This is a genomic window from Burkholderia sp. AU32262 (assembly GCF_020419985.1).
GTDB lineage: Bacteria > Pseudomonadota > Gammaproteobacteria > Burkholderiales > Burkholderiaceae > Burkholderia > Burkholderia semiarida.
Map to the genome: position 1 here is coordinate 1 of NZ_JAIZRS010000003.1, position 110,112 is coordinate 110,112.

At 66.5% G+C, this 110,112-nt stretch carries 117 protein-coding genes, 4 pseudogenes and 1 other annotated feature (1 of these 122 only partly in view); of the genes and pseudogenes, 30 read left to right on the forward strand and 91 right to left on the reverse strand.

Annotated elements, in window-relative coordinates:
- Positions 1-114: 114 nt before the first annotated feature.
- Positions 115-432, forward strand: a pseudogene (locus LGN10_RS03445) (integrase core domain-containing protein); the annotation flags it as partial.
- A gap of 13 nt (positions 433-445) precedes the next feature.
- Here LGN10_RS03445 and LGN10_RS03450 read toward each other — a convergent pair.
- The 10 genes and pseudogenes from LGN10_RS03450 to LGN10_RS03495 all read right to left on the reverse strand — a co-directional run bounded on the left by LGN10_RS03450 (position 446) and on the right by LGN10_RS03495 (position 6,684).
- Positions 446-598, reverse strand: a complete 153-nt coding sequence (locus LGN10_RS03450; RefSeq protein WP_226221788.1) for a hypothetical protein — start codon at positions 596-598, stop codon at positions 446-448.
- A 160-nt stretch (positions 599-758) separates the two neighbouring features.
- Complete coding sequence (locus LGN10_RS03455; RefSeq protein WP_226221790.1) at positions 759-1,010, reverse strand: PAAR domain-containing protein; 252 nt, start codon at positions 1,008-1,010, stop codon at positions 759-761.
- Between the two features lie 28 nt (positions 1,011-1,038).
- Entirely contained in the window at positions 1,039-1,566 is a 528-nt protein-coding gene (locus LGN10_RS03460; protein ID WP_226221791.1) for a hypothetical protein, read from the reverse strand.
- Between the two features lie 340 nt (positions 1,567-1,906).
- Positions 1,907-2,503, reverse strand: coding sequence for a plasmid pRiA4b ORF-3 family protein (locus LGN10_RS03465; protein WP_060011521.1), 597 nt, complete (start codon positions 2,501-2,503; stop codon positions 1,907-1,909).
- 38 nt (positions 2,504-2,541) lie between these two features.
- A pseudogene (gene tnpC / locus LGN10_RS03470) lies at positions 2,542-3,904 on the reverse strand (IS66 family transposase).
- Between the two features lie 29 nt (positions 3,905-3,933).
- Positions 3,934-4,281 (reverse strand): IS66 family insertion sequence element accessory protein TnpB, encoded by a 348-nt coding sequence (tnpB, locus tag LGN10_RS03475; RefSeq protein ID WP_226221793.1) that lies wholly within the window; start codon positions 4,279-4,281, stop codon positions 3,934-3,936.
- Positions 4,278-4,673 (reverse strand): IS66-like element accessory protein TnpA, encoded by a 396-nt coding sequence (gene tnpA / locus LGN10_RS03480; protein ID WP_006477754.1) that lies wholly within the window; start codon positions 4,671-4,673, stop codon positions 4,278-4,280. Before tnpA ends, tnpB begins: the two co-directional genes overlap by 4 nt.
- 180 nt (positions 4,674-4,853) lie before the next feature.
- Entirely contained in the window at positions 4,854-5,135 is a 282-nt protein-coding gene (locus LGN10_RS03485; RefSeq protein WP_226221795.1) for a PAAR domain-containing protein, read from the reverse strand.
- 63 nt (positions 5,136-5,198) lie between these two features.
- On the reverse strand, positions 5,199-6,002 hold the full coding sequence (locus LGN10_RS03490; RefSeq protein WP_226221796.1) for a lysozyme inhibitor LprI family protein: 804 nt from the start codon (positions 6,000-6,002) through the stop codon (positions 5,199-5,201).
- Positions 6,003-6,021: 19 nt separating this feature from the next.
- Positions 6,022-6,684 (reverse strand): lysozyme, encoded by a 663-nt coding sequence (locus LGN10_RS03495; protein ID WP_413227135.1) that lies wholly within the window; start codon positions 6,682-6,684, stop codon positions 6,022-6,024.
- Here LGN10_RS03495 and LGN10_RS03500 point away from each other — a divergent pair.
- Together LGN10_RS03500 and LGN10_RS03505 are read left to right on the forward strand one after the other, a co-directional pair.
- Positions 6,662-7,602 (forward strand): annotated as a pseudogene (locus tag LGN10_RS03500) (IS3 family transposase); the annotation flags it as partial. The gene LGN10_RS03495 and the pseudogene LGN10_RS03500 sit on opposite strands and share 23 nt — an antisense overlap.
- Positions 6,874-6,989, forward strand: a sequence feature (AL1L pseudoknot). Its footprint overlaps the pseudogene before it by 116 nt.
- Positions 7,603-8,041: 439 nt before the next feature.
- The gene (locus LGN10_RS03505) at positions 8,042-8,479 is read left to right on the forward strand and encodes a hypothetical protein (RefSeq protein WP_059644296.1); all 438 of its coding nucleotides are present in this window, start codon (positions 8,042-8,044) and stop codon (positions 8,477-8,479) included.
- 102 nt (positions 8,480-8,581) lie between these two features.
- On the opposite strand, the gene ppx is transcribed toward LGN10_RS03505, so the two are convergent.
- Positions 8,582-10,096, reverse strand: coding sequence for an exopolyphosphatase (gene ppx, locus LGN10_RS03510; RefSeq protein WP_060011517.1), 1,515 nt, complete (start codon positions 10,094-10,096; stop codon positions 8,582-8,584).
- Between the two features lie 278 nt (positions 10,097-10,374).
- Here ppx and ppk1 point away from each other — a divergent pair, with 278 nt between their 5' ends.
- Positions 10,375-12,438 (forward strand): polyphosphate kinase 1, encoded by a 2,064-nt coding sequence (gene ppk1 / locus LGN10_RS03515; protein ID WP_059573862.1) that lies wholly within the window; start codon positions 10,375-10,377, stop codon positions 12,436-12,438.
- Between the two features lie 88 nt (positions 12,439-12,526).
- On the opposite strand, the gene phoR is transcribed toward ppk1, so the two are convergent.
- From phoR to LGN10_RS03570, 11 genes are all read right to left on the reverse strand, one after another.
- Positions 12,527-13,846: a phosphate regulon sensor histidine kinase PhoR gene (gene phoR / locus LGN10_RS03520; protein WP_059644238.1), complete on the reverse strand. Its 1,320-nt coding sequence runs from the start codon at positions 13,844-13,846 to the stop codon at positions 12,527-12,529.
- Positions 13,847-13,903: 57 nt separating this feature from the next.
- On the reverse strand, positions 13,904-14,605 hold the full coding sequence (gene phoB / locus LGN10_RS03525) for a phosphate regulon transcriptional regulator PhoB (protein WP_006750313.1): 702 nt from the start codon (positions 14,603-14,605) through the stop codon (positions 13,904-13,906).
- A 31-nt stretch (positions 14,606-14,636) separates the two neighbouring features.
- Complete coding sequence (gene phoU, locus LGN10_RS03530; protein ID WP_059573864.1) at positions 14,637-15,341, reverse strand: phosphate signaling complex protein PhoU; 705 nt, start codon at positions 15,339-15,341, stop codon at positions 14,637-14,639.
- Positions 15,342-15,359: 18 nt separating this feature from the next.
- Positions 15,360-16,208, reverse strand: coding sequence for a phosphate ABC transporter ATP-binding protein PstB (gene pstB / locus LGN10_RS03535; protein ID WP_006490515.1), 849 nt, complete (start codon positions 16,206-16,208; stop codon positions 15,360-15,362).
- A 15-nt stretch (positions 16,209-16,223) separates the two neighbouring features.
- Positions 16,224-17,117, reverse strand: coding sequence for a phosphate ABC transporter permease PstA (pstA, locus tag LGN10_RS03540; RefSeq protein ID WP_059573866.1), 894 nt, complete (start codon positions 17,115-17,117; stop codon positions 16,224-16,226).
- Positions 17,114-18,100 (reverse strand): phosphate ABC transporter permease PstC, encoded by a 987-nt coding sequence (gene pstC, locus LGN10_RS03545; protein ID WP_059573867.1) that lies wholly within the window; start codon positions 18,098-18,100, stop codon positions 17,114-17,116. Before pstC ends, pstA begins: the two co-directional genes overlap by 4 nt.
- Before the next feature lie 94 nt (positions 18,101-18,194).
- Positions 18,195-19,229 carry a phosphate ABC transporter substrate-binding protein PstS gene (pstS, locus tag LGN10_RS03550; protein ID WP_059573868.1) on the reverse strand — a complete coding sequence of 345 codons (1,035 nt, stop codon included), beginning with the start codon at positions 19,227-19,229 and terminating at the stop codon, positions 18,195-18,197.
- 441 nt (positions 19,230-19,670) lie between these two features.
- Positions 19,671-21,026: a phosphoglucosamine mutase gene (gene glmM, locus LGN10_RS03555; protein ID WP_059573869.1), complete on the reverse strand. Its 1,356-nt coding sequence runs from the start codon at positions 21,024-21,026 to the stop codon at positions 19,671-19,673.
- Between the two features lie 32 nt (positions 21,027-21,058).
- Positions 21,059-22,000 (reverse strand): dihydropteroate synthase, encoded by a 942-nt coding sequence (folP, locus tag LGN10_RS03560; protein ID WP_226221800.1) that lies wholly within the window; start codon positions 21,998-22,000, stop codon positions 21,059-21,061.
- A 28-nt stretch (positions 22,001-22,028) separates the two neighbouring features.
- A complete protein-coding gene (gene ftsH / locus LGN10_RS03565; protein WP_059573871.1) occupies positions 22,029-23,930 on the reverse strand; it encodes an ATP-dependent zinc metalloprotease FtsH in 1,902 nt (633 codons plus the stop codon).
- 165 nt (positions 23,931-24,095) lie between these two features.
- A complete protein-coding gene (locus tag LGN10_RS03570; RefSeq protein WP_059573872.1) occupies positions 24,096-24,758 on the reverse strand; it encodes an RlmE family RNA methyltransferase in 663 nt (220 codons plus the stop codon).
- Positions 24,759-24,951: 193 nt separating this feature from the next.
- Between LGN10_RS03570 and LGN10_RS03575 the strand changes: the two genes are divergently transcribed.
- Complete coding sequence (locus tag LGN10_RS03575; protein WP_012328238.1) at positions 24,952-25,476, forward strand: YhbY family RNA-binding protein; 525 nt, start codon at positions 24,952-24,954, stop codon at positions 25,474-25,476.
- A gap of 68 nt (positions 25,477-25,544) precedes the next feature.
- Here LGN10_RS03575 and LGN10_RS03580 read toward each other — a convergent pair whose 3' ends face one another.
- The 8 genes and pseudogenes from LGN10_RS03580 to gloB all read right to left on the reverse strand — a co-directional run bounded on the left by LGN10_RS03580 (position 25,545) and on the right by gloB (position 36,097).
- Positions 25,545-26,003, reverse strand: a complete 459-nt coding sequence (locus LGN10_RS03580; RefSeq protein WP_059573873.1) for a DUF4149 domain-containing protein — start codon at positions 26,001-26,003, stop codon at positions 25,545-25,547.
- 14 nt (positions 26,004-26,017) lie between these two features.
- Positions 26,018-26,494: a transcription elongation factor GreA gene (gene greA, locus LGN10_RS03585; RefSeq protein ID WP_006476345.1), complete on the reverse strand. Its 477-nt coding sequence runs from the start codon at positions 26,492-26,494 to the stop codon at positions 26,018-26,020.
- Positions 26,495-26,612: 118 nt separating this feature from the next.
- Positions 26,613-29,867 (reverse strand): carbamoyl-phosphate synthase large subunit, encoded by a 3,255-nt coding sequence (carB, locus tag LGN10_RS03590; protein ID WP_059573874.1) that lies wholly within the window; start codon positions 29,865-29,867, stop codon positions 26,613-26,615.
- 49 nt (positions 29,868-29,916) lie between these two features.
- Positions 29,917-30,586, reverse strand: a pseudogene (gene leuE, locus LGN10_RS03595) (leucine efflux protein LeuE).
- A gap of 37 nt (positions 30,587-30,623) precedes the next feature.
- The gene (gene carA / locus LGN10_RS03600) at positions 30,624-31,769 is read right to left on the reverse strand and encodes a glutamine-hydrolyzing carbamoyl-phosphate synthase small subunit (protein ID WP_059573876.1); all 1,146 of its coding nucleotides are present in this window, start codon (positions 31,767-31,769) and stop codon (positions 30,624-30,626) included.
- Between the two features lie 365 nt (positions 31,770-32,134).
- Positions 32,135-33,352: an MFS transporter gene (locus LGN10_RS03605; RefSeq protein WP_226221801.1), complete on the reverse strand. Its 1,218-nt coding sequence runs from the start codon at positions 33,350-33,352 to the stop codon at positions 32,135-32,137.
- A 182-nt stretch (positions 33,353-33,534) separates the two neighbouring features.
- On the reverse strand, positions 33,535-35,109 hold the full coding sequence (locus LGN10_RS03610) for a transglycosylase SLT domain-containing protein (protein ID WP_059573878.1): 1,575 nt from the start codon (positions 35,107-35,109) through the stop codon (positions 33,535-33,537).
- A 151-nt stretch (positions 35,110-35,260) separates the two neighbouring features.
- The gene (gloB, locus tag LGN10_RS03615) at positions 35,261-36,097 is read right to left on the reverse strand and encodes a hydroxyacylglutathione hydrolase (RefSeq protein WP_226221803.1); all 837 of its coding nucleotides are present in this window, start codon (positions 36,095-36,097) and stop codon (positions 35,261-35,263) included.
- Between the two features lie 18 nt (positions 36,098-36,115).
- Here gloB and LGN10_RS03620 point away from each other — a divergent pair, with 18 nt between their 5' ends.
- The 3 genes from LGN10_RS03620 to dnaQ are packed head-to-tail and all read left to right on the forward strand — an operon-like array spanning position 36,116 to position 38,143.
- Complete coding sequence (locus LGN10_RS03620) at positions 36,116-36,928, forward strand: class I SAM-dependent methyltransferase (protein WP_059573880.1); 813 nt, start codon at positions 36,116-36,118, stop codon at positions 36,926-36,928.
- Positions 36,925-37,368, forward strand: a complete 444-nt coding sequence (gene rnhA / locus LGN10_RS03625) for a ribonuclease HI (protein ID WP_059573881.1) — start codon at positions 36,925-36,927, stop codon at positions 37,366-37,368. Before LGN10_RS03620 ends, rnhA begins: the two co-directional genes overlap by 4 nt.
- A 40-nt stretch (positions 37,369-37,408) precedes the next feature.
- Positions 37,409-38,143, forward strand: coding sequence for a DNA polymerase III subunit epsilon (gene dnaQ / locus LGN10_RS03630; protein ID WP_059644208.1), 735 nt, complete (start codon positions 37,409-37,411; stop codon positions 38,141-38,143).
- 27 nt (positions 38,144-38,170) lie between these two features.
- On the opposite strand, the gene LGN10_RS03635 is transcribed toward dnaQ, so the two are convergent.
- Complete coding sequence (locus LGN10_RS03635) at positions 38,171-38,503, reverse strand: YnfA family protein (RefSeq protein ID WP_060011508.1); 333 nt, start codon at positions 38,501-38,503, stop codon at positions 38,171-38,173.
- 536 nt (positions 38,504-39,039) lie between these two features.
- Here LGN10_RS03635 and proP point away from each other — a divergent pair.
- On the forward strand, positions 39,040-40,530 hold the full coding sequence (proP, locus tag LGN10_RS03640; RefSeq protein ID WP_060011506.1) for a glycine betaine/L-proline transporter ProP: 1,491 nt from the start codon (positions 39,040-39,042) through the stop codon (positions 40,528-40,530).
- 111 nt (positions 40,531-40,641) lie between these two features.
- Here the strand turns inward: proP and LGN10_RS03645 are convergent, their stop codons facing one another.
- Both LGN10_RS03645 and LGN10_RS03650 read right to left on the reverse strand, forming a co-directional pair.
- Positions 40,642-40,848 (reverse strand): hypothetical protein, encoded by a 207-nt coding sequence (locus tag LGN10_RS03645; protein ID WP_059573884.1) that lies wholly within the window; start codon positions 40,846-40,848, stop codon positions 40,642-40,644.
- A gap of 211 nt (positions 40,849-41,059) precedes the next feature.
- Entirely contained in the window at positions 41,060-41,689 is a 630-nt protein-coding gene (locus tag LGN10_RS03650) for a glutathione S-transferase family protein (RefSeq protein ID WP_060011504.1), read from the reverse strand.
- Between the two features lie 172 nt (positions 41,690-41,861).
- Here LGN10_RS03650 and LGN10_RS03655 point away from each other — a divergent pair, with 172 nt between their 5' ends.
- Entirely contained in the window at positions 41,862-43,085 is a 1,224-nt protein-coding gene (locus LGN10_RS03655) for a polyhydroxyalkanoate depolymerase (RefSeq protein WP_060011501.1), read from the forward strand.
- Positions 43,086-43,092: 7 nt separating this feature from the next.
- Here LGN10_RS03655 and LGN10_RS03660 read toward each other — a convergent pair whose 3' ends face one another.
- From LGN10_RS03660 to madL, 11 genes are all read right to left on the reverse strand, one after another.
- Complete coding sequence (locus LGN10_RS03660) at positions 43,093-43,740, reverse strand: phosphoribosyltransferase (RefSeq protein WP_060011499.1); 648 nt, start codon at positions 43,738-43,740, stop codon at positions 43,093-43,095.
- Positions 43,741-43,863: 123 nt separating this feature from the next.
- Positions 43,864-44,385 (reverse strand): phospholipase D-like domain-containing protein, encoded by a 522-nt coding sequence (locus LGN10_RS03665; RefSeq protein ID WP_059573887.1) that lies wholly within the window; start codon positions 44,383-44,385, stop codon positions 43,864-43,866.
- 128 nt (positions 44,386-44,513) lie between these two features.
- A complete protein-coding gene (locus LGN10_RS03670; protein WP_060011496.1) occupies positions 44,514-45,446 on the reverse strand; it encodes an acyltransferase domain-containing protein in 933 nt (310 codons plus the stop codon).
- On the reverse strand, positions 45,443-46,306 hold the full coding sequence (gene mdcB / locus LGN10_RS03675) for a triphosphoribosyl-dephospho-CoA synthase MdcB (RefSeq protein ID WP_060011494.1): 864 nt from the start codon (positions 46,304-46,306) through the stop codon (positions 45,443-45,445). The genes LGN10_RS03670 and mdcB overlap by 4 nt, the downstream gene beginning before the upstream one ends.
- A complete protein-coding gene (gene mdcG, locus LGN10_RS03680) occupies positions 46,303-46,971 on the reverse strand; it encodes a malonate decarboxylase holo-[acyl-carrier-protein] synthase (protein ID WP_060011492.1) in 669 nt (222 codons plus the stop codon). The genes mdcB and mdcG overlap by 4 nt, the downstream gene beginning before the upstream one ends.
- Positions 46,958-47,665 (reverse strand): biotin-independent malonate decarboxylase subunit gamma, encoded by a 708-nt coding sequence (mdcE, locus tag LGN10_RS03685; RefSeq protein WP_060011490.1) that lies wholly within the window; start codon positions 47,663-47,665, stop codon positions 46,958-46,960. The genes mdcG and mdcE overlap by 14 nt, the downstream gene beginning before the upstream one ends.
- Positions 47,652-48,587, reverse strand: a complete 936-nt coding sequence (locus tag LGN10_RS03690) for a biotin-independent malonate decarboxylase subunit beta (RefSeq protein WP_226093733.1) — start codon at positions 48,585-48,587, stop codon at positions 47,652-47,654. The genes mdcE and LGN10_RS03690 overlap by 14 nt, the downstream gene beginning before the upstream one ends.
- Positions 48,584-48,898, reverse strand: a complete 315-nt coding sequence (gene mdcC, locus LGN10_RS03695; protein ID WP_006485317.1) for a malonate decarboxylase acyl carrier protein — start codon at positions 48,896-48,898, stop codon at positions 48,584-48,586. Before mdcC ends, LGN10_RS03690 begins: the two co-directional genes overlap by 4 nt.
- A 10-nt stretch (positions 48,899-48,908) precedes the next feature.
- Positions 48,909-50,555, reverse strand: a complete 1,647-nt coding sequence (gene mdcA / locus LGN10_RS03700) for a malonate decarboxylase subunit alpha (RefSeq protein WP_060011730.1) — start codon at positions 50,553-50,555, stop codon at positions 48,909-48,911.
- Between the two features lie 130 nt (positions 50,556-50,685).
- A complete protein-coding gene (gene madM / locus LGN10_RS03705) occupies positions 50,686-51,453 on the reverse strand; it encodes a malonate transporter subunit MadM (RefSeq protein ID WP_006476364.1) in 768 nt (255 codons plus the stop codon).
- An 11-nt stretch (positions 51,454-51,464) separates the two neighbouring features.
- Positions 51,465-51,860 (reverse strand): malonate transporter subunit MadL, encoded by a 396-nt coding sequence (madL, locus tag LGN10_RS03710; RefSeq protein WP_059573893.1) that lies wholly within the window; start codon positions 51,858-51,860, stop codon positions 51,465-51,467.
- A gap of 330 nt (positions 51,861-52,190) precedes the next feature.
- On the opposite strand from madL, the gene LGN10_RS03715 reads away from it, so the two are divergent.
- Positions 52,191-53,039 carry a LysR substrate-binding domain-containing protein gene (locus LGN10_RS03715; RefSeq protein ID WP_059573894.1) on the forward strand — a complete coding sequence of 283 codons (849 nt, stop codon included), beginning with the start codon at positions 52,191-52,193 and terminating at the stop codon, positions 53,037-53,039.
- Between the two features lie 156 nt (positions 53,040-53,195).
- Complete coding sequence (locus LGN10_RS03720) at positions 53,196-53,477, forward strand: DUF4148 domain-containing protein (RefSeq protein WP_226221805.1); 282 nt, start codon at positions 53,196-53,198, stop codon at positions 53,475-53,477.
- Between the two features lie 34 nt (positions 53,478-53,511).
- On the opposite strand, the gene LGN10_RS03725 is transcribed toward LGN10_RS03720, so the two are convergent.
- Complete coding sequence (locus tag LGN10_RS03725) at positions 53,512-54,429, reverse strand: 3-hydroxyacyl-CoA dehydrogenase NAD-binding domain-containing protein (protein ID WP_226221807.1); 918 nt, start codon at positions 54,427-54,429, stop codon at positions 53,512-53,514.
- Positions 54,430-54,677: 248 nt separating this feature from the next.
- On the opposite strand from LGN10_RS03725, the gene LGN10_RS03730 reads away from it, so the two are divergent.
- Positions 54,678-55,115 carry an Hsp20/alpha crystallin family protein gene (locus LGN10_RS03730; RefSeq protein WP_226221809.1) on the forward strand — a complete coding sequence of 146 codons (438 nt, stop codon included), beginning with the start codon at positions 54,678-54,680 and terminating at the stop codon, positions 55,113-55,115.
- A gap of 16 nt (positions 55,116-55,131) precedes the next feature.
- Positions 55,132-55,542, forward strand: a complete 411-nt coding sequence (locus LGN10_RS03735) for an Hsp20/alpha crystallin family protein (RefSeq protein ID WP_226221811.1) — start codon at positions 55,132-55,134, stop codon at positions 55,540-55,542.
- Positions 55,543-55,654: 112 nt separating this feature from the next.
- Here LGN10_RS03735 and LGN10_RS03740 read toward each other — a convergent pair whose 3' ends face one another.
- Positions 55,655-55,957 (reverse strand): zf-TFIIB domain-containing protein, encoded by a 303-nt coding sequence (locus LGN10_RS03740; protein WP_226221821.1) that lies wholly within the window; start codon positions 55,955-55,957, stop codon positions 55,655-55,657.
- A gap of 90 nt (positions 55,958-56,047) precedes the next feature.
- The gene (locus LGN10_RS03745) at positions 56,048-56,803 is read right to left on the reverse strand and encodes a TerC family protein (RefSeq protein ID WP_226221823.1); all 756 of its coding nucleotides are present in this window, start codon (positions 56,801-56,803) and stop codon (positions 56,048-56,050) included.
- Between the two features lie 110 nt (positions 56,804-56,913).
- Here LGN10_RS03745 and LGN10_RS03750 point away from each other — a divergent pair, with 110 nt between their 5' ends.
- Positions 56,914-57,807 (forward strand): LysR family transcriptional regulator, encoded by an 894-nt coding sequence (locus tag LGN10_RS03750; RefSeq protein WP_226221825.1) that lies wholly within the window; start codon positions 56,914-56,916, stop codon positions 57,805-57,807.
- Between the two features lie 117 nt (positions 57,808-57,924).
- Positions 57,925-59,082, forward strand: coding sequence for a DUF2242 domain-containing protein (locus tag LGN10_RS03755; RefSeq protein ID WP_226221827.1), 1,158 nt, complete (start codon positions 57,925-57,927; stop codon positions 59,080-59,082).
- Between the two features lie 249 nt (positions 59,083-59,331).
- Here LGN10_RS03755 and LGN10_RS03760 read toward each other — a convergent pair whose 3' ends face one another.
- Positions 59,332-60,252 (reverse strand): pyridoxal-phosphate dependent enzyme, encoded by a 921-nt coding sequence (locus LGN10_RS03760; RefSeq protein ID WP_059573903.1) that lies wholly within the window; start codon positions 60,250-60,252, stop codon positions 59,332-59,334.
- Positions 60,253-60,418: 166 nt separating this feature from the next.
- On the opposite strand from LGN10_RS03760, the gene LGN10_RS03765 reads away from it, so the two are divergent.
- Both LGN10_RS03765 and LGN10_RS03770 read left to right on the forward strand, forming a co-directional pair.
- A complete protein-coding gene (locus tag LGN10_RS03765; protein WP_226221834.1) occupies positions 60,419-61,330 on the forward strand; it encodes a LysR family transcriptional regulator in 912 nt (303 codons plus the stop codon).
- A 555-nt stretch (positions 61,331-61,885) separates the two neighbouring features.
- Positions 61,886-63,091, forward strand: a complete 1,206-nt coding sequence (locus tag LGN10_RS03770; RefSeq protein WP_155634600.1) for an MFS transporter — start codon at positions 61,886-61,888, stop codon at positions 63,089-63,091.
- A gap of 102 nt (positions 63,092-63,193) precedes the next feature.
- Here the strand turns inward: LGN10_RS03770 and LGN10_RS03775 are convergent, their stop codons facing one another.
- From LGN10_RS03775 to LGN10_RS03785, 3 genes are read right to left on the reverse strand one after another with little or no spacing between them, the layout of a single operon-like run.
- On the reverse strand, positions 63,194-64,216 hold the full coding sequence (locus tag LGN10_RS03775; RefSeq protein WP_059573906.1) for a histone deacetylase family protein: 1,023 nt from the start codon (positions 64,214-64,216) through the stop codon (positions 63,194-63,196).
- Between the two features lie 24 nt (positions 64,217-64,240).
- Positions 64,241-65,512, reverse strand: a complete 1,272-nt coding sequence (locus tag LGN10_RS03780; RefSeq protein ID WP_226221836.1) for a Zn-dependent hydrolase — start codon at positions 65,510-65,512, stop codon at positions 64,241-64,243.
- A gap of 31 nt (positions 65,513-65,543) precedes the next feature.
- Positions 65,544-66,854: an MFS transporter gene (locus LGN10_RS03785; protein WP_059573908.1), complete on the reverse strand. Its 1,311-nt coding sequence runs from the start codon at positions 66,852-66,854 to the stop codon at positions 65,544-65,546.
- A gap of 190 nt (positions 66,855-67,044) precedes the next feature.
- Here LGN10_RS03785 and LGN10_RS03790 point away from each other — a divergent pair, with 190 nt between their 5' ends.
- Complete coding sequence (locus LGN10_RS03790) at positions 67,045-68,001, forward strand: LysR family transcriptional regulator (protein ID WP_059644144.1); 957 nt, start codon at positions 67,045-67,047, stop codon at positions 67,999-68,001.
- A 70-nt stretch (positions 68,002-68,071) separates the two neighbouring features.
- Here LGN10_RS03790 and LGN10_RS03795 read toward each other — a convergent pair whose 3' ends face one another.
- The 7 genes from LGN10_RS03795 to LGN10_RS03825 form a co-directional block, all read right to left on the reverse strand.
- A complete protein-coding gene (locus LGN10_RS03795) occupies positions 68,072-69,502 on the reverse strand; it encodes a purine-cytosine permease family protein (RefSeq protein ID WP_226221838.1) in 1,431 nt (476 codons plus the stop codon).
- A gap of 393 nt (positions 69,503-69,895) precedes the next feature.
- Positions 69,896-70,525 carry an NAD(P)H-binding protein gene (locus LGN10_RS03800; RefSeq protein ID WP_226221840.1) on the reverse strand — a complete coding sequence of 210 codons (630 nt, stop codon included), beginning with the start codon at positions 70,523-70,525 and terminating at the stop codon, positions 69,896-69,898.
- Between the two features lie 328 nt (positions 70,526-70,853).
- Positions 70,854-72,245, reverse strand: coding sequence for a dihydrolipoyl dehydrogenase (gene lpdA, locus LGN10_RS03805; RefSeq protein ID WP_226221846.1), 1,392 nt, complete (start codon positions 72,243-72,245; stop codon positions 70,854-70,856).
- A 4-nt stretch (positions 72,246-72,249) separates the two neighbouring features.
- Complete coding sequence (locus tag LGN10_RS03810; protein ID WP_226221848.1) at positions 72,250-73,563, reverse strand: dihydrolipoamide acetyltransferase family protein; 1,314 nt, start codon at positions 73,561-73,563, stop codon at positions 72,250-72,252.
- A gap of 1 nt (position 73,564) precedes the next feature.
- Entirely contained in the window at positions 73,565-74,605 is a 1,041-nt protein-coding gene (locus tag LGN10_RS03815) for an alpha-ketoacid dehydrogenase subunit beta (RefSeq protein ID WP_226221850.1), read from the reverse strand.
- 2 nt (positions 74,606-74,607) lie between these two features.
- Positions 74,608-75,840 carry a 3-methyl-2-oxobutanoate dehydrogenase (2-methylpropanoyl-transferring) subunit alpha gene (locus LGN10_RS03820; RefSeq protein WP_059573914.1) on the reverse strand — a complete coding sequence of 411 codons (1,233 nt, stop codon included), beginning with the start codon at positions 75,838-75,840 and terminating at the stop codon, positions 74,608-74,610.
- 417 nt (positions 75,841-76,257) lie between these two features.
- Entirely contained in the window at positions 76,258-76,884 is a 627-nt protein-coding gene (locus LGN10_RS03825) for a flavin reductase family protein (protein ID WP_124657584.1), read from the reverse strand.
- A 27-nt stretch (positions 76,885-76,911) separates the two neighbouring features.
- Between LGN10_RS03825 and LGN10_RS03830 the strand changes: the two genes are divergently transcribed.
- Together LGN10_RS03830 and LGN10_RS03835 are read left to right on the forward strand one after the other, a co-directional pair.
- Positions 76,912-77,169 (forward strand): hypothetical protein, encoded by a 258-nt coding sequence (locus LGN10_RS03830; RefSeq protein WP_226221851.1) that lies wholly within the window; start codon positions 76,912-76,914, stop codon positions 77,167-77,169.
- 133 nt (positions 77,170-77,302) lie between these two features.
- Entirely contained in the window at positions 77,303-78,364 is a 1,062-nt protein-coding gene (locus LGN10_RS03835; protein WP_226221853.1) for an acyltransferase family protein, read from the forward strand.
- A gap of 3 nt (positions 78,365-78,367) precedes the next feature.
- Here LGN10_RS03835 and LGN10_RS03840 read toward each other — a convergent pair whose 3' ends face one another.
- From LGN10_RS03840 to LGN10_RS04000, 33 genes are all read right to left on the reverse strand, one after another.
- Positions 78,368-79,507, reverse strand: a complete 1,140-nt coding sequence (locus LGN10_RS03840; protein WP_226221855.1) for a hypothetical protein — start codon at positions 79,505-79,507, stop codon at positions 78,368-78,370.
- 5 nt (positions 79,508-79,512) lie between these two features.
- Positions 79,513-79,947, reverse strand: coding sequence for a DUF2514 family protein (locus LGN10_RS03845; protein ID WP_226222061.1), 435 nt, complete (start codon positions 79,945-79,947; stop codon positions 79,513-79,515).
- Positions 79,948-79,994: 47 nt separating this feature from the next.
- Positions 79,995-80,489 carry a glycoside hydrolase family protein gene (locus tag LGN10_RS03850; RefSeq protein ID WP_226221857.1) on the reverse strand — a complete coding sequence of 165 codons (495 nt, stop codon included), beginning with the start codon at positions 80,487-80,489 and terminating at the stop codon, positions 79,995-79,997.
- A complete protein-coding gene (locus LGN10_RS03855) occupies positions 80,476-80,754 on the reverse strand; it encodes a hypothetical protein (protein WP_059559243.1) in 279 nt (92 codons plus the stop codon). The genes LGN10_RS03850 and LGN10_RS03855 overlap by 14 nt, the downstream gene beginning before the upstream one ends.
- Complete coding sequence (locus LGN10_RS03860) at positions 80,751-81,086, reverse strand: holin (protein ID WP_226221859.1); 336 nt, start codon at positions 81,084-81,086, stop codon at positions 80,751-80,753. The genes LGN10_RS03855 and LGN10_RS03860 overlap by 4 nt, the downstream gene beginning before the upstream one ends.
- Positions 81,079-81,249 carry a hypothetical protein gene (locus LGN10_RS03865; RefSeq protein WP_226221861.1) on the reverse strand — a complete coding sequence of 57 codons (171 nt, stop codon included), beginning with the start codon at positions 81,247-81,249 and terminating at the stop codon, positions 81,079-81,081. Before LGN10_RS03865 ends, LGN10_RS03860 begins: the two co-directional genes overlap by 8 nt.
- Before the next feature lie 3 nt (positions 81,250-81,252).
- Positions 81,253-83,028, reverse strand: coding sequence for a hypothetical protein (locus LGN10_RS03870; RefSeq protein ID WP_226221863.1), 1,776 nt, complete (start codon positions 83,026-83,028; stop codon positions 81,253-81,255).
- A gap of 36 nt (positions 83,029-83,064) precedes the next feature.
- Positions 83,065-84,708: a phage terminase large subunit gene (gene terL / locus LGN10_RS03875; protein WP_226221865.1), complete on the reverse strand. Its 1,644-nt coding sequence runs from the start codon at positions 84,706-84,708 to the stop codon at positions 83,065-83,067.
- Positions 84,695-85,081, reverse strand: a complete 387-nt coding sequence (locus LGN10_RS03880; protein ID WP_226221866.1) for a hypothetical protein — start codon at positions 85,079-85,081, stop codon at positions 84,695-84,697. The genes terL and LGN10_RS03880 overlap by 14 nt, the downstream gene beginning before the upstream one ends.
- Positions 85,081-87,678, reverse strand: coding sequence for a hypothetical protein (locus LGN10_RS03885; protein WP_226221867.1), 2,598 nt, complete (start codon positions 87,676-87,678; stop codon positions 85,081-85,083). The genes LGN10_RS03880 and LGN10_RS03885 overlap by 1 nt, the downstream gene beginning before the upstream one ends.
- A gap of 3 nt (positions 87,679-87,681) precedes the next feature.
- Positions 87,682-90,003, reverse strand: coding sequence for a lytic transglycosylase domain-containing protein (locus LGN10_RS03890; RefSeq protein ID WP_226221868.1), 2,322 nt, complete (start codon positions 90,001-90,003; stop codon positions 87,682-87,684).
- Between the two features lies 1 nt (position 90,004).
- Positions 90,005-92,101 carry a hypothetical protein gene (locus tag LGN10_RS03895; RefSeq protein ID WP_226221869.1) on the reverse strand — a complete coding sequence of 699 codons (2,097 nt, stop codon included), beginning with the start codon at positions 92,099-92,101 and terminating at the stop codon, positions 90,005-90,007.
- A 12-nt stretch (positions 92,102-92,113) separates the two neighbouring features.
- Positions 92,114-92,614 carry a hypothetical protein gene (locus LGN10_RS03900; RefSeq protein WP_226221870.1) on the reverse strand — a complete coding sequence of 167 codons (501 nt, stop codon included), beginning with the start codon at positions 92,612-92,614 and terminating at the stop codon, positions 92,114-92,116.
- Positions 92,607-93,059 (reverse strand): GNAT family N-acetyltransferase, encoded by a 453-nt coding sequence (locus tag LGN10_RS03905; protein ID WP_226221871.1) that lies wholly within the window; start codon positions 93,057-93,059, stop codon positions 92,607-92,609. Before LGN10_RS03905 ends, LGN10_RS03900 begins: the two co-directional genes overlap by 8 nt.
- 4 nt (positions 93,060-93,063) lie before the next feature.
- Positions 93,064-95,469 (reverse strand): hypothetical protein, encoded by a 2,406-nt coding sequence (locus LGN10_RS03910; protein ID WP_226221872.1) that lies wholly within the window; start codon positions 95,467-95,469, stop codon positions 93,064-93,066.
- A gap of 3 nt (positions 95,470-95,472) precedes the next feature.
- A complete protein-coding gene (locus LGN10_RS03915; protein WP_226221874.1) occupies positions 95,473-96,075 on the reverse strand; it encodes a hypothetical protein in 603 nt (200 codons plus the stop codon).
- Between the two features lie 74 nt (positions 96,076-96,149).
- Positions 96,150-96,608, reverse strand: coding sequence for a hypothetical protein (locus LGN10_RS03920; RefSeq protein ID WP_226221876.1), 459 nt, complete (start codon positions 96,606-96,608; stop codon positions 96,150-96,152).
- 66 nt (positions 96,609-96,674) lie between these two features.
- Positions 96,675-97,562, reverse strand: a complete 888-nt coding sequence (locus tag LGN10_RS03925; protein WP_226221878.1) for a phage capsid protein — start codon at positions 97,560-97,562, stop codon at positions 96,675-96,677.
- 246 nt (positions 97,563-97,808) lie between these two features.
- A complete protein-coding gene (locus tag LGN10_RS03930) occupies positions 97,809-98,687 on the reverse strand; it encodes a hypothetical protein (protein WP_226221880.1) in 879 nt (292 codons plus the stop codon).
- Positions 98,688-98,744: 57 nt separating this feature from the next.
- The gene (locus LGN10_RS03935; protein ID WP_059559207.1) at positions 98,745-98,948 is read right to left on the reverse strand and encodes a hypothetical protein; all 204 of its coding nucleotides are present in this window, start codon (positions 98,946-98,948) and stop codon (positions 98,745-98,747) included.
- A gap of 1 nt (position 98,949) precedes the next feature.
- On the reverse strand, positions 98,950-99,201 hold the full coding sequence (locus tag LGN10_RS03940) for a hypothetical protein (protein WP_226221882.1): 252 nt from the start codon (positions 99,199-99,201) through the stop codon (positions 98,950-98,952).
- On the reverse strand, positions 99,198-100,817 hold the full coding sequence (locus LGN10_RS03945) for a portal protein (protein ID WP_226221884.1): 1,620 nt from the start codon (positions 100,815-100,817) through the stop codon (positions 99,198-99,200). Before LGN10_RS03945 ends, LGN10_RS03940 begins: the two co-directional genes overlap by 4 nt.
- 3 nt (positions 100,818-100,820) lie before the next feature.
- A complete protein-coding gene (locus tag LGN10_RS03950) occupies positions 100,821-101,075 on the reverse strand; it encodes a hypothetical protein (RefSeq protein WP_226221885.1) in 255 nt (84 codons plus the stop codon).
- 10 nt (positions 101,076-101,085) lie between these two features.
- Entirely contained in the window at positions 101,086-101,553 is a 468-nt protein-coding gene (locus tag LGN10_RS03955) for a hypothetical protein (protein ID WP_226221887.1), read from the reverse strand.
- Between the two features lie 87 nt (positions 101,554-101,640).
- Positions 101,641-101,904 carry a hypothetical protein gene (locus LGN10_RS03960; protein WP_059559197.1) on the reverse strand — a complete coding sequence of 88 codons (264 nt, stop codon included), beginning with the start codon at positions 101,902-101,904 and terminating at the stop codon, positions 101,641-101,643.
- Between the two features lie 3 nt (positions 101,905-101,907).
- Positions 101,908-102,597, reverse strand: a complete 690-nt coding sequence (locus tag LGN10_RS03965; protein WP_226221893.1) for a hypothetical protein — start codon at positions 102,595-102,597, stop codon at positions 101,908-101,910.
- Positions 102,594-102,845, reverse strand: coding sequence for a hypothetical protein (locus LGN10_RS03970; protein WP_226221895.1), 252 nt, complete (start codon positions 102,843-102,845; stop codon positions 102,594-102,596). The genes LGN10_RS03965 and LGN10_RS03970 overlap by 4 nt, the downstream gene beginning before the upstream one ends.
- Positions 102,842-103,033, reverse strand: a complete 192-nt coding sequence (locus tag LGN10_RS03975; protein WP_226221897.1) for a hypothetical protein — start codon at positions 103,031-103,033, stop codon at positions 102,842-102,844. The genes LGN10_RS03970 and LGN10_RS03975 overlap by 4 nt, the downstream gene beginning before the upstream one ends.
- A gap of 1 nt (position 103,034) precedes the next feature.
- Positions 103,035-103,523 (reverse strand): RusA family crossover junction endodeoxyribonuclease, encoded by a 489-nt coding sequence (locus LGN10_RS03980; RefSeq protein ID WP_226221898.1) that lies wholly within the window; start codon positions 103,521-103,523, stop codon positions 103,035-103,037.
- A 52-nt stretch (positions 103,524-103,575) separates the two neighbouring features.
- Positions 103,576-104,193: a hypothetical protein gene (locus LGN10_RS03985; RefSeq protein WP_226221899.1), complete on the reverse strand. Its 618-nt coding sequence runs from the start codon at positions 104,191-104,193 to the stop codon at positions 103,576-103,578.
- The gene (locus LGN10_RS03990) at positions 104,174-105,199 is read right to left on the reverse strand and encodes a DUF1376 domain-containing protein (RefSeq protein ID WP_226221900.1); all 1,026 of its coding nucleotides are present in this window, start codon (positions 105,197-105,199) and stop codon (positions 104,174-104,176) included. The genes LGN10_RS03985 and LGN10_RS03990 overlap by 20 nt, the downstream gene beginning before the upstream one ends.
- 5 nt (positions 105,200-105,204) lie before the next feature.
- Positions 105,205-105,510, reverse strand: coding sequence for a MarR family transcriptional regulator (locus LGN10_RS03995; protein ID WP_226221901.1), 306 nt, complete (start codon positions 105,508-105,510; stop codon positions 105,205-105,207).
- A complete protein-coding gene (locus LGN10_RS04000; protein ID WP_212212945.1) occupies positions 105,507-105,761 on the reverse strand; it encodes a YdaS family helix-turn-helix protein in 255 nt (84 codons plus the stop codon). Before LGN10_RS04000 ends, LGN10_RS03995 begins: the two co-directional genes overlap by 4 nt.
- Before the next feature lie 77 nt (positions 105,762-105,838).
- Here LGN10_RS04000 and LGN10_RS04005 point away from each other — a divergent pair, with 77 nt between their 5' ends.
- The 9 genes from LGN10_RS04005 to LGN10_RS04045 form a co-directional block, all read left to right on the forward strand.
- Complete coding sequence (locus tag LGN10_RS04005) at positions 105,839-106,492, forward strand: LexA family protein (protein WP_226221902.1); 654 nt, start codon at positions 105,839-105,841, stop codon at positions 106,490-106,492.
- Between the two features lie 19 nt (positions 106,493-106,511).
- Positions 106,512-106,949, forward strand: coding sequence for a surface-adhesin E family protein (locus LGN10_RS04010; RefSeq protein ID WP_212212939.1), 438 nt, complete (start codon positions 106,512-106,514; stop codon positions 106,947-106,949).
- Positions 106,950-107,090: 141 nt separating this feature from the next.
- Positions 107,091-107,402 carry a hypothetical protein gene (locus LGN10_RS04015; protein WP_226221903.1) on the forward strand — a complete coding sequence of 104 codons (312 nt, stop codon included), beginning with the start codon at positions 107,091-107,093 and terminating at the stop codon, positions 107,400-107,402.
- Entirely contained in the window at positions 107,392-107,712 is a 321-nt protein-coding gene (locus LGN10_RS04020) for a hypothetical protein (RefSeq protein WP_226221907.1), read from the forward strand. The genes LGN10_RS04015 and LGN10_RS04020 overlap by 11 nt, the downstream gene beginning before the upstream one ends.
- Positions 107,713-107,741: 29 nt before the next feature.
- The gene (locus tag LGN10_RS04025; RefSeq protein ID WP_226221909.1) at positions 107,742-108,191 is read left to right on the forward strand and encodes a hypothetical protein; all 450 of its coding nucleotides are present in this window, start codon (positions 107,742-107,744) and stop codon (positions 108,189-108,191) included.
- Positions 108,191-108,349 carry a hypothetical protein gene (locus tag LGN10_RS04030; RefSeq protein WP_226221911.1) on the forward strand — a complete coding sequence of 53 codons (159 nt, stop codon included), beginning with the start codon at positions 108,191-108,193 and terminating at the stop codon, positions 108,347-108,349. The genes LGN10_RS04025 and LGN10_RS04030 overlap by 1 nt, the downstream gene beginning before the upstream one ends.
- A complete protein-coding gene (locus tag LGN10_RS04035) occupies positions 108,346-108,507 on the forward strand; it encodes a hypothetical protein (protein WP_226221913.1) in 162 nt (53 codons plus the stop codon). Before LGN10_RS04030 ends, LGN10_RS04035 begins: the two co-directional genes overlap by 4 nt.
- Complete coding sequence (locus LGN10_RS04040; protein ID WP_226221914.1) at positions 108,507-109,394, forward strand: PD-(D/E)XK nuclease-like domain-containing protein; 888 nt, start codon at positions 108,507-108,509, stop codon at positions 109,392-109,394. Before LGN10_RS04035 ends, LGN10_RS04040 begins: the two co-directional genes overlap by 1 nt.
- On the forward strand, positions 109,387-110,112 hold the 5' portion of the coding sequence (locus LGN10_RS04045) for a hypothetical protein (RefSeq protein ID WP_226221916.1). It continues 36 nt past the right edge of the window; only the first 726 of its 762 coding nucleotides appear in the window; its start codon is at positions 109,387-109,389; its stop codon lies beyond the right edge, outside the window. The genes LGN10_RS04040 and LGN10_RS04045 overlap by 8 nt, the downstream gene beginning before the upstream one ends.

The following is a 110,112-nucleotide window of genomic DNA, read 5'->3' on the forward strand; positions in this document are numbered from 1 at the left end:
AGGGGCAGCGTACCTTCCAGCAAGTCGGCCATTTCGGTTTCCTCCGGCGGGCGGTGAACGGGCAATCCAAAGGATGCCCGTTACCCCTGATGGCTGACATTCTGCATGTACTACGGCCCGGAGTTCGCTGGTAAGGTGCTGGATGCATGGGCCTACGAAGCCGGTGTCACGCTGTCGTTCATTCGGCCTGGCAGGCCGGTGGAGAATGCCTATATCGAGAGCTTCAACGGACGGTTCCGCGATGAATGTCTGAACGAGCACTGGTTCGTCTCAATGCGCCACGCCAAGCGGCTGATTGAGGAATGGCGTATCGAGTACAACACCGAGCGGCCTCATAGCTCGCTCGGCTATCTGACGCCTGCGCAGTTCGCCCGGGCGCACGGCGCGAAGCAGCAGTTTTTAACCTCGGACTCTGACTGCAGTTCGGACTAAAACCGGGGGCAGGTCACCGCACGTTCATCACGGTGCGCATGACGCCTGGCGTCTTGCCGGCCGCCCTGGCCGCTTCAATCCGCTCCTTTTGGATCGCGCGCGGCAGGAAGCCGAAGTTGGCGATCAGCGGCTTGAACTGGTCGTCTACGTAGCCGACGATCGGCACGTCGTAGTCCTGACGGATCTGCGGCTTCCACGGCGTCCAGTGGTACAGATCCCGAAAACTGTCGATCTTGATCGCTCTGGCCCGGATCCTCGCCCGGCGCTACCTAGTTCGCGCACATCCCGGAGATACCTCCAATGATCCGTGCCTTGTTCAGTAGCGGTCATACGAGACTCGATATCAGATGGCAGCCACACGTGGCGCGATGGCCGTGACGCGCGATTGGAAGGCCGTCATCCATCATCGATCCGTCACCCTCTTCGATGACGTTGGGTGATACGTCAGGATGCCGAGGGCACGACACATAGTCGCCTTTTCGCGCGACGTAACGGCCGTCAAAAGACATTGTCGAAGAGGCTGTAATGACCTTGCCTTCGTGATCAGCGTCATCGTGAAGGCGGATTAAATTTATCATGATATTTCGTCGTGGTGAAGAAATGACTCTAATTTTCTGTTTTGCAAGAGGAGAATGAATTTGGGATGGCGACTATCTTAATATTGTCATCGAGAATGAATTTCCGCTGCCGGCACTCGGCAGGCTTTCCGTTTGATGCGTCGATATAGTATTTTGCGACAAGCATCTTGCTCTCTGCCTTGCTTAGCAATTCAGTGATATATGATCTGCCATCCTGAGTTTTGTTAGGCGCTTTGCCGTTTGACGAAAACATATCCAGGGAGTTTAAATCCCTTCCCGTCGAAAGGTCTGATAAAGTGTAGTAACGACACTCCATGCCGCAACTATGGACCCCGATGTGATATTTTCCCGCGAAATTTATTACAGGAGGCCCCACTAGCTTGCCATCATCATCCCGCCAGCCGGAATCTGTTTTTTTGTAATACTTCGGTATATGGAGGGCACCTCGATAAAGAGTGGAAGGATGATTTGCGAAATCGACATCCTGCCCCCAGCACAAGGCATGGCTCATTGCCGCAACCACAATGGCAAATTTCAGTAAAATATCGCTCTTCATTGTTCGTTTTTTATTTAATCAAATCATCAAGACCACCAACAGGAACTGCAAGATCACTATTTCCCGCTAGCTCGTCCGCCACATATTTTTCAAAATGCTCCTTCACTGATTTCATGTTGACGCCACCTTGACCATACTAATCGCCTGGCAGGCTGGCCCACTCGTTATTAGCATGATGCGTGAAGATTGCTCGCTCCAAATCAGCATTTTTCACGTCATCGAGACAATTTCTTTTGTATTTCATGATCGCAACAATATATCTATCTTGAGAAATTGGAGAGAAATCTTTAACCTTTGCCAATCTTCTGGTAAGCGCGTCACCAGCACCGTCGTGACGGAGTTATCGATTACCCCATCGATTGGTCGCGAGTCGCATCAACGCGGCGTTGGCAGCACGCAAATCGAATAGCTCCGGGTCGAATCCTGGGCCGACCCATTGACGATAGTTATCCGCTTCTTCGCTGTCAGGACTGTCGCGCAACGTGGTCAGGAACGTTTCATACCCTGGCGCACCGCCGACGTCTTCCGGTGGGCAAGCGCGAGCACCATCGATCACCCTGGACTCGCCCCACGACTCGTCTGCAATCGTCTCAACGCTTTCGACCACGATCTGGTGATCCCAGCCGTCTCCGAAGTCATAGCGGTAGAGAATGCGCGAGTCAGGTCGCAGGACTTTGTTCAGTTTGGTTTTCCGGTCGTCGAATGTCTTCGATCGATCCATGAACTCTAGTGCCGCATCGACATCGAACATGGCGTAGGTTTTCCCGTCGATCAGGAAGTCGTGCATGTGTGTGCTTTCCCACCCGAAGGCTGCTTGCAGAATGTGGTGTAACTTGCGCAGCGAGTCGGGTCCTTCGACTGTGATCCGGCGCCAGATAGGCGGTTGGATATACAGTAATTGCACGTGCAAGGTATAGCGCTGGAACGACTTGGCCATCTGATCTCCGAGGTCTGGGCATCAGTGGCATTATCCCTTCACGGCGTGGGAGGGGTCACCGTCCAGGGCAGCAGTTCGTCGATTCGGTTGATCGGGTGAGCGGCGATGCGCGCCAGGACATGACGCAGGTACGCCTCGGGATCGATACCATTGAGCTTGGCCGTGCCGATCAGGCTGTAAATCGCGGCCGCACGTTCGCCGCCAGAATCCGCGCCGGCGAACAGGTAGTTTCGTCGGCCCAGGGCAACGCCGCGCAGTGCCCGTTCGACCGGCAGATGGTCGATTTCCAATTGTCCGTCGTCACAGTAGCGAGTCAATGCTTCCCACCGGTTCAGGACATAGAGGATGGCCTGACTCGTGTCCGATTTGCGCGAGAGTGTTGCCAGCGCGGCGTTTAGCCACACATGGAACTGTTCGAGTAATGGTTTGGCGTTCGTCTGCCGGTGCGCTTGCCGCTCGTCTGGCGGTTTGCCCCGGATCGCTTCTTCGACCTCGTAGAGCGCGCCGATGCGTTCCAGCGCTTCCTTGTTCAGCGCGTTGGGCCGCGCCGCGTACAGATCGTAGAACTTGCGCCGGGCATGCGCCCAGCAAGCCGCCTCAAGTACCTTGCCGGTCTCGTAGATCTTCTGATAGCCGCCATAGGCATCGGCCTGCAGCGTCCCCTTGAACTTGGCCAGATGCATCGACCAGCGGTTGCAGTAGCTTGGCACTGTGCCCCACCCATTTCGCCAGCAACGAGCGATCCAGTTCCACGCCTTCTCGGGCGTAGATCGCCGACTGGCGGTACAACGGCAGGTGATCGTTGAACTTCGCCACGAGCACATGCGCAAGTAGTCCCGGGCCGGCCTGACCCCGTTCGATGGGGCGGCTTGGCGCTGCCGCCTGTGCGATCTGATCGCAACAGGTGCAGGCCAGTTTCGGTCGAACATGGCGAATCACGCGGAAGCTGGCCGCCACGTACTCCAGTTGCTCGGACACGTCTTCGCCGAGCGGCGTCATCGCGCCACCGCACGCCTTGCAGGTTTCGTCGGACTCCGGCAGGTACGTTCGTATGTCGCGCGGCAGATACTCCGGCAGCGGCTTGCGTTGTATCTGTTCCGGTACCGTGCGCGGTGCCTTGGGAATCTCGATGGGCGCAGCGCCTTCGTCGGCTTCGAGATCTTCCAGTTTCAGTTCGAGCTGCTCGATCTGGCGATCCAGTTTCTCGGAGCTGCGCCCGAATGCCATACGGCGCAGCTTCGCGATCAGCAGCTTCAGGTGCTCGATCTCGGCCTTGCCCGTGGCCACCACGGCTTCGTGTGATTGGACCAGATCTTCCAGATGACCGATGCGCGCATCGCGCTCAAGCAACAAGGCTTTGAGCGCTTCGATGTCGTCCGGATAGGCGTTGGCCGTGGTCATGCCCGCAGTTTACGCGGGCGCCGGTAGGTTTACAACGCCGAACTCGGCTCGGTCGTACGCACCGGCTGCCGCCAGTCGATGCCTTCGAGCAGCATCGATAACTGGGCCTGACTCAGGCAGACCACGCCGCCATCGGCGCGCGGCCAGATGAAGCGCCCACGCTCCAGGCGTTTCATCAGCAGACACATGCCGTCGCCGCTCCACCACAGCACTTTGACCAGATCGCCCCGCCGGCCACGAAACACGAACACGTGCCCCCTGAACGGATCTCGCTCCAGCACGGTCTGGACCTTAGCCGCCAGGGTGTTGAACCCGCAGCGCATGTCGGTCACGCCTGCAGCCAACCAGACGCGAGTTCGACTCGGCAAACCGATCACGCTGCCATCCCCGGCATGCCGCGCAACATGTGCAGCACCAGCGTCAACGTACTCTCGTTCGGAGCGCCTTCGATGCGGACATGGGCGTTGCCTACGTTGATCTCAATCGCGCCGGTCGGTATCGTGGTCGGCGGCGACACCGGCACCAGCGGCGTAGTCTCGGCAAGCGGCGTCTCCACTTTCACCGGTAGCAGTCCAGCCGAATCGTATTCGCCGGCCCGCAACGAACGGCGCCATTTGAACACCAGATTCGCATTCAGGCCGTGCTCCATTGCCAGGCGCGCGACCGACACGCCGGGCTCGCATGCCAGCCTGGCCATCTCGCGCCGGAATTCGAGCGGGTGATTCGGGATGCCTTTGCGGCCAATCCTCTTTGGTGCTTCTGTTGTCAAAGTAGTCCCCGCTACTTGAAGTGGTGGGGACTACTTTGGCAATTTCTGGTCAGGCCGTCGAGACGGTGCTGGAGACTCGCTTACTGCAGACCGGACGCCACACCGGATCGGGCTCGCACGCCTGCTCACGGTCCACAATCCGGCATGTAAATCCGAGCTAAGTCGATCACCGAGGTGACACTAGTCTCCGACCTGCGTAGCGGTGCTGCCAATCAACATGCAACCGCATTCGGTGTGGTGGCCATGTAGCGCGACACGCTCGCCGCCAATTGTCAATGTTGGATGTGCTTCAATGATCTTGTTAATGCCGTGCGATTTGCCATCGGGATATTTCTCTGGGCAGTCAACGAGATCATGCAGACGAGCAATCGCCTTACCTCCCATCGTATGGATATCCGAGCCGCTGATCACGCGCCCCCCATGCGATGTCATATCTCCGACCACGATGATAGCTAGTGCCATTTTGCACCTCAACAAAGTTGAGAACGAGTTTCTGCGTGTTGCCTGGACAGAGGTGCGCGCGCATCAATCACCTTCTTGATTGGATTCCTCGTCGGGATAAGACGGGTAGGTGCTTGCTATCCTACCTTTGATGTAGGCTATGCGGCCGTTATATGCTTTCATCAAACAAGCGTTATCACTACAGGAATTCCGTACTGTCTTGATCCAGTTGATTTGATTCAGTCTCACTGGATCTTGGTATGAAATTTCTTTCGAATTGGTCAGCATCATCGCAACGTAGCCACGATTGACGGTCGCATCGAGTTTAATCAGATCTGGATTCTTGCATATAAGGTGTTCGACATTCGTTGCGGCTTTACTGCAGTCGAAACTTTGCTCCGCATTTGCTGGCGCATGGGTCTGACGCGCGAAGGCGTACGCCCAAGAACCGTCGAGCAACACCATCTCGTCCTGCGATCGATAGATCATCGCGGATCGGAGGCCCGAGCAGAGCGGTGCGTCGACATCACCCAGAATATAGGTATCAGTCAGCGCCGCGCCTTTCGCATGGAACCTCGCGCTCAGAAAGGCATTGAATTTGTCTCTGGAACCGAACGAGTGAGAGATGACCGGGTCGACATAGAAGTTCATTTTCTTGTCGATCTTTACGTTGCAACTGTGCCCGGTGTAATGAAGTGCAAACGCACTGTCATCGAAAGTGAGAAAAGCTGCGGTCTGGGGATTGACCGGAAAGGGCAACTGGTGTGTGTCATGTCCTTGTTCGAACTGCGCTGCACCTATCATTCGATATATTTCCTCGGCCGATGCATGCGTCGGCCCAAAGACCACCGACATCAGGATGATTAAGCTCAGTGTGATTTTGTTCATAAAAAAAGACATCGTTCGTTTAATGGTTGGAATTGTAAGTGCCAAGGCAAAACATGTCGTGCTCTCGTTCGCGGCGCGTCTTGTTTTCGATATCCAGGAATTCGACAGGTGCTCCAGTGTAGTCACCGTTGTTCAGTTTACGACACAGACTTGGCGCTTTGCTCAGACTGCCCATGTTAAAGGCGAGCGAGACCAGTGCATCGTACTCGTGCTGGTAGAGCGGTACGCTGATCGCATTCTTGACACGACCTTCGATCACCGCGACATCGTTGTCAAAAAGTGTCTGAGCCTCAGCAACGGTTATCTTGCTCGACATTGCAATGTACCCGTTCGCCGCACAACTGCTTTCGGCAATCAGGTGACCCCAGCCAACCGTGCAGTAGCCCTTACTGTCGTTGTAATAGTAAGTATTTGCCTTCGCAGTGTCATAGTGCACACCCTCCCACCCCTTGATAAATGCCTTGCCTTGATCCGAAATTTTCAATTGCGCTATCGGGATCCGTTGACCAGTAGGCTTGAGCGGAGGGGCATCGAGAAATGTCGCCTTGTAGCCCTCCTGCAGAATCGCAAGCGAATCGATCAAGTCGCTGCGACGCTGGAACGGAGCGGCCAACGATGATCCGTTCAGTTTCGAGTGGGAATCGAATCCGAGAGCGCCCGAATACGTCTCGAAATGGAGCATCGACACATTTTCGCTTCCGACGACATGCAGCGGGGTACCGTTGCCCTTCAACAGCGGATTGGTTAAGCGCGACGAGGTCGACCGTGGAGAGCGCGATGGCGTGAGTACGGCCGAGCGTGAACGCATCAAAGCCTTGGAGCGCGAGGTCAAGGGACTGCGCCGGACCAACGAGATTCTCAAACTGGCGAGCGCGTTTTTCGCTCAGGCGGAGCTCGACCGCGTTTCAAGTCCTGAAGGCCTTCATTGATCAGCATCGCGACACCTTCGGGGTCGAGCCGATCTGCAAGGTCTTGCGGATTGCCCCGTCGGGCTACCGACGCCATGCAGCACAACTTCGCGATCCGTCGAAACGCTGCGCCCGCGCGAAACGCGATGAGCTTTTGCAACCGGAGATCAAGCTCTTGGTGTCGGATTTTACGTATGTCTCGACATGGCAAGGCTGGCTGTACGTGGCATTCGTGATCGACGTGTTCGCCCGCCGTATTGTTGGCTGGCGCGTCAGCTCGTCGATGACCACGGACTTTGTTCTGGGATGCACTTGAACAAGCGCTGTACGCCCGCCAACCGGACGAGGACGGGACTTTGATTCATCATTCCGACAGAGGGTCTCAATACGTCAGCATTCGCTACAGCGAACGGCCGGCTGAGGCCGGCATCGAGCCCTCGGTCGGCAGCCGGGGCGACAGCTACGACAATGCGCTGGCCGGAACGATCAACGGCCTGTACAAGACGGAACTGATTCATCGGCGCGCCCCTTGGAAAACGAGGGAATCCGTCGAACTGGCAACGCTGGAATGGGTCGCCTGGTACAACCATCATCGGCTGATGGAACCGCTCGGCTATATCCCACCCGCTGAAGCTGAGGCAAACTACTACAGACAACTCAGAAATGCCGCTGACGTGTCCGCATTAACTTAAACCAACCAGCCTCCACGATTCCCGGTGCGGTTCAATCGCGAGACCGCTCACCTGCGTGTCGTAGTAATACTTCCAGCCCTTCTCTGGCATCGGCAACGCTTCGATCGCCGCTTTCGTAAAATTCAGGGCCGTCCTTGCCCGCCCGCTGCTTTTTCTCGCTATCGCTCATCGTTCGATTTGGGATCAGAGAGCCACAGGTTCGACCCCTTTCGCTCCGACCAAGGAATCAAGGGGGTTCCGATTAACCACTGTAGCCCCATTTACGTTTACGGGCGCGTTTTTCCTGGCCCTCGAATCGCACACCCGTTTTCCGTGTCCGCGGCAGTACGGCCCGGCACGGACCACTGCCGCATCGACGCGCCCGCGCCTCCCCACCCAGGCCCGCGCACGGAACTTGCTGGAACACGCGATAATACGTGTGAACAACCCGCAACCGCGCATGAAAAACAACATTCTCGAAACCGCCCTGTGTGCGTCGCTACTCGTGCTTGCGACCACCGCCGGCACTGCGTCGGCGAAAGCGCTCGACGACGCGCTCGACTGCCATTCGACCGGGCACAAGTTCGTCGCGCCGCTGCTCGCCGCCGGCGACATCCAGTCGGAGCCGATGCACGTCGAATCGAATTCGGTCAATGCATTCCGCACGAACCACCCGCTGACGGCGTACGGCTTCGGCGTCTATGTCGTGCTCGGCTATCAGGCGAACGACCCGATCTTCCGTCCGGGCGACGGCACGCCGATCGGCGACTGGGCCTACGGCGTCGTTGTACGCGGCGCGAAGGGTTCGGTGGAGGAAGCCGTACGCAAGGCCGGCAGCGACGCAACCGTCAAGCAGGCGTTCCCGTTCCTGACCGCGATCGTCTGCTCGTCGGATTGAGCAAATCGGCAGCACGAACTCGTGGGCGCGCCTGACGGGCGCCGCCGCGGATCACCCATGACCACGGGACCTCGAGCGCCTTCCGGGGCCCGCTATCGCCCCTCACGCGCCGGTATACACCACCCGATACGGAATACCGACCTTCTCCCACTCCGCCGCCTCCTGGCTGAGGCTATAGTCGGTCAACGGGTTCTGCTCGACCCATGCGTTCGGCAAACGCACCTCGTACCCGCCCTTCTTCATCTGCGAAACCGAGATGTCGGGCAGCCCCGCATCGGTCCGGCGCCGGCACAGCAGCGCCGCGAGCCGCAGACAGAACAGCAGCGGCCACTCGACCTCGCGCGCCTGAGACAGCTTGCCGAGCTTGCCCGCATGGCCGAGCACGAGCGCCGCGAGCCGCGCCTGGTCGGTACGCGAAAAACCCGGCATGTCCGCATTGCTCGCGATATACGCCGAATGCTTGTGATACGCGCTGTGCGAGATCGACAGGCCGATTTCGTGCAACGCGGCCGCCCAGCCGAGGAACATCCGCCCTTCCTCGCGCGCTTCCTCGTCGCCCTCCTCGAGCTCGTCGTAGAAGCGCACGGCGAGCGCACCGATCCGCTCGGCCTGCGCGCGATCGACGCCGTAGCGGCGCGTGAAACCCTCGACGGTCACCGCCCGCATGTCCTCGTGCTGCGTCCGGCCCAGCAGGTCGTACAGCACGCCGAGGCGCAGCGCGCCGTCGGTCGTATCGACGTAGTCGACACCCAGCTCCTCGAACACCGCCAGCATGATCGCGAGGCCGCCCGCGAGCACCGGCACGCGGTCGGGCTTCAGCGCGATCAGCTTCAGCCGGTTGACATTCTCCGCCTTGATCAGCGCACGCTTGAGCCGCTCGAGGCCGCCGCGCGAAATGCCGTGCGTGATGCCCGGATCGTTGAAGCCGTTCGCCTCGACGAGCTCCGCGAGCGCGCGCGCGGTGCCGGACGAGCCGATCGCCTGGTCCCAGCCGGCCTTCTTGTACTCGCTCGAAATGATCTGGATCTCGCGCTTGGCCGCGAGTTCGGCCTGCCGCATCGTGTATTCGTCGACGTTGCCGGCCGGGAAGAACGTGCGGCTATGGCTCACGCAGCCGATATAGAGGCTTTCCATCACGATCGGCGTGTAGTGCGAGCCGATGATGAATTCGGTCGAGCCGCCGCCGATATCGACGACGAGCCGCTTGCCGGCGCTCGCCGGCACCGAGTGCGCGGCGCCCGCATAGATCAGGCGCGCTTCTTCGCGGCCCGCGATCACTTCGATCGGGAAACCGAGCGCCGCCTCGGCCTCGCCGAGAAATTCGGCGGCGTTCTTCGCGACGCGCAGCGTGTTGGTCGCCACCGCGCGCACATGGTCGGGATGGAAATCGCGCAGGCGCTCGCCGAACCGCTTGAGCGCCTCCCAGCCCCGCTCCTGCGACGCGCGGTCGAGCATCTTGTCGCTCGACAGCCCCGCGGCCAGCCGAACCGGCTCGCGCAGCGCATCGACGGGGTAGATCTGGCTGCCGGCCGGCGTTTCCTCGACGCGCCCGACGATCAGCCGGAAGCTGTTCGAGCCGAGATCCACGGCAGCCAGCAAGTGGGGAGTTGTAACCATCAGAAGGGGCTCCGTGCGCGTTCTTCCGCGGCAGCCGTTCCGGCAACCGAGGGCGGTCAATCAAAGGCGACATTTTAAGCGTGGAACGCTTGCCGTTGCCACGCTTGACGAGCATGCCCGCCGCTCGATTCCATATAGCCGAAACATTTATGCGACGAAAGGGTTACGGCGTAGAATTTCCGGATATAAAGGCATTATTGTCATCAGCACGTCATCGTACCGTGAGAGTTTCCGAGCGTCTGTTCGAATCATCGCCTGAATTACCCTCTACCCTGCCGATGTCCGTCCGTTACCCGCTTCTCAATCGTGAACTCGGCATCCTCGGTTTCAACGAGCGCGTGCTGGCCCAGGCTGCCGATCCGCATGTCCCGTTGCTCGAGCGCCTGCGTTTCATCTGCATCACCAGCAGCAATCTCGACGAATTCTTCGAAGTCCGGATGGCCGGCCTGCAGGAGCAGATTCGCGACAACCCCGGCGCGCTGACGCCCGACGGCATGTCGTTGCAGCACGCTTACGATCTCGTCGTCGAGCGCGCCCAGCGGCTCGTCCATCGACAGTACACGATGCTGCACGAAACCGTGCTGCCAGCGCTCGAACAGGAAGGCATCTACTTCCACGCGAGCGACACGTGGAACGACGAGCAGCTCGAATGGGCGCGGCGCTACTTCCTCGACGAACTGCTGCCCGTGCTGACGCCGATCGGCCTCGATCCGGCCCATCCGTTCCCGCGCGTGCTGAACAAGAGCCTGAACTTCGTCGTCGAACTCGAAGGCCGCGACGCGTTCGGCCGCCAGGCCGTGATGGGCATCGTCCAGGCGCCGCGCGCGCTGCCGCGCGTCGTGCGCATGCCGCATGCGCTGTCGGGTTTCGAGCACGGCTTCGTGCTGCTGAGCTCGTTCATGCAGCGCTTCGTCGGCGAACTCTTCCCGCAACTCGTCGTGAAGAGCTGCAATCAGTTCCGCATCACGCGCAACAGCGAGCTGTTCGTCGACGAAGACGAAATCACGAACCTGCGTGTCGCGTTGCAGGGCGAATTGCCCGCGCGCCACCTCGGCAATGCGGTGCGCCTCGAAGTGTCGGCCGACACGCCGGCGCACATCGTGCGGCGCCTGCTCGACGAAAGCGAGCTCGGCGACAAGGACTGCTATCGCGTGGCGGGATCCGTGAATCTCGTGCGCCTGATGCAGATTCCCGACCTCGTCGATCGTCCCGACCTGAAGTTCACGCCGTTCACCGCGTCGACCCCCGCGGCAATCGCGAACGCGCCGACGATGTTCGACGCGATCGACGCCGGCGACATCCTGCTGCACCACCCGTACGAGAGCTTCCAGCCCGTGCTCGAACTGCTGCAGCAGGCCGCGAGAGACCCGAGCGTCGTCGCGATCAAGCAGACGATCTACCGCACCGGCACCGACTCGCCGCTGATGGACGCGCTGATGGAAGCCGCGCGCAACGGCAAGGAAGTGACCGTCGTCGTCGAGCTGCTCGCGCGCTTCGACGAGGAAACCAACATCAACTGGGCATCGCAGCTCGAAGCGGTCGGCGCGCACGTGGTGTACGGCGTGGTCGGTCACAAGTGCCATGCGAAGATGATGCTGATCGTGCGCCGCGTCGTCGAGGGCGGCAAGGCATCGCTGCGCCGCTACGTGCACCTCGGCACCGGCAACTACCATCCGCGCACCGCACGCCTGTACACCGACTTCGGGCTGATGACGGCCGACCAGAAGATCTGCGAGGACGTTCATCACGTATTCCAGCAACTGACCGGGATCGGCGGCGAACTGACGCTGCACGAACTGTGGCAGTCGCCGTTTACGCTGCATCCGCGCATCATCGATTCGATCCGCGCGGAGATCGACAATGCGCAGGCCGGCAAGCGCGCGCGGATCGTCGCGAAAATGAACGCGCTGCTGGAGCCATCGGTGATCGCCGCGCTGTACGAAGCGTCGCAGGCAGGCGTCAAGGTCGACCTGATCGTGCGCGGCGTCTGCGCGCTGAAGCCCGGTGTGCCGGGGCTGTCGGAAAACATCACGGTGCGCTCGATCGTCGGCCGCTTCCTCGAGCACCACCGCATCTACTATTTCCACGCGGGCGGCGCCGAGGACGTCTATCTGTCGAGCGCCGACTGGATGGACCGCAACCTGTTCCGCCGCGTCGAAGTCGCGTTCCCGATCCGCGATCGCAGGCTCAAGCGTCGCGTGATCGCCGAAGGGCTGTCGGTGTGCCTGGGCGACAACCAGTCGGCCTGGCAGATGCACAGCGACGGCCACTATCGCCGCCGCCGCACCGGCAAGACGATCCGCAACGCGCAGCTCGGATTGCTCGCGAAGTTCTGTTCGTGAGCCGCCGGCGCGATGCGGGTCGCGCGTCGCGCCGGAATGAAAAAAGCAGCCGGCGGGCTGCTTTTTTCAACGCCGGGCCGCTACGCGATCATGCTTCGTAAGCGGCCGGCCGGATCGCGATGACGCGCGAGCCCGGGAACCGCGCGGTGAACGTACTGCCGCGCCCTTCCTCGCTCTGCACGTACAGATGCGCGTCGTGCCGCTGCAGCACGTGCTTGACGATCGCGAGCCCGAGGCCCGTGCCGCCCGTGTCGCGCGAACGGCTGCGATCGACCCGGTAGAAGCGCTCGGTGAGCCGCGGCAGATCGGCGGCCGGGATCCCGAAGCCGCTGTCCGTGACGGAAAACACGCCCTGCGCGCCGTCGCGCCGCCACGACACGGCGATCTTGCCGCCGTCCGGCGTATAGCGGATCGCGTTCGTGACGAGATTCGCGAACGCGCTGAACAGCTCCGTCTGCGCACCGGTGACCCCGAGCGTCTCGTCGATCGAGAACGTGATGTCGTGATGCCCGTTCGACAGCGTCCGCGCGTCTTCCTTCAGATGGTCGAACACCGCCCGCATGTCGATCGCGCGATCGACCGGCGGCTTGCTCTCGCCTTCCAGCTTCGCGAGCACCAGCAGGTCGGTCACGATGTGCCGCATCCGCGACGCCTGCTGCTCCATCATGTCGAGATAGCGCGCGCGATCCTCCTCGTTCAGCGGCAGCTCGCGCATCGTCTCCAGAAAGCCCGACAGCACGGTAAGCGGCGTCTTCAGCTCGTGCGACACGTTCGCGACGAAGTCGCGCCGCATCGCGTCGGTGCGCTCGAGCTCGGTGATGTCCTGCGTGAGCAGCAGCTTGCGGTTCTCGCCGTACGGGAACACCTGCACGGCCAGCACGTTCTGCCGCGAGTCGCCCATGCCGCGCATCAGTAGCGTGTCCTCGTAGTGCTGCGCATTCAGGTAGCGGACGAAATCGGGATGACGCACGAGGTTCGTGATGTGCTGGCGCAGGTCGCGCTTCGCATCGAGGCCGAAATGGACTTCGGCGATCGCGTTGCACCACTCGATCTGGTCGTGGTCGTCGAGCATCGCGACGCCGTTCGGCGACGCCTGGATCGCCTGGATGAAGCGCGAGTGCTGCTGTTCGACCTGCCGAACCTGCGCATGCCATTGCTTCGCGAGCTTGTGCAGCCGGTAGTAGATCTCGCCCCAGATGCCCGGCGCGCTCGGCACTTCGCCGTAGACCGGCGCATCGAGCAGCCGCCACAGACGCTGCGTATGGAAGGTGCTGAAAAAGCCCTGCGCGACCAGCATCACGACCACGAACACGAGGCCCGCAGTCGGGCCGGCGAACACGCCGACCAATACGCCGATCAGCACGAGCAGCACGAGCGACACCAGAAAGCGCGCCCAGATGATGTTCATGATTCAGCGTCCGAAAGAATGAACGGCATGCCGCGGCACACGGCACGCCCGAGTACGTTACGCGTGCTTGGCGAGGCGGTAGCCGCTGCCGCGCACGGTTTCGATCATCGCATCGCAGCCGGCCGGTTTCAAGGCCGCGCGCAATCGCTTGATGTGGACGTCGACGGTGCGCTCCTCGACGAACACGTGGTCGCCCCACACCTGATCGAGCAATTGCGTGCGGCTGTGCACGCGCTCCGGATGCGTCATGAAGAAATGCAGCAGGCGGAACTCGGTCGGGCCGAGATCGAGCTTGATCTCGCTGCCGTCCCCGTGCGCGGCGACGCGATGCGTGGCCGGATCGAGCCGCAGCCCGTTGATCGACACGACGTCCTCGGTCAGCTGCGGCGCGCGGCGGCGCAGCACGGCCTTGATGCGCGCCATCAGCTCCTTCGGCGAGAACGGCTTCGTCACGTAGTCGTCCGCGCCGATTTCGAGGCCGAGCACCTTGTCCTGCTCGTCGCCGCGGGCGGTGAGCATGATGATCGGGATGTGCTTGGTCCGTTCGTTGTTGCGCAGGTCGCGCGCGAACGCGATACCGGACTTGCCCGGCAGCATCCAGTCGAGCAGCACGAGATCGGGCAGCACGTCGCTGATCAGGTTCTGCGCCTGTTCGGCGTTGTACGCGCGGATCGGGCAGTGACCGGCGTGCTGGAGATTCACCGAGATCAGTTCGGAAATCGCGGGCTCATCTTCAACGACGAGAATGTTGCTGGGCATCGGCACCTCTGTTCTTCCTGTACGGAGTCGATTAACTGTTGGCTTCGCGATCGAGCGTGTCGCGCGGCTGGTGCCGCACGTCGGTGCCCTTCACGATGTAGATGATGAATTCGGCGATGTTCTTCGCGTGGTCGCCGATCCGTTCGATCGCCTTCGCGATGAACAGGTATTCGAGGCCGACCGAAATCGTGCGCGGATCTTCCTGCATGTACGACACGAGCTTGCGCACGAACGCACGGAATTCCTGGTCGATCTCCTTGTCGTCCTTGACGATCTGCGCGGCGGCCACCGTGTCGAGGCGCGCGAACGCGTCGAGCGCACGGCGCAGGATCGTCACGGCCATCTCGCCCGACACCTTGATCTCGGCGATGTTGACCGTGCGCGCGGCCGGTTCGTCGATCAGGCGGCGCACGCGTTTCGCGATCTTCTCCGCTTCGTCGCCGGCGCGCTCGAGGTTCGTAATCGTTTTCGAAATCGACATCAAAAGACGCAGGTCACGCGCGGCAGGCTGCCTTCGCGCGATGATGTTGCCGCATTCCTGGTCGATCTCCACTTCCATCGCGTTCAGCGTTTCCTCGGCCGCGATCACCTTCTCGGCCCGCTCGCGATCGAATTCGTTCAGCGCGTGCATCGCGCCGACGATCTGCGACTCCACGAGTCCACCCATTTCCAGCACTTTCGACGACACGGCATTCAGGTCCGCGTCGAACTGGCTCGACAGATGTTTATCCGACATGACTGTTGTTCTCCGTCATCAGCCGAAACGGCCGGTGATGTAGTCTTCCGTTTCCTTGCGCACCGGCTTGATGAAGATCTTTTCGGTTTCGCCGAACTCGATCAGCTCGCCCAGGTACATGTAGGCCGTGTAATCCGAGCAGCGCGCGGCCTGCTGCATGTTGTGCGTGACGATCACGACCGTGTAGTCGCTCTTCAGCTCCGCGATCAGCTCCTCGATGCGGCCCGTCGAGATCGGGTCGAGCGCCGAGCAAGGCTCGTCGAGCAGCAGCACTTCCGGCCGGATCGCGATGCCGCGCGCGATGCACAAGCGCTGCTGCTGGCCGCCCGACAGCCCGTAGCCGCTCTGGCCGAGCTTGTCCTTCACTTCGTTCCACAGCGCGGCCTTCGTGAGCGCCCACTCGACGCGGTCGTCCATTTCCGAACGCGTGAGCTTTTCGAACATCTTCACGCCGAACGCGATGTTGTCGTAGATCGACATCGGGAACGGGGTCGGCTTCTGGAACACCATGCCGATCCGCGCGCGCAGCAACGAGATGTCGCGCTTCGTCGTCAGCAGGTTCTCGCCGTCCATCAGGATTTCGCCTTCGGCGCGCTGCTCCGGATAGAGCGCGAACATCTTGTTGAACGTGCGCAGGAGCGTCGACTTGCCGCAGCCCGACGGGCCGATGAACGCCGTCACCTTCCCTTCGGGAATGCGCAGGTTGATGTTCTTCAGCGCGTGGAACTTGTTGTAGAAGAAGTTGAGGTTGTTGACCTCGATCTTCGCGTTCAGCGGCGCGAGCGGACGGCCGTGCGCCGCGTCTTGCGTGCCGGCGGGCGCAGCAGTGCGCTCGACGGGATTCAGGTGGCTTTCTGCCATATTCATCGGATTGCTCCGCCGTTACTTTTTCGAGAAGATCGAGCGCGCCAGGACGTTCAGTCCGAGCACCCCGAGCGTAATCAGGAACACGCCCGCCCACGCGAGCGACTGCCACTCCGCGAACGGGCTCATCGCGAACTTGTAGATCGTGACGGGCAGGTTCGCCATCGGCTGGCTCATGTCGACCGAGAAGAACTGGTTCGACAGCGCGGTGAACAGCAGCGGCGCCGTTTCGCCGGCAATCCGCGCGACCGCGAGCAGCACGCCCGTCACGATCCCGCCGACCGACGCGCGCAGCGTGATCTTCAGCACCATGCGCCACTTCGGCGTGCCGAGCGCGACGGCCGCTTCGCGCAGCGCGTTCGGCACCAGCTTCAGCATGTTCTCGGTCGTGCGGATCACGATCGGAATCTGCAGCAGCGCGAGCGCGATCACGCCGGCCCAGCCCGAGAAGCGCCCCGACTTCGCGACGACGATCGCGTACACGAACAGGCCGATGACGATCGACGGCGCCGACAGCAGGATGTCGTTGATGAAGCGGATCGTGCTCGCCAGCAGGTTCTTCTGCCCGTATTCGGCGAGATAGACGCCCGCGAGGATGCCGATCGGCGTGCCGACCAGCGTGCCGAAGCCGCACAGCAGCAGGCTGCCGACGATCGCGTTCGCGAGACCGCCGCCTTCCGTGTTCGGCGCCGGCGTCGATTCGGTGAACAGTTGCAGCGACAGGCCGCCGACGCCGAGGTGCACCGTGGTGTAGAGAATCCACACGAGCCACAGCAGGCCGAATGCCATCGCGGCGAGCGATGCGGTGAGCGCGATCGCGTTGATGGCCTTGCGCTTGCGCTGCAGGCGGTTGCGCATCGCGTCGAGCACGGCGCCGTCCGGCCCCGGGAAATTCATGATGGGCTCGCTCATTTCTTGCCCTCTCCCTTCTCGAGACGAAGCAGCAGCAGTTTGGAGATGGACAGCACGATGAACGTGATCACGAACAGGATCAGCCCGAGTTCCATCAGCGCGGACGTATGCAGCCCCGGCTGCGCTTCCGCGAATTCGTTCGCGAGCGCCGACGTGATGCTGTTGCCCGGCGCGAACAGCGACACGCTGTCGAGCAGGTTCGTGTTGCCGATCACGAAGGTCACGGCCATCGTTTCGCCGAGCGCGCGGCCGAGGCCGAGCATCACGCCGCCGATCACGCCGGTCTTCGTATAGGGCAGCACGACCTTCCACATCACTTCCCACGTCGTGCAGCCGATTCCGTATGCCGATTCCTTCAGCAGCACCGGCGTGACCTCGAACACGTCGCGCATCACCGACGCGATGTACGGGATGATCATGATCGCGAGAATCACGCCGGCCGCGAGGATGCCGATGCCGATCGGCGCGCCGGACGTCAGCGGGCCGAGCACCCACACGTCCTTGAGCAGGCGGCCGATCGGCTTCTGGAAGTATTCGGCGAAGATCGGCGCGAACACGAGCAGGCCCCACATGCCGTACACGATCGACGGGATCGCGGCGAGCAGCTCGATCGCAATGCCGAGCGGACGGCGCAGCCACACGGGCGCCAGCTCGGTGAGGAATAGCGCGATGCCGAAGCTGACGGGCACCGCGATGACGAGTGCGATCAGCGACGTCACGAGCGTGCCGTAGATCGGCACGAGTGCGCCGTAAATGTCCGAGTTGGGATCCCACTCGGATTGCCACAGGAAGCCGAGGCCGAACTTCTGGATGGTCGGCATCGACGCAATGATCAGGGAAACGATGATCCCGCCGAGCAGCAGCAGGGTCACGATCGCGGCGAGCCGCGCAAGGCCGCCGAACAGGACATCCCCGAGACGGCTCGGCGCGCGCTGCTGCGCGGTGTCGGGCGATCGTGAGGACGTGTATGAAATATCAGACATGGGTGCCTGCTTTGGATCGCCGGGCGCCGTGACGCCCGGCCTTACCGCACACACTGCCCGACCGGCGCGGCCGGGCAGCGAACCGCTGGATCGCTTACTCGACGGCGACCGGCTTGCCCGACGCGTCCGTCACCTTCGTCTTCCATTGCTTGCGGATTTCCGTCTCGACCGTCGCCGGCAGCGAGATGTAGTCGAGGCTGTCGGCAGCCTTCTCGCCGTTCTTGAACGCCCAGCTGAAGAACTTCAGCGTTTCCGCGCCCTGCTCCGGCTTGTCCTGCTTCGCGTGCAGCAGCACGAACGTCGCGCCGACGACCGGCCAGGCTTCCTTGCCCGGCTGGTTCGTCAGGATCTGGTAGAACGACTTCGACCAGTTCGCGCCTGCCGCCGCGGCCTTGAACGTTTCCGTCTTCGGCTCGACCACCGTGCCCGTCGAATTCTTCAGGGCCGTGTAGACCATGTTGTTCTTCTTCGCGTACGCCCATTCGACGTAGCCGATCGCGCCCGGCAGGCGCTGCACGAAGGCCGCGACGCCGTCGTTGCCCTTGCCGCCCGTGCCCGTCGGCCAGTTGACCGTCGTGCCTTCGCCGATCTTCGACTTCCACTCGTCGTTGACCTTCGACAGGTAGTTCGTCCAGATGAAGCTCGTGCCCGAACCGTCGGCGCGGCGGACCACGGCGATGTCCGTATCCGGCAGCTTGACCTTCGGGTTCAGCGCGGCGATCGCCGGGTCGTTCCACTTCTTGATCTTGCCGAGGTAGATGTCGCCGAGCACCGGGCCCGACAGCGTCAGTTCGCCGGCCTTCACGCCCGGCACGTTGACGACCGGCACCACGCCGCCGACCACCGTCGGGAACTGGAACAGGCCTTCCTTCGCGAGCTCTTCATCCTTCAGCGGAGCGTCCGAACCGGCAAAATCGACCGTCTTCGCGACGATCTGCTTCAGGCCGCCCGACGAACCGATGCCCTGGTAGTTGACCTTCGAACCGCCGGACTGCTGGTAGTCGGCAGCCCATTTCGTATAGATCGGCATCGCGAACGTGCTACCTGCGCCCGTGATGTCGGCAGCGTGGGCGGCGACGGCGAAAAGCGCGCCAGCCAGGCCGGCAATCGCGGTTTGCATCAATTTCATGAGACCTCCAGTGTGTGAGCGGATGACTACGGCACCGCGAAGGTTAGGGGCTGCTCATGACGGTAATGTGACAATCGATGAAACTGGCGTGACAGTAACATGACTGGTTGAAAGGGAGTATGGGGTGGCGCGCCGGCGGCGCAGCGGCGGTGATGGCGGCAAGAATTGCCTGCCTCGGAGGGCGGGACGGACGCCGTTTTCACCGGTGTGCAGGCGCGTCGTGGCGTGGCGTCAGCCGGACAGGAAGCCGGGTGCGGCGGCAGGTCGGCTTCCGGGGTCGGATACGTGATTTGAGCGGAAGACTGCGTGAGCGGGAAGGTCACCTCTATCAGTACGGCAACCCTTTGCGTCCGACAAAATCACGGCGCCCGAAGGCGCCGCACGCAAATTCGTCAGAGCCGGCGCGCGCTCGGTCGAACCGCCGCGCGCCGCTGACATGGATCAGCTCGTCGCCGCCCGCACCGCGTCGGCAATCGCCTCCGCATGGCGCGCCGCATCGGCCGCCTGCTGCGCTTCGACCATCACGCGCAGCACGGGCTCCGTGCCCGATGCGCGGATCAGCACGCGTCCGCTACCGGCAAGCGCGGCTTCGGCGGCATCGATCGCGGCGCGAATCGACGCGCTGCCCTTCCAGTCGGCGCCCGGCTTCATCCGCACGTTGATCAGCTTCTGCGGGAACAGCGTGACGCCGTCGAGCATCTGTGCGAGCGTGCGGCCGCTGCGCTTCAGCGCGGCCAGCACGAGCAGCGCCGACACGATGCCGTCGCCGGTCGAATGCCGGTCGAGCGACAGGATGTGGCCCGACCCTTCCGCGCCAAGCTGCCAGCCGTGCTCGCGCAACTGCTCGAGCACGTAGCGGTCGCCGACCGCCGCACGGACGAACTTCACGCCCTCGCGCTGCAGCGCGACTTCGACGGCGAGATTCGTCATCAGCGTGCCGACCGCGCCGTCGACCTTGCCGTCGGTCGCGATCCGATCCTTCACGAGCACGTAGAGCAGTTCGTCGCCGTTGTACAGCCGGCCGGTCGCGTCGACCACTTGCAGGCGGTCGGCATCGCCGTCGAGCGCGATGCCGAGATCGGCGTGGTTCGCCCGCACCGCGCGCACCAGCGCGTCCGGCGCGGTCGCGCCGACGCCGTCGTTGATGTTGAAGCCGTTCGGCGCCACGCCGATCGGAATGACGTCCGCGCCGAGTTCGTGGAACACGTGCGGCGCGATCTGGTACGCGGCGCCGTGCGCGCAATCGATCACGAGCTTCAGCCCGCGCAGATCGAACGCGGCCGGGAACGTGCTCTTGCAGAATTCGATGTAGCGGCCGGCCGCGTCGTCGAGGCGGCGCGCCTTGCCGAGACCGTCGGACGCCGCGCATTCGAGCGGCTTGTCGAGCCACGCTTCGATCGCGGCTTCGGTGTCGTCGGGCAGCTTGTTGCCGTCCGCCGAGAAAAACTTGATGCCGTTGTCGTGATACGGGTTGTGCGACGCGCTGATCACGACACCGGCCGACAGGCGCAGCGCGCGTGTCAGGTACGCGACGCCGGGCGTCGGCATCGGGCCGGCCAGCATCACGTCAACGCCGGCCGCCGAGAATCCGGCCTCGAGCGCGGCTTCGAGCATGTAGCCCGACACGCGCGTGTCCTTGCCGATCAGCACCGTCGGACGCGAGCCCGCCGCGACGTCGGCCGAGCCGGCCAGTACCTTGCCGGCCGCATAGCCGAGACGCAATACGAAATCCGGCGTGATGGGCGCTTCGCCCACCGTGCCGCGAATGCCGTCCGTGCCGAAATATCGACGTCCCATGGGGTCCTTCCTCCTTCGTTTTTCTGACTTGCTTATCGTTGCCGCGCGACTGCGCGCACGGCATTCCAGACTTTGAGCGCATCGACCGTCGCCGCGACGTCGTGCACGCGCACGATCGCGGCACCGCGCTCGACCGCGCACAACGCGGCCGCGACGCTCGCCGCGACGCGCTCCATCGGCGGCTTGCCGCCGATCACCGCACCGAGCATCGACTTGCGCGACATGCCCGCGAGAATCGGATAGGCGCGCCCGTCGGGGCGCGCGGGCGCCGTGTCCGGCAACGCGGCCAGCAACGCATAGTTGTCGTCGACGACCGCCTTGCCGAACCCGAAGCCGGGATCGACGCAGATGCGCTCCGCCGCCACCCCCGCGTCGCACAGCGCCTGTGCGCGCGCGGCGAGGAAATCGCGCACGTCGGTCACGACGTCGCCGTAGTCAGGTTCGCCGGCCTGCATCGTCTGCGGCTCGCCGAGCATGTGCATCGCGCACAGCCCGCTGTTGCCCTCGCGCACCGCGTCGATCGCGCCCGGCTGGCGGAACCCCCAGATGTCGTTGATCAGGTCCGCGCCGGCGGCCAGCGCCGCACGCATCACGGCCGGCTTGTAGGTATCGATCGACAGCGGCACGTTCAGCGGCCGCAGCGCCTCGACGAGCGGAATCACGCGCGCGAGCTCCTCGTCGAGCGGCACGGGTGGCGCGCCGGGGCGCGTCGATTCGCCGCCGATATCGAGCAGATCCGCGCCGTCGGCAATCATCCGCTCGGCCTGGCGCAGCGCATCGTCGCGCGCGAGGAAGCGGCCGCCATCGGAAAACGAATCGGGCGTGGCGTTGAGGATGCCCATCACGAGCGGGCGTTCGAACGTCAGTTCGAACCGGCCGCACCGGAGCGGCGCGGGAATGAACGGGGACACAGCGGAATCGGACACGAGCAACGGACGTGAATGAATGCAAAACGGGCCGGTGTGAAGCCACACCAGCCCGTATACGACGCTAAAGCGGAGATTATGCCGCCGGCGACGCCGGCGCCGGCGCGGTGCCCGGCTTGACCTCGGCGGCGGCGCTGCCGCCGCCCGACGAATCGCCGCCGACAGCCGGCGAGCTCTTCGGCGAGCGCGGCGGACGACCTTCCATGATGTCGTTGATCTGATCGGCGTCGATCGTCTCCCACTCCATCAGTGCGGCCGTCATCGCTTCGACCTTGTCGCGGTTCTCTTCGAGCAGGCGGCGCGCGAGGTTGTACTGTTCGTCGAGCACGCGGCGGATTTCGGAATCGACCTTCTGCTGCGTCGCTTCCGAGATCGTGCGCGTGAAGCCGCGGCCGAACGGCGACGCATCGTTCTCGTCGTCGACGTACACCATCGGCCCGAGCGCGTCGGTCATGCCGAAGCGGGCGACCATCGCGCGCGCCGTCTGCGTGGCCTTGTTGAAGTCGTCCGATGCACCGGTGCTGACGAGGTTCATGAACAGCTCTTCGGCCACCCGGCCACCGAACAGGATCGCGAGGCGGTCGAGCAGGTAATCCTTCGAATACGTCTCGTTGTCATGCTCCGGCAACTGCCACGTGACGCCCAGCGCGCGACCGCGCGGGATGATCGTGACCTTGTGCACCGGGTCGGCCTTCGGCAGCAGCTTCGCGATGACCGCGTGGCCCGACTCGTGATACGCGGTGGCGCGCTTCGCTTCCTCGCGGATCACGGCCGACTTGCGCTCCGGACCCATGAAGATCTTGTCCTTCGCGTCCTCGAAATCCTGCATCTCGACGATGCGCTTGCCGCGACGGGCGGCGAACAGCGCAGCCTCGTTCACGAGGTTCGCGAGATCGGCGCCCGAAAAGCCCGGCGTGCCGCGCGCGATGACCGCCGCGTCGACGTCGTTCGCGATCGGCACCTTGCGCAGGTGCACGCGCATGATCTGCTCGCGGCCGCGGATGTCGGGCAGCCCGACATAGACTTGGCGGTCGAAACGGCCCGGACGCAGCAGCGCCTTGTCGAGCACGTCGGAACGGTTGGTGGCGGCGATCACGATCACGCCCGAGTTCGCCTCGAAGCCGTCCATCTCGACGAGCATCTGGTTCAGCGTCTGTTCGCGCTCGTCGTTGCCGCCGCCCATGCCGGCGCCGCGATGACGGCCGACCGCGTCGATTTCGTCGATGAACACGATGCACGGCGCATGCTTCTTCGCCTGCTCGAACATGTCGCGCACACGAGCCGCGCCGACACCGACGAACATTTCGACGAAGTCCGAGCCCGAGATGCTGAAGAACGGCACCTTCGCTTCACCCGCGATCGCACGGGCGAGCAGCGTCTTGCCGGTACCCGGCGGGCCGACCAGCAGCACGCCGCGCGGAATGCGGCCGCCCAGTTTCTGGAATTTCTGCGGATCGCGCAGGAAGTCGACGAGCTCGGACACTTCTTCCTTCGCTTCGTCGCAGCCCGCGACGTCGGAGAAGTTCACCGCGTTGTTGTTCTCGTCGATCAGCCGCGCACGCGATTTCCCGAACGAGAACGCGCCGCCTTTGCCGCCTCCCTGCATCTGCCTCATCATGTAGAACCAGAACACGATGATCAGGATCGTCGGCCCGAGGTAGTACAGCGCGGACATCAGCGCGTTCGGCTCGTCGTCGGCCTTGCCGCTGACCTGCACGCCGTACTTCATCAGATCGCCGACCATCCAGATGTCGCCGGGCGACACGATCTGGTATTTCTGGCCATCAGCCGGAGTGACGGTGAGGTTGCGCCCCTGAACGATGACGTTCTTGACCTTGCCGTTCTTGGCGTCATCCATGAACTGCGAATAGGACACGCCTTCCTGGACGCGGGGCTTGTCGAACTGCTTGAACACCGTAAACAGCACCAGTGCGATCACCAGCCACACCGCTGCCTTCGAAAACATATTGTTGTTCAAAGCACCACTCCTTCACTCGTAGACGAGCGCCTACATTTTCCTTGCGGCGCCCCTCGGTCATTCTAATCCAGTCCGACCACCCCTGCCATAAGCATTGACAACCGCCGCGATAGCGCTTCGCTTGTCCGGCAAGGGCCGGAGCCCGTTTGCGGCAGCGCCTGCGCGTCAGCGCGGATGCTTCAGCTGCCGACCCAAAATGAACGTTTCGGACGATTTGTCGCGAGATGCCTTGGGCTTGCGCGGCGCGACAACCTTAAACTGCTGTTTGAACTTCTCGACGATCTGGCTGTAGCCGCTGCCGTGAAAACACTTCACGAGCAGTGCACCGTCCGGCTTCAGATGGTTCTGCGCGAATTCGAGCGCCAGATCGCAGAGATGCTCGATACGCGCCGCGTCCGCCGACGCCACGCCTGAGAGGTTGGGGGCCATGTCGGAAATAACAAGGTCCACCGCACGGCCTTCGAGCACCTCCTCGAGCCGGTGGAGGACGTCGTCCTCGCGGAAGTCGCCCTGCAGGAAATGGACGTCGGCGATCGGCTCCATCGGCAGGATGTCGAGCGCAACGATCGTGCCGTCGATGCCGCCCTCGCGCTCCGCGTCGCGCTTCTTGCCCTGCGCGAGCTTGTTGCGCGCATACTGGCTCCAGCTGCCCGGCGTCGCGCCGAGGTCGACGATCACCTGGCCCGGACGGATCAGCTTGTCCTGTTCGTCGATTTCCTTCAGCTTGTACGCGGCGCGCGCGCGATAGCCCTCCCGCTGCGCCATTTTGACGTACGGGTCGTTGATGTGGTCGTGCAGCCAGTGCTGGTTGAAGCGGTTTTTTGCCATTCGAGAGAGAGATTGCTGCCCATTGCTTCGTGAAGCCGCGCTTTTAGCGGATAATACGCGTCTTCTTCGCGCGGCTGCGGCCCCTTTTCAGGCCCAAGCCGCGATTTTACGTGGTTTCGGCGCACGGCTGACGCGGTATCGCCCCGCGATCGCTTTTCAGTCAGCGCGCCCTTATTTAGATTTCGACATTTCCATGCCCGCCCTTTCGCTTTCTCCCGCCGAGCGCTCCGCGCTGCGCTCCCAGGCCCATGCGCTCAAGCCCGTCGTGCTGATCGGCGCCGAAGGGCTGACCGACGCCGTGCTGAAGGAAATCAAGGTGCACCTCGACGCGCACCAGTTGATCAAGATCCGCGTGTTCGGCGACGAGCGCGACGAACGCATCGCGATCTACGACGAGATCTGCGACCGTCTGAACGCGGCCCCGATTCAGCATATCGGCAAGCTGCTGGTGATCTGGAGGCCGGAAGCCGCTGCGGCCCCGGCCCGCGGCCGCCGTGCCGGCGCGCTGCCGAGCGCGGCGGAAGCCGCCGACGACAAGAAAGGCCGCGCGCCGCGCACCGTCAAGGTCGTCAAGGTGTCGCCGAACGCGAGCCCCGTGCGCCGCCCGCGGCCCGTGAAGGTCACGGTGCGCGGCAACGAGCGTGTGACGGCGGGCGGCACCGTGAAGCGCGCGAAAAAGCGGCAGGCCAGCACCAAGCGGCCGTTCCAGGACAAGTAAACCGCTTGCGCGGCACGGATGCCCGTGCCGCCCTGCCCCGTCGTTGCGCAACGCGCAACGACGGGCGCTCAGGCTTCGCGCGCCGGCAGGCGCCAGATCAGCATCAGCCCCAGCACGCTCTCGACGAGATAGAACACGCTCGAGACGCCGTGCAGCATCCCGAAGCGGCTCGCATACGGCGAATTCGCGATATCGGTGCCCGCGTCCATCGCGGCCACCCGCAGCGCGTTCATGAACGGCTGCAGCGCAAAATACCCGACCAGCACGCACACGACCATCGCGGCGACGATCCAGCGCACGCGGCGATACTCGTTGCCGCCCCGCCGCACCTGCTGGTTCGACAACGCGAGCAGCAGCACGCCGCACACGATGCCGACGATCGCCTCGATGCGGAACAGCTGGGCGGCGACCGAACCGGCCGTCATCCGCTCCAGCGTCTTGAACAGGACGGGCGCTACCGCATACCCGATCGTCAGCAGGCTGCCGACCCATACGGCCGACAGCAGACGGAACACGCGATGCGGCATCACGTCGCCCCGCTTCAGATGTAGCTGACCGAGATGATTTCGTACTCGCGCACGCCGCTTGGCGCCTGCACGGCCGCGACGTCGCCTTCGGACTTGCCGATCAGCGCGCGCGCGATCGGCGAGCTGACCGAGATCAGGCCGTGATCGATATCGGCTTCGTCGTCGCCGACGATCTGGTACTTGACCGTGTCGCCCGACTCGAGATCCTCGAGTTCGACCGTCGCGGCGAACACCACGCGGCCATCGGCGTCGAGCACCGTCGGATCGATGATTTGCGCGGCGGACAGCTTGGATTCGAGTTCCGCGATGCGGCCCTCGATAAAGCCCTGCTTTTCCTTCGCTGCGTCGTATTCGGCGTTTTCGGACAGATCGCCCTGTGCGCGGGCCTCCGCGATCGCGTTGATCACGGCCGGCCGCTCGACGGACTTGAGGCGCTGCAATTCATCGCGCAGTTGCTCCGCGCCACGCTTTGTCAACGGAATGGTGCTCATAAACGGCTCAATCGCTAAAAACGGCTATAAAAAAAATCACCGCGATTAAGCGCGCTTCCGATGCACTGGAAACACCGCCTAATCGCGGCACGTGTTGCTTCGACAGGTAACTGAACGCTTAGTTTAGGCGAGCGTGAAGACCTTGTAAATCATAGACTTCCAGATCCTTCAGGTAGCGCAAGCCCTCGACGGCCGCGCGCGCGCCCGACATCGTCGTGTAGTACGTGACCTTGTGCGCCTGCGCGCTCATGCGGATCGAACGCGAATCGGCGATCGCCTGGCGCGTCTCGTCGACCGTCGTGAACACGAGCGCGATCTCGCCGTTCTTGATCATGTCGACGATGTGCGGACGCCCGTCCTTCACCTTGTTCACGACCTTCACCGGCACGCCGGCCGCTTCGATCGCGGCAGCCGTGCCCTTGGTCGCGACGATCGGGTAGCCGAGGTCGTGCAGCATGCGCGCGACTTCGACGGCCTTCGGTTTATCCGCGTCCATCACGGTCAGCAGCACCGTGCCCGACTCCGGCAGGCGCGAACCGGCCGCGAGCTGCGACTTGAACAGCGCTTCGCCGAACGTGCGGCCGACGCCCATCACTTCGCCGGTCGAACGCATTTCAGGCCCGAGGACCGGGTCGACGGTCGGGAACTTCACGAACGGGAACACCGCTTCCTTCACGCTGAAGTACGGCGGCTCGACTTCCTTCGTCACGCCCTGCTGCGCGAGCTTCTGGCCGACCATCGCGCGCGCCGCGATCTTCGCGAGCGGCAGGCTGGTCGCCTTCGACACGTACGGCACCGTGCGCGACGCGCGCGGGTTCACTTCCAGCACGTAGATGATGTCCTGCTTCGAGCCGTCCGCCTGCGGCACCTGCTGGATCGCGAACTGCACGTTCATCAGGCCGACCACGTTCAGCGCCTTCGCCATCGCGCCCGTCTGCCGCTTCAGCTCGGCCACGGTTTCCTTCGACAGCGAGTACGGCGGCAGCGAGCATGCCGAGTCACCCGAGTGGACGCCCGCCTGCTCGATGTGCTCCATCACGCCGCCGATGAACACGGCTTCGCCGTCGCAGATGCAGTCGACGTCGCACTCGATCGCGTCGTTCAGGAAGCGATCGAGCAGCACCGGCGAATCGTTCGACACCTTCACGGCCTCGCGCATGTAGCGCTCGAGGTCGCGCGGCTCGTGGACGATTTCCATCGCGCGGCCGCCGAGCACGTACGACGGACGCACGACCAGCGGATAGCCGATTTCGTCGGCCAGCGCGAGCGCTTCGTCCTCGGCGCGCGCGGTGCGGTTCGGCGGCTGGCGCAGGCCGAGGTCCTGCAGCAGCTTCTGGAAGCGTTCGCGGTCTTCGGCCGCGTCGATCATGTCCGGCGACGTGCCGACGATCGGCACGCCGTGCGCCTCGAGGTCGAGCGCGAGCTTCAGCGGCGTCTGGCCGCCGTACTGGACGATCACGCCGACCGGCTTTTCCTTGTCGACGATCTCGAGCACGTCCTCGAGCGTCAGCGGCTCGAAGTACAGGCGGTCGGACGTGTCGTAGTCGGTCGACACCGTTTCCGGGTTGCAGTTGACCATGATCGTTTCATAGCCGTCCTCGCGCATCGCGAGCGCCGCGTGCACGCAGCAGTAGTCGAACTCGATGCCCTGGCCGATCCGGTTCGGGCCGCCGCCCAGCACCATGATCTTCTTGTTGGTGGTCGGCTGCGCCTCGCACTCTTCCTCGTAGGTCGAGTACATGTAGGCCGTTTTCGTCGCGAACTCGGCCGCGCACGTGTCGACGCGCTTGTAGACCGGGCGCACGTTCAGCTCGACGCGGCGGCGGCGGACGTCTTCCGGCGTCGCGCCGAGCAGCTTCGCAAGGCGGCGGTCGGAGAAGCCGCTCTGCTTCAGGTAGCGCAGCTCGTCGAACGTCAGCGACGCGAGCGTGCGGCCCACGAGCGCCTTTTCCTTCAGGATGATCTGCTCGATCTGCTCGAGGAACCACGGGTCGATCGCGGTTTCCGCGAAGATTTCCTCGGCCGTCATGCCGATGCGGAACGCATCGCCGACGTACCAGATGCGGTCCGGGCCCGGCTCGTGGATCTCGATCGCGATCTCGTCGCGGTTGGTCGACTTCTCGTCGAGACCGTCGACGCCGACCTCGAGGCCGCGCAGCGCCTTCTGGAACGATTCCTGGAACGTGCGGCCGATCGCCATCACTTCGCCGACCGACTTCATCTGCGTGGTCAGGCGCGAATCGGCTTCGCGGAACTTCTCGAACGCGAAACGCGGGATCTTCGTGACGACGTAGTCGATCGTCGGCTCGAACGACGCCGGCGTCTGGCCGCCGGTGATTTCGTTCTTCAGCTCGTCGAGCGTGTAGCCGACCGCCAGCTTCGCGGCGACCTTCGCGATCGGGAAGCCGGTGGCCTTCGACGCGAGCGCCGACGAACGCGACACGCGCGGGTTCATTTCGATGACGACCATGCGGCCGTCCTTCGGGTTGATCGAGAACTGCACGTTCGAGCCGCCCGTGTCGACGCCGATCTCGCGCAGCACCGCGAGCGATGCGTTACGCAGGATCTGGTATTCCTTGTCGGTGAGCGTCTGCGCGGGAGCCACCGTGATCGAGTCGCCGGTGTGCACGCCCATCGGGTCGAGGTTCTCGATCGAGCAGACGATGATGCAGTTGTCGGCGCGGTCGCGCACGACTTCCATCTCGTATTCCTTCCAGCCGAGCAGCGATTCTTCGATCAGCAGCTCGCGCGTGGGCGACAGGTCGAGACCGCGCTTGCAGATCTCCTCGAACTCTTCGCGGTTGTACGCGATGCCGCCGCCCGAGCCGCCGAGCGTGAACGACGGGCGGATCACGACCGGGTAGCCGCTGCCGCCCGTCTCCGCCATGATCTGCGCGTGCACCTGGATCGCTTCTTCCATCGAATGCGCGATGCCCGACTTCGCGGAGCCGAGACCGATCTTGGTCATCGCTTCCTTGAACTTCTGGCGGTCCTCCGCCTTGTCGATCGCTTCCGGCGACGCACCGATCAGCTCGACGCCGAACTTCTCGAGCACGCCGTGGTGGTGCAGGTCGAGCGCGCAGTTCAGCGCGGTCTGGCCGCCCATCGTCGGCAGGATCGCGTCCGGGCGCTCCTTCTCGATGATGCGCGCGACGACTTCCCACGTGATCGGCTCGATGTAGGTCACGTCGGCCGTGTTCGGGTCGGTCATGATCGTCGCCGGGTTGCTGTTGACGAGAACGACCTTGTAGCCCTCCTCACGCAACGCCTTGCAAGCCTGCGCGCCCGAATAGTCGAACTCGCACGCCTGGCCGATGATGATCGGGCCGGCGCCGATGATGAGGATGCTCTTGATGTCTGTGCGTTTTGGCATGGCTTGTGAATTCAATAAGTAATCGTTGTCGTGGGTCGGCCGGCGGCGCTCAGCTCATGGTCGCGAGCGCCAGCTTCACCGAGAAACCGATGAACAGGCCGCCCACGCTGCTCGCCGCGCCTGCCGCGAGCTTGCGGCGGCGGCGGAAATGCTCGGCGAGCCGCGCGCCCGCGAAGATCAGCGTGCTCAGGTACAGGAAGCTCGCGCATTGCGCGATCGCCCCGAGCACGACGAACGACAGCGCGGGATGCGGGAATGCCGGGTCGACGAACTGGATGAAGAACGAGATGAAGAACAGGATCGCCTTCGGATTCAGCAGGCTCACGATCAGCGCTTTCCGGAACGGTTTGTCGAAAGACCGCTCGCCGTCGACAGCCTGCCGGGCCTCGACCGGCGCATCGCCGCGCGCGCAGCTTGCCCCACGCGCTGCGCAGCATCCCGGCGCCGATGTACAGCAGGTACGCGGCGCCGCCGTACTTGACGACGGAGAACAGCAACGGGTTCGCCTTCAGCAGCGACGCGACGCCCGCGGCCGACAACACCATCAGCACGGTATCGCCGACGAACACGCCGCAGGCCGCGCGATAGCCGGCCTTCACGCCGCGCTGCGCGGCGAGCGACAGCACGTACATCGAGTTCGGCCCCGGCAGCAGGATGATGAAGATCACGCCGAACACGTAGGTCCAGATATCCGTGATGCCGAGTGCGTGGCCGAACATGATGCGAATCTCCCGTCCTTCGGTTGCGTCGATGACGTTAAGCGGTGCGCTGCTTCGCCGCGTCCATCAGCGCGGTGAAACGGTCGAACAGGTAGCCGATGTCGTGCGGGCCGGGCGACGCTTCCGGGTGACCCTGGAAGCAGAATGCCGGCTTGTCGGTCAGCTCGAAGCCCTGCAGCGTGCCGTCGAACAGCGACACGTGCGTCACGCGCGCGTTGGCCGGCAGCGAATCGGCGTCGACCGCGAAACCGTGGTTCTGCGACGTGATCACGACGCGGCCGTCGCCGAGATCCTTCACCGGATGGTTCGCGCCGTGGTGGCCCGTCTTCATCTTCAGCGTCTTCGCGCCGACCGCGAGGCCCATGATCTGGTGGCCGAGGCAGATGCCGAAGGTCGGCACGCCGCGCTCGATGAAGGCCTTCGTGGCCGCGATCGCGTAATCGCACGGCTCCGGATCGCCGGGGCCGTTCGACAGGAAGATGCCGTCCGGATTGAGCGCGAGCGCATCTTCCGCACTGGCCTGGGCCGGCAGCACCGTCACGTGGCAGCCGCGCTCGGCGAGCATGCGCAGGATGTTGTACTTGACGCCGAAGTCGTACGCGACGACGCGGTACTTCGGCGCTTCCTGCATGCCGTAGCCGCCTTCGAGGCGCCATTCCGTCTGCTTCCACTCGAACGGCTTGGTGGTCGACACGACCTTCGCGAGATCCATGCCGGCGAGGCCCGGGAACGAGCGCGCCAGCTCGATCGCCTTCGCTTCGTCGTCGGAACCCGTCAGGATACAGCCGTTCTGCGCGCCCTTGTCGCGCAGGATGCGGGTCAGCTTGCGGGTGTCGATGCCGGCGATCGCGACGACGCCTTCGTCGCGCAGGTAGTCGCCGAGCGTGCGGTCCATGCGGAAGTTCGATGCGAGCGTCGGCAGATCGCGGATGATCAGGCCGGCGGCATGGACTTTCGTGGCTTCGACGTCTTCGGCGTTGACGCCGACGTTGCCGATATGCGGATAGGTGAGCGTGACGATCTGGCGCGAGTAGCTCGGATCAGTCAGGATTTCCTGATAGCCGGTGATCGCGGTATTGAACACGACTTCGCCGATCGTATGGCCTTCGGCCCCGATCGAATAACCACGAAAGACCGTGCCGTCGGCGAGTGCAAGCAAGGCGGGAGAAAAAGACGGCAACACGGGAGGCTCCTTGGGGAACACCCTGCTGCCGACCTGTTTACCCTGCCGCGCGAGCGCCGCGCTGCGTGGGCGCGCGCGGTCGCTTGCTGGACGCGGCCTGCGTTGTCGAGACGCGAACCCGGCGCGTGGCGCACGAGGCTTCGCGGCATCGCCCGGCTGGCGGCGTGCGGCGGATGAACGGGATGAATGAGGTAGGCGCTAGGGTGCGAGGTTGATCAGCACAAACTTTCAAATTATAGCCTGAAAATGGGCCTATCTTCAATTGATATGGCCGTCCGATCATGGGCGCGCCGCGCTCGGCGGCGCGGCGCGACGTGCTGCGGCCCCGTTTCCGCGGCCGCCCTACCCGTGAGCGTACCGCCGGATCAGTGCGCTTGGCCAGCGCCGCGCGCGGGCCACACGTACCAGACCGCGCTCGCGAGCTGCAGCGCGAGCAGCACGCCCCACGCGGTGAAGTGCGCGGCGGCCGGATAACGGCCGTCGACGGCCGGCCAGTGCGACAGCACGGCGCCGACGCCGATCTGGAACGCAAAGATCAGCAGGAAGATCACCAGCGTGAGCGTCGTGTTCGCGCGGCCGATCAGGTGAGCGGGAAAGTGGCCGGCCATCACCGCGTAGGTCAGGATGCCCACGCCGCCGAACATCCCGTAGGCGGCCCACAGCACGGCCGGCGGCAACGGCACGCGCGCGACGATCGCGAGCTGCGTCGCGACGAACAGCGCCATGCCGATGCCGCAGGTGGCGTAGACCGACACGCCGCGCCGCTCGAGCACGCGCGCCGCCGCACCAAAGCCGACGCAGCCGGCCATCATCGCGAAGCCGAGCACCGACACGAGGCGCGCGGCATGCGGCGCGTCGAATCCGCCGACATCGCGCAGATACGGCCCGACCCACAGCGACTGCATCGCGTAGAACACGCCCTGCGTGACGACGGAGAACGACGCAATCTTCCAGAACGCGCGGCTGCCCAGGATATGCCACGTGCCCTTGAACTGGCCGACGAGCCCGCCCTGGTGGCGCGCCTGCTGCGCGTCGGGCGCGCCGATGTCGATCGACGCCGCGACGGCCACCGTCAGCACCGCGAGGCCGAAACAGATCGCACGCCAGCTCGCCCAGCCGAGCAGCCAGGTCAGCGGCGAGCCGACCATCACGCCGCCGAGGCCGCCCACGGCCATCACGAGGCCGTTGACGAGCGGCAGCCGGCCGACCGGGAAATGCTGCGCGAGCGCCTTGAACGCCGCGCCGAGACACACCGATACGCCGACGCCGATCAGCAGGCGGCCGACCATCATCGCGCCGATGCCGTGCGCCGTGCCGAACACGGCCGCGCCGGCCGCCGCGAACAGCAGCATGCCGGCCGTGACGCGACGCGGGCCGTAGTGGTCGAGCATCACGCCGGCCGGGATCTGCGCGCCCGCGAAGCCGAGGAAATAGAGACTGGTGAGCAGGCCGAGATCGGCGGCCGACAGGCCGAGCTCGTGCGTGACGAACGGCGCGAAGCCCAGATTGACGCCGCGAAACACATACGACACGAAATACCCGACCGAAAACAGCGCGAGCACCCTCACCTGCACCGACGACATCGCTTCCCCTTGTCATATGAAGACGCGCGACGCAGCGCCGCCGCGCCGCGCACAAACGAACGAACGCACAAACGAAAACGCCGTCACCTCGGTGACGGCGTTTCGTCGAATTCGTCGGATGATAGCGCAATCGTGCGGGCCTCACCGGCCGTTACGTCGCGCGGCAGCCGCGCTCGCTTCGCTTACTTCTTCTTGCCCTTGTGCGCGGCGGCCTTGGCCGGCGCGGCTTTCGCGGGCGCGGCCTTCGCCGGCTTCGCCGACGACTTGGCGGCGCCGCGCTTGCCGCCGTGCGACTTGCCGCCCACCGCCAGGCTCGCGCGCTCGATGCGCGCACCGCCCGTCGACGTCGCGATCCGCTCCGGACCGGGTTCCGCCGGCACCGCGCGGCCGACCGGCACGTGCAGCACGAGCGCCTGGCCCGGCATCGCGAGATCGCGGTGCGTACGGTTCCATGCCTTCAACTGGCCGACCGACACGCCGTAGCGACCGGCGATCGCCGCCATCGACTGCTTGCGGCGCACGCGGATCAGCATCTTGCGCGTGTCGGGGACGTCCGGCTCCATCGCGAGCGCGCCGTTTTCGGCGACGTCGGCGCTGATGTCCTCGTCATCGTCATCGCCGCGCGGCACGACGATCGTCGAGCCCGGCTTCAGGCGCATGCCGGCCGGAATCTTGTTGACCGACATCAGCGTATCGGCGTCGACGCCGATCTTCTCGGCGATCGCGGCCGGGCGCGCGCGTTCGCTGACCGTGTAGGTGGTCCACGACGACAACTGGCCGCTGTAGGCTTTCAGGTTCTTCTCGAACGCGGACGCGTTGTCGAACGGCAGCAGGATCTGCGGCTCGGTCGCGCCGAGGATCACCGGCTTCGAGAACGACGGGTTCAGCGAGCGGAACTCGTCGAGCGGCAGGTTCGCGAGCTTCGCGGCCACCGCCACGTCGATGTCGCGCGACGTCGTGACCGTCACGAAATACGGGTGGTTCGGGATATCCGGCAGCGCGAGGCCATACTGCTGCGGGCTCGCGATGATGTTCTTCACCGCCTGCAGCTTCGGCACGTAGTTGCGCGTCTCGTTCGGCATCCGCAGGTTCTGGTAGTCGGTCGGCAGCCCGGCCGCCTGGTTGCGCGCGATCGCGCGCTGCACGTTGCCTTCGCCCCAGTTGTATGCGGCCAGCGCCAGATACCAGTCGCCGAACATGTCGTGCAGGCGAGACAGGTAGTCGAGCGCGGCGCTCGTCGACGCGAGCACGTCGCGGCGCTCGTCCTGCCACATGTTGCGCTTCAGGTTGTACGTGCGGCCGGTGCCCGGCATGAACTGCCACATGCCGGCCGCCTTCGCGACCGACAGCGCCTGCGGGTTGTACGCGGACTCGATGAACGGCAGCAGCGCGAGCTCGGTCGGCATGTGACGCGCCTCGAGCTCCTCGACGATGTGATACAGGTACTTCTGCGAGCGCTCGGTCATGCGCTGCACGTAATCGGGACGCTGCGTATACCAGGTCGTCTGCATGTCGACGAGATCGCTCTGCAGGTCGGGCATCTGGAAGCCGCGGCGGATGCGCGCCCAGAGATCGGAGTCTGCAGTGGTCAGGTCGCCGACGGATTGCTTGTCGACGTCGACAGTTTCTTTGGCGGTGGCTGATTTACGGAGGTAGTTGGACGTCGCCTGCGAATCGGCGGCGTTGTTGGCGACAGGGGGCTGGCTCGCACAAGCGGCGAGTAGCAGTACCACCATCGCACTCAATATAAGTCGCATGAAAATCTCGGCTTCCGACGGCTGGAAATTGCAGGCGATACTACGGAAGTGCGTGCTTCACGTCAATAAAAACACCGAAAACTCAGCGAAATCCTACATTTGGAGCAATTTTTACAGACACCGCTTGAGCTTTGGAGTCCTCCGGAAAACGTCATCGGAACCGGTTTTTCCATTCGCGCATCAGCGTGAATGCCGTCAGACGATCCGTCACCGTTTCGTGCAGCTCGGCCTCGAGCGTCGCGTGGATCGCCGCGCTGTCGGCCCGCATGAACGGGTTGACGGCACGCTCGTGCGCGATCGTGGTCGGCAGCGTCGGCACGCCGCGCGCGCGCAGCGCCTGCGCGTCGTCGCGCCACGCGGCCAGTGCCGCATTGCCGGGCTCGCACGCGAGCGCGAAGCGGATGTTCGACAGCGTGTATTCGTGTGCGCAATGCACGCGGGTGTCGCCGGGCAGCGCCGCGAGCGCATCGAGCGACGCGAGCATCTGCGCGGGCGTGCCTTCGAACAGGCGGCCGCAGCCGCACGAGAACAGCGTGTCGCCGCAGAACACGTGCGGCACCGCGTTGCCCTGCCCGGCCGCGCGTCGACTTGCCGCGCCTTCGCCGGCCGCTTGAAAATACGCGATGTGACCGCGCGTACGGCCCGGCACGTCGAGCACGTCGAACGCGATGGCCGGCGCGTCGAGCGTCACGCGATCGCCGCCTGCAAGGGGCCGCGTGACCACGCCGATCGCTTCGGCCGCGGGGCCGTAAACGGGCAGCGGCGCATCGTCCGGTTGGCTATTGCGCAGCGCCTCGACACCGCCGACGTGGTCGGCATGGTGGTGCGTGAGTAAAATAGCGGTCAACCGCCAGCCTCGTTCGGCAAGAACCCGGCGTACGGGGGCGGCTTCACCCGGGTCGACGGCGATCGCATCGCGGCCGTCCGAGACGAGCCAGATATAGTTGTCTTCGAATGCCGGAACCGGCACGTATTCCAGCTCGTTCATGGGCGCGCAATCATCGTTATGTCTGACCGTCAAATTATAGACTGGCCCGCCTGGACCGACTCGCCGCCCGGCCGCTACGTGCTGGGCTGGGAACAGGCGCAGCTCGACCGGATCGTGTCCGACGTCTTCGGATTCCACGCGCTGCAGCTCGGCCTGCCGCAGCTCGACGCACTGCGCGAGAACCGCATGCCGTATCGCGGCCTGGTGCTCGACCCGGCGAGCGGCGCAAGCGCGCCGTACCAGTATCCGTGGGCGGGCGAAGCGCACACGGCGGGCCATGCGCCCGCCGATCGCAGCACGACGTGGTGCGACCTGCTCGACCTGCCGTTCGAATCGCAAAGCGTCGACCTGATCGTGATGCCGCACACGCTCGAATTCACGTCCGACCCGCACCGCCTGCTGCGCGAGGCCGAGCGCGTGCTGATGCCGGAAGGCCAGCTCGTGATCACCGGCTTCAATTCGCTCAGCCTGTGGGGCATGCGGCAGACGTTCGGGCGCATGGCGAACCGCCCGTTCGTGCCGGCCACGCGCGACCAGATCGCATTCATCCGGCTGAAGGACTGGATCAAGCTGCTCGGTTTCGACCTCGAACGCGGCCGCTTCGGCTGCTACCGGCCGCCGCTCGCCACCGACCAGTGGCTGGCCCGCTACGGCTTCATGGAGGCCGCCGGCGACCGCTGGTGGCCGATCTTCGGCGCCGTCTACATGGTGACGGCCGTCAAGCGCGTGCGCGGCATGCGCCTCGTCGGCCCGATCAAGATGAAGAAGCCCGTTCTCGCACCGGGCCTGACGCCGGCGGCCTCCCCGACCACCCATCAAGAACGTTCATGACAACCGACACCATCGACATCTATACCGACGGCGCCTGCAAGGGCAACCCCGGCCCCGGCGGCTGGGGCGCGCTGCTGCGCTACGGCGACAAGGAAAAGGAACTGTACGGCGGCGAGCCGAACACGACCAACAACCGCATGGAGCTGATGGGCGTGATCGCCGCACTCGAAGCGCTGAAGCGGCCCTGCCACGTGATCGTCCATACCGACTCGCAGTACGTGCAGAAAGGCATCAGCGAGTGGATTCACGGGTGGAAGAAAAAAGGCTGGGTCACCGCGGCGAAGACGCCCGTGAAGAATGCCGACCTGTGGAAGCGGCTCGACGCGCTCGTCGCGCAGCACGAGATCGAGTGGCGCTGGGTCAAGGGCCACGCCGGCCATCCCGAAAACGAGCGTGCGGACGCGCTCGCGAACCGCGGCGTCGAATCGCTGGCCGCCTGACGGCCGGCCGCCTTCTCCTGTTTTTGTTGCTTTTCCCGACATGCGCCAGATCATTCTCGATACCGAAACCACCGGCCTGAACGCCCGCACGGGCGACCGCCTCATCGAAATCGGCTGCGTCGAGCTGCTGAACCGGCGGCTCACCGGCAACAACCTGCACTTCTACGTGAATCCCGAGCGCGACAGCGATCCGGGCGCACTGGCGGTGCACGGCCTCACGACCGAATTCCTGAGCGACAAGCCGAAATTCGCGGAAGTCGCCCACCAGATCCTCGACTTCGTGAAGGACGCCGAGCTGATCATCCACAACGCGCCGTTCGACCTCGGCTTTCTCGATGCCGAATTCGCGCGGCTCGGCCTGCCGCCGTTCTCCGAGCATTGCGGCGGCGTGATCGACACGCTGGTGCAGGCCAAGCAGATGTTCCCCGGCAAGCGCAACTCGCTCGACGCGCTGTGCGACCGCTTCGGCATCAGCAACGCGCACCGCACGCTGCACGGCGCATTGCTCGACTCGGAGCTGCTCGCCGAGGTATATCTCGCGATGACGCGCGGCCAGGACAGCCTCGTGATCGACATGCTCGACGACGCGGGCGCCGACGGCGGCGCCGCGAACGGCCAGCGCGTCTCGCTCGCCGCGCTCGACCTGGCCGTGGTGGCCGCGAGCGACGACGAGCTTGCCGCGCACCAGGCTCAGCTCGACGAGCTCGACAAGTCGGTCAAGGGCACCTGCGTGTGGCGCCAGTCCGCCGCCGCGGATACCGCCGAAGCGGCCTGACGCACACGGCCCGCGCCGCGGCCGCGCTCACGCGCGCGGCTGCAGCGCGATGACGGCCATCCCGCCGAGCGCGAGCACCGCGCCGGCCACGTCCCAGCGGGTCAGCGCGACGCCGTCGATCACCCGCAGCCAGATCAGCGCCACCGCGATGTACACGCCGCCGTACGCGGCATACGTGCGCCCCGCCGCGCTCGGGTGCAGCGTCAGCAGCCACGCGAACAGCGCGAGCGACAGCGCGGCCGGCACCAGCAGCCAGGCCGGGCGGCCGGCCTTCAGCACGAGCCACGGCAGGTAGCAGCCGACGATTTCGGCCAGCGCGGTAGCGGCGAACAGCGCCGCGATCCTCATCAGTTCGGTCATCCGGTTCCTCGCGAATCAGCCCCGTCGCGACGGGCGGCACGGCCGCGCCGCGCGCCGCCGATCATACCCGAGCGGGCCGCGCCGGATGCCCCGCCAGGCGGGCGACCCACGGCAATTTGCACGATCATCCGTCATCGTGCTATCATGTCTCCCGTTTCAACATTCAATCTCTGTCTTTTCGATTTTGAGAGAAGTCCGTCCGCACGACGCGGGCCGGTGCCTCGATCGAAATTGCATCCACAGGAAAGCCCGCCCGACAGGCCCGCTTTTCTCGTTTCGCTGCCCCTCCGGGGCGTTGCCGGAAGCCGGACTCCTCGTCCGCACCGGCATCCGCCGCTTGCATCACGCGGCCCATTCTTCATGAGCGCACTGTCGCGACGGCCCATCGGGCCCGCGTCGAAGCAGCCCCTTGGCCCTTTGCTGCCCGCTGCGCAGCAACCGCTCGATGGTCTGCCCCGACGCGCAGCATGCGACACCGCGCTCGCCGGCAAACCGTGTCGGACGGCCCGCCCGTTCCGGCGCTGTCAAAGGAGTGCATGACCTTGACCGCAACACACGTCAGCCCGACCGCTGTCTCTTCCCCCGCTTCGCCGTCCGGCGACGCCCCGCTCACCGCGGACGACATCACCGTCGTCGACCAGAGCCTGCTCAAGCGCGCCGTCAGTGCGATGGCGATCGGCAATGCGATGGAATGGTTCGACTTCGGCGTCTACAGCTATATCGCCGTCACGCTCGGCAAGGTGTTCTTCCCGTCCAGCAGCCCGTCCGCGCAGTTGCTCGCCACCTTCGGCACGTTCGCCGCCGCGTTCCTCGTGCGCCCGCTCGGCGGCATGGTGTTCGGCCCGCTCGGCGACCGCATCGGCCGCCAGCGCGTGCTCGCCGCCACGATGATCATGATGGCCGTCGGCACCTTCGCGATCGGCCTGATCCCGAGCTATGCGTCGATCGGCATCATGGCCCCGATCCTGCTGCTCGTCGCCCGCCTCGTGCAGGGCTTCTCGACCGGCGGCGAATACGGCGGCGCCGCCACCTTCATCGCCGAGTTCTCGACCGACAAGCGCCGCGGCTTCATGGGCAGCTTTCTCGAGTTCGGCACGCTGATCGGCTATGTGCTGGGCGCGGGCGTCGTCGCGCTGCTCACCGCGTCGCTGTCGCAGGAAGCGCTGCTGTCGTGGGGCTGGCGCGTGCCGTTCCTGATCGCCGGCCCGCTCGGCCTGATCGGTCTCTACATCCGGATGAAGCTGGAGGAAACGCCCGCGTTCAAGCGCCAGGCCGAAGCGCGCGAAGCGCAGGACAAGGCCGTGCCGAAGGCGCGCTTTCGCGAGACGCTGTTCGCCAACTGGCGCGCGCTGCTGCTGTGCGTCGGCCTCGTGCTGATCTTCAACGTGACCGACTACATGGTGCTGTCGTACCTGCCGAGCTTCATGTCGTCGACGCTGCACTTCGACGAATCGCACAGCCTCGTGCTGGTGCTGCTCGTGATGGTGCTGATGATGCCGATGACGCTGTACGCCGGCCGCCTGTCGGACAAGGTCGGCCGCAAGCCGGTGATGCTCGCCGGCTGCGTCGGCCTGCTGGTGCTGTCGATCCCGTCGCTGCTGCTGATCCATGCGGGCACCACCGCGTCGGTGTTCGGCGGCCTGCTGATCCTCGGCGTGCTGCTGTCGTGCTTCACCGGCGTGATGCCGTCGGCGCTGCCCGCGCTGTTCCCGACCGAGATCCGTTACGGCGCGCTCGCGATCGGCTTCAACGTGTCGGTGTCGCTGTTCGGCGGCACGACGCCGCTGGTGACCGCGTGGCTCGTCGACGTGACGCACAACCTGATGATGCCCGCGTATTACATGATGGGCGCCGCGTTGATCGGCATCGTGTCGGTCGTCGCGCTCGCCGAATCCGCGCGCCAGCCGCTGAAGGGCTCGCCGCCGGCCGTCGCGACGCGCCGCGAAGCGCATCAACTCGCTCGCCAGTTGCGCGAGGAGGACGACGAATCGGAGGTCTACGGCGTCGCGACGCCGGCCCGCGCGTAAGCATCGCTCAATGAAAAAGCCCCGGCCGAAGCCGGGGCCCGATCGAAACCGATCCCGCCCGACCGGCTTGCGCCGGCCGGGCTTTTTTTCATTCGATCGACGCGAACGCGCTCATGCCCGCGCTTCGCAGTCACGGCAGAAGATCAGCGCGCGCGACCGCGACACGGCCGCCTGCGCACCGCGCGCCGCGACGATCAGCCCGACCTGGCCGAGATTGAAATCGCGCTCGACCATCAGTTGCGTCAGCGCGGCAAGCGGCAACACGACGGACGGGTGGTACAGGCTCGACTCGATCAGGGCTTTCATCATCGGCTCCATCTGGCAATGCGTGATTTGATGGAGTGGATTCTAGGGATCGGTCGACGCCGGATAAACAGCGCGAATGCGAAGTCACTTGTCAGCCGTCGAGAACAATCGGCTGCGGCTTGCCGGACAAGGCCGCGCGGCGGCCGACAGCGGTATGCGAGCGCCCGGCGGGCCGCTTCGAAGCCGAGGGCCCGTTCACGCCAGTAACGGGCTTGCGCCAGTCCTACGCGAGCGGCGTTTCGACGAACGCCGGCAGCGCTTCGGCGCGCGCGGAATGCGCGGCGAGCGCCGGATAACGGGCCGGATCGATCCGCGCGAGCACCGGGTAGTCGGCCGCCATGAACTGCGTGAAGCGCCACGCCACCGCGACCGTCACGTCCGACTGCAACGGTCGTGCGCCGCCGAACCAGCCGTCCGTGGCGGCGGCCAGCGGCTCCAGCGCGCCGTACGCGCCTTCGAGCTGGCTCAGCACGCGTTCGATCCATGGCTCATGCTGCCTGTCCGACGGGCGCAGCGCCTGCTCGTAGACGAGCTGCACGGTTTTCTCGGCCGCGGCGAGCGCGAACCCGATCGGCACCAGCGCGCGCAGCCGGGCATCGACGGCGTCGGGCAACAGGCGCCGCTCCGGCTCTGCCAGGTGGTCGAGATAGTCGACGATCAGCGACGAGTCGAGCAGCGTCGCGCCGCCGTCGGTCACGAGCGTCGGCGCCTTGACGGCCGGGTTGAGCGTCCTGAACCGTTCGAGATGACGGAACACCGAAATCGACTCGTGTTCGAACGGCAGGTCGAGCAGCTTCGCCGAAATGGCGACACGGCGTACGAACGGGGAATCCAGCATGCCGATCAGCTTCATCGCAAACGCTCCGTTTCGAGGGAATGGGACCGACGACTGTAGCAGCGTCGCGCGGCGGCGCCTAGCGCGCCCGTTCGCGTGATGCAGATCAGCCGCCCGCACATCCGGCTCCCGCTGCCCGGCCACAGTGACCATAATGCAGATTCACGCTCCTTCCGCCCCAGGGTCCGCCATGTGGTATGCCGTCGTCGAGCAGCAGCGGGAATGGATGCGCGCATGGCGCGCGGCGACGCGGTACGCGTTCGACGCATGGCCCGCGGCGTCGCTGCCGCATGCCGCTTCGTCGTGCTACGACGACCTGTTCGAGCCGCTGCTCGGCCCGCAGGCCGCGCCACCGGGCTTCGACCTCGCGTGGCCCGCCGTCGGCGAGCAGGTCGTCGCGCACACGCCGTTTTGCGACCTGCGGCGCTTCGCGCACGACGACGCGCGCCGCACGGTGCTGCTGTGCGCGCCGCTCGTCGGGCACGCGGCCGTGATGATGCGGGAAACCGCCGAAACGCTGCTCGCGGACGGCGACGTCTGCGTGACCGACTGGCGCAATGCGCGCGACGTGCCGCTCGCGGCGGGCCGTTTCGGGCTCGACGAGTACGTCGCGATGCTCGACGACTTCGTCGGCATGCTCCAGCGCGACGCCCGGCCGCTGCACGTCGTCGCCGTGTGCCAGGCGACCGTGCCGGCGCTCGGCGCCCTCGCGCTGCGTGCCGCGCGCGGGCTCGCGCCGCCCGCGAGCGTCACGCTGATCGGCGGCCCGATCGATGCGCGCCCGAACCCGAGCGCGCTCGGCGCCGCGGCCGCCGCCCATTCGCTCGACTGGTGCCGGCGCCACCTGATCGACGTCGTGCCGCCCGGCTTCGCCGGGCACGGTCGCCACGTGTTTCCGACCTATCTGCAACAGGGCGAGATCGCGCTGCTGTATCCACAACGCTTCCTGACGCTGATCGAGACCTACGCGCTCGCCGCTTCCCGCTTCGACATGACCGGACTCGCCGACGCACGGCGGGCGCTGCGCGAATACACCGCGCTGCTCGACATGCCGGCCGACTATTTCCTCGACACGGTCGACGTCGTGTTCCAGCGCATGCTGCTCGCGACCGGCGCGTGGCGCGTGCGCGGCCGGCGCGTCGAACCGGCCGCGCTGCGCGACGCCGCGCTGCTGACCGTCGAAGGCGCCTGCGACGCGGTCACGGGCGCCGGCCAGACGCATGCGGCGCTCGACCTGTGCAGCGGCCTCTGCGCCGACGAGCGCCATCGCGTCGACATCGACGATTGCGATCACTACGGGCTGTTTACGGGGCCTCGCTGGCACGGCAACGTCCATCCGGCGCTGCAGCGCGTGTTCGCGCTGGCGGAAGCCCGCCGACCGCGCCAGCGCCCGCGCCGAAGCCGTCGGACATGACCCCGTGTCAGGGGCGCGTCAGGTCGAGCAGCGCGCGCACCTCGTCGTCGCTCGTCTGATCGAAGCGCGCGTAGAACTGGCTGATCCCGAAGAACCGTAGCGGCTGCGACACCGCGACGAACGCGTCGGCCAGACCGTCGAACGCATGCGCGGCCCCCGCCGGCGCCACCGGCACCGCCGCGACGATGCGCGCCGGGTGGCGCTCGCGCAGCGCCTGCAGCGCGACACGCATCGATGCGCCGGTCGCGACACCATCGTCGACGACGATCGCGAGGCGCCCTTCCACCGCCAGCGGCGGCGCGGCGCCACGATACAGCGCTTCGCGGCGATGCAATTCGGCCGTCTCGCGCGCGATCACGTCGGCGAGTTGCGCGTCCGATACGTCCATCGCGCGGATCGTCGAGCGTTGCAGATGTGTCGCGCCGCCCGTCGCGATCGCGCCCATCGCGAGCTCGGGGTCGAACGGCACGCCGAGCTTGCGCACGACCAGCACGTCGAGCGGCGCGCGCAGCGCGCACGCGACCGGATACGCGACGGGCACGCCGCCGCGCGGCAGCGCGAGCACGACGACATCGCCGCGCCCCGCGTATTCGCGCAACGCGTCGGCCAACTGGCGGCCGGCCTCGGCGCGATCGGCAAAACTGGGTTCGGTCACGATCGCCTCCCTGCCGTTGCGCCGGATGCGCGCAACCCGCGCCGGCGCCTGTCAACGAGCATGGTTCATCGGGCGCACCGACGCAAGCCGGGTCAAACCGGCGCGCGACGCGCCGGAGGAAGGTCAGAGGCCGGCGGCCTGCCGGTACAGCCGCCAGAACGACTGCGCGTAGGACTGCGCCAGTTCGGGCGCGCGTCGGAACACGTTCACCGTGTCGGCCCGCTCGGCCGCGCCGTCGGACAGCGTCGTCAGCGCGACGCTGTCGTCGACGATCACGAAGCGCGACGCGGGGCCGCCGTGCCGCGAATCGATCGCGACGTCGATGCCAGCGGATTTCAGATAGCCGGCGCCGCTGGTCTTGCCCGCGCGCGGCGGGCGCACCAGCACGACGCGTACCTCGATCCCGCGCGCGCGGGCCGCGCGCAGCGCGCTCGCGACCGCCGGCGACACCTGCGTGTAGCCGGCCAGCAGCACGCGGCGCTGCGCCTGTTCGATCAGATCGACGGTCGCGTCGACCGCCGCGTTGTCATACGAAAAGTACGTGCCGACCGATGCGGCGTCGGACGGAATCTGGCTGGCGTGGACACTCGTCGCGCAGCAGAACGCGGCGAGCAGGATGGCGGCTGGTCTCATGGCGGGCGCCATTGTAGCGACGCCAATTCGCGTGGCAAGAGGCGGCCGCGACGCTGCTGCGCCGGCGCAACACACCGTGCGAAAGCGGTGCCCGACAGCTGGGTTTCAAGCCGGGTTTCGACCGGGTTTCGACCCGTCGGTCAGCCGCCGGCGGCGCGCGCGAGCCAGCTCGTCACGCCGTCGACGGAACGGAAATCCGCGAGGCTGCGCGCCGGCAGCGCGGGATATGCGCCGCCGGCCATCTCGGCCAGCGCGCGCCCCGGGCCGAGTTCGAGAAACGCCGTGGCGCCGGCCTCGACGCACGCCGCCAGACAGGCCGCCCATTCGACCGGCTCCGCGATCTGCCGCGCGAGCTTGTCGAGGCCCGTGTCGACGTCGAGCACCGACGCGCCGTCGATCCCCGAGAACAGCCGCGTGCCGGGCAGCGGCCGGCGCACGCGCGTCGCGGCCAGCGTCGCGCGGAATGCCGGCACGGCCGCCGCGAGCCGGCGCGTGTGCGACGCGATCCGCACGCAGACGGGCGCGACGCGCAGCGCACCGGCTCGCAGCGCGGCGTCGGCCACGGCATCGACATCGGCGTGCCGCCCCGCGACCACGAACGCATCGCCGGGGTTCGCGATCGCAATGGCCGCGTCGCGACCGTCGCACAGCCGCGCCAGCTGCGTGCGCGTCAGGCCGCGCACGAACACCATTCGCTCGTCGCCGCCGCTCGCGGCATCCATCGCGCGTGCACGCGCATCGGCCAGATCGAGCGCGTCGTGCGGGTCGATCATCCCCGCGACACTCCACGAGCCGACCTCGCCGACGCTGTAGCCGGCGACGCAGCGCCGGCGCGGCCACACCGCGTCGAGCAGTGAAGCCGCCGCGAGCGCGTGGAGCGTGCAGAGAATCTGCGCGGCGCGGTTTTCCGTCAGCGCGTCGGGCCCGGCCTGCCGGACCCACGTGCGCGGATCGTCGCCGAGCAGCCGGCCCGCATGCGCGAACAAAGCGTCGGCCTGCGGCGCCGCCCCGGTCAGGTCGAACATGTCGGCGCGCTGTGCGCCTTGCCCCGAACACAGGATGGCCAGCGTCATCGCACGTGCCCTTCGGCTTCGAGCACATCGACGAACACGCTCATCGCGAGCAGGTCAGCTGCCCCGCCGGGGCTCAGCCGGCGCGCGACGAACGCCCGATGCGCGGCCGCCGCGCGCAGCCGCCAGTCGCGCGCCCGCACGCCGCCACGCGCGACGAACGCACGGGCGGTCGCGCGGGCGAAATCGAGGCCGTCCTGCCCGCCCCGGTGCAGCAGATTCGTGTCGTCGAGCGCGGCGATCAGCGCGAAGCATGCGGCGACCCGCGCGGCTTCCGGATCGTCCGGCAGGTCGCGCCGGGCGCGGCGCAGCGCGGGCAAGCCGACCGCGTACACGGTCGGGAAGCCGTCGGCCGCCTCGCGACGCGCACCGCCGACACCGTAGCGGCGGCTCGCGCGCTCGCCGTGGCTGTCCGGCAGACGCGGGCCGCCAAGGATCTCGGCGCCCCAGCGACGCGATACGAACGCGCCGAGCGTCGTCCCGGCCGGCGCGCCCGGCAGCGCGCGCCGGCCGGCGGCCGCGCACAGCAGCCCGAGCCCGAAGATCGCGCCGCGATGCGTATTGACGCCGCCGGTCGCGGCGAGCATCGCGTGCTCGGCGCGCAGGCCGATCTTGCGCAGCACGGCCATGTCGGCGTCGCGTGCGCCGGCGTCGACGAGTTCCGCGAAGTACGGCCGCAGCACGGCGGCGCTGCGCGCGAACATTGCGGCATCCATGTCCGTATGACTGCCGGTGTCGACGTGACTGACGAGGCCCGGCTTCGGATAGGTATCGATCTCGAGCACGAGGCTGCGCTCGGCCAGCGCGGCGATGCGCTCGGCATCGGACGGCGCGGCGACGCGGCAGGCGGCTCGTGCGTTCACCGCGTGCCTCCGGTGAAGGCGTCGGCGCGCATCAGTTCGACGGCGATCGCCGTCTTCACCGCGACGTCGGGCATCCGCGCGTGCAGTTCGCGCCAGTTGACGCCCGCGCCGTCGTCGCGCAGCAGTTCGCCGTCGATGCGCATCGGCGCGCGCGCGTCGATCGCCGCGAGACCGTCGAGCAGCGGCGCGAGCGACGCGGCGTCCGGCAGCGGAAACACGATGTCCAGATCGGACGATGCGCTCAGGTAAGAGTCACCCGTCAGCGCCTGCCATGCAAGGCTGCCGAACACGCGCCCCTGCACGCCGCAGCGCGCGCCGAGCGCATCGAGCTCGCGCAGCAGCGCATGCCAGGCCGCGGGCGCGGCGGCGAGCACGTCGGTCAACGTGGGAAGCGGGCCGACCGTCGCGAGCGCGTCGGCGGTCACGTTCAGCGCGATGCGCCGCTTGCCCGCCGACGGCGGCAGCGGCAGGCCGAGCGGCACGCGGCCGGCGTCAGCTTCATCCGGCGACGCGCGACGCACGATCAGCGGTCGGCCGTGTTCGGCCCAGGCGCGCACGAGCGGATCGCTCGCGAGCGCGGGGTCGCGGGCAAAGGCCGCGCCCCACCCGGCCGCCGTCAGCGTGACGAGCGTGTGGCGGCGCAGCGGCAGCTCAGCGTGCGGCACGCGCGAGTGCCTCGACGCGGGCGGCGACGTCGGTCGCGACCGGCCGGCCGCGCGCCGCGCGCCGATCGATGCGCTCGGCCGGCTTGCCGAGCCATTCGCCGACCTGCGCGTCGAGCGCGCGGGACGGATCGAGCACGGCGTCGACGGCGCCCATCTTCACGAGGTTGTCGAGCCCCGGCGCGAACACCGGCGTCGAACGCGCCATCTCCTTCAGCACGTCGATCGGCAGCTTGGTCACGCGCGACATCGACGGCAGGTCCATCACCTCCGGCTCGGCGCCCGGCACCGCGAGCAGCGTGCGCGTCGCGAGCGCGGTCGCGATGAATGCGCCAGCCGCCGTGTGGCCGTACAGCACGCCGATCGTCCGGTGTCCGGCGAGATCCGCGTGCATCAGGCATTTCGCGAGATGCGACAGCCCTTCGTTCAGGCCGAGCAGCTCGTCGCGCTTGCTCATCCGCTGGCTGTCGCTGTCGACCAGCACGAGGATCGGCGTGTCGCCGCCGCGCGCGACCGTGTCGAGCACGCGCGACGCCAGCGTCAGCGCCTCGTCGATGCCGAACGGCAAGCGATCGGCCACACCGATCACGTCGACGCGCGTACCGGCCAGTTCCGCGTGGCCCGTCAGCAGGCCGCCATGACGCGCAATCGAATGGCCGACGGGAAACAGCGCGTTCAGTACTTCATCGAGCGTCATGCCGGGCCTCCTGTAACTGGTCGGCGAGCTTCGCGAATTCCTCGTCGGGCATGCCGGGAATCGCTTCCGGCTTGTCGGCGCCGAGCGCACGCCACACGTCGAGCGCATCCTCGCAGCCGCCGAACCGTTCGATCCGCGCTTCGAGACGCGCCTGTTCCGCGCGCAGCATCGCCGCATCGAACGCCGGCGCGCGGCCGATCAGATCGAGCGCGGCCGCGCGAAACGCGTCCGGTGTATCGGCCACGTAGCGATCGGCGCCGCCGATCAGCCGCCGGTGCTTGCCGCCCATCGTGCGCCAGATCAGCGCGCGATCCTTCGAATCGAATTCCTCGACGCCGCGGTTGGTCTCGATCACTTCGGGGCCCGACACGCTGATGCGCCCCTGTTCCGACACCGCGAGCGCCGAACAGCACGCGGCGAGCAGCCCGCCGCCGCCGTAGCAGCCTGCGCGCCCGCCGATCAGCCCGATCACCGGCACGCCGGCCGCACGCGCGTCGACGAGCGCGCGCATGATCTCGGCGATCGCGAGCTCGCCCGCGTTCGCTTCCTGCAGCCGCACGCCGCCCGTATCGAACAGGATCAGCACCGGCTTGCCGACGTCGCGTGCGGCGCGCAGCAGCCCGGTGAGCTTCGCGCCGTGCACTTCGCCGAAAGCGCCGCCCATGAAGCGGCCTTCCTGCGCGGCGACGAACACCGGGCGGCCGTCGAGCCGGCCATGGCCGACCACCATCCCGTCGTCGAACTGCCGCGGCAGGTCGAACAGCGGCAGGTGCGGGCTCGTCACGCGCTCGGCCGGCCCGAGGAATTCGCTGAAACTGCCCGCGTCGAGCAGCCCGTCGATGCGCTGTCGCGCCGATGCTTCGTACCAGCTCGCCGCGTTCGGGACGAACGCCGGCGCGTCGTGGATCGCGTCGCTCATCATGCGTCTCCCTCGATCGCGCGCACGGCCTGCGCGAGCCGCAGCGACACCATGTCGGGCCGCGCGCCGCCGTCGTTGATCGACAGCTTCAGGCCGCCCGGCGTGCGCCGTTCGACGAAATCCGACACGACGGCCTGCCAGACCGCGCCGAAGCCGACGGCCGCGGTGCGGATGTCGATCTCGCATTCGTTGCCCGGCAACACACGCTCGACGAGCACCTCGAGGTTGCCGGACGCGACCACGCCGACGAGCGCCGCGGCCTGCTCGCCCTTCGCGCGTTCGCGCGCGGTGAAGCGGTAGTTCAACTGTTCCATGCCCTCTTCCTCACCAGTTGCGGAACCGGGCCGGCGGCGCATAGAGCCCGCCCGACCAGTGCACGAGATCCTTGATCGAACGCGCGGCGAGCCAGCGGCGGTCGGCGTCGAGCGGATCGATGCCGAGATCCTCCGGGCGGCGGATCACCCCGCGTTCACGCAGCCGCTCGACCATCCTCTTGTCGCGGCCACGGCCGACGTCCGTGTAGCCGGCCACGCCGCGAATCGCGTGCTCGCGTTCGTCCTTGTCGCGGCACATCAGCAGGTTCGCGATCCCTTCCTCGGTGACGATGTGCGTGACGTCGTCGCCGTAGACCATGATCGGCGCGAGGTCGAGCTGCAGCTTGTCGGCGAGCTTCAGCGCGTCGAGCTTCTCGACGAACATCGGCACGTTCTTGTCGCCGAACGTCTCGCCGATCTGCACGACCAGCTTGCGGCCGCGCCGCAGCGCCGCCGGCGTGTCCGGGTCGGCTTCCGCGCCGGCCTTCAGCCACGGCTCGCTCGGATGGCGCCGGCCGCGCGCGTCGCTGCCCATGTTCGGCGCGCCGCCGAAGCCGGCGATCCGCTCGGCCGTGACCGTCGACGAATGGCCGGACAGGTCGATCTGCAGCGTCGAGCCGATGAACATGTCGCACGCATAGAGGCCGGCCGTCTGGCAGAACGCGCGGTTCGAGCGCAGCGACCCGTCGGGCCCCGTGAACCACACGTCGGAGCGCGCACGGATGTAGTCGTCCATCCCGACTTCCGAGCCGAAGCAGTGGATCTGCTCGACCCAGCCCGATTCGATCGCGGGGATCAGCGTCGGATGCGGATTGAGCGCCCAGTGCGTGCAGACCTTGCCCTTCAGCCCGAGCTTCGCGCCGTAGGTGGGCAGCAGCAGCTCGATCGCGGCCGTGTTGAAGCCGATCCCGTGGTTCAGGCGCTTGATCCCGTACGGCTCGTAGAGGCCCTTGATCGCGAGCATCGCGGTCAGGATCTGCGTCTCGGTGATCGCGGCCGGATCGCGCGTGAACAGCGGCTCGACGTAGAACGGCCGGCCGGCTTCGACGACGAAATGCACGCGGTCGCCCGGGATGTCGACGCGCGGCACCTTGTCGACGATGCGGTCGACCTGGGCGATCACGATGCCGTCCTTGAACGCGGTCGCCTCGACGACGGTCGGCGTGTCCTCGGTGTTCGGGCCCGTGTACAGGTTGCCGTCGGCGTCGGCGCTCACGGCCGCGATCAGCGCGACCTGCGGCGTGAGATCGATGAAGTAGCGGGCGAACAGTTCGAGATAGGTATGCACCGCGCCAAGCGCGATCTTGCCGCCGAACAGCAGCTTCGCGATGCGCTGCGATTGCGGGCCCGAATACGCGAAGTCGAGCCGCTTCGCGATGCCGCGCTCGAACACGTCGAGATGCTCGGGCAGCACGACGCCCGACTGCACCATGTGCAGGTCGTGGATCTTCGCGCTGTCGACGTCGGCGAGCGCGACGGCGAGCAAGTCGGCCTGCTTCTGGTTGTCGCCTTCGAGGCATACGCGGTCGCCCGGCCGCAGCACCGCTTCGAGCAACGCGACGGTGTCGCGCGCGTCGACCCGCTTGCCCCGCGCGTAAGCCGCGCCGGCCGCGAGCCGGGCATCGCGCGCTTGCCGCGCGTGATTCCATCCGGTCATGAACAGTTCTCCGCTTCGAGGGTTCAGCGGCATTCTAAGCCTGGCGCCGCTGTCGATTGATGATGTTGCCGAATGCGACTCAGAGGACGCCGCGATGGATGCGGCCCGCGCACGGGCCCCTCGCATGGCCTCACGCGCCGACCAGCGCGCGCGTCGTGAAGAACAGCACCGACGGCCCGAGCAGGCAGCCCACGCCGGTATGAAACGTCGCGACCAGCGCACCGTACGGGACGAGCCGGCGATCGGTCGCGGCAAGGCCCGCGCTCACGCCGCTGACGGTGCCGGCCAACCCGCCGAAGATCATCGCGGAACGCGGCGTCTTCAGCCCCATGAAATTGGCCGCGACCGGCGTGCCGACCATCACGATGATCGCCTTCACGAGCCCCGTCGCGATGCTGAGCGCGATCACGTCGGAGCTCGCGCCGATCGCCGCGCCCGTGACGGGCCCGACGATGTAGGTGACGGCGCCCGCGCCGATCGTCGTCATGCTGACCGCATCGGTATAGCCGAACGCACGCGCGACGCATGCGCCGACGATGAACGGCAGCACGGTGCCGAGCAGCAGCGACACGACGCCGACGAGCCCGGCCTTGCGCGCCTCGGTCGGCTGCACTTCGAACGCGGTCGCGACGATCGCGAAATCGCGCAGCATCGCGCCGCCCATCAGGCCGATGCCGGCGAACAGCTTGACGTCGGCCAGCCCCTTCTCGCCTCCGGTGAATGCGCCGCCGACGTAGGCGAGCACGAGGCCGATCACGATCGCGATCGCCGAGCCGTGCACGCGGCCGAACGTGAGCTTGCGCGACGCGATCGACGACAGCCACATGATCAGGCCGACCAGCGCGAACGACGCGACGAGCCCGTTGTGGGCGACGGTTTTTTCGAGCATCTGCAGCATGGCGGCCTCCGTTACCGTTCTTCGAATTGCGGCACGCCCGCGAAGGCCGTGTCGTCGCGGCCCGTGCGCGCGAGCACCGCGATACAGCATGCGCAGATCGCGACCGCGCCGACGGCGGCCAGCAGCGCGACCGGCCCGCCCTTGAGCGCGGCGACGACGTTCTGGTTCGCGGCCATCGCGACGACGACGGGGATGTACATCGCGCCCCAGAAGCCGACGCCCGCCTCGGTCTCCTTGGGCAGCCAGCCGCGCCGGTGCAGCCACAGGCGCAGGCAGATCAGCAGCAGCATCGCGATACCGACGCCGCCGACGTTGGTCTTCACGCCGATCGCGCTGCCGAGCAGGTCGCCGAGGAACAGTCCGGCCAGATGGCAGAACGCCAGCAGCGCGGTTCCATAGATGATCATGAGTCGTCTCCAGTCTCTTCGTGACGGGCGCCTGACGCGTGCGGGAGCCAGGCCCGCACGCCGATCCCGGGCGGACTGTGTGTCTCCTGCGGCGGGGCGCCGCGGCCCGGCGGCTCGTCGTGCGAGCGCGTTCTCGGGGTCGATGGGATGATGCGGTTTCGGGCCGGACGCCGGATGGCTTAGACTGATCGATGCAGCCGGCGGCGCGACACGGGCTACGCGTCCGGTGTCCCCCGTTTCGCGGAGGCCGCACGGGCGCGTGATCCGATACTAGCGCCGCAAAATCCGGCCATTTATGAAGTTGTCGAAACCGATTCAGTGGATTTAGCAATGCGTCCGTTACCGCCCGAATTGCTGCGCAGCTTCGTCGCCGTCGCCCAGTCCGGCAGCTTCACCGCCGCGTCCGAGCGCGTGAACCTGTCGCAATCGACCGTCAGCCAGCATATCCGCCGCCTCGAGGAGCTGCTCGACCGGCCGCTGTTCGAGCGCGACACGCGCAACGTGCACCTGTCGCAGCACGGCGACGCGCTGTTCCGCTACGCGGTGCGGATTCTCGAACTGATGGACGAGGCCGTCACGTCGGTATGCGGGCCGCCGCTGTCGGGCAAGGTGCGGCTCGCGATGTCGGAGGATTTCGCGTCGGCGCACCTGACGGCCGCGCTCGCGAGCTTCGTGCAGCGCAACCCGGACGTCGAGCTCGCGATCTCGACCGGGCTATCGGGCGACCTGTTCGACGCGCTCGACGAAGGCCGGCACGATCTCGTGTTCGCGAAGCGCATCGCCGGCAGCCGGCGCGGCCGCGTGATCCGCAGCGAACCGCTGTACTGGTGCACCGGCCCCGATTCGCGGATCACCGGCCACGAGGCCGTGCTGCCGCTCGCGATGCATCCGGAGCCGAGCGTGTCGCGCCGGCGCGTGCTCGAATCGCTCGAAGCCGTCGGGCGGCCGTACCGGATCGCCGTCGTGAGCAGCAGCATCGCGGTGTTGCGGGCGGCCGCGAGCGCGGGGCTCGGCGTCAGCGCGTTTGCCGGCTACGTGATCCCGGCCGGGCTCGCGCGGCTCGACGCGGGGCTGCCGGAGCTCGGCGAACTCGAATACGTGATCGACCGCCCGGCGGCCGCGTCGCGCTCGACGCTCGCGCTGGAAGCCACGCTGATCGCGGCGGCGGCCGAGTTGTAACGGCACCGCACGGGCGCGGTCGCGCCCGCACCTGACAGCGTTGCCCGGAACGCGTCATCGTCCGCGCAGCACGCGCTCGCGACAATGGGACCCAACGGAATGCACCGCACATCGCCGCGCGCATCCGCTACCCCGTCCCCTTGATCGGAGCCCGCCATGAACAACGCCCTGCGATTCGCCGTCGCGACCGCCGCAGCCGCCTTGCTGTCCCCCGCCTTTGCCCAGACCGACGCGTCGGCCCCCGCACAGGGCCTGACGCGCGCGGAAGTCATCGAGCAGCTCAAGCAGGCCTATCTCGACGGCGAACTGCCGACCAACGACGGCAACTATCCGCCAAACGCCGCGACGCGCGCACGCAACCGCGAACTCGTGCAGGCCGTGAGCCCCGCGTGGCTGGCCCACGTGCCGCCCGCCAGCCAGACGACGTCGCAGCAATAACCGCCGCCGCCGCGCGTGCACGACCGGACCAGGATCAAGGCAGGAAGCTGCGGCGCCGCGCGTCGATCAGCTCGACGAGCAGCCGGTCGCGCTCCGCCGCCAGCGCCTGCATCGAGCGCTCGCCCTGGATCGCGCGCAGTTCGTCGGTCAGCTTGCGATCGACTTCCGGATCGAACGACGGCGTGCCGAGGTCGTCCCACCAGCTCGCGATCGGCCCCGACAGGTGTTCGAGGAAGTGCGCGATCCCGCCCGCGCCGCCGCCGAGGTGATAGGTCAGGCACTGCCCCATCAGCCCCCAGCGCAGGCCGGGGCCCCACGCGACGGCCTTGTCCGCGTCGGCGACGCTCACGACGCCTTCGCCGACGAGGTGATACACCTCGCGGAACAGCGCGGCCGCGAGCCGGTTCGCGACGTGGCCGGTCATCTCCTTGTTCAGCACGATCGTCTGCTTGCCGAGCGCATCGTAGAACTGCTTCACGCGCGCGATCACGTCGGGGTCCGTCGCATCGCCGCCGACCAGCTCGACGAGCGGGATCAGGTGCGGCGGATTGAACGGATGCGCGATCAGGCAGCGCTCCGGATGCTTCGCGCACGCGGTCTGGATCTCGGACATCTTCAGGCCCGACGAACTCGACGCGATCGGCACGTGCGCGGGCAGCACGTCGCCCATCTGGCGATAGAGCGCGCGCTTCAGGTCGAGTCGCTCGGGGCCGTTCTCCTGCACGAAGTCGACGCCGTCGAGCGCGCGCACGAGATCGGTGTCGAACGACAGCCGGGCGGCAAGTTCGGCGGCCCGCTCGCCGAGGAAGGCGGCGAGCGCGTCGCGCAGCCGCTGGTCGGCCTGCGGCGCCGGGTCGGTCGCGACGACGTCGAAGCCCTGCGTCAGGTAGAAGGCGGCCCAGCTCGCGCCGATCACGCCGGCGCCGACGATCGCGATACGTCGAATGTCCATGGTTGTCCCGTGTGGTTGGTGTGCGGATATGCCGCGGCGATTGTCGCATCGAATCCCGTGCGCATGCGTCGACGCGGGGATTGCCCATGCCCTCTTGAAATGCGCGGCGGCGGCCACTAATTAAGCGTCGTCGGGCAGTGCCGCATCCAACGCACCGCCCCCGTTATCGACCCCGTGGAGCCCCCGTCGCGCCCGCCGCAGGCGTCGCGCGGTCACGTCTCCCGCGTTCCCTGTTCAGGAGGACCAACATGAGCGGTATCGATCACGGCTACGATCTGTTCGACGAATTCGCCCGCGTGCAGCGGCAGATGGCGAGCCTGCTCGGCGAGCGCCCGTCCGGCATCCGTGCGGGGCGCGCTGGCGCGTTTCCCGCACTCAACGTCGGCGCCACCGACGATGCGATCGAGATCGTCGCGTTCGCACCCGGCATGGCCGCGAGCGACTTCGACGTGTCGATCGACAAGGATCTGCTGACGATCAGCGGCGAGCGCAAGCCGGCGCCGCGCGACGGCGACGACGTGCGCACGTATGCGCAGGAGCGCTTTCACGGCGCGTTCCGCCGCGTGGTCGAATTGCCGCGCGACGCGGACCCCGACCAGGTCAGCGCCCGCTACGAGAACGGCTGCCTGCTGATTCGCGTCGGCCGGCGCGAAGCATCGAAGCCGCGTGCGATCACGATTCAGTAATCTTCAGGATACCGACATGAACACGAACCCGACCCTGGCCGAATGCCACCCGAGCACCGTTCACGCTGCCGCCGCCGAAGCCGCGCGCCGGCCCGCGATCACGCCGTCCGTCGACATCGTCGAGGACGCGCGCGGCGTCACGCTGCGGGCCGACCTGCCCGGCGTGCCGCGCGACAACCTCGACGTGAAGGTGCACGACAATACGCTGACGATCGAAGCCGCGACGCAATTCGACGCGCCGGCCGACCTGCGCATGCGGCACGCGGAAGTACGCGCGACGCGCTATGCACGGTCGTTCGTGCTGAGCGCCGACCTCGACACGTCGCGGATCGACGCGAACCTGCGCGACGGCGTGCTGACGCTGACGATTCCGCGCCGCGAGGAAACGCGTCCGCGCCGCATCGACGTGACGGCCGGCCATGCGTAAGCATCGGCGCGTGTGCTGACGCGACGCGCATGAAAAATCCCCGCCCCGGCGCGATGCCGGGCGGGGATTTTTTACATCGGGCCGCGCGCGTTCGGGCACGCGAACGGCCGCTTCAATCGAAATCGAACAGATCGAACACCGACTTCTTGCGACGCCGGCCGTCGTGCCGATCACGCTCGTCGTGCGAGCGGCCGTCGCGCCCCCAGCCGTCGTCGCGGCCGCGCGGCGCGTGCGCATCGTGTTGGGCCGGCGCGGCGTCGCGGCGAACCGGCGCGTCACCGGTTTCGCGGGCGATCAGCTTGTCGAGTTCGCCGCGATCGAGCCACACGCCGCGGCAGGTCGGACAATAGTCGATCTCGATCGACTGGCGCTCGGCCATCAGCAGGTCGGGCGTCTTGCAGACAGGACATTTCATCGCGTTTCTCCTTTCCGTGCGAATTTCATCAGGATTCCGTATGAGGCGCGCGAGCCGGCCGCCGCGGCGGCCGGCATCCCGCGTGCCGCGTCAGTCGCGCGCCGGGTGCGCGGCCCGCTTCGCCTTCGCGCGCCGCGCGAGCATGTTCATGCCCTCGACGAACGCCGAGAAGGCCATCGCCGCATAGATGTAACCCTTCGGCACGTGCGAACCGAACCCTTCGGCGATCAGCGTCATGCCGATCACGACCAGGAACGACAGCGCGAGCATCACGATCGTCGGGTTGCGGTCGATGAAGCGTGCGAGCGGCTGCGCGGCGAACAGCATCACGGTCACGGCGACGATCACGGCGACGAACATGATCGGAACGTGCTCGGTCATGCCGATCGCGGTCACGATGCTGTCGATCGAGAACACGATATCGAGCATCACGATCTGGCCGATCGCGGCCCACATCGTCAGGCCGGCCGCGCCGGCGACCCCGCCCGCGCCGTCGCCGTCATGCGACACGTGGTGATGGATCTCGGTGGTCGCCTTCCACACGAGGAACAGGCCGCCCGACAGCAGGATCATGTCGCGCCACGAGAACGCATGGTCGAACAGTGTGAACACGGGTTCGGTGAGGCTCGCGATCCACGCGACGCTGCCGAGCAGCGCGAGGCGCATCACCAGCGCGAGCGCGATGCCGAGGCGCTGCGTGCGCGCGCGCTGCGCTTCGGGCAGCTTGTTGCTGAGGATCGAGATGAAGATCAGGTTGTCGATGCCGAGCACGACTTCCATCACGACGAGCGTCAGGAGCGCGGCCCAGACGGCGGGGTCGGTGGCAAGCGTCAGCAGGTAGTCCATGGGATGGGCGGATACGAAAGTGGAAAACCCGATGATATGCCGCTCCGTACTTCGGAAAAATCAGAGAGAATCTGACTTCAGGTTCGTTTTTTTCGATATATCGCGCTCCGATGCTGAATTTTCGCCATCTGTACTATTTCTGGGTCGTCGTGAAGGAAGGCGGTTTCGCGCGTGCGGCCGGCCGGCTGGACATGGCCGTGCAGACGATCAGCGCGCAGGTGCGCGAGCTGGAGAAATCGCTCGGGCACCAGTTGCTGCGCCCTGCCGGGCGCGGCGTCGCGATGACCGACGCCGGGCAGGCCGCCTTCGCGCGCGCGGAAGTCATCTTCGAGATGGGCCGGCTGATTCCCGACGACGTGCGCGCGGCGGCCAGCCGGCCGACCGTGCGGCTCGCGGTCGGCCTCGCGGACGGCATCTCCAAGCTCGCCGCGCACGCGATCCTGGCCCCGGTGCTCGACACGCCCACGCTGCGGCTGCTGTGCCACGAGGGCGAGCACGACGCGCTGCTCGCGGAACTCGCGCTGCATCATCTGGATCTCGTGCTGGCGGGCCAGGGCGCGCCGTCGGGGTCGAACCTGCGCGTGACGAGCGAGCGGCTCGTGGCCTCGCCGGTCGACTGGTACGGGCCCGCGGCGCTCGTCACGCCGGCCGCCCGGCAGCGCTTTCCGCAGTGCCTGGCCGAGCTGCCCGTGCTGCTGCCGACCGCGCATTCGGCATTGCGCGCCCGCCTCGACCAGTGGCTGGAAAGCGAACGGATCGTGCCGCGCGTGGCCGGGGAGTTCGAGGACAGCGCGCTGATGGCCGTGTTCGCGGCGCGCGGCCTCGGCGTGTTCCCGCTGAGCGAACTCGGCGCGAACGATGCGTCGCTGCTGCGCGGGCTCAGGCGGCTCGGGCGCGCGGGCGACGTGACCGAGGAGATCCACGCGATCCGCTCGCGGCGCGGCGAACATCATCCGCTGACGTCGCGATTGCTGGCCGCGGCGCGCGGCGCGCCGGCCGACTGAAGCGAGCCGCGACATCAAACGAAACTATAATGTCGCCCCGGCCATACGAGATGTGCGCGTGCGCCCATCCGGGCACCGCCCTTGCGCCACCTCTCGCCGAGCCTTCTGAAAGACGCCATGCACAACCGATTTCGCCTGTTTTCCGTTTCGTGCGCGCTCGCGGCCGCGACCGTGCTGGCGGCATGCTCGTCGCCGCCCAAGCCGATCTACCAGCAGGAACAGTTCGACGCGACCACCAGCCCGTATGCGCATACGTTCCACTCGAAATCCGACGCGGCCTGCGAGGCCGCGCGGCGCGCGCTGCTGAGCCAGGGCTACGTGGTGTCGTCGTCGCGCAACGACGCGGTCGACGGCAGCAAGAATTTCCAGCCGAGCAACGACATGCACGTCGTGATCGAGTTTCACGTCGTGTGCGCGGACGCGACCGCGGACGGCTCGTCGAGCATCGCATACGTGAACGCGGTGCAGGACCGCTATACGCTGAAGAAGTCGAATACGTCGGCCAGCGTCGGCTTGAGCGTGTTCGGCTCGCTGTCGCTGCCGATCGGGTCGAGCGACGATGCGCTCGTCAAGACCGCGAGCGAGACGATTCCCGCCGGCGTGTTCTATGAGCGCTTCTTCACGCTCGTCGACCATTTCCTGAAGATCGACCCAGCGCGCCGCGACCGCGCGACCGTGAAGGCCGCCGAGAAGGAGCCCGTCGCGCCGCTGCCCGAGCCCGCGCCGACGCCGCAGGGCGAACCGATGAAGATGACGACGCCGGTCGTGCCGACGCCGCCCGCCGCGCCCGTGCCGCTTTCGGTGCCGGGTGTCGCGCCGGGGTCGGGCGCGAATGCCGTGCCGGCCGCGGCTTCGGCCGTCGCGGCGCCCGCCGCGATACGCGCTGCCGCGCCGGCGGCGGCGTCCGGGCCGGTGCCGGCTTCGGCTGCCGGCCCGGCGCCTGCATCGGCGCCTGCTCCCGCTTCGGCTGCCGCGCCGGCTTCGGCGCCGAAGCCGGGTTCCGGCCCGGCAACCGCGCCGGCACCTTCGCCGACCTCCGGTTCGACGGCCGCGCCGGTTTCCGCGCCCGCGTCTGCGCTCGCGCCCGCGTCTGCTTCAGCTCCGGCGGCAGCGCCGGCCACCGCGACGCCGTCATCGGCCGCTCCCGCGTCTTCATCGGCAGCACCCGCGCCCGCATCGGCATCGGCGCCGTCGAGCGCATCGCCTTCACCGGCTACCGACAACCCCGTCGCATCGTCCGCGCCGTCCGGCGCGAGCGCCCCCACCGCGAACTGATCGCACTCCCGTATCGTCGCGCCCGGCCGCATGCGGCGCAGCGCGACGGCACGCCCGCCTTCCGCACCGTTCCTGAAGTCGTTTCTGGCTATCCGGCCGTACGCCGGCCGCACTTGGCCGTGCGGGGTTGACGGAAAGGCAACGTCGACGCGTCACGGCGAGCCACGTATGCCCCAGGCTCGCAGTCACCCCGCGAAAATCGCAAAACGATCCGTCGTCTCGCGACTGCGCGGCTCGCCGGCGCCCCGCCTACCGCAACGTCGCGCGCAGCGTCTGCAGATCCTCGACGGTGGCGGTCACGCCGCCGCAGACGATCACCGCGATGTCGGACGCCGACGCGAGCACCGGCACCGGCTGCTCGAGCACGGCCAGCGCAGCGCCGCACGCCGGCTCGACGACGATCCTGTGCTCATCGAGAAACCGCAGCGACGCAGCCACCGCGTCGGCATCGGACACGACGACCGGATGGATCGCGTGACGCGTCGCCCATTCGACCGCCGCGTCGCACGGCCGCTTCGCGCCGAGCGTCGTCGCGATGCTCGCGATCGCCGGCAATTCGACCGGGCGCCCCTGCGCGACCGAGCGTGCATAGCAGTCGGCGCCCGCCGTTTCGGCCGCGACGACCGGCACGTCGTGCCAGCCGTTGCGCGCCAGCCCTTCGAGCACGCCGCACAGCAGGCCGCCGCCGCCGACCGCGAGCACGACCGCGTCGGGCTTCGGGCCGACCGCCGCCATCTCGTCGATCATCGTCGCGTGGCCCTGCCACAGCACGCGGTCGTCGAACGGATGCACGAATGCATCGTGCCCGTCGAGCGTCGACTGCGCGAACGCGTTCGCCTCGGCCCAGCTCGCGCCGTGCACGACGAGTTCCGCGCCTTCGACGCGGATCAGTTCGCGCGCCCGGGCCGATGCGCTTTCCGGCACGACGACGCGCACCGGCACGCCGAGTTCGCGGCCGCAATACGCGACCGCGATGCCCGCGTTGCCGCCCGACGACGACACGAACCGCCGCGCCCCGGCCGCATGGCGCGCCTCGCACACGGCGCCGATGCCGCGCAGCTTGAACGAGCCCGACGGCTGCAACGCGTCGAGCTTCAGCCGGATGGTCCTGCCGAGCCGGCGGGACGCGATTTGCGAGCGGATGTAAGGCGTCGGGATATGAAGCGGCATGGGACGGAACGCAAGGGGGAACGGAGGAAACCCGCACGGCTCGCGAGCGAGCAAGCGGGCGCGGCAATGACGGTCATCGTACGGCAGGCTCGCCATGCTTTCCAATACCATCGAATGGCATTTGTTATGCTTGCCCGGCATATCAACGAACCCGACCGGACACCGCATGCGCCAGATCGAACTGCGTCACCTGCGCTACTTCGTCGCCGTCGCCCAGGCCGGCAGCGTGATGGCCGGCGCCCGCGCGGTAGGCATCGTGCAGCCCGCGCTGTCGCGGCAGATCCGCGAGCTCGAGGATGCGATCGGCACGCCGCTGCTGGTCCGTCGCGCGACGGGCGTCACGCTCACGGCGGCCGGCACGAGCTTCCTGCACGATGCGACCGGCCTGCTCGCGATGCTGCAGGACAGCCGCGAGCGCGCGTTGCGCAGCGCGGCCGGCCAGCTCGGCGAACTGCGGCTCGGCGCGCTGCCGAACTGCCTGCCGCTGCCGATCGTCGCGAACGTCCTCAAGGCGTTTCGCGATGCGTGCCCGGATGTGAAACTGTCGATCGCGCCGATGCTGTCGGCCGAACAGGCGAGCGCGCTGACGCGCGGCCAGCTCGACGCGGGGATCATGGCGTGGCGTCGCGAGGAAGCGCCTCACCTGACGGGCGTGCGGCTGCTGAGCGACCGCTTCGTGCTCGCGATGCCCGCGCCGCCGGGCGGCCGCTTCATCGCACCGCGCGCGCTGGCCGACGTCGCGAACGAACCGTTCGTCTGGTTCGATGCGCAGCGTTCCGCCGCGCACCACCGCTTCCTGATGACGCAGTGCCAGCAGGCCGGCTTCACGCCGCGCATCGCGCAGGTCGGCAGCGACATCCCGACGCTGATCGGCCTCGTCGCGGCCGGCATGGGTTGCGCGTTCGTGCCGGAAAGCGCGTCGCCGACCTGCCCGCGCACGGTCCGGCTCGTCGCGCTCGACGAACTCGCGAGCCGCTTCGACATCGAGTTCGTGTTCGACGGCGCGGCGGCGGCCCCGTCGCCCGTCGTCGCGCGGTTTCTCGCGGCGGTCCGCGACGCGGCCGGCGAATCGGCCTGAGCGCATGCCGGATGCGGCGCGCGCTCCGGCGACACGACTTGCGGCGCCGGCCGACGGGCCGACGGGACGGAATCCGACTTCCGTCATCACGTCGTTTTTGATGCTGTAGCCCGGTGAACGACACAGCCGCATCATCGAAAAATCTTTCAGAACGCCGACGGACGACGCAACGACACCGCAATTCTCAAATTGACACCAAAAACGGCCGTTTAACGCCGATTCGAATCGTCATGGCCCGAAATATACTGCGCGCGCATCCAACCCTCGTGCCAAAGAGAGGATGCGTTTCCGCCCCGGCCATGGACCCCCTGTGGTCGGGGCTTTTTTGCTGCCGACGCTGGCAGTTCGACGCTTTCCAGCCCTTGTGCGATGCCGGTCCCGTCGAAGCACCATCCGAGGGCCACGGCGCGCACACCTCCCCGCGCGCTGCATTGTTGACATCAAATCAAGATAATTTCGTCCGAATGCGGCTTTTTCCGCAAAAGTAATGCAGGCACACTTCGGCTGTCCTCAATGGCTTCGTGCCGTTGTCCCACGATCACAGGAGTCCACCGCGTGAACCCCACGACTTCCTCTCCTTCCCGCCCCGGCGGCAGCGCCGCGCTGCCGCTGCTGGCGCTCGCCGCCGGCGCGTTCGGCATCGGCACGACCGAATTCTCGCCGATGGGCCTGCTGCCCGTGATCGCCGAAGGCGTGCACGTGTCGATTCCGCAAGCCGGCATGCTGATCAGCGCGTATGCGATCGGCGTGATGGTCGGCGCGCCGCTGATGACGCTGCTGCTCGCGCGCTGGTCGCGCCGTTCCGCACTGATCGCGCTGATGTCGATCTTCACGATCGGCAACCTGCTGTCGGCCGTCGCGCCGGACTACACGACGCTGCTGCTCGCACGTCTCGTGACGAGCCTCAACCACGGTGCGTTCTTCGGGCTCGGCTCGGTGGTCGCGGCAAGCCTCGTGCCGCGCGAAAAGCAGGCCAGCGCGGTCGCGACGATGTTCATGGGCCTGACGATCGCGAACGTCGGCGGCGTGCCGGCCGCGACCTGGCTCGGCCAGATCATCGGCTGGCGCATGTCGTTCGCCGCGACCGCGGGCCTCGGCCTGATCGCGATCGCCGGCCTGTTCGCCGCGCTGCCGAAAGGTGAAGCCGGCAAGATGCCCGACCTGCGTGCCGAACTTTCCGTGCTCACGCGCCCGGTCGTGCTCGGCGCGCTCGGGACGACCGTGCTCGGCGCCGGCGCGATGTTCACGCTCTATACGTACGTCGCACCGACGCTCGAACACCTGACGGGCGCGACGCCCGGCTTCGTGACCGCGATGCTCGTGCTGATCGGCGTCGGTTTCTCGATCGGCAACATCGCGGGCGGGCGCCTCGCCGACCGCTCGCTCGACGGCACGCTGATCGGCTTCCTGTTGCTGCTGATCGCGACGATGGCCGCGTTCCCGCTGCTTGCGGCCACGCATGCGGGCGCCGCCGTCACGCTGCTGGTCTGGGGGATCGCGACGTTCGCGGTCGTGCCGCCGCTGCAGATGCGCGTGATGCGCGCGGCCCATGAAGCGCCGGGCCTCGCATCGGCGGTGAACATCGGCGCGTTCAATCTCGGCAATGCGCTGGGCGCCGCCGCGGGCGGCGCGGCGATCTCGGCCGGATTCGGCTACGCGGCGGTGCCGCTCGTCGGCGCGCTGATCGCGGCCGCCGGCCTCGTGCTCGTCATGCTGCAGATCACGCAGCGCCGCCGCTCGCCGGCCGCCGCGAATTCGTAAGCGCGGGCACGCCCGGGCCATCTGGAATCTTCCGCGTGCATGCTCACGGCCGCGCCATGCGGCCGTTTTCATTTTCGGCGTGCGCTCCGTTCGACGGCCCGGTCAGCGCCGAGCGCCAAACCCGCCGAAAAACGCGCGTGCGTTCGCGTCGAGACTCTCGAGGTGATAGCCGCCCTCCTGCACGATCACCGTCGGCAACCCGAGCGCGCCGATCGCGCCGCCGAGCCGCCCGAACCCGTCGGTCGTGACCGCGACCTGCGATTGCGGATCGTCCTTGTAGATGTCGAAGCCGAGCGCGAGCACGAGCGCATCGGGCTGGAACCGCGCGAGCGCGCGCAGCGCGTCGTCGAGCCGCTCGAAGAACGCCGACTCCGGTGCGCCGTGCGGCATCGGCAGGTTGAGGTTGAAGCCGTCGCCGGCCCCCGTTCCCGTCTCGTCCTCGTAACCGGCGACGACCGGGTAGAAGTTGGTCGGGTCGCCGTGGATCGACACGTACAGCACATCGTCGCGGCCGTAGAAGATCTCCTGCACGCCCTGCCCGTGATGCATGTCGGTATCGAGGATCGCGACGCGCCGATGGCGGCCCAGCAGCGCCTGCGCGGCGATCGCCGCATTGTTCAGGTAGCAGAAGCCGCCGGCCGCGTCGCGGCGCGCATGATGGCCGGGCGGCCGGCACAGCGCGTACGCTTCGCGCGCGCCGTCGTTGACGTCGGCCGCGGCCGCCAGTGCGCCCTGCGCGGACCAGTACGCCGCGCGCCATGTGTTCGCGCCCACCGGGCAACTACCGTCGGCCAGATAGCGCGCGGCTTTCGCGAGCACGCCGCGCAACGGATTCGGATCGCGCACGAACACGTTCGACATCACTTCGTCGCCCCAGTCGTCGGGCATCTGCTTCCAGTCGCGGTGCGCGTCCTCGAGAAAGCGCAGGTAGTTCATGTCGTGCACGGCCGCGATCGGTGCGGTGCCGCGGTCGGCCGGCTCGCGCACGTCGAAGTCGAGCGACCGGACGGCCGCGACGAGCCGCGCCGCACGTTCCGGCACTTCCTGCGGTTCGCGCATCCGGCCGCGCGACAGGTAGCTGCGCGGGTGGTGCAGCAATTGTTCGGGATGGAAATAGGTTTTCATCGGAATCCTCATCGATTCGCCGTTTCAGGCATCGTGCGTGGCCGCCGCCGCGTCGACGCGCGCCGCGATTCCCGCGCGCGCCAGCACCGCATGGAGCAGCACGTTCGTGCCGCGCGTCACGTCGTCGGGCAATGCATCCTCGGCTTCGTTGTGCGACAGCCCGTCGACGCACGGGATGAACACCATCGCGGTCGGGAAGCGGCGCGCGAGCAGGATTGCGTCATGGCCGGCGCCGCTCACGATCCGCTCGTGCGTGTAGCCGAACGCGGCAGCAGCCTGCGCGACCAGCCCGACACACTCGCGGTCGAACGGCGTCGCCGGGCTGCGCCAGCAGGTCTCGACCGACACCTGCACGCCTCGCGCGGCGGCCACGCGAGCGCAGGCGTCGCGCAGGTCGCGCTCCATCGCATCGACTTCCGCATCGTCGTGATGACGCAGGTCGACCGTGAACGTCAGGTCGCCGGCAATCGTGTTGCGCGACGCGTGGCGGATGCCAACCTGCCCGATCGTCGCGAGCCCGCGCGGCGCGTAACCGGCGACGATCCGCTCGAGTTCGAGCGCGATTTGCGCGCTCGCGAAATACGCATCCTTGCGATACGGCATCGGCGTCGTGCCCGCGTGCGCGGCCACGCCCGTCACCGTCACGTCGAGCCAGCGGATCGCCTGCCCGCCCGTGACGATGCCGATCGTCGTGCCGTTCGCTTCGAGCACGGGGCCCTGTTCGATGTGCGCCTCGAAATATGCATCGACCGCCCCGCCCGTGGCGCGCGTGCCGCGGTAGCCGCACGCGTCGAGCGCCGCGCCGAGCGTGACGCCGTCGGCGTCCTGCTTCGCGAGCGCATCGTCGAGCGGCAACGCGCCCGTGAACACGGCCGAGCCGAGCATCGCCGGCGCGAAGCGCGCGCCTTCCTCGTTGGTCCAGGACACGATCTCGAGCGGCTTGTCGGTCGCGATGTCCGCGTCGTTCAGCGTGCGCACGAGTTCGAGCGCGGCGAGCACGCCGTACACGCCGTCGAAGCGACCGCCTTCGGGCTGCGTGTCGAGATGGCTGCCGATCAGCACCGGCGCGGCGTGCGCATCGGCGCCCTCGCGCCGCGCGAACAGGTTGCCGACGGCATCGACGCTCACCGTCAGCCCCGCGTCGCGGCACCATTGTGTGAACAGGTCGCGCCCGCGGCGGTCGTCATCGGTGAGCGCGAGGCGCCGTACACCGCCGCGCGGCGTCGCGCCGACGCGCGCCATGTCGGCCAGGCTCCGCCACAGGCGGGCGCCGTCGATTTCCAGCAGGTCGTTCATAGGGATTCCGGATCGATTCGTGCGTTGAGGGTCAATGCGAGCCGAGCGCTTCGGCGGCAGCCGGCTGCGCGGCACGGCGCGCGTCGAGCGCGACGATGCAGAGCAGCGAAACGCCGGCGAGACACGTGTAGAACACCGCGAGCGGCCACCACTGGCCCGTGAAGCGATGCGCGAGCCACGTGCCGACGAGCGGCGTCAGGCCGCCCGCGATCGCGCCGCAAATCTGGTAGGCGAGCGAGATCGCCGAATAGCGCACGTGCGCGGGAAATACGTCGCTGACGAAGCCCGCGATCACCGAATAGAACCCGGCCATGCAGACGACGGCCAGTGCGATGCCGGCGATCAGCGACGCGGACGTGCCGCCCTGCACGAGCATGAACATCGGATACGGCGACAGCATCGCGAGCAGCGCCGCGAGCTTCAGGAAGCGCGCGCCGCCGATGCGCTCGGCGATCCACGCGGCGAGCGGCTGCGCGAAGAACTGGATGATCGCGACCGCGAACAGGCTGTCGAGGATCAGCGAGCGCGAGACGCCGACATACTGCGTCGTGTACGCGATCATGAACGTGTTCGTGAAATAGACGCCCGCGATGCCGATCGTGTTCGCACCGATGCAGAGCAGCACGAGCCCCGACGCGGAGCGGAACACTTCCGCGACCGGCAGCTTCACCGTGCGATTGGCTTCCTTCACCCGCGCGAATTCCGGCGACTCGTTCACGCCGAGCCGGATCAGGATGCCGACCACGAGCAGCACCGCGCTCGCGAGAAACGGCAGGCGCCAGCCCCACGCGAGGAAGTCGGCCTTGTCCATCGACGTGACCGCGCGGAACGCGACCAGCGAGAGGATCAGCCCGGCCGGGCTGCCGAGCTGCGCGAACGACGCGAAAAACGTGCGGCGCCCCTGCGGCGCATGCTCGCCCGCCATCAGCACAGCACCGCCCCACTCGCCGCCGACCGCGATCCCCTGCACGACGCGCAGCGCGACGAGCAGCACCGGTGCAAGGATGCCGACCTTCGAATAGGCGGGCAGCAGCCCGACGCACACGGTTGCGACGCCCATCATCATCAGCGTCGTCATCAGCGCCTTCTTGCGGCCGATGCGGTCGCCGAGATGGCCGAAGATCACGCCGCCGAGCGGGCGCGCGAAGAAGCCGACCGCGAACGTCGCGAACGATGCCATCGTGCTGACGAACGGGTCGTGCGACGGGAAATAGAGTTCGCCGAACACGAGCGCGGCGGCGGTCGCGTAGATGTAGAAGTCGTACCACTCGATCATCGTGCCGATGAACGCGGCCGTCGCGGCGCGTGCCGGCTGGCGGGCGGAAGGAAGGGACTGGCTCATGCGGGCTCCTGACGCGCGCCGCGGCGGGGCGGCACGCAATATCGTGACGACGGCCGTCTGTCGCGGCCTCGCGCCGCACGCTGCGGCGCCCCTCCTTTATCGGTGGCCGCAAATCATTAGTCAAATTTCAAGTTATTATTCGCCGTATAAATTCAACTAATGACTAGCCGCCGCCCTGTCCGGAGACCCGATGCGCCCCGATCTCGCCCCGTTCCTGAACGACCGCCTCGACTGGAACCTGCTGCGCACCTATCTGGTGATCATGCAGGAGCGCAGCGTGAGCCGCGCGGCGGCCCGCCTGCACGTCACGCAGCCGGCCGTGAGCCAGGCGCTGCGGCGGCTCGAGGAGACGCTCGAGCGCCGGCTGATCGAGCGGCGCGGCGCGCACTTCGCGCCGACGCCGGCCGGCGAAGCCGTGTACCGGATCGCGAGCGACATCTACGGCGGCATCTCGCGCCTCGAAACCGAAATCGACGACAGCACGGCCGACCTGACCGGCTCGATCCGGCTGCTGACGGTGAGCCGCATCGAATCGCCCGTCTACGACGAATTCCTCGCGGATTTCCATCGCGCGTATCCGCGTATCGATCTGCAGATCGAAGTAATGCGCTCGTCGGACATCCTGTCGTCGCTGCTGCAGAAAACGGCCACGGCCGGGCTCGGCCTGTGCCGCACGCCGCACGACAAGCTGGAGATGCGCTGCTTCCTGCGCCAGCGCTATGCGATCTACTGCGGCCGCCATCACCGGCTGTTCGGGCAGACGCAGTTGCGGATGGACGATCTGCTCGCGGAGAATTTCGTGTCGTTCACGAGCGACCAGATCGGCGACAGCCTGTCGCCGCTCACGGTGTTCCGTGACCAGAAGGGTTTCACGGGGCGTATCGTCGCATCGTCGCCGAGCCTCGACGAAGTGCGTCGGCTGATCTTCGCGGGCTACGGGATCGGCTGCCTGCCCGAGCACATCGTGCGCGACGACATCGCGCAGCAGCGGCTGTGGCGGCTGCCGCCCGACGACGGGCTCGTCGACGTCGACGTGTTCCTGCTGTGGCATCGCGACCGCAAGATGAATGCGGCCGAGCACGCGTTTCTCGACGCGATGGAGCGCTGCATGCAGCGCTACTCGCTCGCGCAGCGGCTGGGGAAGTGACGGCGCGTGGGCGGCGCCCGGCCCGGCGCTCGAGCCGGCGGCGTGCCGGCCCGATGCGCGACGCGTGTCGTCAGTGGTGAACTTCGCCGCGTTCGAGCGGCAGGATCAGGCGCTCGGGAATGCTGCGTCGCGACACGCGGGCGCCGACGTAATACAGCACGGCCGGCACGACGAGGCCGAGGATCCACGAGATGTCGGTGCCGCCGAGCGCGTCGACGAGCGGCCCCGTGTAGATGTGCGTCGACATGAACGGCAGTTGCACCAGGATGCCGATCACGTAGATCGCGATCGCCATCCCGTTCCAGCGGCCGTAGCGGCCGTCCGGATCGGACAGCGCCGGCACGTCGTAGCGCGAACGCGTGAAGCAGTAGTAATCGACGAGGTTGATCGCGCTCCACGGCGTGAAGAACGCGAGCAGGAACAGGATGAACGCGGTGAATTCCTTCAGGAACGAATGACGGCCCGCGAGCGCGATCAGCGTCGACACGCAGATCATCCCGAGGATGTACACGAGGCGGCTCTTCGACGACACCGCGCCCTTGCCGCGAAAGCCGCTGACGATCGTCGCCATCGACATGAAGCTGCCGTACGCGTTGAGCGCCGTCACCGTCACCTTGCCGAACGCGATGCTGAAATACAGCAGCGCGGCCACGGCGCCCGTCGAGCCCAGGCCGACGATGTACGACACTTCATGGTGCGCGAACTGGCTGCCGGCGAGCGCGGCCGCGAACACGCCGAACACCATCGCCGCCTGCGCGCCGATCACCGAGCCGAGGCCGACCGCGAGAAACGTCGCGACCGACGACGTCGCGCGCGGCAGGTAGCGCGAATAGTCGGCCACGTACGGGCCGAACGCGATCTGCCACGACGCGGACAGCGACATCGCGAGCAGGAAGCTCGCCAGCGAGAAATGCTTGTTCGCGAGCAGCGCGCCGACGTCGTGGTTCGCGAACAGTTGCGCGAACATGTAGATGAACGCGACGATGCCGACCACGCTCGCGATCCGGCCGACGAAGTGAATCGCGCGATAGCCGAACACAGTCAGCACGACGATCACGGCCGCGAACAGCAGGATGCCGGCCGCGTCGTCGACGTGCAGCAGTTGCGCGACGGCCTGCCCGGCCAGCACCGAGCCGCTCGCGGAAAAACCGATGTACATCAGGCACACGAGCACGATCGGAATCATCGCGCCGTACACGCCGAACTGCACGCGGCTCGAGATCATCTGCGGCAAGCCGAGCTGCGGGCCCTGCGCGCCGTGCAGCGCCATCACCGCGCCGCCGACCAGTTGGCCAAGCAGCAGCGCGACCAGCGACCAGAACACGTCGCCGCCGAGCACGACCGCGAGCGCGCCCGTGACGATCGCGGTGATCTGCATGTTCGCCGACAGCCACAGCGTGAACTGGCTCAGCAGGCCGCCGTGGCGCTCGGCGTCGGGAATGAAGTCGATCGAGCGTACCTCGATCAGTCCGCCGGCTTTTCCACTGGAATTCGTTGACACGGGTCGATCTCCACGATACTCAGGACCACACATGGTTTGAACGGGACAGGAAGCTGCGCGCCACTCTTTCGGCTCCGCGAATGCGGGGCGCCGTGGATCGCCGGCATGCACCACGCACGCATGGTCCGCACGCTGGCGCGCAAGCGGCACGATGGGTGCCGACATTGCCAGCGGATGATCTTGTATATACAACTTACGAGATATCGGTGATTACCCGGTATCGACGGATTTTCGAAATCGTCCCGGCAATTGCGGCGCGCCCGCGCAGTTTCGGCGCGAGCCGGATGTCGGGAAAATGAAAGTTCGGCTGGCCGGGGGCGGTCGATCGGGCGCAGCCGTCACTGCACGGCAAGCGCGGACGAATGGCCTGCCGAGCGCACCGCCCCGGCCGCGTCAGACGAGCCGGTCGGATGCGACGACCCGCACGCCCGGCCGTGCGTCGATCGCCGCGTCGAGCAAGGCGCGCGCAATCCGCGACGCGGGATTCACGCGCCACTTCACCGGCAGCACCGGTGCGGCGGCGCTCAGCGCGAACACCAGCAGCCGTTCGCCGAATCGAAACTCGTCGCGGCTGCCGCCGATCAGGCCCGGTCGCACGTACGTGAGCGAATCGAACCCGACGCCGGCGAGCGCCTGTTCGACCTCGCCCTTCACGCGGTTGTAGAAGATCCGCGAAGCAGCATCCGCGCCGAGTGCGGAATTCAGCACGTAGGTTGGCGTGCCGTGCCGGTGCGCGAGCCGCGCGACCGCGAGCGGATAGTCGTGATCGACGCGCCGGAAGGCCGCGTGCGAACCGGCCGCCCGCATCGTGGTACCGAGCGTGCAGATCACGGCATCCGCGCGCCACCAGTCGGCCGCGTCGGGCAGATGGTCGAAATCGACTTCCAGCGCGCGCATCTTCGGATGCGGCGACAACGGCCGGCGCGCGAGGACGATCACCTGATCGACTCGCGCATCGGCCAGCGCGGCTTCGAGGACGTGGCGCCCGACGAGTCCGGTCGCACCGACGAGCAGCAGTTTCATGTCCGCTATTCCGTGTGGAGGGAGCCTGCGTTGGCGGACCCAGGCGGCCCGGTTTCCGGCTATCGACATGATCGTCGGCCGACGCGGCGGCGGCAACCCTCCCCTCGTCTCGAAAAATTACGGCGCTGTCGGGTGCGGTCGAATGCGGCGCGGCCGGCGCTGCCGTTGCGCGCGTTCCCGACCCGGCGTGCGAGTACGGGCAACCGGATCGGATCGGCTTCGGGACCGGCGCGTGCCGATACCGATGAACAACATGAAGTCCATCAGACGCCGCGAGCGCCGCCGATACGTGCGTGACGCACCGGCGGCGCCCCGTCAGGCGATGACGTCAGACATGCAGCGCATGCCCGAGCGCACGCAACGCCGCTTCCTGGAGCGCTTCGCCGAGCGTCGGATGCGCGTGGATCGTGCCGCCGATGTCTTCCAGCCGCGCGCCCATCTCCAGCGACTGCGAAAACGCCGCGGCCAGCTCCGATACACCGCGCCCGACCGCCTGCCAGCCGACGATCAGATGATTGTCGCGCCGCGCGACGACGCGCACGAATCCGTCGGTCGCCTGCAACGTCATCGCGCGTCCGTTCGCGGCGAACGGGAACGACGCGCTCAGACAATCGACGCCGGCCGCGTGCGCGTCGTCCGGCGACCAGCCGGCCGTCACGATCTCGGGATCGGTGAAGCACACGGCTGGAATCGACGCGGGCGTGAACCGGCGGCGCCGGCCGGCGATCAGCTCGGCCACCATCTCGCCTTGCGCCATCGCGCGATGCGCGAGCATTGGCTCGCCCGCGACGTCGCCGATCGCCCACACGTTGCGCATCGAGGTCCGGCATGCGTCGTCGATCCGCAGCGCGCGGCCGTTGCGATCGAGCATCAGCGTGTCGAGCCCGAACCCGTCGACGCGCGGCCGGCGGCCCACGGCAACCAGCACGCGGTCGGCCGGCAACGTCTGTTCGGCGCCATCGGCTGCCTGCACGCGCACCGCGCCGTCCTTGGCCAGCCCAAGCACCTTGTGGCCGAGCCACAGCCGCACGCCGAGGCGCGCAAGCGAATCGGCAACCGGCCGTACGAGTTCGGCATCGTACGCAGGCAGCACGCGCTCGGCCGCTTCGACGACGCTGACGTCGACGCCCAGCTTGCGATAGACGGTCCCGAGTTCGAGCCCGATGTAGCCGGCCCCGACGACGACCAGCCGCTTCGGCAGCGTCGCGGGCGACAGCGCGTCAGTGGACGACACGACGTGCCCGCCGAACGGCATCGACGGCAGCTCGACCGGCTCGGAACCGGTCGCGAGCAACAGGTGCTCGCAACCGAGCCGCACCGTATGGCCGCCGCCGACGACCTCGACGGTCTTGCCGTCGATCACGCGCGCTTCGCCGTGCAGCACGCGCACGCCGTTCTTCTTGAGCAGCGCGCCGACGCCGCGCGTCAGCCGCTCGACGATCCCGTCCTTCCAGGCGACGCTTGTCGCGATGTCGATCTCCGGCGTGCGCACACGGATACCGAGCGCCCCTTCGCCCGCGTGGCCGCACGCCTGTTCGAACGCGTCGGCCACGTGGATCAGCGCCTTCGACGGAATGCAGCCGATGTTCAGGCAGGTGCCGCCGAGCCGGTCGCGTTCGACGAGCACGGTCGGGATGCCGAGCTGGCCGGCGCGGATCGCGGCCACGTAGCCGCCCGGGCCGCCGCCGATGACGAGCAGTGTGGTGTGTTCGTTCTTCATCGGCTCACTCCACGAACAGCAGTGCCGGGCGTTCGAGCACGGCGCGCACGGCCTGGATGAATTCGGCCGCATCCGCGCCGTCGACGACGCGATGATCGAACGACGACGACAGGTTCATCATCTTGCGCGCGACGATCGCGCCGTCGCGGATCATCGGCCGCTCGACGATCCGGTTCACGCCGACGATGCCCACTTCCGGATGATTGATCACCGGCGTCGACACGATGCCGCCGAGCGCGCCGAGGCTCGAGATCGTGATCGTCGAGCCGCTCAGCTCGTCGCGCTGCGCACGGTTCGCGCGCACCGCGTCGGCGAGCCGCGCGATTTCCGCCGAGATCGACCACACGTCGCGCGCTTCCGCATGGCGCAGCACGGGCACCGTGAGGCCGCCGTCGGTCTGCGTCGCGACGCCCATGTGCACCGCGCCGTAGCGCGTGACGACGCCCGCCTCGTCGTCGAAACGCGCGTTGATCTGCGGGAAGTCGCGCAGCGCGATCACGATCGCGCGAATCAGCAGCGGCAGCGGCGTGAGCTTGCCGCGCGTGTCGCCGTGGCGGCGATTCAGTTCCGTGCGCAACGATTCGAGCTCGGTGACGTCGATTTCCTCGACGTAGCTGAAATGCGGGATGCGGCGTTTCGCTTCCTGCATCTTGCGCGCGATCGCGCGCCGCAGGCCGATCAACGGCACGTCGGTTTCGTCATGGCGTTCGTCGTAGCCGCGCGGTTGCGCACCGCCCGCGCCGCCGCCGGTACGCGCATACGCATCGAGATCCGCATGCAGGATCCGCCCGGCTTCGCCGGTGCCGCGCACGTAGCGCAGCTCGATGCCCATGTCCCACGCGCGCTGACGCACGGCCGGCGACGCGAGCGGCCGTTCGCCGGGTGCGAGCGCCGCGCGCGGCTGCGCGGCCGGTTCGTCGCGGCGCGGTTTCGCCGGTGCGCGAGGCGCCGCCTGCGCGGGCGGCTCGGGCGATCCGGACGGCGCGTCGGCCACCGGCTTCGACGCCGCCGACGCGACCGGTGCGGTTGCTACCTTCGTTTCTCGCACCGGTGCCGCCGCCTTCAGGTTGCCGTCGCCTTCGACTTCCAGCCGAATCAGCTCGCTGCCGACCGCCATCATCTGGCCGATCCGGCCGCCCAGTTCGATCACCTTGCCCGTCACCGGCGACGGAATCTCGACCGCCGCCTTGTCGGTCATCACGTCGGCGAGCGGCTGGTCCTCCTTGATCGTCTGCCCGACTTCCACATGCCAGGCCACCAGTTCGACCTCGGCGATCCCTTCGCCGATATCCGGCATCTTGATGACATGAATCCCCATCTCACGCCTCCATCACGCGTCGCAACGCTTCGCCGACCCGCGTCGGCCCCGGAAAGTACGCCCATTCCTGCGCATGCGGATACGGCGTGCCCCAGCCCGTCGTGCGCTCGACCGGCGCTTCGAGGTGGTAGAAGCAGTGTTCCTGGACCAGCGATACGAGCTCCGCGCCATAGCCGCAGGTGCGCGTCGCCTCGTGCACCACGACGCAGCGCCCGGTCTTGCGCACCGACGCGACGACGGTATCGAGATCGAGCGGCCACAGCGTGCGCAGGTCGATCACTTCCGCGTCGATGCCCGTCTCCTCGGCCGCGGCCAGCGACACGTGCACGGTCGTGCCGTACGTCAGCACCGTCACGTCGTTGCCGGGCCGCACGATGGCGGCCGTATCGAGCGGCACCGTGTAGTAGCCTTCGGGCACCGCGCTCGCCGGATGCTTGAGCCACGACGTGACGGGCCGTTCGTGATGGCCGTCGAACGGGCCGTTGTAGAGCCGTTTCGGTTCGAGGAAGATCACCGGATCGTCGTTCTCGATCGATGCGATCAACAGCCCTTTCGCGTCGTACGGATTCGACGGCATCACCGTGCGCAGCCCGCACACCTGCGTAAACATCGCCTCCGGGCTCTGGCTGTGCGTCTGTCCGCCGTAGATCCCGCCGCCGCACGGCATCCGGATCGTCATCGGCGCGGTGAACTGGCCGGCCGAGCGGTAGCGCAGCCGCGCGCCTTCCGACACGATCTGGTCGGAGGCCGGGTAGAAATAGTCGGCGAACTGGATCTCGCAGACGGGCCGCAATCCGTACGCGCCCATCCCGACCGCCGCGCCGACGATCCCGCCTTCGGAGATCGGCGCGTCGAACACGCGCGACTTGCCGTATTTGTTCTGCAGTCCTTCGGTACAGCGGAACACGCCGCCGAAATAGCCGACGTCCTGCCCGAACACGACCACATCGCTGTCGCGCCCGAGCATCACGTCCATCGCGGAGCGCAGCGCCTGGATCATCGTCATCGGCTGCGTCGCCGTATCCGTTTCGTGTCGCGCCATGATCACGCTCCCAGTTCCTGGCGCTGACGGCGCAGGTGCGCGGGCAGCTCCTTGTATACGTCGTCGAACATCGAGGCCGGCGACGGAATCCGGTCGTCGGCCAGCGTCCCGTATTTCTCGGCTTCCTTCTGCGCGGCGATCACCTCGGCCTCGAGCTCGGCCGTCAGTGCGTCATGCGCGCTGTCCGACCAGATGCCCTTCACGATCAGGTGGCGCTTGAAGCGCTCGATCGGGTCGCCAAGCGGGAAATGCGACCAGTCGTCGCTCGGCCGGTACTTGGTCGGATCGTCCGACGTCGAATGCGCGCCCGCGCGGTAGGTCACCCACTCGATCAGCGTCGGGCCGAGATTGCGGCGCGCGCGCTCGGCCGCCCAGCTCGACGCCGCGTAGATCGCGAGGAAGTCGTTGCCGTCGACGCGCAGCGACGCGATCCCGCAGCCGACGCCGCGCCCGGCGAAGGTCGTGCCCTCGCCGCCCGCGATCGCCTGGAACGTCGAGATCGCCCACTGGTTGTTGACGACGTTCAGCACGACCGGCGCACGGTACACGTGCGCGAACGTGAGCGCGGTGTGGAAATCGGCTTCGGCCGTCGCGCCGTCGCCGATCCACGCGGACGCGATCTTCGTGTCGCCCTTGATCGCCGACGCCATCGCCCAGCCCACCGCCTGAATGAACTGCGTCGCGAGGTTGCCGGAAATGGAGAAGAAGCCGGCTTCGCGATCCGAGTACATCACCGGAAGCTGGCGGCCCTTCAGCGGATCGCCTTCGTTGGACATCAGCTGGCAGATCATCCGCTCGAGCGGCACGTCGCGCGCGATCAGGATGCTCTGCTGCCGATAGGTCGGAAAGCACATGTCGCCGTCGCGCAGCGCCATCGCGTGCGCGGTGCCGATCGCCTCTTCGCCGAGGCTCAGCATGTAGAAGGAGATTTTCTTCTGGCGCTGCGCGATCATCATGCGCGCGTCGAAAATGCGGGTCTTGAGCATCGCGCGCAGCCCGGCGATCAGTCGCGCATCGTCGAGATCGGGCGCCCACGGGCCGACGGCCTTGCCGCTGTCGTCGAGCACGCGCACGAGGCTGCGGGCGAGATTGGCGGTGTCCGCCGCGGCTACGTCGATCGGCGGGCGGCGGACCGCGCCGGCCGGCGATAGATGCAGATAGGAAAAGTCCGTCTTGCAGCCCGGGCGCCCGGTGGGCTCCGGCACATGCAGACGCAATGGCTCTGACAGGCTCATCGTGTCGTCTCCACGCTCGATTGTGTCTCACGCTGGTTGGGAACGCGCGAGCCGGTTGCCGGCCCGCGCGTGAGCTGACGCGCGGATAAGCGCGTCAACCTTGGAAATTTATGCCTGGCAGCGGCGGGCGTCGATGCCCAAGCCGCTCGTTCGTGGTGAGCAGATTTGCCATGGCGGCGGTCGGCGGCCCGTGAGTGCGGCGGGCGGAGGCGGCGAAGGAGGGGTTTGCTGCAGCGCATCGTCGCCGGGGCTGAGACGACGAGCGGGCATCGAGGAACGGACGGATCGGCGCCGTCCCGATCATGTGAGGGTACGAAGCAAAAGACCCCGGGAGAAATCCTGGGATCTCCGCGGGGTCTTGCGTCTGGTTCGGGCGCTTGTGCGCCCGGTTGCCGGCTTACTGCGGCGCGCGATCGATCACGCGTCGGGGCGGAACAGGTCGAAGCGGCTGTCGGGTTTCACGTGCACGTACGCCGACGGGCCGCCCGCACGAAGGATGATGCCCGCGCCGAACGTGTCGAAGATGCCGTCCTTCAGCAGGTCGTGGCGGATATGGACCGCGATGACCTCGCCCAGCACCAGCGTGGCTGGCGTCTCGACACCGTGATGATCGCGCAGCCGGATCACGTCGGTCACCTTGCATTCGAAGTTCACACCGCTTTCCGCGACACGCGGCACATTCACGAGACGCGACGGCACCGCGGTCAGGCCGCCGAGTTCGAATTCGTTCACGTCGTACGGCACGGCGGCGCAGGTCTGGTTCATCCGCTCCGCGAGATCGCGCGTCGCGAGGTTCCACACGAACTCGCCAGTTTCCTGCACGTTGCGCACGCTGTCCTTCGCTGTGGTGCTCGAAAAGCCGATGATCGGCGGGCGGTAGTTGAACGCGTTGAAGAAGCTGTACGGCGCGAGGTTCAGCGTGCCGTCGCTGCCGCGCGATGAAATCCAGCCGATCGGGCGCGGGCCCACGATCGCGTTCAACGGATCGTGCGGCAGGCCGTGGCCTTGCGACGGTTCGTAATAGTGATGGGTCGAGTCGGTCATGACGGGTGGTCTGGCGAGAGGCAAACGATGGGGAAAAAGCGGTCGGGGGACGCGTTCGCCAGGGTGACGCTGGCGTACGCCGCGACGAGCGTGCCAGTATCACATGGCGCGGTTTTCGGCGCAGCGAAGCTCATCGCGAGCCACGCCGGCGTGCCGCCGCACATGCGTGCGCGCAATAAAAAACCCGCGAGCGCTGATTTCTCGCGGGTTTTTTACACCGTTATCGAATCGCGTCAACGCAATCGATGGTGCCGGGGACCGGAAATCGTCATCACGTATCTATAAGGGTTTCGGCTTATCATGCGTAGCCGATGGGGAGAATCAGGAATATTTCCTGCCGGAATCGAACCAGCTGCCAAAGCAGCAGATCAGTCCTGCACTGGTAGACTGCGCCCATTCCTCCGACCAACAGAGCACCATGAGACTGAAGCATCTGGACGGCTTGCGCGGCGTGCTGGCGCTGGCCGTTGCCGCGAGCCATACCTTCGGGTTCTTCACCGGATGGGCGGCTGACCGCCCGCTGGTCGGCGCACGCATGGCCGTGATGCTGTTCTTCGTGCTGTCCGGCTCCGTGCTGTCCGGCTATCTGGAGCGCACGCAGGAGCGCCCGGCCAGGTTCGTCGTGACGCGGTTCCTGAGGCTCTGGCCGCTGCATGCCGGCTGCCTGGTGGGCGCGTGCGCAGGCTTCGCGCTCCTGCGCGCACACGGCGAGTACGCGCCGGCAATCGACATGGCCGACCCTATCACCCTGCTGTTCAACTTCGCGTTCCTCGCGCGGCTCGGCATCCGTAATGTCGAGCTGATCAACGATCCGTCGTGGACGATCGGCATCGAGTTCTGGGTATCCGCGCTGGTGCTGCCTGCGCTCTACCGCGCGCCACGCGGCGTGGTCGTCGCCGTGATCGTCGCGGGCGCCGCGGCGCTGGCGACTGCCGGCCACGTGTTCTACGGCGCGTATCTGGCGCCGCACGTGAGCGCCGGCCTGATCTCGGCGATTGAAGCAATGGCGATCGGCACGCTGATCTATCGCAGCACGCGCGCTGACGGCGCGTTCACCGAGGCGGGAAGCGGGATCCTGCGGACGCCGGTCTATTACGCAGGCGCGGCGCTCGTGCTGGTTTCGCTGTACGTGGCACCGACCTACCTGCGCGAGCTGGTCGGCCTCGTCGGCTTCCTGCCCTTCCTGTTCGTCAGGGCGTTCGAGAAGAACGGCGATGCGCTGCGCGCGGTCCTGAATTCGCGCGTTGCGCAGTGGCTCGGCGCGATCAGCTTCCCGCTGTACCTGTCGCACATGCCCGTGCAGATCGTCATGCTGCCGGCCATGCGCGCGCTGACGACGTCGCACGCTGCGTCGATCGTGATCCTGATCGGCGGTTCGCTCGTCGCGGCGTGGTTGCTTCAGGTGGGATTCGAGCGCCCCGTCGAGGCGCTCGCGAAGAAGCGACGCGCGGCGTGGACGGACCAGACCGCGCGCGCGTGAGGATCAACGACGACGGATCGCCGTGAGGTAGCCGTTTGCCGTCGCCGTGCTGCCGGTGAACGATGCATTGCCCACCAGATAAACGGTGCTGGACGATGCCAGTTTCACAGAAACATACGCGGTCGGCGCGGTAAGCGCCTGGCCGGCTGCCGCCGCACCAGCGTACTGCGTGTTGGCGCCGAGCGAACCGAACGTCCCGGATACCGTGCTCACGCTGTTCGAAAAAACCTGAACCGTCGTGCCGCCCGCGGGCACGATCACCATCACCCCGAACACATCCCACTGCCCCGCTGTCAGAGGAATCGACGTGACGTTCGTCGGAGAGCCGCTCGTCAGCGACACGCCGGTCGCCGAGTTGTTCAGCGTCTCGCCGATGCTGCCGGCGTTCGCGCTGTCGTTCGTCGTCGTGCCGACGATGCCCGCCGTGCTCGACGGCGTGATCGCGCCGGTCGCCTGCAGGGTCGTGAACTTCGCCGTGTTGCCGCCGCCGGTCAGCGCGGTCTGCACGTACGCAGTCGTGGCGATCTGCGTCGTGTTCGTGCCGGCCGTGGCCGTCGGCGCGGCCGGTGTTCCGGTGAACGTCGGCGACGCGAGCAGCGCATACGACGCAGCAGCAGTGCCGCCGAGCGTCGATGCGTTGATCGCCGTGTTGCACGTAAATCCCGTGCCGCTCGTCCACGTGAGCGCGCTCGAGCTGGTCGAGCAGCTCGGCATCGCGAACGCGGCGACGTTCGCCGTGGATCCGGTCGCGTTCGCGAGAACGGTGTTCGCCGCGGCCTGCGCCAGATTCCCGAGCGTGATGCCGTTCGTGAGGCTCTGGAACGCGTAGGTGCCGGCGCCTGTGCGCGTGAGGAAGCCGGTCGCTGCGAAGCCCGTGATGTTGTCGAGCGCTGCGCCACCGGCCGCTGTTGCGTTCGTGCCACCCTTCGAGACGGGCACGACCGGCAGATCGGTCGCGACGAGCGCGCGGAACGTCGGCGCGCCGGTCGTCGCCGTCGGCCCGGCGAATACCAGGCCGGCGGAAACGGACGGCCATGTCGGCACCGACACCCAGTTGATCATCGACGAAGGGATCATCGTCGCGCAAAGCGCGGCACTTGACGCCAGTAAGGCGGCCGCGCCGGTAAGCAGTCGTTTCATCATGGCGGTCACTTCTCGTTGTGGGAAAGGGTCAGCGCGTCGTAGTCGCGCTCGCACTGCTGGCCGGCGATGCGGGCGGCGTCAGCGTACGCTGCCAGTTCGCCCGCGCGCTCGTCAGCGCGCCCGAGCACGTCGGCAAGCAGATCGAGGGCGTCGCCGGTTGCCGGGCTTCCGGCGGCAGTGGTGGGATGGCGGGCTGAGGCGACGAGCTGGTCGACGCGCTGCTGCAGGCTGCCAGCGGCAGCGCGAGCAGCAAAAGCATCAGCGAGTGCGGCCGTGCGTTGTTTGTTCGCATCGTTTGCAATCTCCGATTGGGCCGCGGTGCGGCGTTGTTCTTCGGCGCGCGCAGCCTCTACAGCGCCGAGCTGCGCCTTCTGTGCGGCGATGGTGGTTGTGCGCACGCCGTCGGCGTGGCCCTTGAAGTAGCTGCCGCCGGCCGTGATCGCGAGCGCGACGACGAAGGCGAGCCAGAAGCGGGGGTCGAGGATCGTCACGCTGTAACCTCCCCGCCGGCCGCTTGATACGCGGCCTGCAACCGCTCGATGTCGTTCTCGTGCTGCCCGTATCCCGCGCCCGGCAGGCTGGCCCACACGTCCGAAACCTTCGCGACTGCTTCGCGGAAGCGGCCGGCGTCGATCAGCGGCAGCGCGCCGTGCTCGCGCAGCTGCTGCAACGCGTAGCGGTCCTGCGACACCGGGCCGAAGTCGGGCAGCTTCATCTGCGCCTGATAGATGCGCCACCAGCGCGCGAGGATCTGATAGCGCCCGGCAGCCGTCGACGGCACCGGGGTCTGCCGGTTGAGGACGTTCGGGTGCGTCGCGTAGCTCGAGAACAGCAGTGGCCGCGCTGGCGTCGAGCCGACCAGCACGTTGTAACCGTCGTCCGATTTCGCGAGCAGTGCCGGTCCGATCTCGCTCACGGCGATCGTGTCGAGGAATGCGATGCGGTTGCGGCCGCCGGCCGCTGCTACGTCAATGCGTGCCATGCTTGTGCCCCTTGTGCCACCAGTACGCTTTGCGCGCCATCACCCATGTGCACACGATCGCCATGCCGACCATCATCAGCGTCTCGGGCATGTCGATCACGGACAGCATGCGGATCGGCTTCATGACGTTCACCGCCGATGCAATGCCGATGGTCGAGAAACCGATGGTTCCCCACCAGCCAGTTACGATCGCGTCGGTGACGCTGATCCAGATGCAGAACGCCAGCACAACGAGGTTTGCCAGAACGAAAATCGTGACCATCATTGCCCCCCAAGGAAGCGTCGTTTCAGGGCCCCGATGATGTCGGCTGTATTGATTTCCTTGAACAGCTCTTTTGTGATTGCCAGCCCGAACAGGCCGACCAGAAAACCGATTGCCTGCTGCGCACCGCCGTCGCTGATGCTGAACCACGTGACCGCGAGCGGGCCGCCGTAGTACGCGACAGCGGCTCCCGACAGGAACGAGACGGCCTTCTGCTTGCGCGTCAGCCCATCGCCGATGAAACTCAGCGCGATCAGTGATCCGATCGCGCCGGGAATCAGCTTGATCAGCACGACGCCGACGGCCGCGGCCGCCCCCGTGGTTGGTTCAGCCATTGCTCGCTCCCGGAAGTTGTACGGCCGACTCGCGGTCCTGCTCGTCGACCTGCGCCTTCACCTTCAAGTAAGTGTCGGCTGCGATCTTCACGGGCAGTTCCGCCAGCGCGGCGAGGATCAGCTGCGTGTCGCGCTGGCTCATGTTCTTCAGGTCGTATTGCATAGTTCAGCCCACAAGAAGGCGGCGCACGGTGCCGCCGGAATCACGGATCGGGATATAGCCGGTCACCGCGAGCGACGACGCCGAGTAGGTGCCGAACGCAACCATGCCGGTGCCCTTCGGGATCAGGGCGATGTCGATGTTCGCGTCGCTACCATTGACCGAGATAACCGGCGAGGCACCGGCATTCGCGGCGCCCGCGATCAGGTAGTTGGCCGCCGTGTCGTTCTCGGAGAACTGCATCGCCGGCACGCCGTTGGCGTTCTGGATGTTCGTGTAGCCGTCGAAGAACGCGAGTTCCATCGCCGTCGTGGTCGCGTAGCCGCGGATCGCTGACGACTTCACGCCGGCCGAGCCAAACCACTGCAGCGAGTGGCCGCGCGCCATACCGAGCGCGGTCGCGGTGCCAGAGCTTCCGTTTGCGCCGCGCAGCGCGGTCGCGCCGAAGTTGATCCCCATCCCGAACTTGCTCAGGTTGTTCTGGATGTTGATCGCTGCGGACGTGTCCTGCTGCGTCGAGCCGATGCCGACGCCGGACCCGAGCTGAAGCGCGACGACCTGCGTCGCGAGTGCCGAGTAAGGATCGACCGCCGTGTATGCCGTCGTCGCGCGCACGTCGAGTTCGCACGCGTAGGTCGCGCCGGCCTGCGACGTCAGTTGGTGCGCTTCGCCGTAGATAGCCCATCCGTTCGTGCGGTAGCTCGGCGAGTCGTTCAGGAGGTACGCATTGATACCCTGAAAGTCACGAACCTGGTTCGCGTTCACCGTGCGCGACGCGAAGGTCGCAGCGTGCAGCGAGTCGGGATTCTGCGTCGTCAGCACCGACTGCTGCGTGAATTGCACCTGGCCGAAGCCGAGGCCAGTTGCGATCTGGAATTCGGACAGCCAATCGGACTGCGATGCCACGCCCGTGAGCGTCCCGTCGTTCGCAACCGCATCGCCGAGAAGCAATCGGTCGGCCATGCGGTTGATCAGCGCGCCGTCCTCGGCGAACCACTTCCCGCTGCGGGCCTGCTGAATCTTCGGTGCCGTCACCGACTGATCGGCTGGCGTGTTCAGCGACAGCGTCGTGCCGCCGTAGCACCAGATCTTGCCGACGCCGAGCGGGATCGGCGCGTCGAAAATCAGGTCGTAGCCGCTCAGCGAATATGAGTCCGGATCCTGCGTCACGCCGACCATGATCACCGCGCCGAGATTCGCCTTCGTCGTGTACAGCCGCGAGAGTCGAACACGATCGGACGTGCCTGCCGTGAAGTCGACACCGTCGATCCATACCTCGTTCTTCAGATCGCCCGCGCCGACGCTTGCCGGGATCGGGACCATCGTCTGACCGCCGAGATCGTCGAAACCGAGCAGCTTCAGACCGCGCTCGCTCGCAACCGGCAGCGTGCCGTCGGTCGTGTACTCGGTCACCGGATACTGGATCGCGCGGGCCTGGTTGCTGCCGCCATCTTGCAGCGCCATCCAGATCCGATCGAAGTCAGCGTTGACCGTGTCCGCGAGCAGGTCGCCGTTGTCCTGATAGTCGACGTCGCGACGCCGCGCCACGGTGCGATAGATGATCAGCTTGTCGCCGACCAGCGGCGCGACGTTGAACACGACGGAGCCGCCGGTTTCCTCGCCAATGCCGTTGATCGAGAAGTGGGTGCCGACGAACTGCGGAAAGCCGTTCTTCATCACCTTCAGGTCCGCGCTGTTCAGGATCTTGAAATCGAACGCGAATTCAGTGGTGATACCGTTGCCGACGTAGGAAACGATGGGATTCTGGACTGGGACAGTCACGCTGCGGCCTCCGGTGGGCGCGCCGCGTGAGCGGCGCTACATTTCGAGCGTCACCTCATGGACGCCTGCTGATGGACGCCAATCGTGCCCCTCTGCCGCTGTCGGATTCCCGACTAACCGTCCGATGCGGACCGGAGTTTCGAGGATTGCTGACGCTCCGGAATCGATGTAATCGTCCGGCTGATGCTTGACCATCGGATTGAACGACTGCATCTGGTCCCACACGGGCCCGTCGAGCACGTCGACGTGCGCCCACAACACGCCGGATTTGAGCGGCGGCTCGATGCCCGCGAGTATCTTTTCGTTCTTGTTCACGGTCGCGGTGCGCTCGACGACACCGCATACCAGATGCCGCTGCCGCAGGGCTTTGCGCAGCAGCTGCGGCACGAAGGAACCGACACCGTTAGTTTCGACGTAGATCTGCGGGATGGCGAAGCGCTCGACCAGATCGCAGACCTGCATCACCTGGCCGCCGACGATCTTCGAATTCTCCCCGCTCGAAAATTCTGCGAACTCGCCCAGCATCGCCTGCGCCACGTGCCAGTAGTAGTTACCGGCCGCATCGTCGAGCAGCAGGGAAAACGCCGAGTCGTCGCTCCCGACCTTGCCCGTGGCGCAGTCCCAGTACGCTCGCGCGCTCACGATCCGCGTGCCGCCGAGCATCATGCGCATTTCGCGGTTCGCGCGCTCGACGATCGGGTGCACGTCGTACGGCTTCAACTTGGCTGGGTCGAGCCGGACCTCGGTCAGCGGCTTCGCCTCGAGCTGGTACTGCGAGTCCCAGTAGTTCAGCGTTCGGCACTTCTTCCGCCGCTTCTCGATGTCGTCGCGCGTGAAGCGCTCGGGCCACGCGCAGTGCGCGTAGATATCGATCACCGTGCCCGGCGGCCGCGCAAACACGATCTCGTTCCCGTCGACGCGGTAGTCGACGCCATCGCGCAGCAGCCGCGCATGCTTGAAGATTCCGGCCATCACGTACAGGCCGTCGTCGCCCGGCGTGAAGTCGAAGCGGTACCGCGTCTCGGATGACGTGTCCTCGTATCGCACGCCGGCCTCGAACAGCGGGATCTTCAGCGACGCGGCGCCGGCCGCGATTAGCTCGGGATAGATCGAGTCGTGCGTGTGCGGCGTGCCGATGTACGTCTCTTGGCCGCCGGGCACGAGGATGAAGGTCGCCTCCTGAATCTTCAGGCGCAGATTCTCGCGCGCCTCCGGCGTGCGGATGTTCTTCGGCACCTCTACGTCGTCGTAATCGATGCTGTCCGCACGCGCAGACGTCACGTTCTGATCGACGCCGACGGCCGTCATGCTGGCGTTACGCGGGTCGTTCGCGCCGTTCACCCAGAACATCTGCGCGCCGGGCTTCGTCGGCAGGATGCCGGCGCAGAGCGGATGCCGGCGCAGCACGTTGATCACGTCGCGGGTGAGCTTCTTCGACAGCGGTCCGTCGGCCGACCAGATCAGCGAGCGCAGATTCGGATTGCAGTACAGGCACCATGCCTTGAACACCGCGTAGATGGTCGACTTCGCTGCGCCGCGGAACACCTGCAGTACGCGCATGGGATCGTCGCAGGTTTCCAGCCAATGGCAAACCCGGACGTGCAGCAGGGGAACCTTCCAGCCCTGCTGCTTCGCCCACATCAGGAAGAACGCGAGGAACCCGACTTTACGATTTTCCATGCGCGCGCTTGTCGAACTCGGCCTTTCGCGCTCGCTGCTGCACCTGGTCGAGCAGCCGCTCGGCTTCCTTCTCGGCGGCCGCGACCTCCGCGTCGAGCTCGTCCTCGGTCTCGCTCACGGCTCCCGATGCCGCGCCTTCGCCGCCCTTGCTCGCGAGCTGGATGACGCTGACCAGCGAGTGCACGCGGCCGATCAGCATCACCGTCGCGGCCGCGTTCTTCTTCGACCAGTAGCGGTCGCCGCGCGTCGCCTTGTCCATCGTGGCGAGCGCGATGCCCGTGCCCGGCCAGCTGTCCGGGTCCGCCTCGTCGAGAAACACATCGGTCAGCTTCTCCGACAGCGCCTGAAGGCGCTCGTATTGATCCTGCCGCATCATCCCCCCTGAAACGCGTTGCCGAGATCGGGTGCACGCTGCGGCGCGCTCGTGCCCGGCTCCCAGAAGTAGTCATTGTGGTATTGCTGGCGCGACTTCGCCACGTTGCGCGACGTCACGCCGGGCGACAGGTTCTCAGCGATGTTGTCCCAGATCAGCCGATTCCACACCGTTTTCCAGAACCACAGGTTCACGAGCGGCATATTCGACTGCGCGACCTTCAGCAGGTCCGCACCGACGTGCGTTTCCTTCCCCTGCGCGGCGTCCTGAACGTTCGTCGACAGCGCGCGCAGCGGCTGGAACAGTGTCGACAGCACCGGTCCACCAACCGCGCTGCTCAACAGCGATCCGTAGTCGGCGCTTTGGAACGCGGCAGTGAGCATGTCGCCTGCAAAGCCTGCGCCGCCGCCGACCGAGAATGCTCTGGTCCAGAAGCCGGCCGCGTGCTTCACGTCGTCGGCCATCGGCTCCGGGTCTTTCCCGGCGATCAGGTTCTTGATCTGCGTCGAGAGCGCGCCAATCAGCGTCGTGCTCACGACGAGCGCCGCCGCGTACGCCATCGGGCTCGCGAGCGTTGGCGCGCCCTCGACGCGATAGTCACCCGAGCGCCGCATTTCGCCGATGCGCCCCCAATGCCGCGAGATCATCGCGAGCGGGAACGATTTGAATTGCATGAACGTCTTCTGCAGCTCGCCCTGCCACGTGCCGGGTGTCGCCGCGGCGAGCACCTTCGTGCGTAGGTCAGGGTTCAGCACAGCGAATTCGCCTTCGTCACGGATCATGCCGAGCAGCTTCGGCACGACGTCGGCTGCCCGCGCGTCGCCGGTTCCGTAGAGCGCGTCTGGCGTCAGGTACTTCGCGCCGTTGTACTCGCCCGGCGTGGCGCGGTTCACGAGCGCCCAGTCGTCGGCGGTAATGCCCGAGCGCGTCAGCGAACGGCGATCCCACTCGGTGAGCTTGCCCCATTCCGTTCCGCCGATCTCGGCGAGGCCGCGCATCATCTGCGCCTGAAATGCCGTGCGCAGCGCGTCTGTCCAGCCGGTGACGCCGCCGAGCTTCATCGTCTGCGCCGACAGCCATTTCGCCCACGTCGTGGCCAGATTGTCGGTGCCCCACCGATTGAGCCCATGCTCGAGCGTTTCGGCGATCAGCCCCTGAGACGTGAGCCAGCTGCGGTAATCCTTCGAGCCCGGCGCCATCAGCCGCGTGGCGGTGCCGAGCGTCTTGAAGAACGGCACGCGGTTGTATCCCGCCGTGACGAACATCGTGCCGACGTCGCCAAGCGCAGCGAGGATCGTGCCCTGCAGCTTGATCGCGCTGACGGTCGTGCGCAGCGTCTCGAAGCGCCGCGCGAGCGCCGGATTGACCGGTGTGTTGGTCGCCCCAGTGACGTAGTTCCAGTACGCGCCGACCGACGTCATGCCGCCTTCTAGCGTGCGCATTTCGGTGTTGTCGTGCAGCGCCGTCAGCTGCATCTGCGTGCGCATGTTGCGCGTCGGGTTCGGGCCGTAGCGCTCGACGAGCGCGATATTCTTCGACATGCCGCCGACGTGGTCGATCAGCGCGTTCAGCAGCGAGCCCTCGCCGTACGCGCGGTTGTACTCGATGTGCGCGTCGGCGTTCTGGAAGTGCAGCACGCGATGCTGCGATCCGGCGTTAGCGCGCGCAGCGCCGCCAGTCGTCTCGCCCGGCACAATCTTGTTGACGCCGCCGTACGCGATCGTGTCCCAGACGCCTTGCTTGCGAGGCTCTACGCCCATGCCGCGCGCGGCGATGTTACGCGCCTCCCACGACTCACGATCCTCGCCGGTGAGCACGCGGCGCAGCGCGGCGTCGTCGAGTGGATTCCCGGCGTCGTCCAGATATTGCGACCGGTCGAGGCGCGGCAGCACAAAGTCGGCCCATGCGTGGCGTGCGGCGTCCGAGCCGTTGCCGAGGATCTTCGCCTGCGAGTGGCGGATCGGCACGTAGCCATAGTCGAGCTGGCCGACGTTTCCGCCCGCTCGGTTGAAGCGCTCGCGCATCGCGTTCGACGTGCCGCTGATCTGCTCTGCCGCCGCCTTCGCTACCTCGTTCCCGGTCGAGCCGTCGGCGCCGCGGTAAATCTCGCGGATGATGTCACGCTCCATCGCCGGATTGTCGACGTCGAACGCGCGCGCGAGGAAGTTCTGCCCGTGCTTCATGGCCTCGATCGCGTCCATCGTCTGACGCATGTAGTCGGCCTTGATGCCGCCGGCCAACTCGTACGTGCGTTCGATGTCCGATTTCACTGCCTTCTCGCGTGCGCGCTTCGCGTGTGCGCGCTCGGGATCTGCATACAGAGCTTCCTGAATCCGGTCGGTCGTCTCGATCTGCTTGGCGATCTGCAGCTGCTTGCGGGCCCTGTCGAGGTTCGCCTCGCCTTCGAGCTGCTGTCGGGCCCAGTCGGCGCCGGCCTGCACACGCTCGGCCTCGGTCATCGAGCGCCACGCGGCCGGGTCTTGCCGCGACACTGCGCGCATGCCAGCGCGCACACGGTTCTCGATACCGTCGAGCTCGGCTTTCGTCAGATCGCGGCCGGCCGCCTGAGCGACTGCCGCTGCGCATTTTGCATGCATGGATTACCCCATCGTCCTGATGAAACAGTTCGCCGCCACCTCGAACAGCTTGGCGTCGGCCATAGTCGCGGCGTGCTCGGCGTCGATCGTGTCGAGCGCGTCATGCAGCGAGCCGCGGAACTCGCCAGCTGTCGCATCGAATTCGACCTGAGCGTCCGGCGTCGCCGCCGCGGCTTCGCGCAGGTTCGACTCGACGGCAGACGTCGGCCGCGCGGCCCCTCCCTCGCCGTTCACGGGCGCTGCAACGTCGGCGCTCGCCGGCGCGCGCGCGGCGGTTGCAGCGTTACTTGGCGAAATCGACGGCGTCTGCTCGGCGGCCGTCACCGTCACATCGGCATTGCGCTGCACCGCTTCAGAGCGGCGCACGGCCGGCGCGCGGTCTGCCTCCCGCTGCGCACGCGCGATGCTGGACACGAAATCAGCGATCGCCGTGCGGCGTGTAGCCGGCGCGTCGATGCTGGCGCGTGCGGTACGCATCTGCTCGATCTGCGAGTCGAGCGTCGGCAGTTGCTCGCTCGCGCGCTGCGCTTCGGCGTTCTGGCGAATCATTCCCTCGAGCCGCGCAACCTGCGCCTCGTGGTCGGCCTGCGCGGCGTCGACGCGCCGCTGCGCTTCGGCCGCAGCAGCCTTGTACTTCGCGCCTTGGTCCTGCAGCTGGCGAGTCAGTTCCTTGACGCTCTCGGGGGACGTGTCCGGCGCGTTGGCGCGCAACTGGTCGAGTTCCGCGCGCGCCTGCGCGATGGAGCCAGGGTCAGCCAGATTCGCGGCCGTCGACGCGAGATCGCCGCGGTACGACTCGGCGTCCGAGATCAGTCCTTCGAGCGCGTTCGCGCGCGTGACGTCGTCGGGCGTGAAGTAGCGCGAGACGTCTGGATAGCTGCCGTCGTCCATCTGGCGTGCGGCCAGCTCGAATGCATCCTGGTGTGCAGCCATGCCGTTCACGTCATCCGGCGTACCAAACACGTACGCATCGTCGACGATGCGCTGACCGCGCGCCATCAGCGCGGCGTCGATCTCCTGCGGGGAAGGGTTGAAGTGGAGATCGTCGCCGACGCGGGTCGCGAGGTATTCGTTCACGCGGTCTATATACGCGGCCGTCTCGGCGGCCGGCGGCCGCTCGCCGCGGAGCACCGCGGCGGCCTGCCGAGGGCCGCCGTTGTAGTCGGCGATCATCGCCTGCACGTTGCCGCCGTACTGGTCCTGCGTGGCCTTCAGGTAGCGCGCCATGCCGTCGATCGACTGCAGCGGGTCTTTCGGGTCGGTCACGCCGAACTTCTTCAGGTTCTCCGGCATCATCTGCGCGACGCCGGCCGCACCCTTCGGCGACACCTGGTTCGAATTCGAGCGCTCGCCGGCATGGATCAGCGCCATCATCAGACCGGGCGGAACGCCCTCACGCTGCGCCGCGGACGTGATATACGACGAAAGGATCGGCGAGTCGTACGGAAGCGCCTTGCGCACGCCTACGTCGAGGCTTTGCAGCGGCGTGGCCGGATCAGCGGCGCGCGCCGCGCGCGCATTCATCGCCATGCCGCCCACGTGCATACCGCCGAAGAAGCCAGCCATGAGCGTCGACGCGGCGATGTTCGTCGGGTCGAGCGGGTCGATCTGGTCCGCGAGATGATCGTACCCGGCGTTCTTCAGGATTGCCTTCTCGGCGGCGCTCTGTCCGATCGCCATACCGGGACCGCCAACCGCGACAAGCCCGATCGTACGTGCGATCGTGGAACCGCCGGCAGGAAGCACCGCGCCGGCCGCGCCGAGCGCGCCCTCGACGGCGCCGACTGCCGTTCGCGTGCCGACGTCGACGCCTTCGCGCTTCAGTTCTTCCGCGCGGCCGAGGCCGATCGATGTGCCGCCCACCGCCGCGCCTGCCACCGGGCCGCCGAGCACCGCCGCCGGCACGATCTGAACAAGGCCGCTGACGGCGCCCTGCACGATCTGGTCGGTGGTCGTCGTGTTCTGCGGGTCGGGACGCAGCATGTCCGACAGGCTGTAGAGGCGCTGGCCGGCCGCCGACGTGAACAGCGTGCCGGCGCGCTGCTTCTTGAACGTCTCGCCGAGCCGCCGGTCGGTTTCCTCCTGTAGTTGCGGATTGAGCAGCGATTCGGTCGGATCGGTCAGCATCTGGCTCGCGCCGGCCGTCAGGTCAGCGGCCGCGCCGGCGAGCCGCGCAGCACCCTGCACGGCGCCGAGGCTGACGGCCTGACCGATCGAGCCGAGGCCGGTCGACGGCTGCGGCTTCGGCTCGGGCGGTAGCTGCACATTGCCCTGCCCGGACAGGTAGGCGCTCGTCGTGTCTTCGTAGAGGGGATCGATTGGCATGTCAGCGTTTCGGTACGGGCTTCGTGAGGTGGATGAGCAGCGGTGCGCCGGTCGCATCAGTCACCGGCCGCGCTCCGGTCAGCACCGTGTAGGTGCCGCCAATACCGACGCGCTGCAGCCGATAGCTCGCGAACTGCTGCATGAACTGATCGACCGGGATTTTCGTGCCGTTGGCGAGCACGCTATCGACTGGGCGGCCGCCGGGCTGGTTCTCGATGTTGCCGACCGATGCCTGCTTGACGCCGCCGTCGAAATCGTCGTCCGACCATCCCCAGGGCTTCGCGGCCATGTACCGATTGCCGCGCGGGTCGATGCCTCCCGTTTTCGAGAGGCCCCCGGTCGCCACATTGACGCCCGTCAGAATATCGGTGGAGTTCGGTACGTCGCGTCCGGCCCGGCGTGCGCTCGCCACCGCGGCGAAATACGCCGTCTCGCGAGCGTCGTTCAGCTGCTGCGGAGGTAGCGCGTCGCCGATCTGCTTCGCAATCGTGGCCTGCAGCCCCGTCGCAGCGGCGGCGTCGACCTTCACGAGCTTGTTCGTCAGCGCGTCCTGCCCATCGAGGATGTACTGCGCCACCGGCATGCCGCTTTGCATCATCAGCGGGCCGCCGGATGGATCGGCCGCACCAGCCTTCATCGCGAGCGCCGCGGCCGGGCTCTTGTCCTTCCATTGCTCGGCCAGATCGTTGATGCGCGCGGCGTTCCCCATCGAGCGCCCGAGCAGCGCAAGCGCCTGCGCCTTCGTGTCGGTCGGAAGCGAATCGACCGTCTGCAGCACGCTGCGCGCCTCATCGGGCGTCAACAGCGATACGCGGCGGCCGGCCTTGTCCTCGACAACCGGCGCGAGCTGCGCGCGCGCGGCGAGCGATGACGCGAGCTGCGTGACGCCCGATGTATCAATCGGCGGCACGCCAGGAATCGCGCCGCGTTCGAGCGCTGCATTCCACGGGTCGCGCTTATACGCTTCGTCCGTCGCGGTCAGGATCTGCTTCTGCTGCTTGATCGCTGCAGCCTCGATCGGGTCGGTGCCAGCCTGATTCTGCCGCCCTTCATTCGCCTGCACCGCGGCGCGCATCTGCGGAACCGACAGCGTCGAGAAGCCGGCGCCGGCAGCCGCGCGCGCGATCAGTTCCTGCGTCTGACCTTCGAGCGTCGTGCCGCGCGTCGCGGACGTCAGCTGCTGGACGTATTCCGGGCTGAACCGCTTTCCCTGCGTCATCAGGTCGGTGCCTTGGTTGAACGCCGTCACCGCCTCGCGCTCGCGCGCCTGCTGCTCGCTGTTCATCTGGTTCTCGAGCGCGAGGCGATTCGATACGACGGTCGACAGCACCTGATTGCGCTTGTTCGCATCGAGCTTGCCAGCGTAATAGCCGTCCGGCGACGTGAGATCCTTCTCGAGCTGCGTCAGCGCGGCGAGGTCGCCCGTGCCGCGCGCCGCGATCGCCGCCGATTGCGCGTGCGCCGCGTATTGGCTGTCCGCCCAGTCCTGCGCAACCTGCGCCGCGCGCGGCTGCGGGATGCCGGCAGACGCCGCCGCAGTGAGGTATGCCTGCTTCGTGCTAGCGACGGTGCCGTCGATGCTGGCCGGGTTCGTCGCGATGCTCTTGCCTGCGGTGTCGAGCAGCGCCGCCACGTTCGTCGCGATCAGTTGCTGCGTGTTCTTCGTCAACGCCTCCTGCATCCCGAGCGTCACGGTGCGATCGAGCCCGGCCGACTGAACGGTCGCGATGTTCTTGTAGTGGCCGCCGGGCAGCGCGCCGATCGTCGAATCGAACGACTGCTTCTGTGCATCCGCGAGCTGCTTCTCGTAGGTCGGCTGATCGATCGCGCCGCTCGCGAGCTGCTCATTTGCGGTTTTCATCGCCGACTGCACATTCGTCGCGTGCGACTGGTACGCTACCGCGGCGTTCGTGCGCGCGAGATCTTCGTCGAGCTTCTGCTTCTGTTGGAAAAGGCCGGCCGCGATCTGCGTGCCGGCATCGCCGATGCCCTGCAGAGCGCGCCCTGTTGCCGCGCCGAACGCGTTCGGATCAGCCTGAACGGCCGGCCCCGGCTGCGCAACTGCGCTTGCCGGGTCGCCGAGTGGGATTCGTGCCATGTGCCCTCCGGATTACGAACTGGCGAGAGACTTCCAACCGGTGATGAACTTTGACGCGCCGGAAAGGACCGAGCCGAGCGCGTTCATGCCGCCGGCGCGCTGCTGCTGTTGGCCGGCCGCCAGCGTCATCTGAGCCTGACCGCGCATCGCCGTCGCCTTCGTGTCGGCGCTCAGGATGCTGTTCAGCGCGTCCGTCTCGGTGTTCTGTCCGATGCGCTGCCGCACGTCGTTTGCCGTGCCGGTGCCGACATTCACGCCCGACGCCGAAAGCGCAGCCGTGGCCTGCCCGACGGTCGATGCGCCCTGCTCTCGGATGCGCTTCGCTTGCTGGTATCCGGCCGCCTGCGTCTGGTCGGCCTGCATCAACTCCTGCTGCGCGTTGAACTGCGCGGCTTGCTGCGCGGCAGTGCCTTGCTGCTCGGCGCCGCTCGCCGAAGTCAGAACAGATGTCACCGCCGGCAGCATCTTCGCGCCAGTCGTCACAGCTCCCATGATCGTCATCGGATCACACATGTGGCACCTCGAAAGTGATAGAGGCCTCGACGAGGCCGAGCGTTTTGTAGAAGCGTGCCGTTTGCTCGATGTGCACGCCAGTCGAAATCCCGAGGAACACGTCGATCGCGCCGCGCTCGCAGGCCCACTGCCGATAGGTGCGAACGAAGCGCGCGGCGATCATGCCGCCGCGGTGTGCTGGATCGATGAATAGGCCAAAGTCGCAGGCGATCTTGTCCTCGGACATCCAGTGCTCCATCACCGTCGCAGCCATGACGCCGATCGGCGCACCGCCGCGCTCGGCGAGCATCAGGAATCCGTCTGGACTTTCGATCAGGCGCTCGAACAGCGCCGTGAGTTTCGCGCACGAGAACCGATAGCGTCGGTAGCGCGGCGACTCGGCCGCCATGATGGAACCGAGTTTGACGAGTGCAGGCACGTCATGAAGGGTTGCGTTGCGGATCATGGTGTCAGCCCGAATTGACGGTGAATTGGCGGATCATCGCGAGCACGTACCAGTCGTACGGCTGGTCCTGCGAGATCGTGATTTCGGACATCGAGTCCCACCCGAATTCCGTGATGTCCTTGTCGCCGCTGAACGGCGTCGGCGCCTTGTTGAGCACGTCCGTGCCGAACTCGCGGAATGCGATCGGCTGGCCATTGACCAAGCACCGGATCGATTCGAGGAAGCGCAGGATGATCTTTCCGCTGCGTTGCTGGTTGCCCTGCGACGTGCCGAGGCCGCCGGAGATATTCGGCGTGAGCGTGACGATAGTGCTGTCGTAGTGCAGCCCGACCTCGATCGCCTTCGCCGCGCGCGGCAGCGTGATCTGGCCTCCGGTGACGGTGAATTGCCCCATGAAGACGCCGTCGGCCTTCACGTCGCACTTCTTCCCGTTCAATGCCGCGAGCCCGGTCCATGTTGCGCCGCCGATGTCGCTCGTGCCAACGATCGCTGAATCGGTCTGCAGCGTCGAGTCCATGCGCTCGACATACTGCACCGTCGTGCCGTTGATCGTGCGCTGCACGAGCGCAAATAGGATGTCGCCATCGTCTCCCGGGATGCAGCAGACCGACTTGAAAAGCCCATCCGTCGTGTGCCGGGCGAAGCCGATCACGTTCTCATCGCGGTCGTAGGTCATGCTCACAAGCACGCCGTCCGCGCGCACCAACCAGACGACGGGCGTCGGCTCAGCCTGGAAAGCCGTGTCGACGATACCCGGGCCCGTGATGTGCGCGGCGAGCCGCGTGAGGTTCACTGAGCGGAACGAATCGGTATTGAAGTCGTACGCCATCGAGCGCAACTTCTTCGATGCTCGCTGCGTGTACACCATTTCGTTGCCAACGCGCACGGGCCGCGGCTGCGCAGCGCCATAGATTGACTGGCTTTGCACGTTGATGTTCGTCGGCGTGATCGCGGACCCGGAACCACCGTTGATCGTGAATTCTTCGCCCTGCGTCAGCACCGTGAGGATGCGTGATGATGCAAGGTGCACGACCTGGTTGACCTGATCGGACGCGACGTCATATGAGAACGAATCGGCGTCGTTCGTGCCCGGCGTGTAATCGTAGTAAAGGCCCGTGCCACTGGCCCACACGCGCTGTGGGAAGCCGCTCGAACCGGCTGCGTACAGACGCTGCTGGAAGATGCTGATCGCTCGGGGATAGCCGTCGACGTCGTTCCACATCGCCGACTTGAGAGCCCAACTGTCGGCCGGCGCTGTGATCGTCGCGGAAAGCGCGCGCACGATGATGCCGTACGCCTTGATACCAGCACCGTCCCAACCACTCAGCCGCACGAGGCCGCCATTGATCTCGACGTAGCTGCCGACGTCAGCTGCACGCCAGGCGGTACCCACGCCGAAGTGATAGACGGTGCCGAGCTTGCCGCCGACCAGAAGCGTGCCATTGAACGTGAAGATGATGTTCACGCTGCTCGGAACGCCAGTCACGACGTATTGCCCGTCGAGCCCCGCCGACTCGAAGCCGGAAAGCACGACCGTGTCGCCCGTATTCAGGTTGTGTGGGGCCTGCATCGTGACGGTCATCGTCGTGCCGGTGAGCGACACCGACTGCACGCCGAGCGGCGGACCATCTGCCGTCAGCGTGATGGCGCCGTTCACGGGATTCGCGGCCGACGGCGTGATCGCAACCTTGGGCGACTGGTCGACGCGCCACGCGTTTGCCGCGTACGTCGTCGAATCGAACGACGCCTTGATCAGGGCCGTCGCGTTCGTGGCGCTCGCCACACCGACGATCTCGGCCACGCCCGGGCCGGCCGCGATATTGCGACCGACATCGCTCGCGATCAGGCCGCCAGCTGCGGAGAACACGTCCACTGTCGCGCCGGCTGCCGTGCCTGACAGCGTCAACGTCCCGTTGATGCGCTTGCCGATCTCATCAATCGGGCCCGGATCGAACGGCGCTTCGCTGATCGTCCATGCCGTTTGCAGGATGCGCACGAGGCGTTTGATCGGCGTCGACGGGTGCGCGATGAACATCGTGTCGCTGCCCTGCGCATATTCGATCTCGAACACCTGATCGGCGGTCCACGGCGTGGCAACCTCGATCGGTGTGCCGCTCTGCTGAATCTGGCCGTCCTTCGTGTAGAACCGCACGTACTGATTGCCCATTTCGAGCACATACGCCTGCGACTTGCTGAACACGAACGGGACGAGACGCGTCGTGCCCGTCGACTTGCTCGGTGCGATCTGCCGCGTCCCGAAGCGCCGACGAGCGCCGCCCTCGATCTGCGGAATCGCGTTCAGCATCGTGCGCACGCCGTTCGCGTATCGGTCGAGATCGATGTGGCCGCCGAGCGGCGGCGACAGCTCGCCCGCGTTGAAATTCGACTGGATAGTGGTGATCTTCGCCATGTCTTACCGCCCCGGCGCGCGACCCGGCGGGGTCGTGTAGCTCGACAGACGCGACTCGAGCAGCGGGAAATCGCCGATCGTCTCGGTATCGTCGTCCTGCCCGTTGATCGCTTTCGCCTGCTTCAGGAACGCGGCGAACTCGGCTTGCGCCGTCTGCGCCATCGCCGCCGACTGTGTGATCGGATAAGCGATCACGGCCTTCATCGCCTTCGTGACGACGTCGACCAGCGTCGACTCCCACGTCGCCTCGTTCTCATTCCGGAAGATATAGACGATCGGCAGCACGTCGACGTAGGCGAGGATGCGCTGCCCCTCGGCCGCGTAGTCAAGCGGGCAGCGCCGGCTGCCGATCTGGATCGTGCGCAGCCAGTCGGACGGCAGCTGGAATTGGTACGGGTAGTCGAATATCGGAGCATCTGCGAGCGGCGCGAGCACTGTGCGCTTCGTGCATGAGTTCCACGGATGCGTGCGCAGCATTGCATCGCGCACTTCGGGATAAAGGTTCGAACACACCATTGCGCGCCGCGCGTGGTCGTCGAACGATGCGATCGGATTGTCGCCGAGCTGCAGCAACGCATTGGAACAGATCGAAACGCTACTGGTCATGGTCGCCTCAAACAAAAATGCCGAGAGCAAGCGCCCCCGGCATACCTCCTACACCGCGCCGGGAATGGCGCGGATCAGTCCAACACGTAGTGCACGGTGACCGAGATCAACTGACCCGGCGATGCCGGCGTCGCTGCCCCTGCGATCGTGCCGTACACGTCCGACTCGTACGGCGTGATGTACGTCTGCCCCGCGTTCACCAGCGAGCCGGTGGTCGCGTCGACGCGCTGCGCCGAGCTGATCGCCGTCGCGGCGGACAGACCGGCGGCTACGGCACCCGACTTGTCCGATGCTTTGCGCACGCCGATGGACATCGTCGACGACGCGGTGCCGGCTGCATTGTTGATCGTCACCGAGTGAATGCGCGCACCGGCCGGAATGCGACCGAAATAGATCGTGTCGGCGATTGCGGCCCCGATGGACGTGATCTGCCCGAACATGATCCGCGAGCGGCCGCCGGTTTCGTTCGGCTGCAACTTCGCGTTCGGCGCGGCCAGCACCTTCGCCATCTGTACCGAGTTTGCTTCTGCCATGATGTGCTCCTGTTTCGTATCGAGATCGATGCGGAGCGGCGCGCGGCGCCGCCCGTCACATCACGCTCAGAACTGGTAGTCGATCGTCACGACCTTCTTCTCGTCGGTGCGCACGGCGCCGTACGATTCGCCGATGTAGATCTGAATCGCGTTGCGCTTGTCGCGGCGCGGGCCGATGTCGATGTCGCGGTTCAGGCCGATGCCGAACTGCGTCGACGACTTCGTGTACGCGACCGTCGTCTTCACCGTGCCCGCCGTGTTCAGCGCTTCGTACGGCACCCAGTTGAAGCCGAGCCAGCGACCCGACAGCTTGCCGTCCTGCAGCATCTGCACGGCCATGAAGTCGGCGGACGTGAGCGTGGTGTCGCTCAGGATGTCTTCGAGCATTTCAGCGTCGTACAGCATGTACAGGTCTTCGCCGTTCTGCTCGTCGGCCTCGTTCTTGCGGAACAGCTTCTTGGTCGTGATCAGTTTCGCCTTCGTCATGCCGACGCCGCCGTCGAGGATCTTCTGCGAGGACGGCAGCGCGATCGAGCCGTACGGCAGCGCTTCGCCGGCGCGCGTGATCGACGTGCCGATGAGCGCCTGATAGATCACCGCGTCCTTCTTGCGGTTGAGCGCGGCCAGGCCGTTCTGCATGTACGTGCCCTGCGGGTTCGCCTTCAGCTTCGGCAGGTCGTACTTGTCGATCGGCGTCGACCAGTCCTTGTCCTGCATCAGCGCGACGCGCGTGTCGTTCGGGTTGTCGTTCCAGACGGTGTCCGACAGCCGCGACGTGACGTCGTTGGCTTCGGTCGCGCCCATGTTGTTCGCGGTGAAGCTCGAGCCCATGACGTCGCCGTACGCGCTCACGGTTGCCTGCAGGCGCGAATCCTTCTGCTGCGCGGCCATGATGTAGCCGTCGGCGAACTGCTGCACGAAGGCTTGGGTGATCGTTTCGTTGTTCGTGCTCATGGTGAGAGAACTCCCAAAAGGTTCGATGTCGTCTTGTCGCCTTCAGGGTGTTCCGCGTATCGCGGGCCTGTTACGGGCTCACGTCGGCGAACGTGAGCTTGCGAGCTCATCGGGTATTCCGCGCGCCACCGCGGGCCGAATGCGTTGCATATTCGGCCGACGTGCCTGTCGGAATCCCGACCAAATCGAGCGCGCATAAAAAAGCCCCGCGCGAAGGCGGGGCAAACTGGCTGGTGCGATGGTTCTTCAGGCGATCGGCGTGTTGCCGTACTTGCGGTTGTAGAACGCGTCGATCCGCGCCCGCGTCGCCTTGTGGTCCGGATGCTTCGGATTGGTGTTCGCCTCGGAGATCAGCAGCTTCTTCACGTCGTCCTCGGACATGAAGCCCGCGCCGTTGCCCGAGCCGGCCGGCGTGTCCTCGGCGAACTCGGGGCCGAGCGCGGCCATGATCTTGATGAACGTCGGGTTGTTCGCGAGCCCGGCTTTCTCCAGATCGTCGAACGACATGTTCGCGGCCTTCGCGGCGGCGCTGCCTGCGCGGAACGCGAGGCCCACGTTCTTTTGGAACGTCGCGTCGTCGGCCCAGTCCTTGCGCAGGTCAGCGGTCGCCGAATCGGCGGTGTACTGCTGCGCGCCTGCTGCCAGTCCCGGCACGACCTCGAAGTATTTCGCCATGACCCCGTCGAACTGCTTCTGCGAAAGGCCGAGCGCGTGCATGTCCGAGCGGAACTGCGTGAACAGCTTGTCGTTACCCAGGTCGCCGACCGCTTCCTTGAACTGGTCTGGCACGGAAACCTGATAGTCGGTCGCGGCAGCCGGCGGCGCGCCGCCGTCGACCATGCGCTTCGACAGCTCGCCGTAGCCGCCTGCCAACTTCTGCGCGGAGGCGGTCAGGTCGAGCGCGCCGTCTGCGCCATTGACGCGATACTTCTCGGGCAGCCAGTCGAACGATGCTGCGCCGCCCGAGGCCGCGCCGGCGCCGCCAGCAGCTGCACTGCCATCACCGCCAGCGGCAGCGCCCGCCGCGAGCGCCGATCCGCTGCCCGCTGCACCACCGCCATCGGCGCCACCGGACGCTGCTGCGCCACCACCAGCACCACCGCCGCCATCGCCTGCTGCATCCATGAGCGGATGTCGATTTTTCCAGATCCACATCGTCGTATCCTCGATCTCGTGTGTGGGTTAGTACGACGTGCCGGCCGACCAGGCGCCCGCGACCTTCTCGTAGATCTTGCGGGCGACGGGATCGATCGTCAGGTCGCCGTTCTTGCCGACGCCGTCCTGCGGCTTGCCGGTGAAGTACGGGACGCCGTACATCGATTCGTCCGAGCGCGGCTGGCCGTTCGCGATCCAGCCGCTGCCAGTCAGTGTCGAAGTGCCTGCCATGTCACTCTCCTTCAGGTTCTGCGCCGTTGGCGCGGTTGATCATGCTGATGATGTGCTCGACGACATCGCGCCGGCCGATCCGATACGTCGTCTCGCGCTCGCCATCGTGGCCGCCGCGCACGAACACGGAACCGGTGAAGCGCCGCACGAGGTCGTCGAGCACGAGCGCGCCGGCCGGGCTCTCGAACACGACGCGGTAATCGTCGGGGGTCGCGCGCTGCTCGACCGGCGCGCCTTCGATGTGCGCCTTCATTGGTTCGCCACCATCCGGCCGGCGGCCGCGCTACCCATCGACTTCATCACGTCGCCCTGCACCTCCATGCCCATCTGCTGCTGTGCCTGCTGCTGCGCGTCGGCCTGCTTCTGCTTGCGGTACTGCGTGACCTGGTCGCTGGTGCGCACGATGCTGTCCGGCACGCCGAGGTTCTTCGCGGTGAGCCGCACGGCCTCGTCGCCGTCGATGTTGTCGAGCGCTTCGGGTTTGACCTGTGCAATCACGGTCACGTCGCCCATCAGGCGCTCGATCGCCGAAACTTCCTCGAGCTTCTGCGCGCGCGCCAAAGGCGATTGGTACTGCACCGAGAAGTTCTGGCCGCCGAGCGAGTCGGGGGCCGGCGGGAACACGCCAGCGCGGTATGCAAGCCCGAAGCAGCGCGCGATGAGCGGCTGCAGATACTCGGCCTGCAGCCGGCCGTAGATCGGGCCGAGCAACTGACGGATCAGGTCGACGCGCACATGTACTTCGGTCGCCGTCATGGATGGCCCGTCCTGCGGCTGCAGCTGGTCGGCCATCAGCGTCTTGCGAATCTGCCCCTGCAGCTTCTCGATGCGCGTCTCGGCAAGTTTGAAATCAGACCCCGGCTGCAGCGGCTTCATGCTGTCGACGCTGTTCGCGACGATCACCTTGCGCGGGCCAACTTTCACCGTGCGCGGGTTTAGCACGCCGTCGTCCTCGGCGATCCACATGCCGGACACGGCGAGGTCGAGGTTCGCGTATTCGAGCTTCACGATGTCGTTTAGCGTGCGGATGTCCGGCAGCGCATCGAGCAACGGGCCGACGCCGTACACGCTGTTCGGGATCTTCTTCCAGCGCGCGACGACGACCGGCATTTCGTGATACCCGGACTCGCGGATGACCTGCTTCTGATTGCACGCGAACGTGACAGAGGCGATCGGCATGTTCTTCGCGCGCACGGCACCGAGGATGTACACGTCGCGCGGATAGATCGCCTGGCACAGGTCGATCAGCTCGTCGGGCTTGTCCTTCGCCTTGTCGGCGATCTCAGCCGGCAGCACGTCCCCGCGCTGGCTGAACTCGCGCATGCACTGCTCGGCACTCAGCTGGTAGCAGCGGAACACGATGTCGACCGTGCCGCCCGGCTTCGACGATGCGCAGTACACGCCAGCGATCGGCCAGTGCTCGAAGTACAGGCCGCCGCTGTCGCGGTTCTCGTCGACATACAGCGCGAACCAACCAGCCATACCATCGGCTACGGCGTCCGCCGCCTCGCTGTCGAAGTTCGCGCTGTGGATGTTCTGCCACAGCACCTCGCTGGCGCTGTCTAGCCATCGCTCGCCGTCGTCGTCCGCGCCGTTCACCGTCATCGTGAACCAAAGCGAGTTCGCGGGCGTCATGCCGGACATGATCGACGCTTCGAGCGTGCGCTTCGCATCGGTCGCGGTCGAGTCGAAGATCAGCGCGACAGCCTGCGCGATCTGGTTCGCGTCCATCATCGGGCCGTTCAGCCCGGACGCCCGCACCGGATCGGTGAGCATGAAGCACTCGCGCCACACGAGCTCGTGCACCTGGCGCTTCGACTTCATCGTTTCGAGGCGCTTCGCGAGGGTTTCGCCGAGGCTGTCGATCATGGCTTATTGCCCGAGGGAGGATTTCGCAGCGCCGAGCACCGACGAGGATGCAGCGCCGGTCGTGTTGCCCGCTCCAGTCGCGAGCAGACTGGATGCCGCGCGGCGCTTCTTGTCGGCCGCCGCCTGTGCGTTCGCCGCCTGCGCGGCCTGCGCGTCTGCGCTGTCGGCCGCACTGGCGGTCGTGGTAGTTGCAGTCGGGACGGCGGACGCCTTGTTCCCGCCGAAGAAGCTGCCGATCGCGCCGAGGATGTCGCACATGCTCGTCACCTCACTGGAAGTTGCGGGGCAGCTGGCGCGGCGTCGATGGCACGATCCAGCCCTGCTGAGTTTGGACGGGCGCGGCGATCGCCTTCGGGTCGATCTCGTCGCGGTGCGGGAGCTTCGGCGCGCCGGCTGCGGCGGCCTGCGACGGCTCGGCGCGAGCGGTGCGCGACGCCTTGCGCGCGTTCACGGCAGCGACAGCGGCCTCCCGGGCGGCGGCCTGCGACGGCAGTTCGCCAGCGCCGGCCAGCGACTGTTCGAGCTCCTTGCGCTTCTTGCCGACCAGGTCGTCGCGCACCTGCGGATCGACGGCGGCCCATTCCTCGACCGACATGCCGCTCGTTTCGAACGCGCCGATCACCACCTCGGCGAGCGGCACCTCGCGGCCGGCGATGGTGAGCACCGCATCGGTGTCGGCGCCGATGATCGCGGGTGGCTCGTCACCCTGCGGGGTGATCGCGGCCTCGCCGGGCATCTGCGTTGCGTAGGTTCGTTTGGACATTCCTGCACCTCCGTGGATGGTGCAGGCGAGTATCGGACCGCGAAGGTGTCGGATTCCCGTCTATCGCAGCGCGGCGGAGACGGACGGCATGCGCTGCAGGGTGGGCGCTTCGTCGGGCTGGCGGCCGGTGACCTGGGCCCAGAGCTTGAGCAGCGTCTGGCCGGCGTAGTGCTTGGGCTCGGCCCCGAGATTCCGGTAGCCGAGCAGCGTGGTGCGCGGGATTCGCGTGTACTGCGCGATCTCGGCGAGGGTGAAGTCGGCCCGCCGCACGTCCTCAAGGACGCGGAACCAATCGACGCTGACGGCGGGCTCGACTCGGGACATGCGTTACAGCGCCTCCACGAACGCGCGCAGCTTCGCCTGCAGGTCGCCGAGCACGATTGCCTCGCCGGCTTCGATCTTCTGCAGCAGCGAAGTGGCGTGCTCCTTCGCCGGATGCGCTGCCGCCGGCGGCAGTTCTGCGCGAACCTGCGCTTCCTGCGCTGCGGCGAGCTGCCGCTGAAGCACGGCGAGGCGCGCATATGCGTCATCGAGTTCAGCGTGCAAGGCAGCCACCTCGGTGCCGTCGCCTTGCGATGCATCCTGCGCAGACGATGCAGTGTCGCTTGCGGATTGCTCGGCCGCAGGCGACGCAGCGGCGTTTGGGTCGTCACCCTGCACGGCGTCGCCAGATCCCACCGATACCTGCGCATCCGACACCGGTTGAGCCGAGAGAGCACCCGGGACGGCCGGTACAAGCGCCGAAGGTTGCGCATCGGCAGCGCTCGCCTCCCCCACCGCCGCGACCGCCGGCGCGTCAGTACTGGTCGTCCCAGTCGCACCGTCTGCATCGTCCGTCGACACCGTCGTCGACGTGATATTCGATTCCGCAGTGCTCGCATTGCTGCCAGAGTCGGAAGGGATCGCCTGGATCCCAGTCGTCTCCCCCGCCACGGCCACGCCATCCCCCTGCATGTCCGTTTTCTCCGCCTCGTTCGAGGGCTCGGTGCTGCTCGGTGCTGCGTTGATGTCGCTCATGCTGCTCTCCGTTGGTGCTGCTGGTTGTCGCGCCAGTCGAGGAACGGCCGGCGCAGGAAATGGTTGAAGCGGTCGGCCGCGTGCTGATCGGTCGCGAGTTCGCGGCGCGATGTGATCTCGCATACGGTGCGGATGAACGCGGCCGCAGTGTCAACGTCCACCTCGCGCGGCGGGACCATCCATTGCGCGACCCACTCGCGGAACTGAGCGTCGCGCGGCAGCATGCCGGCGAGTTGGACGAGGTTCATGCGTCACCTGCCTGCTTGACACGTGCAGCCTCGATTTCTGGCATGCCATCGAACCCGCAGTCGTTGCACTCGTAGCCGACGTCCATCAACCCGCCGCACTCGGGGCAGCAAACGTCCTCGCGCATCAGGTGACGGCGTAAGGCCGGCGACTTCACGGGGAAGGTGAGAAAACGAGTATCGGAATTCACATCAAACCTCCAACGGATCCGCGACCGGCATGTCGAGCGCGAGGCCGGCCTGCGGCTGCTCAACGACGATCGGCGTGATCGTCACGATGACGCGGGCCTCGCCGTCCGGTTCCGCGCGCTCAGCGGTGATGCGGCGCACCCACGCGTCGTCCTCGAACGCGATGCCCTTCATCGCGTCGAGGAGCACCTTCTGCGCGTTGTCCAGGTCGAGGCACTGCACGGTGTCATCCCATGCAGCACCGTGCTTGCGCTGGCGGGTTTTCCAGTCGAGCGGCCGGTGTGGATAGAGCGTGTATGCGATCGCGACGCGGCCTGCGATCGGCTTGCGCACGCCGGCGCAGCGCAGCAGCAGCGCGACCTCTTCCTTGAACGCCTTCGCCTCGGCGCTGACGTACGTGCTGACGATCGCCGGCCCGGCCTTCGGCTTGATCACGCGGGTGCGCCAGTAGCGGTTCGCGCTGATCGGGTATGGGAGCTTGACGGTCAGCATGCTGCCTCCGGAGCCAAATGCGCGCACGCGCGCGCGTCGTTCGTGTGGTGCGTCATGCCACACTCCAAAGCCGCAGTCCCTGCGCGCGATAGTTCTCGACGATCGTGTCGCGAATCTTGCGGTACTCGTCGGCGAGCGACGGATTCGGGCATTCGTCGATCACGCGACGGCCAGCGGCCGACGAGATCGCATCCGTCGCGCATCGGAGCACGCCAGACGTGAGCGGGCGCCCCGACGCAGATTGCCCGCGCATCAGCAGGCGATATGCCCACTCGGCAGTGATCGCGCGCGGCGCGGCGAGCGGTGCGACGATCTCGCGTTCGAGCGACAGGTTCGCGGCCACGACTTCGGGGCGAGCGCGAGACTGGTCCGTGAGCGTCGCATGAGGCGTGAATTCGACGGCGCGCGACTGCTTGCAGAGCGCGTAGAACTCGGACAGCGACGGCGGGAACTTGAGCGTGATGAGCGCATCGACGCCGGCCTTCAGTTCCTTCGACGACAGCTTGCGCAGGCCGCGGGCCCACTCGATCTTCACGCCGAACAGGTCGTCCTGCGGCCACTTTTCGAGGAACGCATTGCCCCACATGCGCCCCATGCGCTTGAACAGCTCCGTGACCCAATGCTCGGGAACGGCGTCCTGCGGCCAGAGCTCAGCCGATGCGTTTGACATGTCCATCGATCACCTCTGCGGGTTGTGCTGCGGTTTGGTCGGAGGATGCGCGGGTGCCGGTGAGTTCGGCCCAGCCAGCGCGACGGCGCTCGTCGCGCACAGTCGCCGCGGGGGCCGTGCGGGGAGTGCTTGGAGGACGGGATGCTTCGGCCGTCCAACGCTCGGCGATCGCGATCACGTAGCCGGGCTTGATGCGGCCGGTCGGATCGGAGGCGCGAGCCTCGACGCATGCAGCGCTAACGGTATCTCGCGTGATGCCGCGTTCGGCAGCGGCGATGATTCGCGGGTCGTGCGGCGAAGCCTCGATCGAGTGCTCGCGCATCGCGGCGGAGAGCTCGGACGCACGGACGGTCGCGCGGGGTTCACCACCTACGTCCGTCCTTACCTCTCGGTTTACTGTCTCTGTCTGGTCTATGTCCTTCTCTATAGCCGTGGCTGTGACGTCATGCGTTACGTCACCACGCGTAACAGGCGTTACGCTTTCGGTTACGCTTGGTGACGCATTGAGTGACGATGCGAGACGTTCCAATTCGGGCATCTTCGTATCAGCAGGCGGAACGATTCCGTGATTCCGTAACAGCTCGAACAGAGACTTGCGACGCTCGCGATACCGCTGCTGGCGGCTCTGCTCGTTCTCTTCGCGCTCGACGTGCTGCTCGCGCTTACCCATCGCCTCGATCGCCTTCTCGGCGATCACGGGGTGATACAGCCGCCCGTCGCTGCATTTCACGAAGCCACGCAGTGCGACGGCGCGGACCTTCTTCCACTTCGGCAGGTTCTCAGACAGGCCGGCCAGGTGCGCGAGCACGCGGTCGTCGTCCGGCAGGCTGGCGGCCGGCACCTGCTGCCAGCACTTCGCCCAGAGACGGAATGCCGTCTTGAACTCGTCGCCGGTCGAGATCCCGAAGGTGTCGCTGTCGATGACGCGGATCACGTCGAGCGGCATCCAGCGGTAGCCGGTCAGGTCGCAATCGGCTGGGGTGAGAGGATTCGGGAGTTCGGCCATCGCGCTCACCACTGCTGGTGCTTCGACTGCAGGTACTTGAGTGTCATCAGTTCAAGCGCCTGAATTTCCTTCGCATCGACCACGATGGAACTCGATGAAACGATCTGCAATCCGCACGCAGCAAGCCGGAAACACCATTCCTGCAGGTCTTTCAGGTCACGGCTTAAGGTACTTTCGCTCGTCTCGAGTCGAAGTGCTGCGCGCACCTGTGTGACCGCTGAAATCGTGCGGGACGCTTCGGTGAAATTCCTTGCACCTAACTTGCGTGCAGTTGCGATCTCGTCAGACGAGACTGTTTCGACGGTGCTCATGCGGCCACCTGGGCGGGTTGAAGCGACAGCGGCATGCCGTCGCGCTCGTTCGGGTACAGCCTCGAATCGAGCATGTGCGGGGTGTACTCCCAGTCGGTCAGGCCAGAGACCGGGATCACGCGGTCAGCGGGCAGCTTCTGTTTCTTCAGCCACTCGCCCACCGAGACCGGAGAAATGCCGAAGGCACGCGCAACCGCCGCTGCGCCGCCGGCACGCTTGATGGCCTGTTCGAGGATCGGTGCGTCGTCCATATTTCACCAAAATTGAGGTTATGCCTTAGCGGAGTATATCAGGCGTTGCCTTAGTTGCAAGTGTTAGGCTATTCCTTATGACCTTGGGATCTCGAATCAAAGAAAAGCGGAAGGCTCGCGGCCTGACTCAAAAGCACGTCGCGGACCATTTCGGCATCACGGGCGTTTCGGTATCGGAATGGGAGCGCAACGTCTCCCGGCCTGATTCGGCGAAGCTCGATGACCTCGCGCGCCTGCTGCGCACGAGCGTCGACTACCTGCTGTCCGGCCGCGAAGCGAAAGGCGCGGCCCGCGAATCGTCTGTCGAGCCTGGTCCAGCTATTCGGGGGACGGTGCCGTTGATTTCGTGGGTGCAGGCCGGCCAGTGGGCCGAGATTTCGAAGAATTTTGACGAGTGCGACGCTGAGGACTGGATTCCGTGTCCGGCCGGCCATAGCAAGGACACGTTCTGTCTGCGCGTGCGCGGACAGAGCATGTTCAACCCGAACGGCGCGCCATCGTTTAACGAAGGCGAGATCATCTTCGTCGATCCCGACCGCGGCGCTGATCACCGCAGCTGCGTCATCGTGCGACTCGACGACGAGCGTGAAGCGACGTTCAAGCAACTCATCATCGAGGGTGATAAAAAGCTACTGCATCCGCTCAATCCGAGCTGGCCTGAGCAGTGGATCTACATCAACGGCAACGCCACTATCATGGGAACGGTTATAGGGAAATGGGTGCCGGTATAAACGACCAACCGGGGGAATCATGAAAAAGATCGCAATTTCAGCGTGCATGATGATCACTACGATTGTCGCTTATGCACAACCGCCAGAATGGATACAGATCGATGACGGGAAAGGGGCTACCTCGTATTACATTGATCCTCATTCGGCAAAAGTGAACGGTAATTTTCGAACTGTCTGGGTGCTTCTGTCTTATAAAGCGAAGCAACCCGGAATCGCCGCATCGAATATGAAGCCGTACTATTCTGCGGTTTCGCAAAACAACTTTGACTGCGAGAACAAGCGATTTACGCTGAAGCAAGTCGTCTATTATTCGAACCCGATGGGTAAAGGTCCCGTCTCCGGATCGCAAGAAATTTCGTATCCCCAACCGCGCGACGCGGTGCCTGGATCGGCCGCAGACCTGATGATCGATTCAGCTTGCATGATTGGAACCATCCCGCCGGCAGCTTCGCAATAGAGCAGCCTGTCCGGCCCGAGAAACAGCCGCCCTTGAGGCGGCTTTTTTTCGTCTCGAAGAAAAACTAAGGCAACACCTTGACAAGTAACTAAGGCATGCCCTAACCTTGCAACTAAGGCGAAACCTTAGCGAGAGGCAACCATGCTCCACCCCCACCCAATCACCCCGCGCGCTCTGCCGTCGCACGTCGACTCCTATGCGGACCGCGTGCAGGCGGAGGCTGACGCACGCGCCGAGGCCGACGATGCCGCGTTCGAGCGCGCATCGGCCGAGGTCGAGATCGCTGACGTGATCAACGCGATGGCGGAGCTGCCCGACGGCTTCCTCGCAAAGGTGATGAACGCCTTCCTCGACAAGAGCGACCACGCCCATTTCGTCTACCTGCTCGAGATCCTTTTCGAAGACGCGTTCAACGCGGCTGCCGAGGGCATCGCGAAGCGCAATGGCTACTGATTTCCACGCAGTACCACACCACCACCTGGAGACCACCATGCAACTCAAATCACTGACCATTCGCCGCCGCGAATCCTATGAATCGAACAGCGGCACGCTCGCTGCCGAAGCAATGTTTGAAGGCCCGGGCGGAAAGATCGAACTCGAACTTGCCCCGGGCTTCATCGTCCGTGTGCTGGCGCTGATCGAAGAAGATGCCGCGCAGCGCGCGAAGCGTCTTTGCGCATCCGTCGAAACGGCGATGGTCGACGCAGTCGACAGCGCTCGCCTGATCGAGTCGGACACGAAGCCGCTCGAAATACCGTTCTGATCAAACCGCTCCCGCTACAGGAGAAAGACATGGACCACAACTACGTTGACTTCGATCCGAACGGCGCTGACAACGAAGTGCGCACTGCAACGATGGACCACATGAACGAGATCAAGCACACGCCGCTCGTCGCCGATAACGAGCGCGTTCGCCTCGAAGACGGCACGCTCATCGCGACGGTCTGGGCGCGGTACCCAGAGAAGACGCGGCTCGCGGGTGAATCGTGGATGGACATGATGGAACGCCTGCAACCCGCGAAGCGGGAGGCCGAAGCGCTGGCAGTTCAGCGCGCGCAGGAATTCGCTGCTGCGAACGACGCGCTCATGGTCCTCGGAATGCTCGCCGCCGACGCTGATGCCGGCAAGGTCATGATCCCGTCCGGACTGCGTCTGTCCATCGACGCCGCGCTGATCAAGGCCGGCCGCAAGGCTGCGCCGACGCCGGTGCGGCACGTGCGCGTCTGCGGTGAGGATCTGTGATGCGCACCCCTCCCAACAGCCTATCGCCTGTATTGCGCGATTACAGCCGATCGGTTGTATCGCGCGACTGGTTCCCGCTCGCGGTGATCGGCGCGCTGTACCTGATCGCGTGTGGTGTCGCGCCGACCTATGAACTTCTCGCGGGGATTGCTCGATGAACCCGATCACCTACTTCTGTGACGCGCTCGACCGCCTGTTCGAACGCAGCCCGGTCGCCGGGATCATCGTCGCGATCGTCATCGGCTTCTTGTGCGCAGTCGGCATCGCGTACCTCGGCACCACGCCTGAAGCGCCGCGCGGCGTGTGGGGGGCGTGATGCTCGACTACAACCTCTCGATCGACGCATACCATGCGCTGCCGCCCGTCTCGAAGTCGCAGCTCGACGACCTCGCGCTGTCGCCGTTCCACTTCTACAGCCGGCACCGCAATCCGCTGCGGCCGCCGCGCGTCGAGAAGGCCGGCCAGCTCGAAGGACACCTTGCGCACTGCGCCGTGTTCGAGCCTGACCAATTCGACGCGCGCTACGTGTGGGCGCCGAAGGGTGCGCCGCGCAAGCCGACGGACGCGCAATGGAACGCCAAGAAGCCGTCGCCCGACAGCGTCGCGGCGATGGAATGGTGGCGAGAATTCCTCGACACGTGCGGCGACAAGCGTGTCATCACGCTCGAGCAATACGAAGTCGCGATGCGCCAGGCCGAGTCCGTGCGCGCGCTGCCCGAAATTCAGGACGCGCTGTCTCAGGGCCGCGCCGAGGTGTCCGCGTTCTGGACCGACGAAATGACCGGCGTCGACTGCCGCTGCCGGCCGGACTGGGTGCACGCGCTGTCGCGCAAGTCGGTCGAGCTGCTCGACCTGAAGACGTACAGCTGCGCGTCAGCCGACGAGTTTCGCCGCCAGATCGCGCGCAAGCGATACCACGTGCAGGACGCGTTCTACTCGGCTGGCTACAGCGCGGCGGCCGGCGTCACCGTCGAGAAATTCACCTTCGTGGCTGTCGAAACCGAATGGCCGTACGCGGCCGCGTCATACACGCTCGGGCCTGAAAGCCGCGAAGAAGGGTTTCTCGAATGCCGCCGGCTGCTCGACCTGTACGAGGAGTGCGTGCGCCTGAAGCGCTGGCCCGGCTACTCGAACAAGACCATGCAGATTGACCTTCCCCCTTACGCCTTCACCTCTCAAGAGATCGAGATCGCATATGTCTGACATCACCGACCTCCGCGGCACCATCGTGCCGAAGTCCGACCAGCTGAACGCAGAGCAGCTGCTCGCAGGCGACCTGACCATCACTGTCACCGACGTGCGCATGGGCAGCGAGGACCAGCCCGTGATCCTGCACTACGAGAACGACGAGGGCCGGCCGTACAAGCCGTGCAAGACCATGCGCAAGCTCCTGATCTTCGCGTGGGGCGAGGACGGCCGCAACTGGGTCGGCAAGTCGATGACGCTCTACAACGATCAGGCCGTGCGTTTCGGCGGAATGGTCGTGGGCGGCATCCGGATCAGCCACCTGAGCAACATCGAGCGCGAGATCTCACTGTCGCTCACCGCGACGAAGGGAAAGAAGGCGCTGCATACCGTGCTGCCGCTCGAAGTCGTGCGCCTCGACGATGTGCTGAAGGCTATCGCGACGGCGACCGATCGCAACGGCATGAACGCGGCACGAGCGCTCGCGATGAAGCTGCCACCGGGCGATCAGGCTCAGGCCGCGCAGGACGCGTACAACGCGCGCATGCGCGAGCTCCGCGGCACAACGGCGCGCCGCACGAACGATGAGCCGACGCGTTCCGATGGCGGCCCCGGTGCAGATGAAGCGGCCGCGCTCGCGCGCCTCGAAGAATGCGCGGACGTCGACACGCTCGATGTGCGCATCGACGAGTTCCGAGATTACCCGGCCGACGTCCTCGCGCGCCTGACCGAAGCG

Bases quoted from the DNA above. Each gene is read 5' to 3' on its own strand.
- LGN10_RS03915 (WP_226221874.1), bottom strand. From the start codon at position 96,075: ATGACCAGTAGCGTTTCGATCTGTTCCAATGCGTTGCTGCAGCTCGGC.
- mdcC (WP_006485317.1), bottom strand. From the start codon at position 48,898: ATGGAACAGTTGAACTACCGCTTCACCGCGCGCGAACGCGCGAAGGGC.
- rnhA (WP_059573881.1), top strand. From the start codon at position 36,925: ATGACAACCGACACCATCGACATCTATACCGACGGCGCCTGCAAGGGC.
- LGN10_RS03575 (WP_012328238.1), top strand. From the start codon at position 24,952: ATGCCCGCCCTTTCGCTTTCTCCCGCCGAGCGCTCCGCGCTGCGCTCC.
- LGN10_RS03810 (WP_226221848.1), bottom strand. From the start codon at position 73,563: ATGGGGATTCATGTCATCAAGATGCCGGATATCGGCGAAGGGATCGCC.
- LGN10_RS03455 (WP_226221790.1), bottom strand. From the start codon at position 1,010: ATGATAAATTTAATCCGCCTTCACGATGACGCTGATCACGAAGGCAAG.
- LGN10_RS04015 (WP_226221903.1), top strand. From the start codon at position 107,091: ATGCTCCACCCCCACCCAATCACCCCGCGCGCTCTGCCGTCGCACGTC.
- glmM (WP_059573869.1), bottom strand. From the start codon at position 21,026: ATGGGACGTCGATATTTCGGCACGGACGGCATTCGCGGCACGGTGGGC.
- LGN10_RS03620 (WP_059573880.1), top strand. From the start codon at position 36,116: ATGTCTGACCGTCAAATTATAGACTGGCCCGCCTGGACCGACTCGCCG.
- phoR (WP_059644238.1), bottom strand. From the start codon at position 13,846: ATGAACATCATCTGGGCGCGCTTTCTGGTGTCGCTCGTGCTGCTCGTG.
- LGN10_RS03460 (WP_226221791.1), bottom strand. From the start codon at position 1,566: ATGAAGAGCGATATTTTACTGAAATTTGCCATTGTGGTTGCGGCAATG.
- LGN10_RS03970 (WP_226221895.1), bottom strand. From the start codon at position 102,845: ATGAACCTCGTCCAACTCGCCGGCATGCTGCCGCGCGACGCTCAGTTC.
- LGN10_RS03815 (WP_226221850.1), bottom strand. From the start codon at position 74,605: ATGGCGCGACACGAAACGGATACGGCGACGCAGCCGATGACGATGATC.
- LGN10_RS03960 (WP_059559197.1), bottom strand. From the start codon at position 101,904: ATGTCCCGAGTCGAGCCCGCCGTCAGCGTCGATTGGTTCCGCGTCCTT.
- LGN10_RS03465 (WP_060011521.1), bottom strand. From the start codon at position 2,503: ATGGCCAAGTCGTTCCAGCGCTATACCTTGCACGTGCAATTACTGTAT.
- LGN10_RS03720 (WP_226221805.1), top strand. From the start codon at position 53,196: ATGAACAACGCCCTGCGATTCGCCGTCGCGACCGCCGCAGCCGCCTTG.
- LGN10_RS03505 (WP_059644296.1), top strand. From the start codon at position 8,042: ATGAAAAACAACATTCTCGAAACCGCCCTGTGTGCGTCGCTACTCGTG.
- LGN10_RS03985 (WP_226221899.1), bottom strand. From the start codon at position 104,193: ATGTCAAACGCATCGGCTGAGCTCTGGCCGCAGGACGCCGTTCCCGAG.
- LGN10_RS03980 (WP_226221898.1), bottom strand. From the start codon at position 103,523: ATGCTGACCGTCAAGCTCCCATACCCGATCAGCGCGAACCGCTACTGG.
- dnaQ (WP_059644208.1), top strand. From the start codon at position 37,409: ATGCGCCAGATCATTCTCGATACCGAAACCACCGGCCTGAACGCCCGC.
- LGN10_RS03755 (WP_226221827.1), top strand. From the start codon at position 57,925: ATGCACAACCGATTTCGCCTGTTTTCCGTTTCGTGCGCGCTCGCGGCC.
- LGN10_RS03950 (WP_226221885.1), bottom strand. From the start codon at position 101,075: ATGTGCGACATCCTCGGCGCGATCGGCAGCTTCTTCGGCGGGAACAAG.
- LGN10_RS03790 (WP_059644144.1), top strand. From the start codon at position 67,045: ATGCGCCCCGATCTCGCCCCGTTCCTGAACGACCGCCTCGACTGGAAC.
- LGN10_RS03635 (WP_060011508.1), bottom strand. From the start codon at position 38,503: ATGACCGAACTGATGAGGATCGCGGCGCTGTTCGCCGCTACCGCGCTG.
- LGN10_RS04035 (WP_226221913.1), top strand. From the start codon at position 108,346: ATGAACCCGATCACCTACTTCTGTGACGCGCTCGACCGCCTGTTCGAA.
- LGN10_RS03990 (WP_226221900.1), bottom strand. From the start codon at position 105,199: ATGGCCGAACTCCCGAATCCTCTCACCCCAGCCGATTGCGACCTGACC.
- LGN10_RS03665 (WP_059573887.1), bottom strand. From the start codon at position 44,385: ATGGCGCCCGCCATGAGACCAGCCGCCATCCTGCTCGCCGCGTTCTGC.
- LGN10_RS03930 (WP_226221880.1), bottom strand. From the start codon at position 98,687: ATGGATGCAGCAGGCGATGGCGGCGGTGGTGCTGGTGGTGGCGCAGCA.
- LGN10_RS04000 (WP_212212945.1), bottom strand. From the start codon at position 105,761: ATGGACGACGCACCGATCCTCGAACAGGCCATCAAGCGTGCCGGCGGC.
- LGN10_RS03940 (WP_226221882.1), bottom strand. From the start codon at position 99,201: ATGAAGGCGCACATCGAAGGCGCGCCGGTCGAGCAGCGCGCGACCCCC.
- LGN10_RS03920 (WP_226221876.1), bottom strand. From the start codon at position 96,608: ATGGCAGAAGCAAACTCGGTACAGATGGCGAAGGTGCTGGCCGCGCCG.
- LGN10_RS03830 (WP_226221851.1), top strand. From the start codon at position 76,912: ATGGGGAAAAAGCGGTCGGGGGACGCGTTCGCCAGGGTGACGCTGGCG.
- phoU (WP_059573864.1), bottom strand. From the start codon at position 15,341: ATGTCGGATAAACATCTGTCGAGCCAGTTCGACGCGGACCTGAATGCC.
- LGN10_RS03820 (WP_059573914.1), bottom strand. From the start codon at position 75,840: ATGAGCCTGTCAGAGCCATTGCGTCTGCATGTGCCGGAGCCCACCGGG.
- LGN10_RS03715 (WP_059573894.1), top strand. From the start codon at position 52,191: ATGCGTCCGTTACCGCCCGAATTGCTGCGCAGCTTCGTCGCCGTCGCC.
- LGN10_RS03785 (WP_059573908.1), bottom strand. From the start codon at position 66,854: ATGAGCCAGTCCCTTCCTTCCGCCCGCCAGCCGGCACGCGCCGCGACG.
- LGN10_RS03650 (WP_060011504.1), bottom strand. From the start codon at position 41,689: ATGAAGCTGATCGGCATGCTGGATTCCCCGTTCGTACGCCGTGTCGCC.
- proP (WP_060011506.1), top strand. From the start codon at position 39,040: ATGACCTTGACCGCAACACACGTCAGCCCGACCGCTGTCTCTTCCCCC.
- LGN10_RS04040 (WP_226221914.1), top strand. From the start codon at position 108,507: ATGCTCGACTACAACCTCTCGATCGACGCATACCATGCGCTGCCGCCC.
- LGN10_RS03725 (WP_226221807.1), bottom strand. From the start codon at position 54,429: ATGGACATTCGACGTATCGCGATCGTCGGCGCCGGCGTGATCGGCGCG.
- LGN10_RS03765 (WP_226221834.1), top strand. From the start codon at position 60,419: ATGCGCCAGATCGAACTGCGTCACCTGCGCTACTTCGTCGCCGTCGCC.
- LGN10_RS03860 (WP_226221859.1), bottom strand. From the start codon at position 81,086: ATGGCTGAACCAACCACGGGGGCGGCCGCGGCCGTCGGCGTCGTGCTG.
- LGN10_RS03745 (WP_226221823.1), bottom strand. From the start codon at position 56,803: ATGGACTACCTGCTGACGCTTGCCACCGACCCCGCCGTCTGGGCCGCG.
- LGN10_RS03735 (WP_226221811.1), top strand. From the start codon at position 55,132: ATGAACACGAACCCGACCCTGGCCGAATGCCACCCGAGCACCGTTCAC.
- LGN10_RS03570 (WP_059573872.1), bottom strand. From the start codon at position 24,758: ATGGCAAAAAACCGCTTCAACCAGCACTGGCTGCACGACCACATCAAC.
- LGN10_RS03800 (WP_226221840.1), bottom strand. From the start codon at position 70,525: ATGAAACTGCTGCTCGTCGGTGCGACCGGACTCGTCGGGCGCCACGTC.
- carB (WP_059573874.1), bottom strand. From the start codon at position 29,867: ATGCCAAAACGCACAGACATCAAGAGCATCCTCATCATCGGCGCCGGC.
- pstC (WP_059573867.1), bottom strand. From the start codon at position 18,100: ATGTCTGATATTTCATACACGTCCTCACGATCGCCCGACACCGCGCAG.
- ppx (WP_060011517.1), bottom strand. From the start codon at position 10,096: ATGGTTACAACTCCCCACTTGCTGGCTGCCGTGGATCTCGGCTCGAAC.
- LGN10_RS03995 (WP_226221901.1), bottom strand. From the start codon at position 105,510: ATGAGCACCGTCGAAACAGTCTCGTCTGACGAGATCGCAACTGCACGC.
- pstS (WP_059573868.1), bottom strand. From the start codon at position 19,229: ATGAAATTGATGCAAACCGCGATTGCCGGCCTGGCTGGCGCGCTTTTC.
- greA (WP_006476345.1), bottom strand. From the start codon at position 26,494: ATGAGCACCATTCCGTTGACAAAGCGTGGCGCGGAGCAACTGCGCGAT.
- ppk1 (WP_059573862.1), top strand. From the start codon at position 10,375: ATGTCCGTCCGTTACCCGCTTCTCAATCGTGAACTCGGCATCCTCGGT.
- LGN10_RS03895 (WP_226221869.1), bottom strand. From the start codon at position 92,101: ATGGCACGAATCCCACTCGGCGACCCGGCAAGCGCAGTTGCGCAGCCG.
- LGN10_RS03890 (WP_226221868.1), bottom strand. From the start codon at position 90,003: ATGCCAATCGATCCCCTCTACGAAGACACGACGAGCGCCTACCTGTCC.
- LGN10_RS03580 (WP_059573873.1), bottom strand. From the start codon at position 26,003: ATGCCGCATCGCGTGTTCCGTCTGCTGTCGGCCGTATGGGTCGGCAGC.
- LGN10_RS03955 (WP_226221887.1), bottom strand. From the start codon at position 101,553: ATGCCCGGCGAGGCCGCGATCACCCCGCAGGGTGACGAGCCACCCGCG.
- LGN10_RS03945 (WP_226221884.1), bottom strand. From the start codon at position 100,817: ATGATCGACAGCCTCGGCGAAACCCTCGCGAAGCGCCTCGAAACGATG.
- LGN10_RS03495 (WP_413227135.1), bottom strand. From the start codon at position 6,684: ATGCTCCATTTCGAGACGTATTCGGGCGCTCTCGGATTCGATTCCCAC.
- LGN10_RS03900 (WP_226221870.1), bottom strand. From the start codon at position 92,614: ATGTGTGATCCGATGACGATCATGGGAGCTGTGACGACTGGCGCGAAG.
- LGN10_RS04005 (WP_226221902.1), top strand. From the start codon at position 105,839: ATGACCTTGGGATCTCGAATCAAAGAAAAGCGGAAGGCTCGCGGCCTG.
- lpdA (WP_226221846.1), bottom strand. From the start codon at position 72,245: ATGAAGAACGAACACACCACACTGCTCGTCATCGGCGGCGGCCCGGGC.
- madL (WP_059573893.1), bottom strand. From the start codon at position 51,860: ATGATCATCTATGGAACCGCGCTGCTGGCGTTCTGCCATCTGGCCGGA.
- LGN10_RS03840 (WP_226221855.1), bottom strand. From the start codon at position 79,507: ATGATGAAACGACTGCTTACCGGCGCGGCCGCCTTACTGGCGTCAAGT.
- gloB (WP_226221803.1), bottom strand. From the start codon at position 36,097: ATGAACGAGCTGGAATACGTGCCGGTTCCGGCATTCGAAGACAACTAT.
- LGN10_RS04030 (WP_226221911.1), top strand. From the start codon at position 108,191: ATGCGCACCCCTCCCAACAGCCTATCGCCTGTATTGCGCGATTACAGC.
- LGN10_RS03750 (WP_226221825.1), top strand. From the start codon at position 56,914: ATGCTGAATTTTCGCCATCTGTACTATTTCTGGGTCGTCGTGAAGGAA.
- LGN10_RS03855 (WP_059559243.1), bottom strand. From the start codon at position 80,754: ATGATGGTCACGATTTTCGTTCTGGCAAACCTCGTTGTGCTGGCGTTC.
- LGN10_RS04010 (WP_212212939.1), top strand. From the start codon at position 106,512: ATGAAAAAGATCGCAATTTCAGCGTGCATGATGATCACTACGATTGTC.
- LGN10_RS03490 (WP_226221796.1), bottom strand. From the start codon at position 6,002: ATGAACAAAATCACACTGAGCTTAATCATCCTGATGTCGGTGGTCTTT.
- LGN10_RS03910 (WP_226221872.1), bottom strand. From the start codon at position 95,469: ATGGCGAAGATCACCACTATCCAGTCGAATTTCAACGCGGGCGAGCTG.
- LGN10_RS03730 (WP_226221809.1), top strand. From the start codon at position 54,678: ATGAGCGGTATCGATCACGGCTACGATCTGTTCGACGAATTCGCCCGC.
- LGN10_RS03965 (WP_226221893.1), bottom strand. From the start codon at position 102,597: ATGAGCGACATCAACGCAGCACCGAGCAGCACCGAGCCCTCGAACGAG.
- LGN10_RS03835 (WP_226221853.1), top strand. From the start codon at position 77,303: ATGAGACTGAAGCATCTGGACGGCTTGCGCGGCGTGCTGGCGCTGGCC.
- LGN10_RS03850 (WP_226221857.1), bottom strand. From the start codon at position 80,489: ATGGCACGCATTGACGTAGCAGCGGCCGGCGGCCGCAACCGCATCGCA.
- LGN10_RS03865 (WP_226221861.1), bottom strand. From the start codon at position 81,249: ATGCAATACGACCTGAAGAACATGAGCCAGCGCGACACGCAGCTGATC.
- LGN10_RS03885 (WP_226221867.1), bottom strand. From the start codon at position 87,678: ATGCATGCAAAATGCGCAGCGGCAGTCGCTCAGGCGGCCGGCCGCGAT.
- LGN10_RS03880 (WP_226221866.1), bottom strand. From the start codon at position 85,081: ATGCGGCAGGATCAATACGAGCGCCTTCAGGCGCTGTCGGAGAAGCTG.
- mdcE (WP_060011490.1), bottom strand. From the start codon at position 47,665: ATGACGCTCGATGAAGTACTGAACGCGCTGTTTCCCGTCGGCCATTCG.
- LGN10_RS03655 (WP_060011501.1), top strand. From the start codon at position 41,862: ATGTGGTATGCCGTCGTCGAGCAGCAGCGGGAATGGATGCGCGCATGG.
- mdcA (WP_060011730.1), bottom strand. From the start codon at position 50,555: ATGACCGGATGGAATCACGCGCGGCAAGCGCGCGATGCCCGGCTCGCG.
- LGN10_RS04025 (WP_226221909.1), top strand. From the start codon at position 107,742: ATGGACCACAACTACGTTGACTTCGATCCGAACGGCGCTGACAACGAA.
- LGN10_RS03780 (WP_226221836.1), bottom strand. From the start codon at position 65,512: ATGAACGACCTGCTGGAAATCGACGGCGCCCGCCTGTGGCGGAGCCTG.
- LGN10_RS03740 (WP_226221821.1), bottom strand. From the start codon at position 55,957: ATGAAATGTCCTGTCTGCAAGACGCCCGACCTGCTGATGGCCGAGCGC.
- LGN10_RS04020 (WP_226221907.1), top strand. From the start codon at position 107,392: ATGGCTACTGATTTCCACGCAGTACCACACCACCACCTGGAGACCACC.
- LGN10_RS03925 (WP_226221878.1), bottom strand. From the start codon at position 97,562: ATGAGCACGAACAACGAAACGATCACCCAAGCCTTCGTGCAGCAGTTC.
- LGN10_RS03935 (WP_059559207.1), bottom strand. From the start codon at position 98,948: ATGGCAGGCACTTCGACACTGACTGGCAGCGGCTGGATCGCGAACGGC.
- terL (WP_226221865.1), bottom strand. From the start codon at position 84,708: ATGGAAAATCGTAAAGTCGGGTTCCTCGCGTTCTTCCTGATGTGGGCG.
- pstB (WP_006490515.1), bottom strand. From the start codon at position 16,208: ATGAATATGGCAGAAAGCCACCTGAATCCCGTCGAGCGCACTGCTGCG.
- LGN10_RS03610 (WP_059573878.1), bottom strand. From the start codon at position 35,109: ATGCGACTTATATTGAGTGCGATGGTGGTACTGCTACTCGCCGCTTGT.
- LGN10_RS03825 (WP_124657584.1), bottom strand. From the start codon at position 76,884: ATGACCGACTCGACCCATCACTATTACGAACCGTCGCAAGGCCACGGC.
- LGN10_RS03645 (WP_059573884.1), bottom strand. From the start codon at position 40,848: ATGGAGCCGATGATGAAAGCCCTGATCGAGTCGAGCCTGTACCACCCG.
- LGN10_RS03905 (WP_226221871.1), bottom strand. From the start codon at position 93,059: ATGATCCGCAACGCAACCCTTCATGACGTGCCTGCACTCGTCAAACTC.
- madM (WP_006476364.1), bottom strand. From the start codon at position 51,453: ATGCTGCAGATGCTCGAAAAAACCGTCGCCCACAACGGGCTCGTCGCG.
- LGN10_RS03605 (WP_226221801.1), bottom strand. From the start codon at position 33,352: ATGTCGTCGGTGCAGGTGAGGGTGCTCGCGCTGTTTTCGGTCGGGTAT.
- LGN10_RS03690 (WP_226093733.1), bottom strand. From the start codon at position 48,587: ATGATGAGCGACGCGATCCACGACGCGCCGGCGTTCGTCCCGAACGCG.
- LGN10_RS03485 (WP_226221795.1), bottom strand. From the start codon at position 5,135: ATGGCACTAGCTATCATCGTGGTCGGAGATATGACATCGCATGGGGGG.
- LGN10_RS03775 (WP_059573906.1), bottom strand. From the start codon at position 64,216: ATGAAAACCTATTTCCATCCCGAACAATTGCTGCACCACCCGCGCAGC.
- pstA (WP_059573866.1), bottom strand. From the start codon at position 17,117: ATGAGCGAGCCCATCATGAATTTCCCGGGGCCGGACGGCGCCGTGCTC.
- LGN10_RS03760 (WP_059573903.1), bottom strand. From the start codon at position 60,252: ATGCCGCTTCATATCCCGACGCCTTACATCCGCTCGCAAATCGCGTCC.
- phoB (WP_006750313.1), bottom strand. From the start codon at position 14,605: ATGCCCAGCAACATTCTCGTCGTTGAAGATGAGCCCGCGATTTCCGAA.
- LGN10_RS03670 (WP_060011496.1), bottom strand. From the start codon at position 45,446: ATGACGCTGGCCATCCTGTGTTCGGGGCAAGGCGCACAGCGCGCCGAC.